The organism is Cellulosimicrobium sp. G4 BAM 1002, from assembly GCF_057126935.1.
On sequence record NZ_CP182109.1, the window covers coordinates 2736486 to 2849043 of the forward strand.

A 112558-nucleotide genomic window follows, 5' to 3' on the forward strand; every position below is an offset into this window, starting at 1 on the left:
CGGACGTCGTCGGGCTGACGTCGGGCGAGGAGGCCCGTGCCTGGCTCACCGACGAGGCGGCGGCATGGTTCGCCGCCCTGGTGCGCGCGAGCCGGAGCGGCGACCACCAGGTCGTGGTCGAGGTTGCCGAGGCCCTGCACTGGTTCTCGGACCTGTGGCCCTACTGGGGACACTGGCACGAGGTCTACGCGGCATCTGCCGAGGCCGCCGAGGCGCTCGGGGACGACGCGCTCCTCGCGACCCACCTCGGCTACGTCGCGTGGGCGCAGGTCCACTGCCGGGGCGACGACGCCGCAGGCACTGCGGCCGCTGAGCGTGCGCGCGAGGTGGCCGAGCGGGTCGGCGACCCGGACCTGCGCGCCTGGGCCGCCTACTACGTCGGCTGGTGCGCGAGCTCCGCGGGCGACCACGCGCGGAGCGTCGCCGCGTCGGAGGAGGCGATCGCGCTCTTCCGGCTCGCGGACGACCGCGAGGGCCTGCCGCAGGCGCTGTTCCAGCGGGCGCAGGGCCTCGCGGCGCTGGGGCGCGCGGACGAGGCGATCGCCCACCTGCGGGACGTCGTCGCGCTCGTGCGCGATCCTCGCACCGCGCCGCGCGGGCAGGTCGCCGAGTTCACCGCCCTGCACGCGCTGGGCACGATCGCGCGCATCAGCCTCGACCGGCAGGACTGGGCGACCACGCGCCGTGTCGCGGACGAGGCGATCACGGGCTTCCTGGCCCAGGGCGCCCGCCCGTCGGCCGCGCACATGCACGTCTTCCGCGCCCACGCCCGGCGCGCGCAGGACGACCACGCGGGCGCGCGGGCCGACCTGGCGCGGGCTGTCGAGCTCTTCGAGGGCTCGGGCGACGCCGAGGGCCTAGCCGCGGCGCGTGCCGCGGGCGCGCTGGTGCGCGGGGACGACGGCGGCCCCCGTCGCCGGGACGACGGGGGCCGCACGGGTCGGACCGTCCGGAGACGGCGGCGACGGCGTCGATGATCGACGCCGCGACCTCCGCGGGCGCGTGTACCGGCCGGGCCCGGCGCACAGCCGGTCAGAGGGTGCCGAGCGCGGTGCGCAGCACGTGGACGGCCTGCTCGACGGCGGCTGTGGTGGCCTGTGTCGGGCGCAGCGGGTTGAGCATCATGAAGTCGTGGATGGTGCCGTTGTAGCGCAGGCTCGTGGTGGGCACGCCGGCCTGGAGGAGGCGGCGCGCGTACGCCTCGCCCTCGTCGCGCAGCACGTCGTTCTCGTCGACGACGACGAACGCGGGCGGCAGCCCGGCCAGGTCGTCGAGCGAGGCGCGCAGGGGTGAGGCGGTGATCTCCTCGCGCTTGTCGACGTCGGGCAGGTAGCTGTCCCAGAACCAGGCCATCGCTGCCGCGGTGAGGTGCGGGCCGTCCTTGAACTCGCGGTAGCTCGCGGTGTCCTGCGCGGCGTCGGTGACCGGGTAGTACATCGACTGGTGCACGAACGTCACGTCGCCGCGCTGCTTGGCGAGCAGCGCGAGGGCGGCGGTGAGGTTGCCGCCCACGGAGTCGCCCGCGACGGCCATGCGGGACGCGTCGAGCCGGAGCGTGGCGCCCTCGGTCGTGACCCAGCGCGCCACGGCGTAGCCCTGCTCGAGCGCGACGGGGTAGCGGACCTCGGGCGAGCGGTCGTACTCGACGAACACGACCGCGGCGCGGGCGCCGACCGCGAGCTCGCGCACGAGCCGGTCGTGGGTGCCGGCGTCGCCGAGCACCCAGCCACCCCCGTGCATGTACAGGACGACGGGCAGCGTCCCCGTCGTCCCCCGCGGCGTGACCACGCGGGCGCGGACCGGTCCGTCGCCCGCGGGGACGGTGACCCAGGTCTCCTCCACCTGGGCCATCTCGATGAGCTGCGCCTGCAGGTCGTCGAGCACCTTGCGGGCGCGCGCCGCGCCGAGCTCGTCGACGAACGGCGGTGCCGCGACGGCGTCGGCGAACGCCTGCGCCTCCGGTTCCAGGACGGGTTCGCTCATGGTCTTCTCTCCTCGGTGCGATGGATCCCTGCGCCTCCAGCCTGCGAAACCGCGGCTCCGGGCACCACGAAGAACGGACGCAGGACTCGCCGTCGGCGCACGTCGTGTCACAGGCCGGGCGCGCGCCCGGTCGATCGGGTGCCGCAGGACGACAGCAACGACGACCGGTTCGGCCGGTCCGTGACGAAAGGGAGAACCACCATGGGAAAGCCTCGGTCGGAAGCGTGGAAGACCGCGCTGACGATGCTTCAGGACGCCGCTCCCCCGTTCGTCCCCGAGGGCGCGCACGCGATGACGCTGGTCGTCGAGTACCCGCCCGGGGACGGGGGCGCCCCACCGCACCGCCACCCCGGGCCGGCCTTCGGCGTCGTGCTCGAGGGCGAGATGCTGATGGAGCTGGAGGGCGAGCCCGAGCGGGTCGTCCGGGCGGGCGAGGCGTTCTGGGAGCCGGGCGGCGACCTGATCCACTACCAGGACGGCAACAACCGTGACGACGTCCCGCTGCGGTTCACGGTCACCTGCCTGTGTCCCCCGGGCGAGCCGATGTTCGCCCTGGTCGACGAGGCCGAGCTGGCCCGTCGCCAGGACCGCCGCGCAGCAAGGGAGGGACGATGAGCATCCTCGTCCGCGGCCTGTTGACCGCCGCCGTGGGCGAGCTGCGGCACGAGCCGACCGCCGTGCGGGTCCGCGCCGCGCTCGCCGGGGCGACCGTCGTCGACAGCGTGCAGGCCGTGCTGGTGTGGGAGCCCGGCCAGGTCGTCCCCGCCTACGCCGTGCCCGAAGCGGACATCCGCACCGCCCTCTCCCCCGCACCTGTCCGGGACGGCGACCGGCGGGCGGCCCACACCGCCGACGGCGAGCCGGTCCTCGTGATCGGCGAGGGCCGCAACGGGTCGGGGCTGCGGCTCGACGACCCGGACCTCGCCGGCTACGTCCTCCTCGACTTCACGTCGTTCGACGCCTGGTGGGAGGAGGACGAGCCGATCTCGGCCCACCCGCACGACCCCTTCCACCGGATCGACGTGCGCGCCAGCTCGCGCCACGTCCGAATCGAGCTGGACGGCCACGTCCTCGCGGAGTCGTCGCGGGTGATGATGCTCTTCGAGACGCTGCTGCCCACGCGCTTCTACGTGCCGCGTGAGGACGTCGTCGTCCGGCTCGAGCCGAGCGACACGCACACCGCCTGCGCCTACAAGGGCCGGGCGGCGTACTTCTCCGCCCGGGTCGGCGGGCGGCTCGTGCGCGACCTCGCCTGGACGCTCCCCGAACCTCTGCCGGAGGGAGAGCGCGTCGGCGGGCTCGTCGCGTTCTTCAACGAGCACGTCGACGTCGTGCTCGACGGGCGGCTGCTCGAAGCACCGGTCAGTCCGTGGCGCCCGGCGGGCAGGCGAAGCGCGGACCGTGAGGCGAAGCACTTCTCCGTGTGACCCGGGTGCGGCAGGGCGTGCGCCGTCGCCACGTCGCCGTGCCGGCCGGCCCGCCGGCGGTGTGCCTGCGGGCCGGCCGGAGGTGCTACCGCGTCACCGCGGCGTGGCCGCGACGGTGACCCCCACCGTCGTCCAGTCGCGGGTACCGCTGCTGTCGGTCGCGATCAGACGGGCGGTGTACCTGCCCGGCTGGGCGTAGACGTGGGTCGCCTCCGCGCCCTCCGCGGTCGTCCCGTCGCCGAAGTCCCAGACGTAGGACGCGATGGTGCGTCCCTCCGGTGCGACCGCGGACCCGGTGAGCGTGACCGCGACGCCGGCGGGCCCGCCTCCGCGGCTCGCCTGCGCCTCGACGACCGGGGCCGTCGCGTCGGCGACGCCCCGTCCGTGGAAGACCAGCCAGTCGAGCGCCACGACGCTCGCCCCGGTGTCGGCCTGACCCTTGCTGGAGGCGACCACGTAGAGGGTCGTCGTCCCCCCGCCGGCGTCGATCTCGAGGGTGGGCGACACCACCTGACCCGGAGCGGTCGCCGGGGCGACCTTGACCTGCCCGAGCTTGGGCCCGGTCGGGCTGCCCGTGCGCACCTCGAGGGTGGTCTCGGCGGCACCGCGCACCGCCCCGACCGTCAGGGCCGTGATGCCCGTCAGGTCCACCGGCTCGAAGGCGATCCAGTCGCCGTCGTGGATGTCACCGACCAGCCGCCCACCGCGGGCGGAGTCGCCGTCGACGATCTGCACCCCGGAGCTCTCGCTGTAGAACTCGGCCTCCTTGTCGCGCACCTGCAGGCGGATGATCTCCTGCGCAGCGAGCGCCGGGACACCAGGGGCACCGAGGTCCTGGTATCCCGCACCCAGCACCGCGTACACGTTCTGACCCACGCCATGGTCGGCCGGGTCGAGGAAGACGTCGCCGGAGCAACCCTCGTAGTTGTCGAGAGGATGGGCGTGGTCGTCGTGTCCCAGCTGGGTGGCGACCGTGACGAGGCTGCAGTCGATCGTCCCGTCGGCGGTCGAGCCGTCCTCGGCGTCCACGACGTCGACCGAGTACGGCACGGTGTCGCCGAGCTCCGCGAAACCACCGGTGAGCGGCTGGGCGAAGGACACCTCGGGACGGGTGTTGCCGACCGTGATCTTCTGCACGGAGACGCCGCTGAGCCCGTCGCTGTCGGTGACCGTCAGGCGCGCGGTGTGCTGCCCGTTCTCCGCGTAGGTGTGGACGGGGTCGCGGTCCGTCGAGTCGACGGTCCCGTCGTTCTCGAAGTCCCACTCGTACGTGATGTCGAGCCCGTCAGGGCTGTGGCTCGCACCGCCGTCGAACGCAACGGTCAGCGGCGCCGGGCCGGAGTCGACGTCGGGCGTGAACTGGGACACCGGGCGCCGGCCGTCGGCGGCGTAGTCGATGCGGTAGATGCCGGCGTCCGTGTTGGTGCTGCCACGCCCGGCTCCGCTGCCCCGCCCGAAGTCGATGACGTACAGCGAACCGTCGGGCCCGAACTCCGCCTCGAACGGCGCGACGAACGTCTCGTCGGGCAGGAACGGGTCGATCGAGAGCAGCCCACCGGTCGTCTCGTCCAGCGAGAGCACCTTGTAGAAGTGGCGCGCGTACTCCGAGACGAACCATCGGCCGTCGTACGACTCCGGGAACTTCGTCTTCACGTCGAGCTCGGCGTCATAGCGGTAGACCGGGCCGCCCATCGGCGCGGCGCCACCCGATCCGAGCTCGGGGAACTCCTGCGAGACCCCGTAGCCGTACCAGACCAGGGGCTCCTGGGTCGGCGGCAGCTCGCGGAGGCCGGTGTTGTTGGGTGAGTCGTTGACCGGGTTGGCGCAGTCGAACGGCTCGCCGGAGACCCCGGTCGCGTAGTCGTAGTCGACGTACGGCTGGCTGTTCCCGTGGCAGTACGGCCATCCGTGGTTCCCCGGTCCGGTCATCCGGACGAGCTCGACCAGCCCCTCCGGACCCCGCAGCGGGTTCGCCACCCGGGCGTCGGGCCCGTAGTCGCCCACCAGGACGGCATTGGTCGCAGGATCGACGGTGACGCGGAACGGGTTGCGGAAGCCCATGCCGTAGATCTCGGGCCTCGTGTTCTCCGTCCCGGGCGGGAAGAGGTTTCCCTCGGGGATGGTGTACGTGCCGTCGTCCTGCGGCGTGATCCGGAGGATCTTGCCGCGCAGGTCGTTGGTGTTCCCCGACGTCGCCTGGGCGTCGTACGCGCGGCGGCCCGGCCGTTCGTCGATCGGGGTGTAGCCCTGCTGGTTGAACGGGTCGGCGTTATCACCGGTGGCGACGTAGAGGTTCCCGTCGGGCCCCATGGCGAGCGACCCGGCCATGTGCGAGTTGGCGCGGCCCTCTCCGCGCCAGATCGTGAAGTCGAACAGGCGCTTCTCGGAGTTCCGGTCGATCGTGTTGTCGGGCCCCATGGTGAACCTCGACAGGTTCATCCTGGCCACGTCCGGGTCGCTCCAGAGGAGGTAGAGCCAGCCGTTCTCGGCGAAGTCGTTGTCGAGCGTCAGGCCGAGCAGGCCGTCGGACTGCGTGAGCAGGTCGAGGCTGTAGTCGAGGTCGAGCGCGGTGAACTGGCGGAGCGTGTCCTGCTCGAGCACCTTCACCTGTCCCGTCCGCTGGATGTAGATCACGCGGCCGTCCTCGGCGACGTCGAGCTCGAACGGGTCGGCGAGGCCCTCCGTGACCAGTGGCACCTTGTCGAAGACGTCCTCCGCGACCTCGGCAGAGGGGTGTCCGTCCTCGTGCTCGTGGGCGTGGGCGACCGGGACGGAAGCGACGGTGCCGATCGCGACGGCCATCCCGATCGTCGCCCTCAGCGCTCTGCTGTGTTTCGCAGACATCATCAAACACTCCCTTGTGTGGTCGAGTGCCTCGGCGCGACCGGCGGTGGCCGCGCACGGCACACGTTCGTCACAGGGGCGGTCCGGACGGGCCGCTCCTTCGTTCCCTCGTGGGGTCTGGTGGTGGTGGGGTGGAGACTCGGCGCAGCGTGGCGACCGTGGCCTGAGCTGCCGGCCCGGCGGAGCGGGCCGGCAGCCGTCGGTCAGTACTGCAGGTCCGTCAGGTAAGCAAGACTCGTGCACGCCGACGTCACGCCGTCGGGACGCGGCTGGTCGTTCTCGGTGAACGCGTACTCGACGCCCGCCAGGGAGGCGTTCGCGAAGATCTCGGCGAAGTCGATGGTGCCCGCGCCGACGTCGGCGAACGATCCGTCGGGAGCGATGTCCTTGAGGTGGAGCAGCTCGAACCGGCCGGGGTAGGTCTCGAAGAGGTCGACGGTGTCGACCCCGATGCTGGCGGCCCAGTACACGTCGAGCTCCATGGTGACGAGCTCGGGGTCGGTCTCGCGGACCAGGACGTCGTACCCGGTCACTCCGTTCTCCTGCGTCTCGAACTCGTAGCCATGGTTGTGGTAGGCGACCGTGATGCCGGCCTCCTTGAGCTTCGCGCCGACCTCGTTCAGCACGGCGGCGGTCCGGGAGTAGTCGGCAAGGGTCCACCGGCTGGATCCCGAGATGCGCACGTACTCGGCACCGATGGCCTGCGCCTCCGCGATCACGCCGTCGAGGTCGTTCTCGAGGTTCGACTGACTGACACCGAGCGACGGCACCGCGATGCCTGCGGACTCGGTGAGCGGCGCGAGCTCGGCGGCCGTGTAGCCGTAGAAGCTGCCGACGGCGCCGGACGGCTCCATGTTCTGGAAGCCGCACCCGGCCAGGGCAGCCAGGGTTCCCTCGGCGTCCGACGGCATCGTGGCACGGACGGTGTAGCCGACGAGGCCGACCCTGCTCAGGTCGACGGAGCGCGTCCCGGTCACGGGGTGCGGACTCCCTACCTCGGACGCGGCCGCTGCCGTGACGATCGCGGCGCGCTCTGCGTCGGTGATGACCCCGGTGCGTGCCTGGTCTGCGGTGACTCGCGCGACCTTGCCGACGAACTGGCCGTGGTTGGCGAACGGCGCGTCCGCCATGATGACGTCCATCAGGGTGCACCCGCTGCCGACGTCGTGGTTCGTGACCCCGGACGCCGCGGCGCCGGCCCCGAAGAACACGGACGACTCCGCGGAGTAGCCGTACGTGCAAGCGTCCGTCGCCGTCGCCGCGAGCGCGCCCGAGGGGATCAGCGGGAGCAGGAGCGCGCCGGTCGCGGCGGCGACGAGCCGCGCCTTCCTGCTCCAGCGGCCGTCGGTGCGTGACGGGGATGTTGCGAGTGCCATCAGTCTGCCTCTCCGTTGAGGAATGCCTGCTCAGGACGTGCGTCCCATGGCTGCGCAGTGCGCGTGGTCCCGACGCTAGGATCGCCCCCGCGACGGCAACAACGAGTTGCCACTTGTTGCACCTGACCCAGGGAACCGACCGTGGCCGCGACCCGCGCGGCAACTGACGGCAACTCGGCAAGTGACGGCAACTCCTTGTCCGCGGGCGGAGCGGCGGATCGAATGTCGAGGTGACCACCGATCCAGGCGTTCACCCCACACGGAGCGACGATGCGCAACAACGCTGCTGACGACCTCACACCGGCCCGCGACGTCCCGGAGCACGCCGCGCCGAAGGAGCGGACGGGCCTGTGGCTCGTGGGAGCGCGCGGTTCGGTGGCGACGACGGCGACGCTCGGGCTGGCCGTGTTGGCTCAGGGCCACGCCGCCCCGACCGGGTGCGTGACCGCGCGCCCGGAGTTCGACACCGTGCCGCTGCCCGGGTTCGGCGACCTCGTCGTGGGCGGGCACGACGTCGCTCCCTGCCCGATGGGCAAGCGGGCCGAAGCCTTGGTCGAGGCCGGGATGATCGCCCCGCGCCTGCTGTCCGCGGCGCTGAACGCCCTGGAGGCCGCCGACGCCGAGGTCCGGCCCGGCTACGACCCGCATGAGCACCGCGGCTCCCAGCTCGGGGCAGCCGAACGGCTCGCGGCGGACATCGTCGCGTTCCGCGACCGGCACGCCCTGGCCCGGGTCGTGGTCGTCGACCTGGCCTCGACGGAGCCGCCGATCGAGCCGCGGCCGGAGCACGACGACGCCGACGCGCTGCTCGCGGCGCTCGCCGACCTCGACCAGGCCGTACTGCCCCCGTCGTCCGTGACCGCATACGCCGCGGTGCTCGCGGGCGCGCCGTACGCCGCCTTCACGCCGTCGGCGGGCATGGCGGTTCCCGCGCTGACCCGGCTCGCTACGCAGGCCGGCCTGCCGGTCGCCGGGCAGGACGGCAAGACCGGCCAGACATGGCTGCGCACCGTCCTTGCGCCCGCGTTCGCCGCCCGCGGCCTGCGGGTGCTGTCGTGGGCGGGGACCAACCTCCTCGGCGGCGGCGACGGCGCCACTCTCGCCGACCCACAGAACGTGCGCAGCAAGCTCGCGACGAAGTCGCGCGGCCTCCGGGACCTCACCGGCTCCGACGTCACCCCGCTGCACATCGACAACGTCCCCGACCTCGGCGACGTCAAGGTCGCCTGGGACCACGTGCACGTCGAGGGCTTCCTCGGCTCCCGACTGACCCTGCAGACGACGTGGAGCGCCTACGACTCGATGCTCGCGGCGCCCTACGTGCTCGACCTCGCCCGCCTCCTCGCCCTCGCGCACGCCGCCGGGATCGCCGGGCCGGTGCCCGAGCTCGGCTTCTTCTTCAAGGAGCCGTGGGCGTCCGACACGCACGACGCTGCCGCACAGGCCCATGACCTGCACGCGTGGGCGGCCCGGGTCGGCGGCGCTCTGGCCGCGTCCCGGACCTGATCGATGAGCTCGTCGCCGTTGTCGTAAGGCGTGATGACTGCGATCACGAAGAACTGGACCGCATCCGCGCCAGTGTGTACGGGTCCGGCGCGAACGCAGTGGTGAACGCCTTCGTCTGTGACCGCGTCTGCGATGACTTCTTCCTGAGCGCGGCCTCGAGCGTCGTCGTGGGTACGGCTGGCACCACGGACCGTCGTCAGACGGCCGTGCCGCCGTAGTGCGCGGCCAGGAGCCGCAGCCCCTCGTCGACGCTCACGGCAGGGCGCCAGCCCAGGTCGCGACGCGTGGCCCGCTGGTCGAACCAGTGCGCGGTCGACAGCTGCTCGGCGAGGAAGCGCGTCATCGGCGGCTCGTCGGCGCCCGGGCGCACACGCCAGACGGCCTCGACCAGGCTGCCCGCGGCCCGGGCGACCCCGGCCGGCACGCGCCACCGCGGTGGCTCGACGCCGCCCGCCCGGGAGATGCCCGCGAGCAGGTCGGCGACGGTGCGCGGCTCGCCGTTGGTCAGCACGTACGCACGACCGTGCACGTCGTGGGCGCGGTCGAGCGCGGCGAGGATGCCGTCCGCGGCGTTGTCCACGTAGAGCGTGTCGATGAGTGCCGCGCCATGCCCCAGCAGGGGCAGGCGCCCGCCCGCCGCCCGCTCGAGCACCCGCTCGACGAGCTGCGTGTCGCCCGGCCCCCACACGACGTGCGGGCGCACGGCGACGACGCTCGGTCCGGTCTCCCCCGACCCCCGCCGACGGCGGTCGCGGCCGAGGGCGAGCAGCTCGCCCGCCGCCTTGGTGCGCGCGTACTGTCCGCGCGCGTGCCGGGGGTCGGCCGGCGTCGTGCCCGCCCCGACCAGGGACGAGCCCAGGTGTGCCACCGACGGCGAGGACACCTGGACGAACCGCTCGACCCCGGCGCGCTCGGCCGCGTCGAGGAGCGCACCGGTGCCCTCGACGTTCACGGCGCGGAACTCCGCGGGGTCGCCCGCGAGCGACACCTTGGCCGCGAGGTGCACGACCGCGTCGACGCCCTCGACGGCGCGCGCGACGGCCGCCGGGTCGGTCACGGACCCCTGGACGTCCTCCACGCCCGGCACGCCGGAGGAGCGGCGCTGCAGGGTGCGGACCTCGTCACCGCGTGCCACGAGCGCGCGGGCGACGGCGCCCCCGAGCAGCCCCGACGCCCCGGTCACGAGCACGGTCACGGCCGTCCCACCCGCCCGCCGGCGAGGACGCCGTCCGCCCAGGCGGCGAGGCGCGCCCGGTCGATCTTGGAGTTGTGCCGCACGTCGGTGGGCATGCGCGGCACCACGAGCACGGCCGCGAGCGCCACGGGCGACGCGGCGCGCACGGCGGCGGTCAGGGCCTCGGGCGCCAGCCCGGGGCGCCGGGCGCCGGGCACGGTCTCGACCACCGCGACCGCCTGCTGCAGGCCGGCGGGCCCGACGCCGACGAGGGCGGCCCGACGCACCTGCGCCACCCGCTCCACGTGCTGCTCCGGCCCCACGGGGGCCAGCGGGCCGTCGGCGGTGCGGAGCACGTGCCCGAGCCGCCCCTCGATCCACAGACGGCCCTGCGCGTCGAGGTGCCCGACGTCGCCGGTGCGGTGCCAGCGCCCTGGCGGGGTGCCGCGCTCGGAGGCCAGGTCGGTGAGCCACAGCCGGTCGTAGCGCTCCTTGAGGTGCCCGGCCCGCACGAGGACCTCGCCGAGCACGCCGGGCGCGGTCGACGGCGCGCCGGTCGCGGCGCCGTCGTCGTCGAGGGCGCTGACGAGCACCTCCGCCCCGGGCACGGGGCGGCCCACGCACACGCCGTCGTCGGGGGCCGCGGCGGCGTCGCGGATGCCGTCGAGCGTGACGTCCGTGACCAGCAGGCACTCCGTCATCCCGTACGGGGTGTGCGCCGTGGCCGCGGGCATGAGCTCGGCGGCCGAGCCCAGCAGCTCGGCAGAGATCGGCGCGCCCGTGGAGAGGAACGTGCGCACGCGCGCGAGTGCGGCGTGCTCGGCGGCGTCGAGCGCGTCGGCGGTCGCGACCACGTTGAGGATCGCGGCGGGCGAGAGGAACACGATGCGCGCGTCCGACGCACGAACGGCCTCGGCGACGGCTCGGGCGGTGAGCGTGCGCGGCGAGGAGACGTCCATGCGCGGGGTCACCGACCGGGTGCCGAGCGCGGGCCCGAGCAGCGCGAACGGGGCGAAGCCCGTGACGAGCCCGGTGTCGGGGCCGACGTCGAAGTGCTCGGCAAGCGTGTCCCGCAGCGCGGAGAGGCGGGCGTGCGAGTACACGACGCCCTTGGCCGGGCCCGTGGACCCGGACGTGAACAGCACGGCGGCCTCGTCGTCGGGGCCGGGCTCGGAGGGCAGCGCGGCGCCCTCCCCGGCGCGCGCGATGTCGACGAGCTCGTGCGCCACGCCCAGCGCCCGCCGGACCGCGGGCGCGAGCGGGTCGGCCGAGATCCGCACGCCGGGCCAGCCGAGCGCGCGCGCCGCGGCCAGGCCCTTGGTCTGCGCGACGACGAACCGCGGCCACGCCCCGCGCTGGGCGCGCGTGAGCCCGCGGACGCCCAGCCCGGCGTCGGCGACCACCACGACGGCCCCGATCCGCAGGCACGCGTACACCAGCGCGGTCAGCGTGGGCCCCGGCTCCACCAGCAGCGACACCCGGTCGCCCCGGCGCACGCCGATCGCGTGCAGCCCCGCGGCCACCCGATGCACCTGCCGGTGCAGCGCCCGCCAGCTCACGGCCCGGGCAGAACCGTCGGCGTCGGTCACCCCCATGTCGAGCACCGCAGGCGCGTCGTCCCCCGCCCGCGCGTCCAGCCCTGCCCACAGCGGCACGAACGACGGACGATCTACGTGCGAGGCGGAGGGGCCGGGGCGACCTGCAGCACCGACCCGGGACAGCACCTCGCCCCCGAGCCACCCGAGAACGGCGGGCGTCCACTCCGCATCCTCGGCGACGAGGTGGCCGGCGTCCGCGAACCGGTGCACGTGCGCGTGCGGCAGCCGGCGCACGAGGTCGTCGAGGTAGCGGTCGGAGAACACCGGGTCGTGCGGTCCCCACAGCAGCACGGCGGGCACGCGGAGCCGCGTGACGCCGGCGGCGATGCGGTCGAGCTCGGGCGCGCTGGGGTGCGCGGCGTCCACGGGGATGTCGGCCACGAAGCCCTCGATCCCGCGGCGGTCGTGCGCGGTGCGGTAGGGCAGCCGGTAGGCGTCCGCGACGTCGGCGGGCAGGCGCGGGCGCGCCAGGGCGAGCGTCGTGTCGAGGAAGGCGGGCGTCGTGCGGGTGCCGAGCCGGTGCACGGGCCCGGCGAGCGCCAGGCGCAGCGGCGCGGGCACCGGGGCGCCGTCGGGCTGGTGCACAGCCGTGTTGAGCAGCGCGACGCCGGCAAGGAGGTCGGGGTGGTCGACGGCCCAGCCGAGGGAGACGACGCCGCCCCAGTCGTGGCCGAGGGTGACGACGGGCCCCGCGAGGCCGAGGGCGTCGGTGAAGGCGCCCAGGTCGGCGACGCGGCGGGCGAGCGGGCGGTGCTCGCCGGTGCGGGCGGAGAACCCCATCTCGAGCTGGTCGACGGCGACGACGCGCCACGCTGCACCGCCACCCCGGACGGCGGCGCCGGAGTCGGTCACGAGCCGCCGCCACAGGTAGGACCACGTGGGGTTTCCGTGCACGGCGAGCACGGTGCCGACAGGCGCGACGCCTTGCCGCACGAGCTCGGGGCCCGTGTCCAGGTAGTGCCAGGTCGCGCCCCGGGCGTCGCGCAGCACGTGGCTGAACCGCAGGTCCAGACCGGGCAGCCCGTGCGGGACGGTGCCGGCGGGGCGCAGGAGGGAGTCGGTCGCTGGCGTGAGGGCGGGCCCGGTCACCAGGCCAGCTCCAGCATCGCCGTGTTGATGCCTGAGCCCACTCCCATGAGCAGCACGCGATCGCCCGCGCTGAGCGTGTCCTGCGCCTCGACGAGCGTGATCGGCACGGAGGCCGGCCCCACGTTGCCGAGCCGCTCGTAGGTGGTGGGCACGCGGGAGCGGTCCAGGCCCACCGCCTCGACGATCGCGTCGGTGTGCACGCGCGAGACCTGGTGCGTGATGTACCGGTCCATGGACGACCAGTCCCAGTCGGCGACGGCGTCCTTCCAGGCGTCCACGACGAGCTCGAGACCGCCCTCGAGCAGCGCCCTCGCATCGGTGAACATGCCCTCGGTGCTGCCCACGCAGAGGTCGTGGAACCGGGTGGCGGCGCGGGTGACGCCGCCCAGCACGCGGTGGGCGCTCGGGTGCTCGTCCGCGCGGCCCAGCACTGCGGCGGCCGAGCCGGAGCCGAGCGTGAGCGAGGCGAACTCCTGCATGAAGTCGTCGCGGTCGCGGTCCTCGCGCAGAAGCCGCTCGATCGTGCGGTCGTGGATGACGTCGGCGTCCTCGCCGTCCACGACGACCGCGTAGCGGATCTGGCCGGACTCGATCATGCCCGCGGCGAGGCTCATGCCGTTGATGAAGCCGAGGCATGCGTTGGCGATGTCGAAGTTGGTGGCGGACGACGGCAGATCGAGCCCGTGGTGCAGCCGCACCGCGACCGACGGCTCGAGGTGCCTACGCGTGACCGACGTGTTGATCAGGAGCCCGACGTCGCTCGGGTCCACCCCGGCGGCGTCCAGCGCCTCCTGCCCCGCGGCAACCGTCGCGGCGTCGACGTCCTCCTGGGCTGTCCAGGCGCGCCGCTCGCGCACGCCCGCCACACGTTGCAGCAGCGTGGACGGCAGGCGTAGGCGCCGCAGCGCGGGAGCGAGACGCTCCTGCACCTCGGCAGACGTCCGCACGCCGACGGGAAGCCGACTGGTGACGGACAGCAGCGCGACGTTGGTGAACCTGGCGGTGGCGTTTCCTGACACACGAGCTCCAGACGGCCGGACGCACGAGCGCCCGGCACAGCGACGAGAGGACCGGGGGCGCGTCACCGCCGGTGCGGCCGCGCGACCGCGCCGGGCAGGGGCGACGGCTGTTGCCGCCCACTCCCGCGTCCTCGAGCGTAGGACGCTCGGCGGATGCCCGCCGTTCCAACCGGGAGTTGTGGGGTGCGCCACGTCGCCACCGTCCGGCCGCGCGGTTGCTCGCTCCGCCCTGCTCGATGACTTCCGTGGCGCCCCGCGGTCTACCCCTGCACCGAGACGGCGAGCCGACCTGGAGACGACAATGGGACTCATCGAGATCGAGCTGTTCACGACCCTCGACCTCGTCGGGCAGGCGCCCGGCGGGCCGGAGGAGGACCCGGAGAACGGGTTCGCGTTCGGCGGCTGGCAGGCGCCGCTGATCGACGAGGTCGCCGGGCAACAGATCGGCGCGGCGTACGACGGCGCGGACGCGCTCCTGCTCGGGCGGCGCACGTACGACATCTTCGCGTCGTACTGGCCGTACCAGGAAGGCGGGCAGGACGACGACTTCGCCGCCCTGTTCAACCGCATCCCCAAGTACGTCGCGTCGCGCGGCACGCCCGACCTGCCGTGGGCCGGGTCGACGCTGCTCGGTCCCGACCTCCCGGCCGCGGTGCGCGAGATCCGCGACCGGCACGAGCACGTCAAGGTCGTCGGCAGCCTCGACCTGGTGCAGACGCTGCTGCACGAGAAGCTCTTCGACCGCCTCGACCTGTGGGTGCACCCCATCGTGCTCGGCACCGGCAAGACCGTGTTCGACGGCGGCGCGGTCCCCACGAACCTCACCCTCCTGGAGCCGCCCGCGACCAGCCCGGCGGGCACCGTGCTCCTGCGCTACGGCCTCGCCGACGGCACGCCCCGGACGGGCGACATGAGCGAGCCGGGGCGCGGCGTCGACCACGACGCGTGACCCTGGAACGACTCCGCACCGTGACGCCGAGGAGGCACCGCATGACCGTCCGACGGCTCGACAACGTCGCCGTCGTCGTCGACGACCTCGACGCGGCGATCGCGTTCTTCACCGAGCTCGGGATGGAGCTCGAGGGCCGGGCGACGATCGAGGGACGCTGGGCGGAACGCGTCGTCGGGCTCGACGGCCTGCGGTCGGAGATCGCGATGATGCGCGTGCCCGACGGCGCCGGCCGGCTCGAGCTCACCCGGTACGACGCGCCGACGCCGCTCGACCTCGGCCTGGGCACCGCACCGCCGAACGTGCTCGGCATGCACCGCGTCATGTTCGCGGTCGACGACGTCGACGACACGGTCGAGCGCCTGCGACCGCACGGCGGCGAGCTGCTCGGCGAGATCGTCCGGTACGAGGACGCCTACCGGCTCTGCTACCTGCGCGGTCCGAGCGGCGTCATCGTCGGGATCGCCCAGCAGCTCGGGTGACGGGCGATCGCCGCTACGACGCCGGGGCCGTCTCCCCGCGCAGGATCGACGTCAGCTTCTTGCCGCGCGCGAGCTCGTCGACGAGCTTGTCGAGGTAGCGGATCTTCTGCATGAGCGGGTCCTCGATGTCCTCGACCCGGTAGCCGCAGATCACGCCGGTGATGAGCGAGGCGTTCGGGTTCATCGCGGGAGCCTGCTCGAAGAACGTCTCGAGATCGATCCCGTCCGCGACGGCCTTCGCCAGACCGGCCTCGTCGTAGCCGGTGAGCCAGCCGATGACCTGGTCCAGCTCGTCCTTCGTGCGCTCCTTGCGCTCGACCTTGGTCACGTAGAGCGGGTAGATGCTCGCGAAGCTCGTCCCGAAGATCCGGTGTCGCGCCATGGGTGTGACTCCTCGTGCCTGTAGCTGGGCCCGCGACGGGGCCGACGTCGCACCACCCGCCTGGCGGCCCGGTGGCACCCCGCCACGCTACCGCGCGTCGCCTCGGGTCAGGAGCCCGCGCTCAAGAGCGCCGCCCGGAACTCCTCGGTGAGGGCCTCGCTGAACAGCACGAAACGCACCTCGTCCACGTCGCTCGGCGACGCCGGGCTCCATCCGTGGACGGCGTCGACGGCGACCCGCGCGACCGTGGCGGGCTCCCACCCGTAGACCCCGGCACTCACCGCGGGGAAGGCGACGGACCGCGCGCCCAGGCCCGCGGCGACGTCGAGCGAGCGCGTGAAGCACGACGCGAGCAGCGCCGGGTCCCGCTGCCCACGGTGCCAGTTCGGCCCTACCGTGTGGACGACCCACCGCGCCGGCAGGTCGAACGCGTCCGTGGCCACGGCGTCGCCGACGGCCAGACCGTCGGGGTGCGTGGTGCGCCGCAGCCGCCGGCACGCCTCGAGGAGACGCGGTCCGGCGGCCGCGTGGATCGCGCCGTCGACACCGCCGCCGCCGAGCAGCGTCGAGTTCGCCGCGTTGACGACGACGTCCGTCGCGACGCGCGTGATGTCGCCGCGCTCCGCGGTGATCTGGATGCCGGTCTGCACGCTCTCGACCCTACGCGGGCCCGTCGAGCAGCCGATCGCGGCCGGCCGGGTGTCGGCCGCGGAGACGGTCAGGCGGGACGGGCCGACACCGCGACCAGGCCGTGCGAGGCCTCGAGCCGGTCGACGAGCAGCGTGCCCGCGGCGACGAGCGGCACGAGGACGAGGTTGCCGAGCAGCATGGTGCGCAGGAAGGGCAGACCCGCGACATAGCTCGCGACGAGCCCGTCGACACCCGCCTGGTACCAGGTGCCGCGGCCCTGGAGCCAGACGCCGAAGTTCGTCCACGCGAAGAACCACAGCGACCCGGCCACGCCGAACACAGCGCCCGCACCGACGCGGCGCCAACCCGTCGTGTTCCTCGCGAGGAGTGAGCCGAGCCCGACCACGAGCCAGGCGCTCCAGGTGAACAGCGCGATCGCGGTGTTGCCCAGCACGACGTCGGACACGACCGTCACGGCGAGCGGCACGACGAAGGCCCACCGCGAGCGCAGCAGTATGGTCGCCGCGAACGTGGCCGCGGTGACGAGCTCGAGGTTCGCCGGTGCACCCAGGTCCTCCCGGACCAGGCGCCACACGACGGCGAACGCCGCGAGCGCCACGACGAGCGCCGGGCGCCACCAGCGGGTCAGTAGGTCTCGAGCTTCCACGTGATCTCGTCCCCGTTCTTCGTCTCGAGCGAACCTGCACCTACGCTAGCGGCCTCGCCGTTGACGTAGAGCGCCCAGAACTGGTTGTCCGGGTTGGCGGCGACGCCGTCGATGCTCGTGACGAACGCGTTCTCGCCCTCTCCGGTGACGGCGGCAGACGGGTCGGCCTCGAGCAGGAGGGCGAGCGCGGTGCTCCCGTCCTTCCCCTCGTAGGAGAGCTCGGGCGCCTCCTCGGCGTCGCCGGACTCGCCGTCCGAGGGCTCGTCGGTCGCGTCGTCGGCCGGAGCGCTCGTCTCCTCGCCGGCGCTCGACTCCGAGGTGGAGGGCGCCGCGTCGGCCGCAGGCTCGTCGGTGGACGAGCACCCGGCCAGGAGGCCTGCGGCGAGCAGGACGGCGGTCAGTGCGGTGAGCGGGCGCGCGGAGGTCCCGCGGAGCGTTCGGAGGGTCACGAGATCAGCCTACGGAACGCGCGGCCGGGCACGCCGGGCCGACCGCCAGTCGGACGACGCACAGTCAGCCGACCTTCTCCCCCGCGACGGCCTTGGCGGCCAGCCGCTCGTCCTCGCTGACCTCCCACACCTCGTAGGCGGAGTGGACGGCGAGCAGGATGATCCCGCAGCCGAGGACGAGGTCCGGCCAGCCCGACCCGGTCCAGGCGGTGAGCACCGCCATCGCGACGACCGCGACGTTCACGAGGACGTCGTTCCGGGCCGAGAGGAAGGCGGCGCTCCCGAGCGAGCCGCCGTGGTGCCGCACCCGCACGAGGAGCCATGCGCTGACGCCGTTCACGACGATCGCGCCGAGGGAGGCGAGGACGACGGGGACGACCTCGGGCGCCGTCGGATCGTCGAAGCGCTGCACGGCCTGCCCGGCGGCGAAGAGCGCGGGGACGAGGATCACCACGGCCATCGCCTTGCCCAGGAGGGCGCGGCGCGCAAGGGGGAAGCCCAGCGCGACGGCGACGAGCAGGTTGATCGCCGTGTCCTCGAGGAAGTCCACGCTGTCGGCGAGCAGGGACACCGAGCCCGCCGCGAGCGCGACGGAGACCTCGACGGCGAAGTACGCGAGGTTCAGCGCCGCGACGACCAGGACCGTCCGCCGGAGGCTGCGGGCGACGTCCGGGACGCGCGCCGCGGGCTCACCCTGCGCGGCAGGCACCGTCAGACGTCGATGCGGGCGTGGTCGAGCTCCGAGGCTCCGGCGACGATGAAGTCCTTGCGCGGTGCGACGTCGCTGCCCATGAGGAGCTCGAAGACACGCTCGGCGGCCTCGGCGTGCTCGGCGGTGACGCGGCGCAACGTCCGGTGGCGCGGGTCCATCGTCGTCTCGGCGAGCTGGTCGGCGTCCATCTCCCCGAGGCCCTTGTACCGCTGGATGTCGTCCTTGTAGCGGCGTCCGGCCTTGTCGAGCTTCTTGAGGGTCGCGGCGAGCTCGGCCTCGGAGTACGTGTAGATGTACTCGTTCTTGCGCCGGCCCGAGCCGATCACCTCGATGCGGTGCAGCGGCGGCACGGCGGCGAACACGCGACCCGCCTCGACGAGCGGCTTCATGTACCGGTAGAAGAGCGTGAGCAGCAGGGTGCGGATGTGGGCGCCGTCGACGTCGGCGTCCGTCATGAGCACGATCTTGCCGTAGCGCGCGGCCTCGAGGTCGAACGAGCGACCGGACCCCGCACCGAGCACCTGGATGATCGCCGTGCACTCCGCGTTGCGGAGCATGTCGCTCACGGACGCCTTCTGGACGTTGAGGATCTTGCCGCGGATCGGCAGGAGCGCCTGGAAGTCCGAGCTGCGCGCGAGGCGCGCGGTGCCGAGCGCGCTGTCGCCCTCGACGATGAACAGCTCGCTGCGCTCGACGTCGTCGCTGCGGCAGTCCACCAGCTTGGCGGGCAGGGACGACGTCTCGAGCGCGTTCTTGCGCCGCGAGATCTCCTTCTGCTTGCGTGCCGTGATGCGCGCGCGCATCTCGGCGACGACCTTGTCGAGCAGGATGGCGGCCTGCGTCTTCTCGTCGCGCTTGGTCGACGTGAGGATCGCGTTGAGCTCCTTCTCGACGACGCGCGAGACGATCGCGCGCACCGGCGCCGTCCCGAGGACCTCCTTGGTCTGGCCCTCGAACTGCGGCTCGGCGAGGCGGACGGTCACGACCGCGGTGAGGCCGGCCAGGACGTCGTCCTTCTCGATGCGCTCCGAGGCGTCCTTGGTCGAGACCTTGAGGCGGCGGGCGTTCGTCTCGACCGCCTTGCGCACGACCTTGAGCAGCCCCTGCTCGAACCCGCCGAGGTGGGAGCCGCCCTTGGGCGTCGCGATGATGTTGACGAAGCTGCGGACCTCGGTCTCGTAGCCGCCGCCCCAGCGCAGCGCGACGTCGACCTCGCAGTCGCGCTGGACCGCCTGCGGCGTCATGTGACCGCGGTCGTCGAGCACGGGGACGGTCTCGGTGAACGAGCCGGTCCCGGTGAGGTGCCACGTCGCGGTGACAGGTGCGTCGGGCGCGAGGAAGTCGACGAAGTCGACGGACCCGCCGGTGTGGACGAACGTCTCCTCGTGCGGGCCCTCCTCCCCCGGCGTGCCGGGCAGCCCGCGCTCGTCGCGCACGGTGATCTCGAGCCCGGGGACGAGGAACGTCGTCTGGCGCACGCGCGTGACGAGCTCGTCGTAGGAGAAGACGGCGTTCTTGGGGAAGATCTGGCGGTCCGCCCAGTACCGCACGCGCGTCCCGGTGACCCCGCGCTTCGCGCGGCCCACGATCGCGAGCTCCGACCCGGAGACGAACGGCTCGAAGGGGGCGTCGGGCGTCGGGCCGGTCCGCGGGTCGGAGAAGACGCCGGGCTCGCCGCGGTGGAAGGTCATGCGGTACGTCTTGCCGCCGCGGTCCACCTCGACGTCGAGGCGCGCGGAGAGGGCGTTGACCACGGACGCGCCGACGCCGTGCAGGCCGCCCGAGGCCGTGTACGAGCCGCCGCCGAACTTGCCGCCCGCGTGCAGCTTCGTGAAGACGACCTCGACGCCCGTCAGGCCCGTCTTCGGCTCGATGTCCACGGGGATCCCGCGGCCGTCGTCCTCGACCGTGACCGACGAGTCGGCGTGCAGCACGACCCGGATGTGCGTGCAGTTGCCCGCGAGCGCCTCGTCGACGGAGTTGTCGATGATCTCCCACATGCAGTGCATGAGTCCGCGCGAGTCGGTCGAGCCGATGTACATGCCCGGGCGCTTGCGCACGGCCTCGAGGCCCTCGAGCACCGAGAGGTGGCGAGCGGTGTAGCTGGAGCCGGCGGAGGTGGTCGTCACGGCGCACAGCCTAGACGAGCCCGCCCACACCTCCCGGCTCCCATGCCGCAGCAGCGGCGGACGGCGGCTCGCCGTGCGGGTGCGACCGCTACGCGGGTAGCGAACCGGGGCCCTCCGAGCACCCTGTACCGGCCCGGGGATGATTACATGGACGGGTGACAGCTACGACGACCACCACCCAACCGCTGACCGCGGCCGACCGCTGCGACCGCTGCGGGGCCCAGGCGTACGTCCGCGTGGTCCTGCCGAGCGGCGAGCTGCTGTTCTGCGGCCACCACGCCCGTGCGCACGCCGAGGCCTTCACCGGCGTCGCCACCTCCATCCAGGACGAGACGGACCGTCTGCTCGCCGAGCACGGTGCAGGATCCGCGGTGCGCTGACCTGCCGTCCCCGAACGCACGCGCACACGCACGAAGGCCCGGAGGAGATCCTCCGGGCCTTCGTCGTGCGTGGGCCGCGGGCCCGCGTCCTGTCAGTCCAGGTAGTCGCGCAGCACCTGGGAGCGCGACGGGTGGCGCAGCTTCGACATGGTCTTCGACTCGATCTGGCGGATGCGCTCGCGCGTCACGCCGTAGACCTTGCCGATCTCGTCGAGCGTCTTCGGCTGTCCGTCGGACAGGCCGAATCGCATGGACACGACGCCTGCCTCGCGCTCGCTGAGGGTGTCGAGCACCTGGTGGAGCTGCTCCTGCAGGAGCGTGAAGCTCACGGCGTCGGCCGGGACGATGGCCTCGGAGTCCTCGATGAGGTCACCGAACTCGGAGTCGCCGTCCTCGCCGAGAGGCGTGTGCAGGGAGATGGGCTCGCGGCCGTACTTCTGGACCTCGACGACCTTCTCGGGGGTCATGTCGAGCTCCTTGGCGAGCTCCTCCGGGGTGGGCTCGCGGCCCAGGTCCTGGAGCATCTGGCGCTGCACGCGGGCGAGCTTGTTGATGACCTCGACCATGTGCACCGGGATACGGATCGTGCGCGCCTGGTCCGCCATCGCACGGGTGATCGCCTGCCGGATCCACCACGTCGCGTACGTCGAGAACTTGTAGCCCTTGGTGTAGTCGAACTTCTCGACCGCACGGATCAGACCGAGGTTGCCCTCCTGGATGAGGTCCAGGAACAGCATGCCGCGGCCCGTGTACCGCTTGGCCAGCGACACCACCAGACGCAGGTTCGCCTCGAGCAGGTGGTTCTTCGCGCGCTTGCCGTCGTGCGCGATCCACTGCAGCTCACGCTTGAGCTTGCGGTCGATGTCCTCGCCCTCGGCCGCGAGCTTCTCCTCCGCGAACAGACCGGCCTCGATCCGCTTCGCGAGCTCGACCTCCTGCTCCGCGTTCAGCAGCGCGACCTTGCCGATCTGCTTGAGGTAGTCCTTCACCGGATCCGCGGTCGCGCCCGCGGTGACGACCTGCTGCACCGGGGCGTCGTCCTCGTCCGCGTCCGACACGACGAAGCCGGTCTCCTCGGCCTCCTCGGCCGCTGCGGCGGGGGCACCGCCCTTCGCGACGGCGACGGGTGCGGTCTCCTCGTCGTCGGTGATCTCGATCTCGAGGTCCTCGACGTCGACCTCGGCCTCGTCGTCATCCGCGGCCTTCTTCGCGCGGGCGGCGGTCGCCTTGCCCTTGGGCGCGGCCTTCGTGGTCGTCGTTGCGCGCTTCGCAGGGGTACGCGCCGGCGCGGCCGCCTCGGACGTCTCCGTGCTGTCGTCGGCAGCGGGCTTCGCCGCCGTGGTGCGCTTCACGGGAGCCTTCGTGGCGGGCTTCGGCTGGCTCGCGCGAGCGGTGGTCGTGCTGCGCCCGGAGGCCGCGGCCGCGACCGTCGTCGCGGTCGGGATGTCGACCTCGACGCCAGCCCCCGCGAGCGCGCGGAACACCGCCTTCAGCCGCTTGGCGTCGTTGACCGCCGCCTGCTCGCACGCGGTGCGGAAGCTCTCGGCGTCGACGCGACCGTTCGCGCTGCCACGCCGCAGGAGGTCCTGCAGAGCGGGGTGCTCGAACTCTCGCGGGAGTGCGGGAATCTGGGATGAGGGCGCCACAAACCGACCTTTCGGCAATCATGGGGGGCGGTAGGGCCGCCGGAGCGGGGACACGAACCGTGAAGTGCGGGCTTCTCGTGGACTCTCACGGCGAGTCGTGCGGCTCTGGCGGACACCTATATTGTACCGGCGATCCGTGCACCGGACGTCGCGACACCCGGTGATCCCCCGTCGTCCCACCGTGGGATGACGTCTCACCGCGTCTCTCGGCGCTCGGCACCGGGTCCTGCGTCGTACAACGGACGGCCGCCCAGGAAGATTCCCCCCGGACGGTCCGCCCCTCGTCCGGGCCGCGGTCGCGACGTCGCTCAGGTACCGGCCGGCCGCTCGGGCTTGACGGCGAGCACCGGGCACGGCGCGTCGAGCAGGATCCGCTGGGCGTTCGAACCGAGGATCAGCTTGCCGACCGGGCTGCGGCGTCGCAGACCGATGACGATGAGGTCGGCGGACGCGCGCTCGGCCGCGGTGACGAGGTCCTCGGCGAGGTCGGAGGTGCCGGTCTCGCGACGCAGCGTCGCACCGGTGCCCTCGAGCAGCGCCTCGACGCGGCGGAGGTCGTCCTCGCGGCTCGTGACGTGCTCCGGGGTCGCACCCGGGGTATCGCCCACGACGACCACGAGCTCGGTGCCACGCCGGGCCGCCACGGCAGCGGCGCTGTCCAGCGCCTCGCGGCCCTCGGGGGTGCTCAGGTGCGCGACGACGACGGTCATGTGTCCTCCGGGTACGGCTCGTAGGTGCGGTCGGCTGCAGCGGGCCACCGTGGCCGCACGTCGTGTTGCCGTCGAACCTACCCGAACCCCGGCCGCCCGGCTCACGCGTCCGCGCGGACCCAACCGGGTGGGACGCCAGCGTCGAGCGCGCTCGAGAGCAGCAGCGCGAGGCGGTAGCCGGGGTCCAGGGCGAGTGCGTCGGCGAGCCGCTCGCCGGCTCGTCCGCCGTCGCCCTGCCACCAGGCCAGGAGCGCCAGCAGGGTGAGCGCCGGCGCGGCCCGCCCCCGCGCGGCGTGGGCCACCACGGCCTCGAGGACCACGCGCGCCGGATCCGTCAGCCGCGGGTCGGGCACCACGCCCACGGCGGGGTCCACGATCGCCGCGATCGCGGCACCCGTCCCGGCGTCGACGTCTCCGCCCAGCACGGTCCGGTCGGCGAGGTCTGCGGTCCCGGGGACGAACGAGACGAGCACCGCGTCGCGCACCGGGATGCTGTCCAGGCCCGCCTCGATGCGCCCGATCGTGCTCGCGGGCAGCTCGGGGACGTGCGCGACCTGCCTCCCGGACTCTCGCCGGGCCACCAGGGTGACCGCCTCGCGCCAGGCGGCGAGGCTCTCCAGACGCCACGCGACGTCGTCGGGCTGCGTACCGCCGCGACCCGCGCCGGCCGCGCCCGCCCGCTCCCGCGCACGCCGCGCCGCGCGAGCCGCACGACGGCGCGCTTCGGGACTCGCGCGCGGGATCCTGAGCGCAGCCTCACGCGAGTCGGCGAGCGCGGTGCCCGCGAGAACCATGTGCGCGCCCACCTCGCTCGACTCGAGCTCGCTGAGAGGTCGCCCGTCGGACGGGCAGCAGTCCTCCTCGGCGCAGTCGAGCGCGCCCCAGCCCGACGACGACACGACCCACGTGTCGACGGGCCCGTGCACCGCCTCGACGGCCTCGCGGCAGTGCTCGACGGCGGCGCGCTCGCGAGCGGCGTCCGTACCGGCGGCCGCGGAGCGCAGCGGTGCGTCGGTGTACGCCACGAGGACGACGCGGCGCGCGCCGTCGGCGGCGAGGTGCCCGACGACGGACCGCGCGACCTGCGGCCCGTGCTCCAGGTCTGCCAGGTCGTCGACGTCGACGCGCACCACGAGCCCGATGCGACCGCGCGGGGGCCGGAGCCCGACGAGGACGATGCTGTCCTGCGGACGGTAGCCGAGTCGGTAGGGGACGTAGGCGAGAAGCTCGCGCGGGCCCTGGGCCCGGATCAGTGTCGTCATGCCCTCATCCCAGCCGGACTCGGGCCCGCGCGTGCGGTCGGGGGCGGGAGCCTGTGGACGAGCCAGGATCGCAGGGTCCGGCCGCCGCGGATGTGGTCGGCCGTGGAGCGTCGCGGCCACAGGGGTTCCCGTGGGCTGGTGGCCACGGCGCGCCGGGATGACTACCGTGTGCGCGTGCCCCCACGAACCCGTCGAGCACGCGCGTGCCGCGCGGGCGTCGCCCTCGCCGTCGTCGCGCTGCTGGTCGGGTCGTCGACGGCGTGCACCCCGGACGGGGTGCCTGTCACACCGGCGGCCGACGACGGCGCGACGCAGGACGCCTCGACCGGCCGTGACCGGCCCGCGCCCGGTACACCGCTGCCGGACTACGACGCGGCGTCCGCCGTCGGGGACCTCGCCGAGGGGTTCCCGTCCGGGCTCGTCACGGTTCCGCCCGGTGCGCAGGTCCTCGCGAGCTCGGCCCGCCCGTCGGAGGACGGCACCCTCGTCCTCCTCACGCTCAACCTGCGCTCGGACGAGCCGGTGGACGCCCTGACCGCCTACTACACGGAGTCGCTGGGGGCGGCGGGCTTCGGGGTCTCCCCGACGAGCGTCCCGAGCGCGCTCACGTCCCTCACCACGTTCGTCCGCACGACGGCGCCGGGTGCTCCGACCGAGTCCGTGGCCGTCGGCGTCTTCGACGACGAGACCGAGCGGCTCGTGACGATCAGCGGGCAGGTCGTCGGCGCCTGAGCGCATAGGCTGCCTCTGTGCCGACCCGGTCCCCGCTCTCGCCTCGCCAGTCCCACCCGACGACGGGTGCCGCCGACGGGCCGCGCGCGCTCGTCGACCGCGAGGACGTGCGCGCCGGTGTCGACGACGCGCTCGGCGCGGCGACGGACGCGCTGCGCGACGAGCTCGCCGCCATCCACCCCGACGGCGAACCCCTTGCCGTCGCCACGGAGCAGCTGCTCGCGGGCGGCAAGCGCCTGCGAGCGGCGTTCTGCTACTGGTCGTGGCGCGCGCACGGCGGCGACCCTGCGGGCCTGCACCGTGACGTCGTGCTGCGGGCGGGCGCGGCGCTCGAGCTGTTCCAGGCCGCCGCGCTCTTCCACGACGACGTCATGGACTCCTCGGACACGCGGCGCGGTCGGCCGACGGCGCACCGCGCGTTCGCCGGTCGGCATCGCGAGCTGGGCTGGTCCGGTGACGGCGACCGGTACGGCGAGAACGCGGCGATCCTGCTCGGCGACCTCACCCTCATCGGGAGCCACCGCGAGCTCGGCGAGGCGCTCGACGGCGTCCCCGCGGACGTGGCGACGCGAGCACGTCGCGTCTTCGGCCGCATGCAGACCGAGGTGACCGTCGGCCAGTACCTCGACGTGCACGCCCAGGTGCTTCCGTGGGGCACCGACCCCGTCGCGGACGAGGAGAGGGCCCGCGCCGTGATCCGGTCGAAGTCGGCGCGCTACAGCGTGGAGCACCCGATCGCGCTCGGCGCGGCCCTCGCCGGCGCCGACGACGCGGCGGTCGCGGCCACGAGCGCGTTCGGTCTTCCGGTCGGCGAGGCGTTCCAGCTGCGCGACGACGTGCTCGGCGTCTTCGGCGACACGTCGGTCACCGGAAAGCCCGCGGGCGACGACCTGCGCGAGGGCAAGCGCACGGTCCTCGTGGTCCGCGCCCTGGCCGCCGCCACACCCACGCAGCGCGAGCTGCTGCTCACGCACCTCGGCGACCCGCGCCTCGACGCGGCCACGGTCGAGGAGCTGCGCGAGGTGCTGGTGGCTACCGGGGCGCGCGATGCCGTGGAGGCACTCATCGACGAGCTCACCACGCGCGCGTCGGCGGCGCTCGACGCGGCCGGCCTCGTGGAGCCCGGGTCGTCGATGCTCGCCCTGCTCGCCCGGGCCGCTGTCGAGCGCACCGCCTGAGGGACTCTCAGAAGAGCGACTGGGCGACGCGCCGCACGCGCGCCTTGTGCCCCGCGAGGAGCGCGTCGATCGGTGCCTCGCCGAGCTCGTCCTCCGGACGGAAGAGCCACTCGATGATCTCCGCGTCGTCGAAGCCCGCGTCGGTGAGCACGACGATGGTGCCCTGCAGGCTCGCGAGCACCCCGAGGCGCCCGTTCGCGTCGGGCGTGCCCGCGTTGGCCGGCTCGATGAGGTGGAAGGGGACGAGGAAGCGGGCCGGCACCTGGAACGTCGTGCGCTCGCCGCGCTTCACGCCGACGAGGCGGCGCTCCTGGACGATCCGGCGTACCTTGCCGACGTCGGTGCCGAGCGCCTCCGCGACGTCCGGGAGGGTCAGCCACTCGCCCACGAGGGCGTCGAGCTCGGTGCGGACGGGGGCTGCCGGGGTCACGTCAGGGTCGGTCACCGGACAAGCCTACGGTGTGCCTGCACACGACACCCACGCCGTAGCCGCCGCGCTCACAGGTTCGCGACACGTCGCCGCCTAGACTTTCCCCGTGGCCACCGTGACGACCGATCCCCTCGTAGGCCGCCTGGTCGACGGGCGGTACGAGGTCGTGTCGCGCATCGCCCGGGGCGGCATGGCGACGGTGTACCTGGCCGTCGACCGTCGGCTCGAGCGCGACGTCGCGCTGAAGATCATGCACGCCCACCTCGCCGAGGGCGCGTCGGGCGCGGACTTCGTGTCGCGGTTCCGCCGTGAGGCCCGTGCGGCGGCCCGCCTCACCCACCCCGGGCTCGTCGCGGTGTACGACCAGGGTCTCGACGGCGACACGAGCTACCTGACGATGGAGTACGTCCCGGGGACGAACCTGCGCCGCACGCTGCTCGACGACGCCCCCCTGACGCTCGGCCGCACGCTCGACGTGCTCGCCGAGGTCCTCGACGCCCTCGCCGCCGCGCACCGTGCCGGGCTCGTCCACCGCGACATCAAGCCGGAGAACGTCCTGCTCGACACCGAGGGCAGGCTCAAGGTCACCGACTTCGGGCTCGCACGCGCCGTCAACGAGGTCACCGCGACGACGACCGGCACCATCCTCGGGACCGTCGCCTACCTGTCCCCCGAGCTCATCGCGACCGGCGCGTGCGACGCCCGCACGGACGTGTACGCCGTCGGGATCCTGGCGTACGAGATGCTGCTCGGCAGCGTTCCGCACACGGGCACGACGCCGATCCAGGTCGCGTTCCAGCACGTCAACACCGACGTCCCGCCGCCGTCCGACGTCGCACCGTGGATCCCGCCCGAGGTCGACGACCTGCTGTGCGCGCTCGCCGCGCGCGACCCCGCGGACCGACCGGCCGACGCCGGCGCCGCGCTCGCGCTCGTCCGGTCCGTGCGTGCGGCGCTCGACCCGGCGGACCTCGACCGCCGCGTCGACCGGCCGGTCACCGGCGCCGTCGCCGCAGCCGCGTCGGCCCGTGCCGAGGCCGTCGGCCCGACGTCCGACCCAGGGTCGGCGCCGACGGCCGCTCTCGCCGCACTGAGCCTGCAGGACCGCGAGGCGGCGGGCCTCACGGAACCGCTCGCCGTCGGCCACGTGGTCACCCCGACGACGCTGACCGGCCCCCCGCCGCCGCCCTCGGGGTCCGAGCGGGCGGGGCGTGGCCGCCGCGGCCGCGCCGTCGTGTGGACCCTCGTCGTGCTGCTGGTCCTCGGCGGCCTGGGCGCCGGTGCCGCGTGGTGGTTCTCCTCCGGACCGGGCGCCTACACGTCCGTCCCCGACGGTCTCGTCGGCGCGTCGAGCACCGAGGCCGTCTCGGTCCTCGACGGCGCCGAGCTCGGTCACACGATCGAGGAGCGCTACGACGACAGCGTGGAGGCGGGCGCCGTCGTGGAGACCGACCCGCCGTCGGGCGAACCGGTGCGCAAGGACGGGAGCGTACGGCTCGTCGTGTCGAAGGGCGTGCGGATGCTCACCGTGCCGACCGGCCTCGTCGGGGCGACGCAGGCGGACGCCAGCGCCGCGATCGAGGGCGCCGACCTCACGCTCGGCGAGCCGGTCACGCAGAACGACGACGAGGTGCCGACCGGTCAGGTCATGGCCGTCACCGACGCGGACGGCAACCCGGTCGAGGAGGGCGCGTCCGTCCGCCACGACGTCCCGCTGGTGCTCACCGTGTCCGCGGGACCGGCGCCCGTCGTCGTACCCCAGGTCACGGGCTCCGACAAGGACGCCGCCGTCGCGGCCCTCGAGGAGCAGGGCCTCGTCCCGGCCGTCACCGAGGAGTACTCCGAGACCGTCGCGGCGGGCGTCGTGATCCGCCAGGACCCGGAGCAGGGCACCGACGCGGTCCGCACCGACACGGTGAACGTCGTCGCCTCCCTCGGCCCGCCGCTCGTCGAGGTGCCGGACACCTACGGCACGAACGCCAAGGCGGCCGAGAAGGCCCTCACCGACGCGGGCTTCACGGTCGAGGTCCGGCACCCCCAGGGCATCAGCCCGCTCAACATCGTCTACGCCCAGGACCCCCCGGGTGGCGACGGCCGCACGGCCCCCAAGGGCTCGACGATCGTCATCAACGTCTTCTGACGTCGAAGCACCGCACGACCGGGGCTCTTCCTCGGCGGGGCCGGGATCAGCGGCGCAGCATCTCCGCGACCTGGAACGCCATCTCCAGCGACTGCTGGTGGTTGAGCCGCGGGTCGACGAGCGTCTCGTACCGCAGCGCGAGCCCCGCGTCGTCGATCTCCTCGCTGCCGCCGAGCACCTCGGTGACGTCGTCGCCGGTGAGCTCGACGTGCAGGCCGCCCGGGATGGTCCCCGCGGCGCGGTGCACCTCGAAGAACCCGCGCACCTCGTCGAGCACGTCGTCGAACCGACGCGTCTTGTAGCCGCTGTCCGACGTGATGGTGTTCCCGTGCATGGGGTCCGTGACCCACGTGACGGGCACGCCGGCGCGCGCGACGCCCTCGACGATCGGCGGCAGGGCCGCACGGACGTTCGCGGCGCCCATGCGCGTGATGAACGTCAGGCGCCCGGGGACGTCGTCGGGGTTGAGCCGGCGCGCGAGGGCGAGCGCGTCGTCGGGGGACGTCGTGGGGCCGAGCTTGACGCCGATGGGGTTGGCGACGCGCGACAGGTAGTCGACGTGGGCGCCGTCGAGCTGGCGCGTGCGCTCCCCGATCCACAGGAAGTGGGCCGAGGTGTCGTAGGCGTCGCCCGTGCGCGAGTCGAGACGGGTGAGCGCGCGCTCGTAGTCGAGCACGAGCGCCTCGTGGCTCACGAAGAACTCGACCGTGCGCAGGGCGTCGAAGTCGGCACCGCACGCGTCCATGAACCGGATCGACCGGTCGATCTCCGACGCGGTCTGCTCGTACCGCGCGTACGCGGGGTTGCGCATGAAGCCGCGGTTCCACTCGTGCACCTGGCGCAGGTCGGCGAACCCGCCCGTCGTGAAGGCCCGCACGACGTTCCACGTGGCCGACGAGATCTGGTACGCCTGGACGAGCCGCTCCGGGTCGGGGATGCGGGCCTCGGGCGTGAACGCGTGGCCGTTGATCATGTCGCCGCGGTAGGCGGGCAGCGTCACGCCGTCGCGGGTCTCGGCGTCGGAGCTGCGCGGCTTGGCGTACTGGCCGGCCATGCGGCCCATCTTCACGACGGGCATGCTCGCGCCGTGCGTGAGGATGACGGCCATCTGCAGGATGGTGCGGATCTTGTTGCGGATCCGGTCGGCGTTCGCCTCGGCGAACGTCTCGGCGCAGTCGCCGCCCTGCAGGAGGAACGCCTCGCCCCGCCCGGCCGCGGCCAGGCGGGAGCGCAGCGTGTCGGCCGCGGCGGGCACCACGAGCGGCGCGGAGGCCGCGAGCCGCTCCCGGACGTCGGCGAGCGCCGCGGCGTCCGGCCACGTCGGCTGCTGGAGCGCGACGAGGGAGCGGAAGTGGTCGAGCCCGGCGTCGGTCTCCGGCTCGCTCGTGGTGGTCATCCCGCGCTCCGGGTCAGTGCGCCGAGGGCGCGGCGGCGAGGAGCGGCTGGCCGATGCCCTCGAGGAGCTCGCCGAACCACTGCTGCGTCACGTCGAACGCCTTGCCTCCCGCGATGCGCGGGAACTCGATCGCGCGCAGGCGGTCGCCCTGCTCCTCGTCGTGGCCGATGACGCCGGACTCGCCCCGCAGCGCGCACTCGACCGCGAGGTCGGTCATGGACTTGATGAGGCGCAGGTCCTCGGCGTTCGCGGCAGCGGCGCGCGAGAAGTAGCCGGACTTCTGGACCATGACCTTCTCGGCGCCCAGCTTCTCGGCGAACTGCTTGGCGAACCACTGGCCCGGGTTGACCGTGTCGAGCTTGACGTGGCCGAACGGGTCGCGCTGGACGGTCTCGCCCGCGGCCTCGAGCTGCGCGACGATCTCGTGCATGCCCGCGCCCTCGGACAGGAAGATGTTGACGTTGCCCTGGGTGTCCATGATCGCCTTGAGACGCTCGGCCTCGGCGTCGATGTCGAGCGCGAGCTCGGGCAGGAACACCGCGTGCACGTCCCAGCGCTCGCGCGTCAGGCCGAGGGCCGGTGCCCACTCCTGCGCGTCGAGCCACTTGCGGTACTCGGCCGCCGACGCCGCCGTGAGCCAGCCGCAGTGCCGGCCCATGACCTCGTGCACGATGAGCATGCGCGGGCCGGAGCGGTGCTCGCCGATGACGTTGGCGGCGAAGCCGGCCGCCTCCTCGGCGGCGGTCCACGCGCCGAGCGACTGACGGATCGGGATCACGTCGTTGTCGATCGTCTTGGGCAGGCCCACGACGGTGAGCTCGTAGCCGTTCTCGTGCAGGTAGGCGGCGAGGTCGGCCGCCGTCGTGTTGGTGTCGTCCCCGCCGATGGTGTGCAGGACGTCGACGCCGTCGGTCTTGAGCTGCTCGGCCGCGACCTGCAGCGGGTCCTGGCCCTCCTGGACGAGGCCGCGCTTGACGCAGTCCGCCGCGTTGGTGAGCTTGACGCGCGAGTTGCCGATGGGCGAGCCGCCGAAGCGGTGCAGGATGCCGGCCTGCTTGCGGCCCTCCTCGTCCACGACGATCTTCGTGCCCGTCAGCAGGCCGTGGTAGCCGTACTGGTACGCGATGATCTCGATTTCGGGGTCGAGCTCCGTGTACCGCTCGATGAGGCCTCCGACGGCGGAGGACAGGCACGGGGCGAAGCCGCCCGCGGTGAGGAGGGCGACGCGACGAACCGACATGTGAACTCAGAACCTCTCGTAGGACGGATCCGTGGGCCGGACGGCCTGTGGTCCGGCGGGGTGTGGCGACGGGAACGGGCTCGGGCCCGCGAGGGGCGTCAGCGAGCCGTGCGACCGGCCGTCGCTCAGTCTACTGACGCGACGCCCGGCTCCGGAGGCGGTTCCGGCACCTGGACGTCGGGAGCGGGCCGCCCGCCGGGCGCGCCGCCGGCGGGCACGACGCCCTCGGTGTGCCCGGCGGCGAGGCGGGCCTTGGCCGTCGCGGCGTAGATGTCGACGTACTCCTGGCCCGACAGCCGCATGATCGCGTACATGATCTCGTCGGTGACGGCGCGCAGGATGAAGCGATCGTTCTCCATGCCGCGGTAGCGCGAGAAGTCGAGGGGCTCGCCGATGACGATCCCGATGCGCATGGGCGTCGGGATGACCTTGCCGATCGGCTGGGCGATGTTCGTCCCCACCATCGCCACGGGGACCACGGGCGCGCCGGACTCGAGCGCGAGCCGTGCGACGCCGGTCTTCCCCCGGTACAGGCGACCGTCGGGGCTGCGGGTCCCCTCCGGGTAGATCCCGAAGAGGTCGCCCTCGCGCAGCACGCGCAGCCCGGTGTCCAGCGCGGCCTCGCTCGCCTTCCCGCCCGTGCGGTCGACGGGGATCGTGCCGACGCCGCGCATGAAGCCCGCGGTGAGCCGCCCCTTGACGCCCGTGCCCGTGAAGTAGTCGGACTTGCCGAGGAACTGGACCTTGCGCCCGAGGACGAGAGGCAGGATGAACGAGTCGATCACGGCCAGGTGGTTCCCCGCGAGGATCGCGCCGCCGCTCTCCGGCACGTTCTCCACGCCCCGTGTCCAGGGACGGTAGAGCAGCCGCAGCAGCGGGCCGACCATCACCTGCTTCATGAACCAGTAGAACAACGTTCCTCCTCGCGGGGTCCCGGCGCGGGACGTGCAACCGACTCTAGAGTGAATGCCATGGCCGCACCGAATGCCCAGCCGGACTCTCCCCAGCCCGACGACGTCCCCGACCCCACGCCCGCAGAGGGCGCCGCAGGGCCGGAGCACCCCGCCGGGCCCGGCGAGCAGCCGGCCGACGAGCCTCGCGAGCCCGCGCTCGACGTCGACGCGCAGTGGGCGGGCATCGTGGCCGAGCTCGCCGACCTGACGGACCTCGACGACGAGGACGAGCTGCCGACGTCGGGCGCGGCCGGGGACGCACGGCGAGATCCGCGCGACGTGCTCGGCTCCGTGCCGGTCGCGCCGTGGGTGCGCGGCCCGGGACCGCGCGACTGGCCGACCACGCCCGAGGTCGAGGACCTCGAGGAGGCGGAGAGCCACTTCGTCCCGCCGGACCCGCCGCTCGTGCTCGGCCGAGACCCGCTGCTCACCATGGCGTGGGCGGTCGTCGTGGCCGTCCCCGTCCTGCTGCTGGTGGTGCTCGTCGTCGCGCGCCCGTACCCGGTGGTCGTCGCCCAGGTCGGTGCCGGGGCGTTCCTCGCGGGGCTCGCGGTCCTCCTGTGGCGCATGCCGCACCGCAGGGACGACGACGACTCGGGGCCGGGCGCCGTCGTCTGACAGCGCCCGGCGCACGTCGCGGGACGCGGTGGTGCGAGGCGGGCCGGCGTCAGCGGCGGGCGAGGTCCGCCGCGCCGACGATGCCCGCCTCGTTGCCGTGCTCGGCGAGCTCGATCTTCGCCTCAGGCCGGTGGCCGCGCGCCGAGAGCTGGTCGGCGAACGCACGGCGCACGGGCTGCAGCAGGAGGCCGCCGGCCGCGCCGACGCCGCCGCCGATGACGATGAGCTCGGGGTCGAGCAGCGCCGTCACGGACGCCGCGCCCTCGCCGATCCAGCGGCCGAGGTTCGCGAGGAGCTCGACCGCGAGGTCGTCGCCCTCCTGCGCCGCCTGGGTGATGTGGGGGCCGGTGAGCTTGTCGGCGTCGCCGCCGCAGATCTCCAGCAGGCGCGTCGCCCGGTCGGGCTGGGCGATGAGCGCGTTCTGACCGTCCCGCACGAGAGCCGTCCCCGAGGCGTACTGCTCCCAGCACCCCTCGTGGCCGCACCCGCAGTAGTGCCCGCCGGGCACGACCCGCATGTGGCCGACCTCCGCCGCGACGCCCCACTTGCCACGCACGAGGCCGCGGTCGACGACGATCGCCCCGCCGAGCCCCGTGCCCACCGTGAGCATGAGCATGTCCGTCGCGTCGCGGCCGACGCCGAACTGGAACTCCGCCCAGCCGGCCGCGTTCGCGTCGTTCTCGACGACGATGGGGACGTCCGCGTCGCCGATGAGCTCGCGCACGTTCCGCTCCAGCGGGTACTCGCGCCACGCGATGTTGGGTGCGAAGAGGACCGAGGTGCGGTCGGGGCTCACGAACCCGGCGGCGGCGAGGCCCATGGCACCCACCTGGTGCTGGGCGGTGAGCTCGGCGTACACGTCGGCGATGGCGCGGTCGATGCTCGCGACGTCGTCGGGCTCGGTGTCGCGGCGCGTCTGGGCGAGGATCTCGCCCTTCTCGTCGACGACCCCGGCCGCGATCTTCGTCCCGCCGATGTCCACACCGATGGCGTGCATGTCCCGTCCTCACTCGTTCGGTAGCGCTGGCTGAAGGTCGGCTGCGGGTGCTGCCGACCTCGCGGACGCCGCTCGACCACCGGAACTCCGCGCCCGCGCGAAACGTTGCGCAAGCAGCGCACAGCAGCTGAAGCCTACCGACTCCGGGACGTCCGCGGCACGCGCCGTCACTGGGTAGGGTTCTCCCACCGTCGACTACTGCCACTGGAGCCAGCATGGACGAGATCAGCGCCCCACGGATCGTCGAAGTCGATCCGTCGAAGAACCTCAACGACCTCCTCGCGAGCCGTGTCGCCGCCGACCCGTCGGCACCGATGGTCGAGCGCCGGACCGGGCCGGGAGGGGCATGGGAGGGGCTCAGCGCGCAGGCGTTCGAGGCCGAGGTGGTCGCGGTCGCGAAGGGTCTCGTCGCGCGCGGCGTCCAGCCCGGGGACCACGTGGGCATCATGTCGCGCACCCGCTACGAGTGGACGCTCCTCGACTGGGCCACGTGGGCCGCGGGGGCGGTGCCCGTCCCGCTCTACGAGACCTCGAGCGCCGAGCAGGTGCAGTGGATCCTCTCCGACTCCGACGTGCGGCTGCTCGTCGTCGAGGCCGAGTCCCACGCGGCGACCGTCGCCGAGGTGCGCGACCAGGCGCCCTCGCTCCGCGACGTGCTCGTGATCGACTCCGGTGCGATCGCGACGCTCACGGCCGACGGCGCGGACGTCGACGACGCGGAGATCGTGCGCCGTCGCGGGCTGGCGAACCTCGAGGACGTCGCGACGATCATCTACACGTCCGGCACGACGGGCCGCCCGAAGGGCGCCGAGCTGACGCACGAGAACTTCTACTCCCTCACGGTCAACGCCGTGAAGGCCGTGCCCGAGGTCTTCGGCGAGCCGGGCGGGCGAACGCTGCTCTTCATGCCGCTCGCGCACGTGTTCGCGCGCTTCATCGGCGTCCTCGTCGTCGCGGGCGGGACCGTCCTCGGCCACACGCCCGACACCAAGACGCTCCTCGAGGATCTGGGCACGTTCAAGCCCACCTACATCCTGTCCGTCCCGCGCGTGTTCGAGAAGGTCTACAACTCGTCCGAGCAGAAGGCGGCCGCGGGCGGCAAGCTGAAGATCTTCCACTGGGCGGCCGCCACGGCGATCGCCTACTCGCGAGCGCTCGACGACGCGTCCGGTCCCGGCATCGGGCTGCGCCTGCAGCACAAGGTCGCCGACGCGCTCGTCTTCAAGAAGCTGCGCCACGCGCTCGGTGGCCGCGCCAAGTACGCCGTGTCCGGGGGCGCCCCGCTGGGCGAGCGCCTGGGCCACTTCTACCGTGGCATCGGCGTCCGCATCCTCGAGGGCTACGGGCTCACGGAGACGACGGCGCCCACCTCGGTCAACCGACCGACGAACACCCGCATCGGCACGGTCGGCACGCAGCTGCCCGGCTGTGCGGCCCGCATCGCCGAGGACGGCGAGATCCTGCTCAAGGGTCACCACGTGTTCCGCGGCTACCACGGCAACGAGCAGGCGACGGCCGACGCGTTCGTCGACGGCTGGTTCCGCACGGGCGACCTCGGGTCGCTCGACGACGACGGCTTCCTGCGGATCACCGGCCGCAAGAAGGAGATCATCGTCACCGCGGGCGGCAAGAACGTCGCGCCCGCCGTGCTCGAGGACCGCATCCGCGCGCACGCGCTCGTGAGCCAGTGCGTCGTGGTCGGCGACCAGAAGCCGTTCATCGGCGCGCTCGTCACGCTCGACGCGGAGGGTCTGCCCGGCTGGGCGAGCATGCACGGCAAGGGCGAGCTGACGATCGAGGAGGCGGCGACGGACCCCGACGTCCTCGCGGCGCTAGACGCCGCGGTGACGCGCGCCAACCAGGCCGTCTCGCGCGCGGAGTCGATCCGCAAGTTCAGCGTGCTGACCACCGACTTCACCGTCGAGAACGGGTATCTCACCCCCTCGCTCAAGGTGAAGCGCTCTGAGGTGCTCAAGGACTTCGCCGGGGACGTCGACGCGCTCTACGCGGACGGCGCGGCCCCGGTGCGCTGACGCCCGCGCGGGGAGGTCTCGCCGACACCGGCGCATCCCCGTCACGACGGCCCGCCCGATGGACGACCACCGGGCGGGCCGTCGGGCGTCCCGGACCGGGCCGCTGCGTGTGGGTGGGCGCGGATAGCGTCCCCGCCATGCCGAACGGTCCCGTCCTCGCCCCGTATCCCTCGGGACGCGACGCGACGCCCGCGGGGACGCCGGTCCAGCCCACGCTCGACGACGTGGGCACGCCCCTGAGCGAGGTGACGTTCGTCGTCGTCGACCTCGAGACCACGGGCGGGTCGCCCGCCGGGGCCGGCATCACGGAGATCGGCGCGGTCAAGGTGCGTGGCGGCGAGGTCCTCGGCGAGCTCCAGACCCTCGTCGACCCGGGTGTCCCCGTCCCCGCCTTCGTCGCCCGCCTCACGGGCATCACGTCCGCGATGGTCGCGACGGCGCCGCCCATCGAGGCGGTCCTGCCCAGCTTCCTCGAGTTCGCGCGCGGCGCCGTGCTCGTCGCGCACAACGCGCCGTTCGACGTGTCGTTCCTCAAGGCGGCGTGCCGGGCGGCCGGGTACGAGTGGCCGGGCAACCAGGTGCTCGACACGGTGACGCTCGCGCGCCGCGTCGTCACGCGCGACGAGGCGCCGAACCACAAGCTTGCGACCCTCGCGGCGCTCTTCCGCGCGACGGTCACGCCCGAGCACCGCGCGCTCGCCGACGCACGCGCCACGGTGGACGTGCTCCACGCGTTGCTCGCCCGGCTCGGACCGCTCGGTGTGACGCACCTCGAGGACCTCGCCGGGGCGACCGACCCCGTGCCGCAGGACGTGCGGCGCAAGCGGCACCTCGCGGACGGCCTGCCGGACGCGCCGGGCGTCTACCTGTTCCGGGGGCCGGGCGACGAGGTCCTGTACGTCGGCACGTCGACCTCGATCCGCCGGCGGGTGAAGTCGTACTTCACCCGCTCGGAGAAGCGCGGGCGGATCACGGAGATGGTCCGCATCGCGCACGCGGTCACCCCCGTCGTGTGCGCGACGCCGCTCGAGGCGCAGGTGCGCGAGCTGCGGCTCATCGCCGAGCACTCCCCGCGGTACAACCGGCGCTCTCGCCACCCCGAGCGCATGACGTGGATCCGGCTCACGGACGAGGCGTACCCGCGGCTGTCCATCGTCCGGGACGTCCGGGAGCGGGCGGCGCACATCGGCCCGTTCTCGTCCAAGCAGCAGGCGCAGGCGGCCGTCGACGCGCTGCACGACGCGTTCCTGCTGCGGCAGTGCACGCGCAGGCTCCCCGTCGTGGCGTCACCGGGTTCGGTGGCCTGCGTCCTCGCGGAGATGGGCCGGTGCTCGGCGCCCTGCACGGCGCCTGCTCGCGACACCGGCTACGCCGCGGTCGCCGACGCGGTGCGCGGCGCGTTCGAGGGCGACCCGTCACCGGTCGTCGCCGAGCTCGGGCGGCGGATCGCCGCGCTCGCGCGCGAGGAGCGGTTCGAGCAGGCGGGCGAGCTCACGCACCGGCTGCGCGCGTTCCTCGCGGGCGCAGCGAGGGCCCAGCGTCTCGCACCCCTCACCGCGTGCCCCGAGCTCGTCGCTGCGCGGGCGACGGACGACGGAGGGTGGGAGGTCGTCGTCGTCCGCCACGCTCGTCTCGCGGCGACCGGGGTGAGCCCGGCCGGGGAGGACCCGTGGCCGCTCGTGCACGCGCTCGTCGCGACGGCGGAGACCGTCGCCGCTCCCGTCCCGCCCGCGCCCGCCTGTCACCCGCACGAGGCCGAGATCGTGCTCGCGTGGCTCGAGCAGCCGGGCGTGCGGATCGTCGACGTCACCGGCGCGTGGACGTGCCCGGTCCGCTCGGCGCGGTCGCACGTCGACCTCGCCGCTGCCGTGCGTAGAGTGGTCGCCTGACGACGACCCGTCCCGGAGGAACCATGCTCACCGCCATCGTCCTGATCGACACCGACCCCGCCCGCATCCCCGAGGTCGCGTCCGAGGTCGCGGACCTCAAGGGCGTCAGCGAGGTCTACTCGGTCACGGGCAAGGCGGACCTCGTCGCGATGGTCCGGGTGCAGGAGCACGACCAGCTCGCCGACGTCATCGCCGACCGCATCAGCAAGGTCGCCGGCGTGGTGCGCACCGAGACGTTCATCGCGTTCCGCGCCTACTCGAACGTCGACCTCGAGCAGGCGTTCGCGCTCGGTCTCGACGACTGAGGACCGGCGACCGGCCGTGACCCGGTCCGGTCCCCGCGTCAGTCGTCGGCAGCCGCCGACGCCCAGCGCGCGAGAGCGTCGCGCGCGGCACCGGAGTCGACGCTCTCCGCGGCCAGCGCGTAGCCCGCGCGCAGGCGCTCGACGAGGGTGCCCTCGCGGGTCCCCGCAAGGGTGCCGTCGGCGACGAGCCCCGCGGCGGCGTTGAGCAGGACCGTCTCGCGCACCGGGCCCGTCTCGCCGGCGAGGAACCTGCGGGCGACCTCCGCGTTGAACGCGGCGTCGCCACCGCGCAGTTCGGCGACCGTGACGGGCGAGAGCCCGAGGTCCGCGACCGGGTCGAGGCGGTGCTCGGTCACGGAGCCGTCGCGCACCTCCCAGACGGTCGCTCCCCCGGTCGCCGCGAGCTCGTCGAGCCCGTCGTCGCCGCGGAAGACGAGGGCCGACGTCCCGCGCCCCGCGAGCACGCCGGCGATGAGCGGCGCGATGCGGGCGTCCGCCACGCCGATCGCCGCGGCGCGCGGCTGCGCCGGGTTGGTCAACGGCCCGAGGACGTTGAACGCCGTCGGGATGCCGAGCTCCTTGCGTGCGACGCCGGCGTGCCGCATGGACGGGTGGAAGACCTGGGCGAAGCAGAAGGTGATCCCGGCCTCGAGCGCGATGCGGGCGACGCGCTGCGGCCCATGGTCGAGCCGGATGCCGAGCTCCTCGAGCACGTCGGCCGCGCCCGACGACGACGTCGCCGCCCGGTTCCCGTGCTTGACCACCCGGACGCCGGCGCCGGCGATGACGAGGGACGCCATGGTCGAGATGTTCACCGTGTGCGCGCGGTCGCCGCCCGTCCCGACGATGTCGACCGCGGGGCCGTCGACGGTGAACCGGCTCGCGTGCGCGAGCATCGCGTCGGCGAGCCCCGTGAGCTCGGCGACCGTCTCCCCCTTCGCCCGCAGAGCGACGAGGAAGCCCGCGAGCCGCACGGGCGAGACCTCGCCCGACATGACCTGGTCCATGGCCCAGGCGGTGCTCTCGGCGTCGAGGTCGTTGCCCGCGACCAGCTCGGTGAGCAGACCGGGCCACGAGAGTCCCGCACCCGTCGAGCCGACCGGGGTCGGCGTGCTGGGAGAGTCGGGATGGTGGGACGTCGTGGTCACGGAACGCTGCCCTTCGGCTGGTCTGGTCGTGCTCGGCTCACTGCGTGCCGGCGGCACCCAGCAGGTCGGCGACGGTGCGCTGGAGCACGACCGCGTCGAACGGTCGGGGCACCGCGTCGTCGGCGAGCGACCACGATGCTAGCCAACCGTCCTGCGGCCTGCCGGTGAGGACCAGGACCGGCGGGCAGCGGTAGATCTCGTTCTTCAGCTGACGGCACAGGCCCATCCCGCCGGCCTTGTCCGCCTCGCCGTCGAGCACGAGCAGGTCCCACGAGCCGGCGTCGGCCGCGGACACGACCGCGGCGGGGGTCGCGACCTCCAGCCACTCGATGTCCGGACGGCCCGCCCCCAGGCGACGCCCGACGGCGAGCCGCACCTGCTCGCGCACGGTCACGTCGTCGCTGTACAGCAGGATGCGCGGCGCGCGCCCGGTCGCCACGTCGTCGTGCTCGTGGCCCTCGTGCGTCGTCGTCACGGTCGTCGTCATCGTCGTCACCGTCGCCTTCGTCGTTCTGCCGGTCGGTGGAGCGCGCACGCGCGTCTCCCGCTGGCATCTTGGCACGTCCGCGCTCGTTCCATCACCCCTCGGGCGCCCGGGCGACCGATCGATGACGAAGGGCCCGGCAGGGGCCGATCCGAGCGCCGGTTTCATGGCACTTGACCGGCATCCGTCACCAAGTGCAGGTCTGCGTGGGAAGATCTGGAGACATTGTGAGATTCACCGCCCACGGCCGGCCGGTTGCGTGCCGCGGACGCGCCCGACGTCGGCCATAATGGCTGTTGTGTCGACCGCAACGGCTGCCCCCCACGCCCATCAGCACGTGAGCGTCAACCGACCGAACCCCGTCTCGGTCGGGACGATCGTGTGGCTGGCCAGCGAGCTCATGTTCTTCGCCGGCCTGTTCGCCATGTACTTCACGGTCCGCGCCGTGATGCCCGCCGACGAGTGGGCGTTGCAGGCGGACAAGCTCAACCTGACCTTCGCGGCGATCAACACGACCGTCCTGGTGCTGTCGTCGGTGACGTGCCAGATGGGCGTGTGGGCCGCCGAGCGCTTCCAGCCCGTGCGCACCGGCTCGATCTTCCAGGTGAACCGCTGGGGGATGAACGAGTGGATGACGCTGACGTTCCTCATGGGCGCCTTCTTCATCGGTGGACAGATCTTCGAGTACGCCGAGCTCGTCGAGCACGGCGTCTCGATCTCGTCGACGCCCTACGGCTCGGTCTTCTACATCACGACCGGCTTCCACGGCCTGCACGTGGTCGGCGGCCTGATCGCCTTCCTGTTCCTTCTCGGCCGCTCGTTCTCGGCCAAGAACTTCGGGCACCACGAGGCCACGACGGCCATCGTGACGTCCTACTACTGGCACTTCGTCGACGTCGTGTGGATCGCGCTGTTCTTCGTGATCTACATCTTGCGCTGACGTCCTCGACGGGGCCCGCCCCGTCCGCCCATCCCGCCCCCCTGCTCCCCCATCCGCGAGACGAGGATCATTTCGTGAAGGCACTCGCCGCCCGCAGACACCACCGCCTCGCGCCGGTCGTGCTGCTGCTGCTGGCGCTGCTGGTCACCGGTGGCGTCTACGCCGCCTTTGCACCGACTCCGGCCAACGCCGAGACCGCCAGCACCGAGGACATCGAGACCGGCCAGAAGCTGTTCCAGGCCAACTGCGCCACGTGCCACGGCCCCAACGCCGAGGGCACGGACTCCGCGCCGTCGCTCGTCGGCGTCGGCGCCGCGTCGGTCGACTTCCAGGTGTCCACCGGCCGCATGCCGATGCAGATGGACGGTCCGCAGGCCCTCCAGAAGCCGCGCCAGTTCGACGAGGAGCAGACGGCGCAGCTCGCCGCCTACGTGGCCTCGCTCGGCACCGGCCCCGCGATCCCGACCGACGAGCAGGTGGACGCGTCGCTCGGCGACATCGCCAACGGTGCCGCGATCTTCCGGACCAACTGCGCGATGTGCCACAACGCGGTCGGCGCCGGAGGCGCCCTCTCCGAGGGCAAGTTCGCCCCGCCGCTGTGGGACACCTCGGAGCGCAACATCTACCAGGCGATGCTCACCGGCCCGCAGTCGATGCCCGTCTTCAACGACGCGACCGTCACCCCCGAGGAGAAGCGGGACGTCATCGCGTTCCTCGTCGACCAGCGCGAGGGCTCGGCCGGTGGCCTGACGCTCGGCTCGCTGGGCCCGGTCAGCGAGGGCCTGTGGGCCTGGATCGTCGGTATGGGCCTCCTCGTCGGGGCCGCAGTGTGGATCGGAGCGAAGTCCTCGTGAGCGACTACCAGAACCCCCGTTCGCCCGAGTCCTCGCACCGCGAGGTCGGGCACCGCGAGGAGCACGGGACGCTCGACACGTTCCCGGACCCCGGCCTGCCGGAGCACAAGTCCCGCATGGCCGACCGCGACCCGAAGGCTGCGAAGCGCGCCGAGCGCCAGGTCGCGACGCTCTTCGGCATCTCGGTCATCGGCACCATCGCCGCGCTCGTCGTGTACTTCGTCATCCCGCCGGACGGGACGACCGCGGGAGTGCGCCTGTCGACGCTGTCGCTCGGCGTCGCCACAGCCTTCGCGCTCCTGGGCATCGGCCTCGGTGCCGTGCACTGGGCCAAGGTCCTCATGTCGGACCACGAGAAGGTCGACGAGCGCCACCCGATCGCGAGCGACGCCGAGACGCGCGCCGGTGCGGTCGCCGAGCTCGAGGCGGGCGTCAAGGATTCCGGCATCGCCCGCCGCGGCGTGCTCAAGGGCGCCGTCATCTCGGCGCTCGCGCTGTTCCCGCTCACCATCGCGGTCCCGCTCGTCTCGAGCGTCGGCGGCGACTGGAACGTCTCCAAGTTCAAGCACACGATGTGGAAGCCGGGTACGCGCCTGGCGATCGACCCGTCCGGGCGGCCCATCAAGGCGGCCGACGTGACCATCGGCTCCGTGGTGCACATCATCCCGGAGGCCTCTCAGGAGGAGATGCAGTCGCACGAGTGGATCACGGAGAAGGCCAAGGCGGTCGTCCTCCTGGTCCGGCTCGACCCGCGCGACATCAAGTCCGACCAGTCCCCCGAGGGCGAGACGTGGTCGTACGACGGGATCGTCGCGTTCTCCAAGATCTGCACGCACGTGGGCTGCCCGGTTGCACTGTACGAGCAGCAGACGCACCACCTGCTCTGCCCGTGCCACCAGTCGACGTTCGACGTGGCCGACAGCGCCAAGGTGGTCTTCGGCCCCGCGAAGCGGCCCCTGCCGCAGCTGCCGATCTCCGTTGATGACGAGGGCTACCTGGTCGCGCAGAGCGACTTCCACGAGCCCATCGGCCCGAGCTTCTGGGAGCGTCTGAAGTGACCACCAGCAGCGGCACCGCCGCACCGAAGTCAGCCGCACCGAAGGCTGCTGCGCCGACGACACCCGCCGGCAAGGCCGCCGACTACCTGGACCAGCGCACGAGCATCGGCTCCGCCGTCAAGGAGTTCGCGCGCAAGGTCTTCCCCGACCACTGGTCGTTCCTCCTGGGCGAGATCGCCCTCTACTCGTTCATCGTGCTCATCATCACGGGAATCTTCCTGACGATGTTCTTCGTGCCGAGCATGTCGCTCGTCACGTACCACGGTGAGCCGGCATCGATGGACGGCGTGCTCATGTCCGACGCCTTCGCGTCGACGCTGCACATGTCGTTCGAGGTGCGTGGCGGTCTGCTCATGCGGCAGATCCACCACTGGGCGGCGCTGATCTTCCTCGCCGCGATCGTCACGCACATGATGCGCGTGTTCTTCACCGGGGCGTTCCGCAAGCCGCGCGAGGTCAACTGGCTCGTCGGCATGCTGCTCATGATCATGGGCCTCGCGGCCGGGTTCTCGGGCTACTCCCTGCCCGACGACGTGCTGTCCGGCAACGGCCTGCGCATCACCGACGGCGTCGTGAAGTCGATCCCGCTCATCGGCTCCTACATGTCGTACTTCATCTTCGGTGGCGAGTTCCCGGGCGAGCACATCATCCCGAGGCTCTTCACGGTGCACATCCTCCTCGTGCCCGGGCTGATCCTCGCGCTCGTCGCCCTGCACCTCTTCTTCGTCGTGCTGCACAAGCACACCCAGTACCCGGGCGGCGGCCGCACCGACAAGAACGTCGTCGGGTTCCCGCTCTTCCCCGTGTACGTGGCCAAGGCCGGCGGCTTCTTCTTCGTCGTCTTCGGCATCCTCGCCCTCATGGGCGGCACGATGGCCATCAACAACGTCTGGAACTACGGGCCGTTCGACCCGTCGCCGGTCTCGGCAGGCGCCCAACCGGACTGGTACATGCTGTTCCTCGAGGGCTCGCTACGACTCATGCCCGGAGGGGCCGAGTTCGTCACCTGGGGCGACTTCACGGTGCCGCTCAACGTGCTCATCCCCGCCGTGGTGGTTCCGGGCCTGCTCTTCACGTTCCTGTTCGTCTACCCGTTCCTCGAGGCGGCCGTCACGAAGGACAAGCGCGAGCACCACGTGCTCGACCGTCCGCGCAACGTCCCGGTCCGCACCGGTCTGGGCGTCGCGTTCCTCACGGCGTTCATCATCCTCGCGCTGGCCGGGTCGAACGACCTCATCGCGACGCACTTCCACATGTCGATCAACACGATCACGTGGGTGTTCCGCGTGCTGTTCTTCGTCGGTCCGTGGTTCGCGTTCTGGATCACCAAGCGCATCTGCCTCGGGCTGCAGCGCAAGGACCGCGAGCTCGTGCTCCACGGGCACGAGACGGGACGCATCGTGCGCTTCGCGCACGGCGAGTACATCGAGGTCCACCGCCCGCTCGAAGAGCAGGAGCGCTGGCTGCGGGTCAACTACCAGGCCCACGCGCCGCTCGAGATCGAGCCCGCCACGGACTCGCGCGGCGTGCGCCGCAAGGGCTACAAGCAGGACAAGCGGTTGCAGCGTCTCTCCCGCTTCTTCTACGAGGACCGCGTCGAGCCCGTCTCGCCCGCCGAGCTCTCGGCCGCGCACTCGCACGGAGAGCACGACGCTCTCGAGAGCGAGAGCCACGCTCAGATCGAGGCCGGCGCAGCCGTCGGCGGTGGACGCGACCTCGTCGAGCCGGAGAAGGGCGCCGACGAGCGCCGACCCTGAGGTTCCTGCACAGTAGGACGATGACCCGCGACCAGTCCCCTCACCGAGGTGGACCGGCGCGGGTCATCGGCGTCTGAGCACGTTGTCGCGCGCGAACAGGCACGCCTGATCCTGTGCCGTGGGCTGTGACGTCCGACGCCGTCAGTCCACTGCCCGAGGGCCGTCGGGGATCTCCGCCGGCCCCGACCAGGAGGTACTCCGCATGCCCGTCTACACCCTGCCCGAGCTGTCGTACGACTACGGTGCGCTCGAGCCGCACATCTCCGGGCGGATCATGGAGCTGCACCACTCCAAGCACCACCAGGCCTACGTCACCGGCGCCAACACCGCCCTCGAGAAGCTCGCCGAGGCCCGCGAGACCGGCGACTTCGCCGCGATCAACCTCCACGAGAAGAACCTCGCGTTCAACCTCGGCGGCCACGTCAACCACTCCGCCTTCTGGACCAACCTCTCCCCCGAGGGCGGCGGCGAGCCCACCGGCGAGATCGGCGCCGCGATCGACGAGAACTTCGGCTCCTTCGACGCGTTCAAGAAGCAGTTCGCCGCCGTCGCCGCCGGCGTCCAGGGCTCCGGCTGGGCCATCCTCGCCTGGGACTCCATCGGGCAGAAGCTCATCACCGTCCAGCTCTACGACCAGCAGGGCAACATCGCCCTCGGCCTGACCCCCATCGTCCTGCTCGACGTCTGGGAGCACGCCTACTACCTCGACTACCAGAACGTGCGCGCCGACTACGTCACCGCCTGGTGGAACCTGGTCAACTGGTCCGACGCCGAGGCCCGCCTCCAGCGCGCCAAGACCCAGACCGCAGGCCTCATCGTCGCCTGACACCCCGCCTCCCGAGACACCGGCAGGTCGAGGGCAGCGTGGGGACGACAGAACGGCCCGCCCCTCGTGAGAGGGACGGGCCGTTCCGGCGCTTTCGAGGGCGTCAGGCCATCGGTGTCAGTGGGCGTGCTGCCCGCGGGAGAACTCGAAGACCCAGCCGACGAGCGCGACGGCACCGAGCGCGATGCCGACGTAGACGAGCCACCAGCCGACAGCCAGGCCGAGGAAGACGATCGCGGCCGAGCCGGCGATCGCGAGCGGCCACCAGCTCCAGGGCGCGTACACGCCCTGGTCGCCGGCGCCCTGCTCGATGAGACCGTCCGGGTCGTCCTCGGGACGCGCGTCGATCCGCTTGGCCGTGAGCATCAGGTAGGCGCCGATCATGCCCACGAGGCCCGCGGTCAGGAGGATCGCGACGGAGCCGACGGGCTCCCAGTGGCTCCAGAAACCGTAGACGAGCCCGGCAGCGATGAAGAACGGTGCTCCGAAGAGGAACAGCTTGTACTCGACCTTCACTTCCCGGCCTCCTCGTCCGTGGTGCCCGTGCGGGGTTCGTCGATGATGGTCGTCGTCGTGGAGTCGCTCCCGCTCTCCGCACCGCTCAGGCGGTCGAGCGCGACGCTCTTCTCACCGCGCCGGTCGGCCTCGCCGTACACCTGCTCGAGGACGTTGGGGTTCGGCTCGGCATGGTCCATGGCCGCGACCTCGGGGTGGTGCAGGTCGAACGCCGGCGACTCGGAGCGGATGCGGGGCAGCGAGGTGAAGTTGTGCCGCGGCGGCGGGCTGGACGTCGCCCACTCGAGCGAGCGCCCGTAGCCCCACGGGTCGTCGACCTCGACCTTGGGCGCGTTGCGCCACGTCGTGTAGACGTTCCAGAGGAACGGCAGGGTCGACGCGGCGAGGATGAACGCCCCGACCGTGGACACCTGGTTCTCCCACGTGAAGCCGTCCGACGGCGCGTAGTCGGCGTAGCGGCGCGGCATGCCCTCGACACCCAGCCAGTGCTGGATGAGGAACGTCGTGTGGAAGCCGATGAACAGCAGCCAGAAGTGGATCTTGCCGAGCCGCTCGTTGAGCATGCGACCCGTGAACTTGGGCCACCAGAAGTAGAAGCCCGCGAACATCGCGAACACCACCGTGCCGAACACGACGTAGTGGAAGTGCGCCACGACGAAGTACGAGTCCGAGAGATGGAAGTCGAGGGCCGGGCTCGACAGGATGATGCCCGTCAGTCCGCCGAAGAGGAACGTGACGAGGAACCCGATCGACCACAGCATCGGCGTCTCGAACGTGAGCTTGCCGCGCCACATCGTGCCGATCCAGTTGAAGAACTTCACACCGGTCGGGACGGCGATGAGCATCGTCATGAACGCGAAGAACGGCAGGAGCACCGCGCCGGTGACGTACATGTGGTGGGCCCACACCGTCACGGACAGCGCCGCGATGGCGATCGTCGCGTAGACGAGGCCCTTGTAGCCGAAGATCGGCTTGCGGCTGAACACCGGCAGGATCTCGGTCACGATGCCGAAGAACGGCAGCGCGATGATGTACACCTCGGGGTGCCCGAAGAACCAGAACAGGTGCTGCCAGAGGATCGCTCCCCCGTTCTCGGGGTTGAAGATCTGTGCGCCGAACCTGCGGTCGGCACCGAGCGCGAAGAGCGCGGCGGCCAGCGGCGGGAACGCCATGAGCACGAGCAGGCTCGTGACGAGCGTGTTCCACGTGAAGATCGGCATCCGGAACATGGTCATGCCCGGAGCGCGCATGGTGATGATCGTCGTGATGAAGTTGACCGCACCGAGGATGGTGCCGAAGCCGGCGAGCGCGAGCCCGAACACCCAGAGGTCTCCCCCGAGGCCTGGACTGAACGTCGTGTTCGACAACGGCGCGTACGCGAACCACCCGAACGACGCGGCGCCCTGCGGCGTGAAGAAGCCCGCCGACGCGATGAGCCCACCGAAGAGGTAGAGCCAGTACGCGAACATGTTCAACCGCGGGAACGCGACGTCGGGCGCGCCGATCTGCAGCGGCATCACGAAGTTGGCGAAGCCCGCGAACAGCGGGGTCGCGAACAGCAGCAGCATGATCGTGCCGTGCATCGTGAAGAGCTGGTTGTACTGCTCCTTGCTCTGCACGAGCTGGATCCCGGGCTCGAAGAGCTCCGCGCGGATCACGAGGGCCATGAGGCCGCCGATGCAGAAGAAGATGAAGGACGAGATCAGGTACAGGTACCCGATCGTCTTGTGGTCGGTGGACGTGACCCACTTGATCACTGTCCGCCCGAGGGTCTGACGCCGGGGGGCGAGACCGGGGATGACTTCGGCCTGCGCGACCATCAGTGCTCACCCTCCGTGGTAGCGGTGACGGGGTTGGGGTCCTGGAGGCGGCTGAAGCCCTCGACCGGGATCTGCCCCTCCTGGCCCTTCTCGCGGAGCTCTTCCATCTGCGCGTCGTACTCGGCGCGGTCGACGACCTCGACGTTGAAGAGCATGCCGGAGTGGTGCTCGCCGCAGAGCTCGGCGCACTTGCCGGCGTAGACGCCCTCGCGCTCCGGGGTCACGACGAACGTGTTCGTGCGGTGCGGGATCATGTCCTGCTTGTAGAGGAACGCCGGGATCCAGAAGGAGTGGATGACGTCGCGCGACTGAAGCTCGAACTTCACGGTCTCCCCGACGGGCAGGTAGAGCGTCGGCAGCTTCTCCGACGTACCGGGCGCCCCGTCGATGGCCGCGTCGTCCGTCATGGACGTGCCGACGTCGGCCATGTGCACGCCGCTCTCGTACACGTCCTCGTCGACGTAGTTGAAGTCCCAGCTCCACTGCTTGCCGATGACCTGGATCGTCACGTCGGGCTCGGCGCTCGTGTCCTGGATCGCCGACATGTCGCGGTCCGTGTAGTAGAAGAGCACGAGGACCATGAGGATCGGCACGGCCGTGTACATGATCTCGAGCGGCAGGTGGTACCGCGTCTGGACCGGGAGCCGGTGGTCGTCCTTGCGCTTGCGGTAGGCGGCGACGCACCACAGCATGAGGCCCCACGTGATGACGCCGACGATGAGTGCGGCGATCCACGAGCCGGTCCACAACGAGGTGATCCGGGCGGTCTGGTTGGTCACCTCCCCGTCCTCGTAACCGGGCAGGAACCCGCGCTGGACCGTGTCGGTGGCGCAGCCGGACGCCACCGCAGCGACGGCGACGGCGAGGGCCGTCGCCCGCAGGATGGTGCGCCTGGTGCGGCTGGGGGGTTGCGAGTGCAAGGGGGGCCTTTCACGTCACGTCCTGCACCGTCACCCGCCTTTACGAGCCCAGCACAAGACCTTCGTCCTCGACACACGAAGCCTAGCGCGGGATTCCGCGCTTCGTGGCCCGGGGCGCGCTGCGCGCGAGCGAGATGCGGCACACGTCACGGCCGGTCAGCGTAGGTTCGGCACACGCGCGCCGGGTCTGTCAGATCCCGGCCGCACGCCGTCGCCGACCACCGGGACGGTACCGTGCACGTGGAGGCTTCCGGGGCCGCCGACGCTCTCCGCGCTGCCCGCGCGAGCGCAACGTTCCGACACCCCCGCGGACGTACGCCACGACCCGGCGGCGCGGCGCTCGTCCGATCGTCCCCTCGCGGTCCGCGCCGCCCCACGATCTCGAGCACGACCAGGAGAGCATGTGACGCACACCACCCGGACGACCCGCGTCCGGCTCGACAACGGGGGCCGAGCTCCCTGGCACCCGCTCGCGCGCGAGGCGTTCGAGCGCGCGCTCGACGACGGGTGGGCCGACCCCCGGCGACTGCACGCGGAGGGCCGCCGCGCCGCCGCCCTGCTCGACGGCGCGCGCGAGGCCGTCGCGGCGGCGCTCGGTGCGCGCACGGAGGAGGTCCACTTCACGGCGAACCACACCTCGTCCCTGCACACGGCCGTGGCGGCCCTCGCGGGGGCGCGGGGGCGCGTCGGGCGGCGCGTCGTCGTGGGAGCCGTGGAGCGTGCCGCGGTCCTGCACGCCGCCGAGCACGGCGGGCTCGAGCGCGACGTCGTCGGCGTGAGCCGGACCGGTCGCGTGGACGCCGCGGAGATGTCCGACGCCGTCGCCCGCCCGGGCGTCGCGCTCGCCGCCCTGCAGCTCGCCAACGGCGAGGTCGGCACGCTCCAGCCGGTCGACGCCGTCCACGACGCGGCGCGCGCGGCCAGGGTGCCGCTGCTCGTCGACGCCGGGGCGGGCGTCGGGCACGTCGCCGTCCCGGACTCGTGGGACGCGCTCGCCGCCGACCCCGGCGACTGGGGCGCCGGCCCGGGTGCGGGCGTGCTCGCGATCCGGTCCCGGGTCCGGCGCCGCAGCCCGTTCCCCGAGGACCCCGACCCGCTCTCCCCCGGTGGCCCCTTCGTCCCCGCGGCGTTCGCGGCCGCCGTCGGGCTGCAGGCCGTGCTCGCGGACCGCGAGGCCCAGGACGTTCGTCGCCGTGCGCTCGTCGAGCGCGTCCGGGAGCGCGTGGCGACCATCCCCGACGTCGAGGTGGTCGGGGAGCCGGTCGACCGGCTCCCGCACGTCGCGACGTTCTCGTTCCTCTACGTCGACGGGGAGGCGCTGCTCACCGAGCTCGACCGCGAGGGGATCGCCGTCGGTTCGGGGTCCGCCTGCACGTCGAGCACGCTCGAGCCGTCGCACGTCCTGGCGGCGATGGGTGTGCTCACGCACGGCAACGTGCGGATCGCGCTGGACCGCTCGACGACCGAGCAGGACGTGGACCGGCTCCTCGACGTCCTGCCCGGAGCGGTCGCGCGCGTGCGTGCGACGCTCGGCGTGGAGGGGCTGTGACCGGCGAGCCGGGCGACGGTCGCGCGACCGCGCGAGAGAAGCCGGACGTCGTCGACGCGCGCGGGCTGCGCTGCCCGCTCCCGGTGATCCGGCTCGCTGCCGCGGCCCGGGACCTCCCGGCGGGCACCCGGCTGACCGTGTGGTCCACCGATCCGGCCGCCCGCCTCGACGTCCCGGCGTGGGCGCGCATGCGCGGGCACGCCGTCGTGGGCGAGGACCTTCTTCCCCCGACCGATGCCGACACGACGGCGTGGGCGATCACGGTCGAGCTCGGCTCCTGACGGCTCGTCCTCGAGGAGGCTCGGGCGCCGCGGCGTGCCCGGACGTGACAGAGCCCGGCCGCCCCTGAGGGCGACCGGGCTCGTCCGGAGAGCTCGACGGACGCGGTGGGCGTCCGCCGCGACGGCGCGGATCAGCTGAAGGAGCCGCCGCACGCGCAGGCGCTGCCCGCGTTGGGGTTGTCGATCGTGAAGCCCTGCTTCTCGATCGTGTCGGCGAAGTCGATCGTCGCGCCCTCGAGGTAGGGGACGCTCATCTTGTCGACGACGACCTCGACGCCGTCGTAGTCGCGCAGCGCGTCGCCCTCGAGCACGCGCTCGTCGAAGTAGAGCTGGTAGATCAGGCCGGAGCAGCCGCCAGGCTGCACCGCGACACGCAGGCGAAGGTCGTCGCGACCCTCCTGCTCGAGGAGGGTGCGGACCTTGTCCGCGGCCCCGTCGGTCAGGTTCACGCCGTGCGTGGCAATGTCGGTGGTCTCGCTCATCTCGTCTCCGCGCTGTCGGGGGCACGTGCTGCCCCGGTGGTGGCCGGCTTCTCCGGATCTCTCGAGAGATCTCGTCAGGTCCTCAACACCACACGTGCCGGTCGTGTTCCCGAGTCTACGACGCACGAGCGGGCTACGGTCGAACGATGGACCAGACACTGCACTTCATCACGGTCGCGGCGCGGGACCTCGATGCCGCGCGTCGCTTCTACGGCGCCCTCGGCTGGAGCGCCCAGCTCGACGTCCCCGGGGAGATCGTCTTCTACCGCTCGGCCGCGGGCCAGCTGCTCGGCTTCTTCGAGGAGTCCGCGTTCGTCCGGGACGCCGGTCTCACCGGCGCGGCCCCCGTCACGACGGGGTTGACGCTCTCGCACAACGTCGCCTCCCGCGACGAGGTGGTCGAGCTCGTCGCCGCGATGTCGGCCGCGGGCGGGACCGTCCGCAAGGCACCGCAGGAGGGCGAGTTCGGGGGCGTCTTCCACGCTCACGTCGCCGACCCGAACGGCCTCGTCTGGGAGATCGCCCACAACCCGGCGTGGTCGGTCCGTGCGGACGGGAGCGTCGACCTCGGCTGAGCCGTCGCGACCGCCGTCGGTCCCGCGCCGGGCCGGCGTCTGCACCTCGTCAGGCCCGGGACCAGGTGCGCGCCACGCGCTCGACGAGGTCGCGCGGCGACCCGGCGCCCCAGGCGTAGGCGCCGCTCAGCCCGGCGGCAGCCTGTTCGCGCCGACCGGCGACGACGGCCCGGGCGACGACGACCACGGGCAGCGCGTGCGCCGCGGCGCGACGAGCGACCTCCTGGACGACGCCCTCCCCCAGCTCGTGCGCGCCGAGCTCGTCCGCGACGACCACCACGAGGTCGGCGCCCGCGAGACGCTCGTCGAGACCGACGTCGTCCGCGACGACCTGCAGCGCGGGGACGAGCCGACCCCCGAGCGCTGCGACCGCGAAGGCCGTCCCGCCGCCGCTGCCCGCACCCGGCGCGCCGGCGATCCGGCGGGCTGACGACGCCTGGAGGAGGTCCCGACCCGCGACGGCCCTCCGACCGTCACGGTCGAGCATCTCGACGGCCGCGGCGACGTCGTGCGCCACCGCGCCGAGCTCTCGCTCGATCTCCTGCGCGACGGCGTCGTCGACCCCGCGTGCCGCGAGCGCCGCGCTCGCCCCGTGCAGCCCGAGCAGCGGGGCACCGCTGGCGACGGCGGCGACCAGGTGCACGCCTCCGAGCGCGGCCCGCGCCGCGCGCAGCACGTGGGCCAGGTCATCCCTGCCCCCGGCGAGGGCGCGGAGCAGCCCGGCGCCGGCGTCGTGGCTGCGCGCTCCCCCGGTCGCGAGCACCACCCGGCCGGGGTGACCCCCGGCGGTGCGAGCGGCGTCCGCGGACAGCGCGAGCAGGTGCCCGACGGCGTCGGACGCCCGGGGCGGCCAGGCGTCCGCACGGTGGGCCGCGCCGTCGCCCACCGCGCCGTCACCCACCGGGCCGTCGAGCGCCGGGACCTGGGACGCGTCCGCGTAGACCGTCCCGGTCCGCCGGTCGCGTCGCACCGCGACCGGCACGTCGCTGCCGCCGGGTCCGGGCACGACCGCTGCGAGCAGCTCCGGGGCGACCGGCGCGAGCGCGTCGAGGAACGCCGGGCCCGCGCTCGCGAGCTCGAGGACCGCGACCTCGGTACGGGCGCCGCCCGTCCCGGCCCACCACCGCGCGACGTCCCGCACGGCGGGTAGCGCGTCGTCGGCCGGTGCGTCGGCGCCTCCTCCCGGCCACGCGCCGTCGGGCACCGGGGGGCCGGCCGAGCCGGTGACGAGGACGCGCATGCGGGGATTGTGCCAGTCGTCGAGGCTCCGTCCGCCGTGCCGAGCGACCCGGCCGGGCCGGGACGCGCTGTGCGACGATGTTCTCGTGAGCACTGGAAGCACCCTGCTGGACTCCGGTCTGACCGGCCCCGACGCGTCGCGCCGCGCGAGCACCGGCTTCGCGGAACCGGCGCCGTCCGCCCTCCTGCTGCTCGGGCAGGGGCGCGACCTCGCGTCCGAGCGCGGTGTGGAGTGCGTGGGCGAGCTGCCCGCGCCGAGCGACCCCGACCTCGTGGAGCGCGCCCGCGCGGCGCGGGCCGCCCTCGGCGAGCGCGCGTTCGTCCTGGGCCACCACTACCAGCGCGACGAGGTCATCGACTTCGCCGACGTCACGGGCGACTCGTTCAAGCTCGCGCGCGAGGCGGCCGCGCGCCCGGAGGCGGAGTACATCCTCTTCTGCGGCGTGCACTTCATGGCCGAGAGCGCGGACATCCTCACGTCCGACGCCCAGCAGGTCGTGCTGCCTGACCTCGCCGCGGGCTGCTCGATGGCGGACATGGCGGCGATCGACCAGGTCGAGGACGCGTGGGACGTGCTCGAGGCGGTCGGCGTCGCCGACTCGACGATCCCCGTCACCTACATGAACTCGTCGGCGGCGATCAAGGCGTTCACGGGCCGCCACGGCGGCACGGTGTGCACGTCCTCGAACGCGGAGGTCGCGCTGCGCTGGGCGTTCGACCAGGTCGGCGGCGTGGACGGGACCGGCAAGGTCCTGTTCCTCCCGGACCAGCACCTGGGCCGCAACACCGCGGTGCTCAAGCTCGCGATGTCCCTCGACGACTGCGTCGTGTTCGACCCGCGCAAGCCGAACGGCGGCCTCACCGACGCCCAGCTGCGCGACGCGCGCATGATCCTGTGGCGCGGGCACTGCTCGGTGCACGGGCGGTTCTCCGCGAAGAACGTGAGCGACATCCGCACGGCGGTGCCCGACGTCAACGTACTCGTGCACCCCGAGTGCAAGAACGAGGTCGTCACCGCCGCCGACTTCGTGGGGTCGACGGAGTACATCATCAAGATGCTCGACGCCGCGGAGCCCGGGTCCTCGTGGGCCATCGGCACGGAGCTCAACCTCGTGCGCCGCGTCGCGCGCGCCCACCCGGACAAGCAGGTGCACTACCTCGACTCGACGGTGTGCTTCTGCTCGACGATGAACCGGATCGACCTGCCGCACCTCGTGTGGGCCATGGAGTCGCTCGCCGCCGGGCGCGTGGTCAACCGGATCGTCGTGGACGCCGACGACGCGCACTGGGCGCGCGTCGCGCTCGACCAGATGCTCGCCCTGCCGGGCATCTAGCCGCCACCTGGCGGCGCGACCGCCGGGAGCCAGGAACCCTCGAGGAGACGGGGGACGCGGAGGTAGGCATGACGACCGGGAACGGGATGAACGTCGGCATCTTCGTCTTCGACGAGGCGGAGGAGCTCGACGTCGCGGGGCCGTTCGAGGTGCTCACCGCGTGGGCCGAGCACTCCGCCCTCAAGCCGCACGTGTCGACCTTCTCGTGGGACGGCGGCGGCGTGCGGCTCGCGAAGGGTCTGCGCCTCCTCCCGGACCGCTCGGCCGACGACGTCGGGCCGCTGCACCTGCTGGTCTACCCCGGCGGCTGGGGCACAAGGTCCCTGCTCGCGGACCGCGTGCACCTCGAGTGGCTGCGCGCGATGCGCGCGCAGACGCCCATCATCGCGAGCGTGTGCACCGGCTCGCTCGTGCTCGCCGCGGCCGGCCTGCTCTCGGGCCGGCCCGCGACCACGCACTGGGCGCACTACGACGACCTCGCCGAGATCGACCCGACCGTCGTGCTCGACACCGAGGCGCGGTACGTCGACGACGGCGACGTCGTGACGTCCGCCGGCGTCTCCGCCGGGATCGACATGGCCCTGCACCTCGTCGCGCGGCTCGAGAGCGACGACGTCGCCCGTGCCGTGCGGCGGGGCATCCAGTACGACCCCGACCCCCCGGTCTGAGCCGAGAGGTGTCACGTCGTCCTCGCGCTTCTACGTCTCCGGCGTGACCCGTCGGACGTACGTGTCCCAGTCGATCCCTTCCCGTTGCTCGACGGCCAGAGGGTGGTCGGTCGGTTCGAGCTCGAGCCACGGCCGTTGTCCGACGGGCCGCGTGTGCACCATCGACTTGAGGTTCAGGGTCGACTCGTCGTAGTCCGGGAGCTCGACCGACAGCCATCCGAAGGCCGGCGAGGTGTTCTCGCGGCCGGGCCGCTCCCAGTCGTCCACCGTGCGGCGGAAGTTCTCACCGCTGAGCGACGCCCAGGCGCCCCACGCGAAGACCGTGTCGTGCCCGACGACCGGGATCTCGATGAGGGCGCGCACGAAAAAGTGCTCCCCATGGATCACGCAGAGGTCGGACGTGAGCGCGCTCGAGTCGTCGGTTGCCATCTCCGGCCTCCAGACCGCGGGCGCAGGGACGTGCATCGACGTCGGCAGCTCCGGGTGCGCCGAGCCGCAGCCGGCGCAGCGCGGGCTCTGCCCGTCGTCCGCGGCGAAGGTCATCGACCCGCGCCGGTCGGGCGCGCGTAGCGGCCGGACCGGTGGGCCCAGACGTCGAAGAGCACCGTGCAGAAGGGCGGGACGGTCGCGGCGAGCGCGAGGAACGTCGTCCAGAGCGACCAGCGCACGCGCACGGCGACGAGGACCGCGAGGGCGACGTAGACGAGCACGAGGCCACCGTGGACCGGGCCGAAGATCTCGACGCCGCGCTCCGTGGTGCCCGCGACCCACTTGAGGTACATCCCGACGAGCAGCCCTGCCCACGAGAAGGCCTCGGCGATCGCGACGGCGCGGAAGGCACGCACGACCCAGGGATGGCCCGGCTCGGTGGTGGCGGTGGGGCGAGGGGCGGAGCTCGTCGTCGTCACGGCGCGCATCCTCGCACACGTGCCTGGTGATCCGGTGGTCGCCGAATACCTGGTACCGCCCGTTCCGGGTAGTAGCCTGCGACGGTGACCCGCCAGATCCATCTCCTCGCCGCCAGCGTCATGCCGCGCAAGGTCGTGCCCGGCCGGGGCGTCCTCGAGCCGTCCACGACCCGGATGCGCGTGCACCCGGGCGACCTCGACTTCTACCTGCACGTGAACAACGGCGTGTACCTGCAGATGATGGACATCGCCCGCAGCAACTTCATCGCCGACCTCGGCGGCTTCGGGCTCCTGCGCGACAAGGGCTGGTACCCCGTCGTCGCGGCGTCGACCATGAAGTACCGCCGCTCCCTGCAGCTCTGGGACCGGTTCGAGATCACGACGCGCGTCGTGGGCTGGGACGAGCGCGTCATCTACCTCGAGCAGGTCTTCACGCGCGGCGGCGACCTGTGCGCCCGCGGCCTCGTCGCCGGCCGGTTCCTCGCCCGGGGCTCCGGCGACCGCGTGCCCGCGCCCGACGTCGTCGGCCTGCTGGGCGGCGAACTCGCCTCCCCGGAGCTTCCGGACGACGTCGCGCGCTGGGCCCGGGCGCTCGACGTCGCCCATCGCGCCTGACCGGTGGTTCGATGGTCGGATGCCGGAACCCACGCAGCCCGCACCCGACCCTTTCGACGCGACGATGGTCCCGGCGCTCCCCTGCCGGGACGTCGACGAGCTGCGCGACTTCTGGGTCGCGCTCGGCTTCAACGTGACCTACCGCCAGCTCCGGCCCAACCCCTACGTCGCCGTGCGTCGCGGCGGGGTCGACCTGCACTACTTCGGGCTCGACGGGCTCGAGCCGCAGGACAGCTACAGCACGTGCATCGCCGTCGTCGACGACACGGAACCGGTCTTCGAGGCTCTCGCGGCGGGCCTGCGTGCCCGCTACGGCAGGCTCCCCCTCACCGGGTTCCCCCGGATCACCCGCCCGCGGCGGCGGGCGAACGCGGGCGGCGCGACGGGGTTCAGCGTCGTCGACCCGGCGGGGAACTGGATCCGGTTCATGCGTCGCCCGGCAGCGCACGACACGTCCCCGGACACGGCACACCAGGTGGCACCGACCGACGTCGGGCGTGCCGAGGACGGCACGCCGAGCACGGGCGACTCCGGGCTCGCGGCCTACGCGCCCCGACCGGCGAGCCGGCTCGCACGCGCCCTCGACGACGCCGTCGTGCAGGCCGACTCGCACGGCGACGCCGTCCAGGGGCACAAGATCCTCGCCGGGGCGCTGCGCCGCGCGGGTGACGACGCCGACGTCGCGGACCGGGTGCGCGCGCTCGCCTACCTCGCCGAGCTCGCCGTCCGCACCGACGACCCGGCGGCGGCGCGCGAGCACCTCGACCGCCTCGCCGCGCTCGAGGCGACGCTCGACGCGCCCGCACGCGCTGCCCTCGGACCGGTCCTCGGCGAGGCCGCCGAGCTGCGGTCGACGCTCCCGGCCGGCTGACACCGACCGGGAGCGCCCGGCCGTGCGTCAGACGACGGCGCCGCCGAGGCGCGCGAGCAGGAGCGCCTCGGCGAGCACGACCTTCTCCAGCTCGCCGAGGTGCACCGACTCGTTCGCACCGTGCGCACGCGAGTCGGGGTCCTCGACGCCCGTGACGAGGATCGCGGCCTCGGGGAAGACCTCCAGCAGGTCGGCGATGAACGGGATCGACCCGCCGATGCCGATGTCGACGGGCTCGGTCCCCCACGACGTCGCGAACGCCCAGCGCGCGGCGCGCATCGCGTCGGAGTCCGCGGGCGCGAGGAACGGCTTGCCCTGCTCACCGTCGCGCACCGTGACGCGCGCACCGAACGGCGCGTTCGTCTCCAGGTGCGTGCGCAGCGCGGCCATGGCCGCGGCCGGGTCCTGACCCGGCGCAAGACGCACGGACAGCTTCGCGATGGCACGCGGCGTGAGCGTGTTGGACGCGTGCGCGACGCTCGGAGCGTCGAGGCCGATGACGGCGATCGCGGGCTTGGTCCACAACCGCCCCGCGATGCTGCCCTCGCCCGCGAGGACGGTCCCGTCGAGGAGCGAGGAGTCCGCGCGGAAGTCGGCCTCCGCGTAGTCGACCGTCGGCTCGGCGCCCGTGACCAGACCAGGCACGGCCACGTTGCCCGCGTCGTCGTGGAGCGTCGCGACCAGGCGCGCGAGCAGGGTGACGGCGTCGAGCACCGGCCCGCCGAACATGCCCGAGTGGACGGCGTGGTCGAGCACCGCGACCTCGACCTCGCAGTCCACGAGGCCGCGCAGCGACGTCGTGAGCGCCGGCACGCCGATCTTCCAGTTCGAGGAGTCCGCGACGACGATGACGTCGGCCGCGAGCAGGTCGCGGTACTGCGTGAGGAACGGCAGGAACGTCGGCGAGCCGATCTCCTCCTCGCCCTCGACGAACACCGTCACCCCGACCGGGAGGTCACCGAGCTCGGTGAGGGCGCGCAGCGCCCCCAGGTGCGCCACGACGCCCGCCTTGTCGTCGGCCGCGCCGCGGCCGTAGAGGCGGCCGTCGCGCTCGGTCGGCACGAACGGCTCCGTCTCCCACGTGGCCGCGTCGCCCGGGGGCTGGACGTCGTGGTGCGCGTACAGCAGGACCGTCGGGGCGCCGTCGGGCGCGGGGCGCCGCGCGACGACGGCCGGCGCGCCCTCGGAGCCGTCGTCGGCCCGGGCGCGCAGCACCTGCACCTCGGGCAGGCCGGCGTCGCGCAGGAGCGCGGCCACGGCGTCGGCGCTCGCGGCGACGTGGGCCTGGTCGAACGCGGCGTTCGAGACGCTCGGGACGCGCACGAGCGACTCGAGGTCCGCACGCAGCGCGGGGAACAGGCGGGCGACGCTCTCGCGCAGCGTGGTCGCGAGGGCGCTGTCGGGGGTTTCGGGTGAGTTCGTCACGACGAGCACCGTACGACACGGTGCCGGGGACGAGCACGGGAGGATTCCGCGGACCCGGCGCCCGGGCACTCCTCCGCCTCGACTACCCTGGAGGGGTGTTCTCCCGCAACAAGTCCGCAGCGACGCCCGCCGCCCCCGACCCCGTCGAGCAGGCGGCCGAGATCGAGCAGGCCGGCAAGGGCCGCCCGACACCGAAGCGCAAGGTCTCCGAGGCCGCGAACAAGCGACCCCTCGTGCCGAACGACCGCCGCGCCGCCGCGAAGACCGCGCGGGAGAAGCAGCGCGAGATGCGCGACCGCCAGTACCAGGCGATGCAGACCGGCGACGAGCGCTACATGCCCGTGCGCGACAAGGGCCCGGTCAAGCGCTACGTGCGCGACTACGTCGACGCGCGCTGGAACCTCGGCGAGTTCTTCCTCCCCGTCGCGCTCGTGTTCATCGTCTTCTCGTTCCTCACCGCGCAGAACCAGGAGCTCGCGTTCCTCACGGTCATGACCCTCTACGTCATCGTGCTGCTCACGGTGATCGACGGGTTCATCATGTGGCGGCGCCTGCGCAAGCGGATCATCGCGAAGTTCGGCGAGGTCCCCAAGGGGACCGTCATGTACGCCGTGATGCGCGCCTTCCAGCTGCGCCGCGCGCGCCTGCCCAAGCCGCTGCACAAGAAGCACGGCGTCTACCCGGACTGACCCTGTCTCCCGGGCGGGACCGGACCCCGTGCCGGGGCAACCGTCACGCCGGTAGGTTGAGCGCATGCCTCACTACCGCTACCTCGGCAACTCCGGTCTGAAGATCTCCGAGATCACCTACGGCAACTGGCTCACCCACGGCTCGCAGGTCGAGAACGACGTCGCGACCGCGTGCGTGCACGCCGCACTCGACGCGGGCATCTCGACGTTCGACACCGCCGACGTCTACGCGAACACGAAGGCCGAGCAGGTCCTCGGCGACGCGCTCAAGGGCCAGCGTCGCGAGTCGCTCGAGATCTTCACCAAGGTCTACTGGCCGACCGGACCGGGCGGCCCCAACGACACCGGCCTGTCGCGCAAGCACGTCATGGAGTCGATCAACGGCTCCCTGCAGCGTCTGGGCACCGACTACGTCGACCTCTACCAGGCGCACCGGTACGACACCGAGACGCCGCTCGAGGAGACGATGCAGGCGTTCGCCGACATCGTCCGCCAGGGCAAGGCCCTGTACATCGGCGTCTCGGAGTGGACCGCGGACCAGATCCGCGCGGGTCACGCGCTCGCGAAGGACCTCGGATTCCAGCTCATCTCGTCCCAGCCGCAGTACTCGATGCTGTGGCGGGTCATCGAGGACGAGGTCGTGCCGACGTCCCGCGAGCTCGGCGTCTCGCAGATCGTGTGGTCGCCGGTCGCGCAGGGCGTGCTCACCGGCAAGTACCGTCCCGGCCAGGCGGCTCCCGCCGGCTCGCGTGCGACGGACGAGAAGGGCGGGTCCCGCTTCATCCAGCGCTTCCTGTCCGACGACGTGCTCACCCGGGTGCAGAACCTCACGCCGGTCGCCGACGAGCTGGGGCTGAGCCTCGCGCAGCTCGCCGTCGCGTGGGTCCTGCAGAACGACAACGTGGCGGCGGCGCTCATCGGGGCGTCCCGGCCCGAGCAGGTCGCCGAGAACGTCAAGGCGTCGGGCGTCGTCATCCCGGCCGAGCTCATGACGCGGATCGACGACGTCCTGGGCGACGTCGTGGAGCGCGACCCGGGCAAGACGGCCGAGGGCGCGCCGAAGGCGCGGGTCGCCTGACCTCGCGGTCCTGCCCGACGCCGCGTGCGGCGCCGGGCAGGACCGGGTACCTCACCGACCGGGTTCCGGGCATGCCTCCCTCGCCCGGTCGGGAGCCCTACGGCGCCGGTGCAGGCGCCGGTGCGGGTGTCGCGCCTCGCGTCGGCGCCGACGACGCCGTCACGAGCCCGCGCGGCGCGAACCAGCGCGCGGTCAGCTGGACGATCGGGCCGACGCCGACGGCGTACGCGAGCGTCGCCCAGCCGAGCGTCCCCCCGAGGGTCCAGCCCAGGGCGACCAGGACCACCTCGATGAACGTCCGCACGACCCGCACGGACCGGCCAGTACGGGCGACGAGGCCCGTCATGAGCCCGTCCCGGGGACCCGGGCCGAGCCGCGTGCCGAGGTAGGCGGAGGTCGCGAGGCCGTTGAGCAGGATGCCGCCGACCGCGAGCGCCACGCTCGCCGCGGCACCGGGGTCGGGGACGAGCCGGGTGACGAGCGCGATCGCGGGGTCGATCGTCACCGTGATGACGACGACGTTCGCGACCGTCCCGATCCCGGGCCGCTGGCGCAGCGGGATCCACGCGAGCAGCGCGAGCACGCTGAGCGACCCGACGACCACGCCGAAGGGCAGGCCGGTGCGTCGCACGATGCCCTGGTGCAGGACGTCCCACGGCATGCCGCCCTGGCCCGCGTGCAGGAGCATCGCCATGGACAGCGAGTAGGCGAGCAGGCCGAGGAGGAGCTGGACGGCACGACGCGTGGGGCTCATGCGTGCCATCGTGCGCGAGGAATGGCATCGACATCCATAGCCAATTGCGAGAGAGTGGCCCCATGAGCTCGGCTCCCGCGGTCACGGTCGATGTGCACCGCCACCTCTCCCCCGGCGCCGCGGCGCGACTCCTCGGCCACTGGCACGCGGGCGGGCCGGCGTACACCGCGCTCGCCGACGCGCTACGTGCCGCGGTGCTCGCCGGGACTCTCGCCCCGCACACGCGCCTGCCCTCCGAACGCGATCTCGCGGCCGCGCTCGGCGTGTCCCGCACGACGACGGCCGCCGCCTACCGGCGGCTGCGCGAGCTCGGCTTCGCCCGGTCCCGCACGGGCTCGGGGACCGTCGTCGTGCTGCCGCGCGGGAGCACCCGCCGCTCGGCGCTCCGCGCGCCCCGGGCGCACGGCGGCGACGCCCCGCCGGCACCCTCCTCCGGGACGACCCCGGTCGACCTGGCCGACCTGTCGCAGGCCACGTCCGCGGCGCCGAGCGGGCTGCACGCCGCCTACTCCCGCGCGCTCGAGCGGCTGCCCGCGTACCTGGCCGAGGGTGGGTACGAGCCGTACGGCCTCGACGCCCTGCGCGAGGCGATCGCCGCACGGCACACGGCCCGCGGCACGCCGACGACCCCGGACGAGATCCTCGTGACGACCGGCGGGCAGCACGCGATCGCGACGCTCGCGGCGACCCTCCTCGGGCCGGGCGACCGTGCCGTCGTGCAGTCGCCCACGTACTACCACGCGATGGAGGCGATGCGCCGGGCGGGTGCCCGCCTGGTCCCGGTCCCGGTGGGCCGCGGAGGGCACGACGACGCGCCTGGGTTCGACGCCGAGCTGTTCGACTCGACGCTCCGTCAGGTCTCTCCGCGGCTCGTCTACCTCGTCCCCGACTTCCACAACCCCACGGCGTACACGCTCACACCGGCCGAACGTGCCCGCGTGCGCGACGCCGCCGCGCGCCACCGGGTGAGCGTCGTCGGGGACGAGACCCTCACCGACCTCGACCTCGACGGCGACCCGGACACCACCGGGCCGGTCGCGCCGCCGCTGGCCGGGGACGGGACGTCGCCGTACGTCGTCACCGTGGGGTCGGCGTCGAAGTCGTTCTGGGGCGGGCTGCGGGTCGGCTGGGTGCGCGCCCACCCGGACCTCGTCGCGCGCCTCATGCGGACGCGGCAGTCCGCGGACATCGCCACCGCGGTGCTCGAGCAGCTGACCGTGGTCGAGCTGCTCGGCGACAGCGCCGCCGTGCTCGCGGAGCGGCGCCGGATGCTGCGCGCGCAGCGCGACCTGCTGTGCGGGCTGCTCGCGGACGCTCTGCCCACGTGGCAGGTCCACGTGCCCGAGGGGGGACTCTCGCTCTGGGTCGACGTCGGCGCTCCGGTCGCGCACGCGTTCGCCGCGGCGGCCGCCGCAGAGGGCGTCCTCGTCAACGCCGGCCCGACGTTCACGCCGGACGGCAGCTCGACCGACAGGCTGCGCCTCACCTTCTCGCGCCCGCCCGAGGAGCTCGAGCGGGCCGTGGCCCGGCTGAGCGCGGCGTGGCGGCGGGTGACCGGCTGACGGCCCGGCGTCCGGACCGTCGTCGGCGCGCCGGTGGGCCCAGGTCGAGCGGCCGCGTGCTCACGTGCACCACGGCGCCCACCCCGAGCGCGTAGGCGAGCGTGGACCAGCCGAGCGTGCCGCCCAGCACCCAGCCCACCAGGACGACCCCGACCTCGAGGACGGTCTTGACGACGCCCACCGCGAGACCTGTGCGCCGCACGATGCCGGTCATGAGACCGTCGCGCGGACCGGCGCCGAGGCGGACCCCGAGGTAGGCCGCGGTCGTGACGCCGTTGAGGACGATCCCGCCCAGGGCGAGCGCGATCCGCTGGGCGGTGTCCGGTGCCGGGACGAGCGCCTCGAGCAGCGCGAGGCTCGGATCGACACTGACTCCCGTGACGACGACGTTGACCACCGTCCCCGACCCGGGCCGCTCCCGCAACGGCCACCACAGGACCATGACGAGCACGGACGTGGCGGCCGCGGACGTGCCGATGCTCACGCCCGCCGCGCGGGCGAGCCCTTCGTGGAGCACGTCCCACGGCCGCGAGCCCGTCCCGGCATGGACGAGCATCGCGGTCGAGAACGCGTAGACCAGCAGCCCCACGACGAGCTGGACGAGCCGCCTCGGTGCCCGCGCCGACCGGCGTGGGCCGTCGCCACTCCCCCGCGCGCACGCCGCGGACCGACCCCACTCCCGTGCGGGCCGTGGCCACCCGCCGCCCCCTGCGATCGTCCCCATCCACCCGACCCTGGGTGCCACGGCGTTGCGCCGACAGGGCCACTCGCCGCACAGTGGCCTGGTGGGGGCACTCGACAGCGGGGGTCCGGCCGTCGTCGGCCGGCTGTCGTCGCGCGCCGCGGTGCGCGCGCTGGGCACGTGGCGGACCGGCCTGCCGACGTACGTGGCGATCGCGGACGGCCTCGCGGCGGCCGTCGAGTCGGGCGTCCTGGCCCCCGGGACGCTCCTGCCCGGCGAGCGCGAGCTCGCGCGCGTCCTGCGCGTCTCGCGCTCGACGACGGCCGCGGCCTACCAGCGGCTGCGCGACGCAGGAGTCGTCTCGAGCCGTGTGGGCGCGGGGACGGTCACGCTCGCCTACCCGCACGCGCAGCAGGCGGTGGGCAGGGAGCCCGCCCGGGGCGCGACGCCGGGACGAGGACTTCTCGACCTGTCCGCGTCGGCGACGTGGGACCCGTCGCCGACGGACCTCGCCAGGCTCCCCGACGCCTTCCGGAGGGCGGTCGACCGCGCGGGCCCGCTCCTCCCGTCCGGGTCGCCACCGCGCGGGATCGACGAGCTGCGCGAGCTCGTCGCCGCCCGGTACTGCGCACGCGGGACCCCGACGCGCCCCGACGAGGTGCTCGTCACCGCGGGCGCGCAGCACGCGATCTCCCTCCTCGTCCGCGCGTTCGTGCGAGCGGGCGATCGCGTCGTGGTCCAGTCCCCCACGGAACCCGGCGCTCTCGCGGCGGCCCGCGCCGCCCGAGCACGGGTCGTCGGGGTGCCGACGGTCGCCGACGACGACGCCGTCCCGCGCCTGCCGCCGCGATACCTCGCGCGCTCCGGGTGCTTCCTCGCGAGCCGCCACCGTGACTCCGCGGACCCCGACGGCCACGGGATGGACCTGGGCGTCCTCGGTTCGGTCGTCGCGCGCGCGAACCCACGACTCGTCTACCTCGTGCCCGACTTCCACGCGCCGACGGGGTCGACGCTCTCGTCCGGGCAGCGCGGGGAGCTGCGCGAGCGCGCGCGGTCGTGGGACGTGCCCGTCGTCGTCGACGAGACGCTCTCGGCGGTCGTGCTCGACGGCGCGGCCCCGGATCCGGTGCTCGGGGACCGACCGGGGCCGCTCGTCGCGGTGGGATCGCTCGCGACGACCGCGTGCCCCGGGTTACGCGTGGGCTGGGTACGCGCACCGCGCCGCGTGCTCGACCGGCTGGCGGAGGTGCTGATGCTGGATGGCGTCGCCCCCTCGGTCCTCGACCAGCTCGTCGCGGTCGACCTCTGGGAGCGGCCCGGCGACGCCGTCGTGCGACGGCTCGCCGCGTTGCGGCACGGCCGCGACGTGCTGCGCGGGGCACTGCGCCGCGAGGTGCCCGCATGGCACGTCGCGCGCCCGCGCGGTGGCCTCTCCCTGTGGGCTGCGCTCGGCGCCCCGCGCGCGCACGCGCTCGTCGCGGCAGCGGCGCGGCGCGGCGTGCTCGTGACCCCGGGGACCGCGCTCACGCCCGACAGCACGGGCGCCGGACACGTCGGGCTCGCCTACACGGCGGACGAGTCGGCCCTGCGCGTCGCCGCGGCACGGCTCCGCGAGGCCTGGGCCGAGGTCGCGCCCCGGTGAGGGCCCGCGGTCGCGGCGTCGTCAGCCCGCGCGCAGCTCGACGGGCGCGGTGGCCTGCGCGCCGTCGTGCAGCAGACGGGCGACCACCGCGCCCTGTGCGGCGAGCGTGCGCCAGGTCTCGCCGAGCCACTGCTCGGCGTCGAACTGCGTCGTGAACACGGGGCTGACCGGCGCCGCGAGGGCACGGCCGTCGGCGTCGTCGAGCTCCCAGACCCACTGCGGACGGATCATCGTCCCTCCCTCGGCTCGCGGACGCCGCGCACGTGGTCGCCCGGCTCGGGGTGGCGCGCGAGCGAGCGGTTGATCCGCGCCGCCCAGAACGGCCCGTGGTACGCGAAGGCCGTGTAGCCCTGCACCAGGTCGGCGCCGGCGTGCAGGTAGTCGCGCGCGTCGTGCGCCGTCGTGATGCCACCGACCCCGATGATGGCGCGTCCGGCGCCGAGCCGCTCGCGCAGGCGCGCGACGACGGCGAGCCCGCGGGCACGCACGGGCGGCCCGGAGAGGCCGCCCGGGCCGCGGTCGTGGCCGATCGTCGTGTTGACGGCGACGACCCCGTCGAGGTCGAGCTCGTCGACCAGGTCCGCGACGGCGTCGACGTCCTCGTCCGCGAGGTCGGGCGCGATCTTCACGAGGAGCGGCACACGGCCGACGCCGGCGGACGCGGTCGAGGCGTCCGCGGCCTCGCGCACGGCGACGAGGATCGGGCGCAGGGACTCGACCTCCTGCAGGTCGCGCAGCCCCGGGGTGTTGGGCGACGAGACGTTGACGACGAGGTAGTCGGCGTACGGCGCGAGGAGGCTCGCGCTCGTCGCGTAGTCCCCCGCCGCCTCGGCCGCCGGCGTGACCTTCGTCTTGCCGATGTTGGCGCCGACGAGGACCGCGCGGCCCGCGGGCGTGGCGCGCAGCGCCTCGAGCCGGCGCGCGGCCGCGGCGGCGCCCTCGTTGTTGAAGCCCATGCGGTTGCGGATGCCCTGGACGTCGAGCTCGCGCCACATGCGCGGCTTCTCGTTGCCCGGCTGTGCGTGCGCGGTGACGGTGCCGATCTCGACGAACGCGAACCCGAGCATCGTCAGCCCGCGTACGGCCCGCGCGTTCTTGTCGAAACCACCCGCGAGGCCGAACGGCGCGGGGAAGACCTTGCCGAGGACCTCGACGCTGCCGCGCCCCCCGGCGCGACGGCCGAGGTACGGCGCGAGCGCGCCCTGCACGACGTCCCGCAGGACGGGCACCCGTCCGGCGGTCTCGATGAGACCGAACGCGACCTCGTGGGCCTTCTCGGGGTCCATGCGCCGGAAGACGGCGTCGAAGACGAGGCCGTAGAGGAACGGGCGACGGCTCATGCGGCGGCCTCCGGGGAGTCGGTCTGGGACGGGGTGCGGGACGGGTCGGTCGGCCGGGTACGCCACAACCACCACAGCCCGACGAACGGCAGGACGAGCGGCACGTACCCGTAGCCCTGGCCGAAGCCGGACCAGACGGTCGCGCGTGGGAAGGCCTCGGGGTCGGCGAGCGAGAAGGCCCCGACCGCGAGCACCCCGACGAGCTCGACGGTGACGGCGGCCCAGGCGACGCGCCGCGCGGTCCGACCGCCGCGCGCCAGGGCGACGGTCGCGACGACGTACACGGCCGCCGCGAGGCCGGAGAGGGCGTAGGCGAGAGGCGCCTCGTGCCAGTCGCGCAGGAGCTGGACGCCGGCGCGCGCGCTCGCCGCGATCGCGAAGATGCCGTACACGGCCACGAGCACGCGGCCGAACCCGGCGTTCGTCGTCGGACGGGTGCCCGACCCGGTCGCCGTGCGCGACGTCGTCGCCGGATCCTCGCCGCGCGGGGTGCCGGGTGCGCTCATCGGGTGGACCTCCAGGTCAGGCGTTCCAGATCTGCCACAGCCGCCACTCGAGGAACGCGACCGTCAGGGCCGCGACCGCGAGCACGACCGAGCTCCAGCGCGATCGCTCGGCGAACGCCCACAACGCGGCGACGGGCAGGATGAAGAGGGTGGTCACGAGGTAGCCCCACAGCAGCACGGGGTCGCTCGGCGCGGTCCCGGTCAGGCCGAGGACGGCCAGCACGACCGCCTGCACGAGGATCAGCCCCTCGATCAGCGCCGCCCCCCAGAGCTGGCGAAGGATCACCGCCCGGTCACGGACGACGAACGCCACCGCCCAGCCGGCGAGCGCGACGCACGCCGCGACGACGACGAGCAGGAGGGGAAGGACCACGCCGCCGAGCGTACCGGGGGCGGCGGGCCCGGGCGGAATCGGTACCGGGCCGACGTGGTTCGCTCGCGTCGCGTCGGAGATAGCATCGCGGGGTGGCTGAACTGACCGTCTCCAGCAAGAATCCCGCCGGTGCCAAGGTCGACGCGCTCGTCGTCGGCACCCACACCACGTCCGACGGCGTCGCGATCGTCGGGGGCGACCTGCCCCGCGCGGTCGTCGCGAGCCTCGAGGACCTCGCCCCCGCGCTCGGCATCACCGGCGCCGCCGACGAGGTGCGCAAGGTGCCCGCGGGCGCCGACCTCAAGGCCGACGTGCTCGTGCTCGTCGGCCTCGGCGCGCGCCGCCCCGACGGCACGTTCAGCGCCGAGACGCTGCGCCGCGCCGCCGGTGCCGCGCTGCGCGCGCTCGCGGGCACGTCCACCGTCGCCGTCGCGCTCCCCGTGGAGGACGACGCGGAGCTCGCCGCGGTCGCCGAGGGCGCGCTGCTCGGCACGTACGCGTTCGCGCGCTACCGCACGGGCGACGACGCGACGTCGGGGACGACCCGCGCTCCCGCGACCGTCGAGGTGCTCGCCGCGAGCGCCCGGAGCGCCTCTGCCAGGGCCGCCGTCGAGCGCGCGAAGGTCGTCGCCGCGGCCGTCAACTCCACACGCGACCTCGTCAACGCCGCGCCCAACGACCTGTACCCGGCCGCGTTCGCGGACCTGGCGAAGCAGGCCGTCAAGGACTCGGGGGCCAAGGGCCTCAAGGTCACGGTCCTCGACGACAAGGCGCTCGTCGCGGGCGGCTACGGCGGCCTGGTGGGCGTCGGCCAGGGCTCGGCACGCGGGCCGCGCCTCGTCAAGGTCGCCTACGCCCCGGCGCGCCCGACGGCGAAGGTCGCGCTCGTGGGCAAGGGCATCACGTTCGACTCGGGCGGCATCTCGATCAAGCCCGCCAAGGGCATGGAAGCCATGAAGTCCGACATGGCGGGCGCGGCCGCGGTGCTGCACGCGGTCGTCGCGGCGGCGCGACTGGGCCTGCCGGTCGCGGTCACCGGCTGGCTGTGCCTGGCCGAGAACATGCCGTCGGGCACGGCGCAGCGCCCGTCGGACGTCATCACGATCCGCGGCGGCAAGACCGTCGAGGTGCTCAACACCGACGCCGAGGGTCGCCTCGTCATGGCCGACGGCCTGGTGGCCGCGGTCGAGGAGAAGCCGGACGTCGTGCTCGACGTCGCGACGCTCACCGGCGCCCAGATGGTCGCGCTCGGCAACCGGGTCTCGGCCGTCATGGGCGCCGACGACGTCCGCGCCGAGGTCGTCGCGGCCGCCGCCGCGGCGGGCGAGCAGTTCTGGCCCATGCCGCTCCCCGAGGAGCTGGGCGCCTCGCTCAAGTCGAAGGTCGCGGACCTCGCGAACATCGGCGACCGGTTCGGCGGCATGCTCGTCGCGGGCCTGTTCCTCCAGGAGTTCGTCGGGTCGACGCCGTGGGCGCACCTCGACATCGCCGGCCCGGCGTTCAACGAGGGCTCGGCCCACGGGTACACGCCGGTGGGCGGGACGGGCGTCGCGGTGCGCACGCTGCTCGGTCTGATCGAGGGCCGCGCGACGCGCTGACGGGGTCGATCGGGGCTCGCGCCGGCGTCAGCGCCGACGCTGGCGCGAGTTCCAGTCCCGCATGCGCTGCGGGTAGCCGGTGAACCGCACGTTGTAGACGGGGACGCCGAGGGACCGGGCGACGTCGAACGCCGTCTTCTCGTCGGGGACGCGCCGCCGCGTCCACTCGCCCGTCGTCGCGATGAGCAGCAGCGTCGCGCCCGTGTCCGGGGTGGGCGGCTCGACGTACGCCTCGACGCCGACGCGCGTGCGCACGAACTCCTGCAGGTGCTCGAGCGTCGCCCGACGGGCGTCCGACGACGTGCCGACGGGACCCGACGCGGACGAGTCGGGTGCGGGTCGACGGGAGAACAGGCTGGAGAGCCGAGGCAGCCGAGGCACAGCGGCAGGGTACAGCGTGACCCTGGTCATACGGTGGGTGCGGCTGTCTCCAGCGTCACAGCCGCGAGGCGCGGGTTTCGATTGGGGAGCCCGTGCCCGAGGTGCCAAGATGGCACCCGGAGAACGTTCACGCATCGTGGGTCAGCGGTTCCCGTCCGGCCCGTCGACGTGCCGTGGACGTCCGACCTCGCTCTCCCCTCGCTGAAGGAGTCGCACGTGGCCGAACCCGGCACACCATTCGACGTCGTCGTCCTGGGCGGAGGCAGCGCCGGCTACGCCACGGCGCTGCGCGCCGCCCAGCTCGGTCTCGACGTCGCGCTCGTCGAGTCGGGCAAGCTCGGCGGGACCTGCCTGCACAACGGGTGCATCCCGACCAAGGCGCTGCTCCACGCGGCCGAGCTGGCCGACGGCGCCCGGGAAGGTGCCAGGTTCGGCGTGCGCAGCACGTTCGAGGGCGTCGACATGGACGGCGTCAACGCGTACAAGGACGGCGTCGTCGCCGGGCTGTACAAGGGCCTGCAGGGCCTCGTCTCCTCGCGCGGGATCACGTACGTCGAGGGACACGGCCGACTCGTCGCCCCGGACACCGTCGAGGTCGACGGCAGCCGGTACACCGGCCGCCACGTCGTGCTCGCCACCGGCTCGTACTCACGCTCCCTCCCTGGCCTCGAGATCGGCGGCCGGGTCATCACGTCCGACCAGGCGCTCGGGCTCGACCGCGTGCCGTCGTCGGTCGTCGTGCTCGGCGGCGGCGTGATCGGCGTCGAGTTCGCGAGCGTGTGGAAGTCGTTCGGCGCCGACGTGCAGATCGTCGAGGCGCTGCCCCACCTCGTCCCGAACGAGGACGAGGCGCTGTCGAAGTCGCTCGAGCGCGCGTTCCGCAAGCGGGGCATCAAGTTCTCGCTCGGGGACCGCTTCGCCGGCGTCAAGGAGACCGACTCCGGTGTCACCGTGACGCTCGAGTCCGGCAAGACGTTCGAGGCCGACCTGCTGCTCGTCGCGGTCGGACGCGGGCCGCGCACCGCCGACCTCGGCTACGAGGCCCAGGGCATCACGCTCGACCGCGGGTTCGTGACCGTCGACGAGCGCCTGCACACCGGCGTCGGGAACGTCTGGGCCGCGGGCGACATCGTCCCCGGCCTGCAGCTCGCGCACCGGGGCTTCGCGCAGGGCATCTTCCTCGCCGAGCAGATCGCGGGCCTCGAGCCGACGCCCATCGTCGAGTCCTCCATCCCGCGCGTCACGTACTGCGAGCCGGAGATCGCGTCGGTCGGTGTCACCGAGGCCGACGCGGTCGCCTCGTGGGGGGCCGACGCCGTCGAGTCCCTCGAGTACAACCTCGCCGGCAACGGCAAGAGCAAGATCCTCGGGACCAGCGGCTTCGTCAAGCTCGTGCGCCGCAAGGACGGTCCCGTCGTCGGCGTCCACATGATCGGGGCCCGCGTCGGCGAGCTCGTCGGCGAGGGCCAGCTCATCGTGGGCTGGGAGGCGTACCCCGAGGACGTCGCCGCCCTGGTCCATGCCCACCCCACCCAGAACGAGGCACTCGGAGAGGCGCACCTGGCACTCGCCGGCAAGCCTCTGCACGCCCACAACTGACCCCAACGATCGAAGGAGACCAGGCAGGTCATGTCTGAGAACGTGCAGATGCCGGCCCTCGGCGAGTCCGTCACCGAAGGCACTGTCACCCGTTGGCTCAAGGCGGTCGGCGACACCGTCGCCGTCGACGAGCCGTTGCTCGAGGTCTCGACCGACAAGGTCGACACCGAGATCCCCTCGCCCGTCGCGGGCACGCTCGAGCAGATCCTCGTCCAGGAGGACGAGACCGTCGAGGTCGGCGCGAACCTCGCCGTCATCGGCGACGGCTCCGGCGGCGGCGACGCCGCTCCGGCGCCCGCCGCCGAGGAGCCGGCCCAGGAGGCTGCCGCGCCTCAGCAGTCCGAGCCCGAGCCCGCCGCGCAGGAGGCTCCGGCCCAGCCCGCCGAGCAGGCGGCTCCGGCCGAGCAGGCTGCTCCGGCCGAGCAGGCGTCGGGCGGCGAGGAGATCAAGCTGCCCGCGCTCGGCGAGTCCGTGACCGAGGGCACCGTGACCCGCTGGCTCAAGGCCGTGGGCGACACGGTCGAGGTCGACGAGCCGCTCCTCGAGGTCTCCACCGACAAGGTCGACACCGAGGTCCCGTCCCCCGTGGCCGGCACCGTCCAGCAGATCCTGGTCCAGGAGGACGAGACGGTCGAGGTCGGTGCCGTGCTCGCGATCGTCGGTTCCGGCGCTGCCGCCCCGGCGGCTCCGGCCCCGGCTGCGGAGCCCGCCCCGGCGGCACCGCAGCAGGAGGCTCCCGCGCCCGCGGAGGCGCCGACCGAGGCTCGTACCCCGGCCAGCGAGGCGGACGTCCCGGCCCAGGCCGCGCAGGAGGAGACTCCCGCCGCGACCGAGCAGCCGGCACCGGCCCAGCCGGCACCGGCGAAGGCCGAGTCGGCACCGGGAGCGACCCCGGCGCCGGCTGCGAAGGCCGGCGGCACCTACCTGACGCCGCTCGTGCGCAAGCTCGCGGCGGACAAGGGTGTCGACCTGTCGACGCTCACGGGAACGGGCGTCGGCGGCCGCATCCGCAAGGAGGACGTCCTCGAGGCGGCGCGCAAGGCCGAGGAGGCGAAGGCCGCACCGGCCCCGGCTGCACCGGCCGCTGCCGCCGCGCCGAAGAAGCCGAGCGTCCCCGCGGTGTCGCCGCTGCGCGGCACCACGGAGAAGACGAGCCGCCTGCGCAAGCTCGTGGCGAGCCGCATGGTGGAGGCGCTGAGCACGCAGGCCCAGCTCACGACCGCGGTCGAGGTGGACGTCACGCGCGTCGCCGCGCTGCGCAACCGTGCCAAGGCCGACTTCAAGGCACGCGAGGGCGCGAACCTCACGTTCCTGCCGTTCTTCACGCTCGCCGCGGTCGAGGCGCTCAAGGCGTACCCGAAGATCAACGCGACCTTCGCCGAGGACGAGATCACGTACCACGGCCAGGAGAACGTCGGCATCGCGGTCGACACCGAGCGTGGCCTCGTCGTGCCGGTCATCAAGGACGCGGGCGACCTCAACCTCGCCGGCATCGCGCGCAAGATCGCCGACCTGGGTGCGCGCACGCGCGCCAACAAGGTCGGGCCGGACGAGCTCGCGGGCGGCACGTTCACCATCACAAACACGGGCTCGGGCGGCGCGGTCTTCGACACGCCGATCGTCCCCGTCGGCCAGGTCGCCATCCTCGGCACGGGCACGATCACCAAGCGCCCGGTCGTCGTGACGGACGCCGACGGGAACGACACGATCGGCATCCGCTCGACGTGCTTCATCTTCCTGTCGTACGACCACCGGCTCGTCGACGGGGCGGACGCCGCGCGCTTCCTCACGTCGATCAAGAACCGCATCGAGGAGGGCGCGTTCGAGTCCGAGGTCGGTCTCTGACGCTCTTCCGCTGACGGCCGAGGGCCCCGACCGCGATGGTCGGGGCCCTCGGCCGTCCGGGGCCGTACGGTTGCTCCATGGACATCGTCGTGGCGGGCTCTCACGGGCTCATCGGTTCGGAGTTCCTGGCGGTGCTGCGCGAGCAGGGCCATCACGTGCGCCGCCTCGTGCGACGCCCGCCGCAGACCGCCGACGAGCACGAGTGGGACCCGGACGCCGGCGTCCTCGACCCGGCCGTCCTCGACGGTGCGGACGCGGTGGTCAACCTTGCCGGGGCCGGCATCGGCGACCACCGGTGGACGACCGCCTACAAGCGCACGCTCGTGACCTCGCGCACGAGGACCACCGGGCTGATCGCACGCACGCTCGCCCAGCTCGGCGACCCGGCGCCCGTGTGGGTGCAGGGCTCGGCGATCGGCTACTACGGCGACCGCGGTGCGCAGGTGCTCACCGAGACGTCGACCTCGGGAGACGGCTTCCTGGCGCGCCTCGTGCGCGAGTGGGAGGCGGCGACATCGCCGGCGCAGGACGCGGGCGTGCGGGTCGTGCACGCTCGCAGCGGCATCGTCCTGTCGCCCGACGGCGGGGCCCTGGGCCGGCTCCTGCCCCTCCTGAGGCTCGGGGTCGGCGGCAGGCTCGGTCCCGGCACCCAGTACTGGAGCTGGATCACGCTGCGCGACGAGGTCGCCGCGCTGTGCCACCTGCTCACCGCGCCCGTGCACGGACCGGTCAACGTCTGCGCGCCGCAGCCGGCGACGAACGCCGAGATCACGCGTGCGCTCGCCGCCGCTCTCCACCGGCCGGCGGTGCTCGCCGTCCCGGCCTTCGCCCTGCGCATCGCGCTCGGCGAGCTGGCCTCCGACATCCTCGGCTCCCAGCGCGCGCTGCCCACCGTGCTCGAGACGAGCGGGTTCGACTTCGCCGACCCCGAGCTGACGGCCGCGGCCCGCTGGGTCGTCGGGAGCTGATCAGCGCACCTCGACAACGCGCCATCCCGCGTCGGTCCAGCGCAGCACGAGGAACACGGTGGTGCGCGGCGTCGCCCCGACCTGCAGCTCGCCGTCGGCGGTGCGCTGCCGGTGCGCGCCGACCGCGTAGTCGACCTCGACCGCCACGTCGGGGGGCGCGCCGCCATCCGGCGGCTCCTCCGCGTCGCCCGGGCCCGGTTCGACGAGACGCGCGTCGAAGACCTCGGCCCGCGCGTCGAGCACGTCCACCCCCTCGAGCTCCGCGAGGAGCGCGGCGTCGGTCGCCTCCGCCGGGGAGCCCGGGACGGCGATGCCCGACAGGTCGCCGGTGCCGTCGGTGACGAGCGCGAGCCGTCGTTCGGTGAGCGCGCGCGCCGCGGCCGTGGGGTCGTCCGGGTCCGTGGTCGCGTCCGGCGCGCTCGTGGCGCCGGTACCGTCAGCCCCGTCCGCCGCCGGCACGCCCGACCCGCCGCCGCCCGGTGAGGACGGCCCGTCGAGCGCGAGGAGCACCACGACGAGGACGGCGCACGCCGCCACGATGCCGAGGCTCGTGAGCACCGCGCGCAGCGGGGCTCGGCGCCGGGGCGTCCCTGAACCGTGGCGGCCGGCGCGTCCCGCCGCTGGGCGGGGACCGTGGGTGCGACCTGCCGTCGGCGCGACGGACGACGCCGCGGAGTCCGGTGCCGTGACCGACGGCACGGGCGTGACCCGCCGGCGTGCGCCGAGCGCCCCCGCGACGAGGCGGGCGGCGTCCGGCATCGCGACCGGCCGCGGCTCGACGGCGTCGTAGCAGCGCGCGGCGAACGTCCCCGCCGCGGGCCGGCCGCGCGGGTCGTCGCGCAGCGCGGCGACGAGCTCGGCGTGCAACGCCGCGAGGTCCTTCGCCTCCCCCGGGTCGGCCGGTGCGCTCTGGGCGGGGTGGCTCGACGCGGCCGGCGGGACGATCCCGAGCACGACGCGCGCGAGGTCCCGGACGTCGTCCGCGGGCGACCCCGCCGCAGGGACGAGCGGCGGCCGCACGACGGCGCGGCCGCCGGGCGAGACGACGACGGACCGTGCGTCGAGCCGGCCGTGGGAGCGGCCCGTCCGGTGCAGCGCCGCGAGCGCCTGCGCGACGGGGACGATGACCGTCACGGCCTCGGCCGCGGTGAACGGCTCGCGGGCCGCGGCGAGCTCGTCGAGCGGGAGGCCGTCGACGTGGTCCGTCAGGACGACGAGCGTGGCGTCTCCCGCCTCGACCACGCCCCGGACCGGGACGAGGTGCTCGTGCTCCTGGGCGAGGAGGCGCAGGTGCTCGGTGAGCGCGGCCCGCGCGTCGGGCGCCGCGGGGACACCGACCCGGTGGATCTCGCAAAACGTCCCGGCGTCGTCGCACGCCACCACGCCGTCAGGGGCGCCAGGGCGCTCCTGCAGGGTCCAGCCGGCGGCGGCGAGCGCTGCCACGAGGCCGGCGTCGGCGAGCGGGCGTGGGGCGAGCGGTCGCGGCATGCGCCCATCTCACCGTGCCGGGGCGCCCTCGACGCCGTTATCCACAGGGCGGACGGCGGCGGGTCGACTCAGACCGCGAGCAGACGACCCTCGCGCGCGCTGCGACGGGCGGCGTCGAGGACCTCGGCCGTGCGGACGGCGTCGCGCGGGTCCACCGGGACCGGGCCGCCCTCCAGGACCCACGCGGCGACGGCGCGGTAGAAGTCCGCGTGGCCTCCCGACGCCTGCGGCACGGGCTCGCGCTCGCGCCCCCGCGTGACCCAGCCCAGCGTCCCGGCCGGGGCGGCGTCGTCGAACACCTCGAAGGGCGACGCGTCGTTCTCGAACGTCGTCACGACGTACGCCCCGGCCGTCCCGAGCACGCGGGTGCGCGGGCCCGGCGCGCCGACGACCGACCCGGCCCACAGCCGGCTCACGACGACGTTCCCGCCGGAGTCCGGGGCGTGGTGGAGCACGAGGAACACGTCGTCCTCCGTGGGGGTGGTGTGGGACCGCAGCTCGGCCCAGACGCCCGTGACCGGACCGAAGAGCTGCGTCGCGGAGTCGACGAGGTGCGGGCCGAGGTCGAGGAGCAGACCGCCCCCGACCGGGTCGTTCTCCTTCCAGCGCTGCTGCGGGACGGGGCGCCAGCGCTCCCAGCGGCGCTCGAAGGTGTGCACGCGCCCGATCTCCCCCCGCGCGAGGACGTCGCGCAGCGTGAGCTGCTCCGGATCCCAGCGGCGGTTCTGGAACACGGTGAGCGGCGTGCCGGCCTCCTCCGCGGCAGTGACCACCGCGTCGGCGGCCGTCGCGCCGAGGGCCAGCGGCTTGTCGACCACGACCGGCACTCCTGCCCGAGCGAGAGCCGTCGCGTGGTCGGCGTGCAGGGCCGAGGGGCTCGCGACGACCACGACGTCGTACGCGTCCCGGTCGGCCAGGAGCGAGTCCAGGTCGTCGTGGAGGTGGACGCCCGGCCAGTCCTCCAGCGCGGACGCGCGACGCTCCGGGGACCGGACGACGACGGCCGTGACGGTGTGCCCCGCCTCGCGCACGAGCCGCGCGTGGATCCCGCGGCCCGCGCCCCCGTACCCGACGATCCCGACCCTGAGCGTGCGTGCGGCGCTGTCCATGGCGACCAATCTAGACGGCCGCCCTACCGGGGTCGTCCCGGGCTCGACCGGTGGTCCGAGCACGCCGGCGGAACTGGCAGAATGTGCGCGTTGGTCCGGTATGGAACGCTGCGTACCGCTCGCGCAGGACGGGCCGAGCACCGGTTTCGGGAAGGTCGTCCCTTGAGCACCACGAGCCGCCGGGCCCCTCGCCGCGCGATCCCTCGACGCAGCGTCCTGCGCTACGTCCTCATCGCGCTCGCGATCGTCATCGTCGTCGCGAACGTCGTCAGCCAGCAGTCGGTCGCGGCGGACGACGACGACCCCCCACCCGCGCCCGGCACGGCGCTCGCTGCGCTCGCGCGGCTCGAGGTGAAGGGGCCTGCCGCCGACACCGGGTACGAGCGCTCGCTCTTCGGCGCGGCGTGGGCGGACGTGGACGGCAACGGCTGCGACACGCGGAACGACATCCTCGCGCGCGACCTCACCGACCTGACCTACTCGACGCGCGGCGAGCCGTGCGAGATCCGCACCGGCACGTTCCAGGACCCCTACACCGGCGAGAGGATCGACTTCCGTCGCGGGAACGAGACGAGCATGGCCGTGCAGATCGACCATGTCGTCCCGCTCCTGGACGCCTGGCGCAAGGGCGCTCAGTCCTGGGACGACGAGACCCGCGAGCGCTTCGCGAACGACCCGCTCAACCTCCTCGCGTCCGACGGCCCGTCGAACCAGTCGAAGGGTGCACGCGACGCGTCGGCGTGGCTCCCCCCGAACCACGCCTTCCGCTGCCCGTACGTCGCGCGCCAGATCGCCGTGAAGTCCGCCTACGAGCTCGCGGTCACCCCGTCGGAGTCCGAGGCGATGGCCCGGGTGCTCGAGGACTGCCCGGCCGAGCCGCTCCCGGCGGGCTGACCCGGACCACCGGGCCCGTCCGGGCCCCGGTCCTCGCGGCCGAGGGCGCTCGGCCACCAGGCGCGGCGACCGACGTCGTGGACGAGCGCCGGCACGAGCAGGCTGCGGACGACGAGCGTGTCGACCAGCACCCCGAACGCGACGATGAACGCGAGCTGGGCCAGGAACAGCAGCGGGATGATGCCGAGCGCCGCGAAGGTCGCCGCGAGCACCACGCCCGCCGACGTGATGACCGAGCCCGTGACGGCGAGGCCCCGCAGCACGCCGCGGCGCGTCCCCACGCGCAGGCTCTCCTCGCGCACCCGCGTCATGAGGAAGATCGAGTAGTCGACCCCGAGCGCGACGAGGAAGCAGAACGCGTAGAGCGGCACGGCGGGGTCGGCGCCCGGGAAGTCGAGCACGTGGTCGAACACGAGCGCGGCCACGCCGAGCGCGGCGCCGAACGACAGGACGTTCGCGAGCATGAGCAGCACCGGCGCGACGACGGAGCGCAGCAGCGCGATCAGGATGAGCAGGATGACGACGAGCACCACGGGCACGATGACGCGCAGGTCGCGCTGTCCGGCGAGCTGCGTGTCGAGCCGCTCGGCGGCCGCTCCCCCGACGAGGGCGTCGGGCGAGACCTCGTGGACTGCGTCACGCAGCGCGGAGACCGTCTCCACGGCCTCCTGGCTGTCCGACGGCGCCTCCGTGGTGACATCGACGCGCACCTGACCGTCGACGACGAGCGGGTCGCCCTGCGCCGGCGCGCCGGGTGCGACGGCGGGCTGGTCGGTGACGGGCGTCGCCGCGGCGACGCCGTCGGTGCCCTCGGCCGCCTCGACGACGGCGTCGAGGTCGCCCTCGGGCGCGACGACGGTCGCCGGCTGGGCGGACACGCCCTCGAAGTGCTCGGTGAGCACCTGCTCGCCGTCGACCGAGTCGACCTGCGTGAGGAACACCTCGGAGTCCCCCGTCCCCTCGGCGTCGAGCGTCGGGACGAAGGCGGCGCACGCGGCGAGCACGAGCGCGGTGACGACCCACACCCGGCGGTCGTGCCGGCCGACGAAGCTCGCGACGCGCGACCAGACGCCGTGGCCCTCGATGCTCACGGCGTCGTCCCCGGCCGCGGCGTCGTCCGCCGCCGCCGCGGATGACGCGTGGTCGCCCGCGAAGCGCGGCATCCGCGGCCAGAAGAGCGCGCGCGAGCGCTGCCCCGCGACGAGCAGGAGCGCGGGCAGGAGGGTGAGCGCCGCGACGAACGCCGAGGCGATGCCGATCGCGGCGACGGGACCGAGGCTCCGGTTCGAGGAGAGGTCGGACAGCAGGAGGCACAGGAGCCCCGCGATCACGGTGCCGGCGCTCGCGGCGATCGGTTCCACCGAGGCGCGCACCGCGCGCCGCAGCGCGGTGACCGTCGAGCGGACCTGTCGCAGCTCCTCGCGGTAGCGCGCGACGACGAGCAACGAGTAGTCGACCGCGGCTCCGACGACGAGGATCGACAGGATCCCCTGCGACTGCCCGTTGAGCGTGAGCACGTCCGCCGCGGCGAGGTGGTAGACCACGAGCCCCGCGAGCGTCAGGGCGAGGACCGCGGTGAGGATGACGATGAAGGGCAGGATCGGCGAACGGTAGACCACGGCGAGGATGACGAGCACGGCACCGAGCGCGACGAGCAGCAGCACCGTGTCGATCCCGCCGAACGCGGTCACGAGGTCCGCGACGAACCCGGCAGGTCCGGTCACCCACGCCTCGAGCGAGGTGCCGGCGAGGCCGCCGTCTGCGGCGTCCGCGGCAGCCAGATCGCGCAGCGCCCCGACGGCGAGCTCGCTCACGCTGCTCTCCTCGGCGCCGACCCGGTCGGACGCCACCGAGGCGTCCAGGGAGACGACGACGAGCGCGGCCTCGCCGTCCTCGGACGGGACCACGACGGGGTCGGCGACGGAGACGTCCCCGACGGTGGCGGGCTCGTCGCCCGACGTGCCCTCGAGCGGGGCACCGGGAATCGCTGCGGCGTACGCGTCGAGCGCCGCGAGGTCGTCCGGCGTGAGCGCGCTGCCGTCGCCCGTGGTGGCCACGACCAGCGCGGGGAGCGTCTCGGAGTCGGTGAACTCGCGCGCGACCTCGGCGGCGCGCGTCGACTCGGCGCTCTCGGGCAGGAAGGCCGCGGCGTCGTTGGTCTGCACGCTGCTCAGGCGGCCCTGCGCCTGCCCGCCGAGCGCGCCGATCGCCATCCACAGACCGATGACTGCGACAATGATCAGCCCGCGGAGGAATCCGCTCTTCCTATTGCTCAGCATGCTGAGTAATGGTGCCATGGTTGAGGGAGGAATGCACGTGGCGCACGCGTCGAGGGAAGCTGCCACCGGGCCGTACGACGACCCGGAGGTCGGCGACCCTGCGCCCACCGACCCCGAGCAGTGGGCTACCGGACGCCTGCTGTTCGCCGTCGCCCGTCGGATCGAGCGCGAGTGGAACGCCCACCTCGGGCAGTGGGACCTCAACCACGCAGGCTTCCCCGTCCTCATGCACCTGCTCGGCGGGCCGCGCTCGCAGCGCGTGCTCGCGACCGAGTCCGGGGTCACGGAGCAGACCATGAGCCGGATCGTCGCGCGCCTGGAGCGCTCGGGCTACGTGACCCGCACGGACGACCCGGCCGACCGTCGTCGTCGCGCCGTGGCGATCACCGACGCCGGGCGTGCCGCCGGCCTCGCGGCCGCCCGCCGCCGCTCCGCCGAGGACCTCGCGACCCGGGGGCTCGACGACGCCCAGGTCGCCGCGCTGCGCGAGGTGCTGCTCACGATGCTCGAGACGTTGCCCACACGGAGCGGCATGCCCGGCGACGAGGGCTAACCTGGCCCGATGGACCTGCTTCCCCTGCCCGGTCTCACCGACTACCACGAGGCCTGGGACCTGCAGCGCGCTGTGCACGACGACGTCGTCGACCACGCCCGTCCCGACACCCTGATCCTCGTCGAGCATCCCGACGTGTACACGGCCGGGCGCCGCACGCACCGGGCGGAGCGGCCCGACGACGGCACCCCCGTCGTCGACGTCGACCGCGGCGGGAAGATCACGTGGCACGGCCCGGGCCAACAGGTCGTCTACCCGATCGTGCGGCTGGCCGAGCCTGTCGACGTCGTCGCGTACGTGCGCGCGCTCGAGGAGGCCGTCATGGTCGTGTGCGCGGGCCTCGGCCTGGCGACGATGCGCGTCGAGGGGCGCAGCGGGGTGTGGGTCGCGGCGGACGCCACGCGCCGCGAGCGCAAGGTGTGCGCGATCGGCGTGCGCGTCGCGAAGGGCGTGACGATGCACGGCCTCGCGCTGAACTGCGTCCCCGACCTCTCGCGGTTCGACCGGATCGTCCCGTGCGGCATCGAGGACGCCGACGTGACGTCCCTCACCGCCGAGCTCGGCCGCGACGTGACGCTCGCCGAGGTCGCACCGCTGCTCGTGGCCGCGCTGGAGGACGCGCTCGCGCCGCTGCGGGCAGCCGACGGGACGGCGACGGCACCTGTGCGCACGGCGGCGGAGGCGCTCGCGGGCTAGCAGCGGGTAATCTGGCGGTACCAGGGAAACCTCGCGCGCCGGAGTACGGGTGGGTCGGCGTGCGGCACGACGCACCCTCGAGGACCTGGACCGCATGACCACCACCTCCGCGCGCAGCACGCCGCGCCCGCACGACCCTCGTCCCGAACCCGAACCCGAACCGGGCGCCGCGACCGACGCACCCCGGCCCCTTCCGGTACGCGCCGGGTACGCACGGCTCCCCCAGCTCGCGGGGCGCACCTTCCTCCCCGTCGCGTTCCTCGCCCGGCTCCCGTTCTCGATGCTGACCATCGGGACCCTGCTGCTCGTGACCTCTGCGACGTCGTCCGTGGCGGTCGGCGGGCTCGCGTCGGCGGCGACCGCGCTCGGCACGGCGGTCGGCGGCCCCGCGCAGGGCGCCTTGGCCGACCGCGTCGGGCAACGCGTCGTCCTGCTCGTCGCCGTCCCCGTCGCGACCCTCGCGGTCCTCGCGCTCGTCCTGGTGACGACCGGCTCGGACGGTCCCGCCCCCACCGCACTTGTGCTCGCTGTCGCCGCGGCGACCGGCGCGAGCGTGCCGCAGGTCGGGCCGCTCGCCCGCGTGCGATGGCTCCGCCTGGCGGCGCGCGAGCCGCGCACGCTCGCGGCCGCGATGGGCTACGAGAGCACCGCCGACGAGGTGAGCTTCGTCCTCGGCCCCGCGCTCGTCGGGATCCTCGCGTCGGCCGGCTCCCCCCAGGTCGCGGTCCTCGTCGCGGCCGGCGGCATCGCCGTGTTCGGCACCGCGTTCGCGCTGCACCCGACGTCGCGCGCCGCCGTCGCGCACGCCGGCGCGGAGCGCGTCCACGACGGCGGCGACGAGCCCGAGGTCGCGCGCGGGATCCTGGCCCTCGCGCGCCGCGAGGGGGTCGTCCTGGTCGGCATGCTGTCGATGGGCCTGCTGTTCGGCGGGACCCAGGCGGCGCTCACCGCGCTCGCGCGCGACGCGGGCACCCCGGGCAGCGCCGGACTCGTCTACGCCGTCATGGGCGTCGGCTCGGCGGTGACCGCGCTCGCGGTCGTGGCGCTCCCCCGCCGCTGGGGCCAGCGCGGCCGCTGGGTCACGTTCGCGGGCGGGCTCCTCGGGGGCGCAGTCGCGCTCGTGCTGGCGGCGGCGGGCGGGTCGCTCCCGGCGGTCGTCGTCGCGGTCGCGGTGACCGGTCTGTTCGTCGGGCCGGTCATGGTCACCGTGTTCACGGTCGCGGGCGAGCGCGCGCCGGCCGGGCGGACGGCGTCGGCGATGACGCTCGTGGCGAGCGCCAACGTCGTGGGCGTCGCGCTCGGCGCGGCCGGCGCCGGTGCGGTCGCGGACGCGCTCTCCACGACGGCGGCCTTCGCCCTGCCCGTGGTCGCGGCGGCCTTGCTGGTCGTCACCGGGGTGTCGCTGACGTCACGTCCACAGAGTGGTCCCCACCAGGGAACGGGCTCGGGCGAGCGCGTAGTCTGACCGAAGTCCGGCGTCGTACTCCGGGCGACCGCACCCGAACGGTGCGCCGCCCACCCGCCTGCGCGGCGACGTCGGCTCTCACTCGCCACGACGACCGGGAGACACCCGTGACGATCGCACCTGAAGGACGGCGCATGCTGCGGGTCGAGGCCCGCAACGCCGCGACGCCGATCGAGAAGAAGCCCGAGTGGATCAAGACCCGCGCGACGATGGGCCCGGAGTACTCCGAGCTCAAGGGTCTGGTCAAGCGCGAGGGCCTGCACACGGTCTGCGAGGAGGCGGGCTGTCCCAACATCTTCGAGTGCTGGGAGGACCGCGAGGCGACGTTCCTCATCGGTGGCGACCAGTGCACGCGCCGGTGCGACTTCTGCCAGATCGACACGGGCAAGCCCGCGGACTTCGACGCCGACGAGCCGCGGCGCGTCGCCGAGTCCGTCCAGGCGATGGGCCTGCGTTACTCGACGATCACGGGCGTCGCGCGCGACGACCTGCCCGACGGCGGTGCGTGGCTCTACGCCGAGACCGTCCGTCAGATCCACGCCCTCAACCCGGGCACCGGCGTCGAGCTGCTCATCCCCGACTTCAACGCGATCCCCGAGCTGCTCGACGAGGTGAACGAGTCGCGCCCCGAGGTGCTCGCGCACAACCTCGAGACCGTGCCGCGCATCTTCAAGCAGATCCGCCCCGCGTTCCGGTACGAGCGCTCGCTGTCGGTGCTCACGCGGGCGCGCGAGGCCGGCCTGGTGACGAAGTCGAACATCATCCTCGGCATGGGCGAGACCATCGACGAGGCGAAGGAGGCGCTGCAGGACCTGCACGACGCCGGCTGCGACCTCGTGACGATCACCCAGTACCTGCGCCCGTCGCTGCGCCACCACCCCGTGGACCGCTGGGTCAGGCCGGAGGAGTTCGTCGAGCTGTCCGACGCCGCCGAGGCCATGGGGTTCCTCGGCGTCATGTCGGGGCCGCTCGTGCGGTCGTCGTACCGCGCCGGGCGCCTGTGGGGCCAGGCCATGACGCGCCGCGGCATGGAGATCCCCGCCGCGCTCGCACACCTCGCCGAGCCGACGACGTCGCGCCAGGAGGCGGCGAGCCTGCTGGCCCGCGCGCCCCACTAAAGCCTGTCGAACATCCCTGGCGGGGTAGTCGGCAGCGTCCTTCTCGGACGTCCCTACGCCGCTGTGACGGTGTGGGTTCCCACGTCACCCGGGCTGGTTTCGTCGACGCGTGAGCGCCGGCCAGAGCCTTCCCGTCGGTGGGCATTGGTGACCTGGCCTCGTGCTTCGGGGTCCAGGACCTGGGAAGAGTAGTGCTTCTCGCCCCAGGCGGCGAGGTTGACTGCAGCGTTCAAATCACGGTCGATCGTCAGCCCACACTGCCCGCAGACAAAGACACGGTCGGCGAGGGCGAGCATGGACTTCACCTCGCCGCAGGCGGAGCAGGTCTTCGACGACGCAAACCACCGGTCCGCGATCAGGACGGTCCCGCCACGCCAGGTCTGCTTGTAGGTGATCTGGCGGGCGAGCTCGCCCCAGGCCGCGTCGGAGATGGCGGCGGCGAGCCGGTGGTTGGCGAGCATGCCGGCGATGTTGAGGTTCTCGAGGACGAGCCGGTCGTGGGTCTTGACCAGCGCATTCGAGACCTGGTGCAAAAAGTGCTGGCGGCGGGCGCGGACCCGCTCATAGTGGCGCGACAACCGTTTGACGGCAGCGCGCCGGTTGGCGGAGCCCTTGACCTTGCGGGATACGGCTTTCTGCAACCGGCGGGTGACAGGTTGCGCCGCCCGGAGCGCCCTGGGGGAATCGGTGATGCGCAGCGTCTGTGTTCCGTCGGTGGTGGCGCCAACGACCGGTGCATGCAGGCCACGGTCCACACCGACCCAGCCAGTGTGGTCGGTGACGTCGCGAACCCGGTGCTGTGCGGCTGGGTGCAGGACAGCGGCCTCGACAGTCACCGAGATGCGCCAGCGACCGCCACGGCGGGTGACGGTCACGAACAAGATCCGTGCTCGGCCGCTGGCCAGCATGCGTCGCAGCCGCCGGGTGTCGTCGTGCACGCGGACGGCGCCGATACCGGGCAGGGTCACCGAGCGTTGGCCGTTCTCCCCGATGCGGATCATTGCGCGCTCACCAGCGCTGGTCTTGGAGACCTTGTTGCGCATGCGGAACGAGCCGCGCTCGTGGTTCCTCTTCTTGAACCTCGGGTGCCCCGCTGCCCGGCCCTTGCGCTTCCCGCGCCGGGAGTCCGTCCACGCCTTGAGGGCTTTGCCGAGGTCCACGACGGCCTCCTCGAACACCTGAGCGCTGACCTCCGAGCGCCAGGCCAACCCCGTGACCTCAACCTCAGTTTCCCCTGCGGCGTCGGCGACGAACCGGCGACCCGCCTCCTCGGACTTCTTCCACGCGTTGAAGGCGTTGATCAGGTCGAACCCGGTCCATGGCACCTTGACCTGGACGCCGGCCGCGTCATCGGCATCGACGGCGCCATCAGCGGCCGTCGCGGAGTTCTTGGCCGCGTTGCGGGCATCCAGGTGCAGCCGCAGGCCCTGGTTGAACGCAAACCGGGCAGCGCCCTCGTGCCGGGCCAGTGCACGTGCTTGTTCCACGGTGGGGTCCGCCACCAGTTGGAATGTCGTATGCCGGGACACGACGAGCACGCTATCGATTAGCACCGACACGAGCCGGAAATTGAGGCACGTCCGCCAGTACGGAGCCACCCATCGCCCACGAGCTTCGTCATCCTGCCCCGATCGAGTCGCCCTCCGCTGAGTCGACCGCAGGTAGTAGCTCGGCAGGGCTCTAGACTTACCGGCATGGCCCGCAAGAACTCGGACAGCACCGGCGCGCCCGCCGCCGGCGAGCAGGTCGCGAAGCAGAAGAAGCCCAAGAAGCAGCGCTGGTACCACCAGGTGTGGGCCGCGTACCAGATGACGCGCAAGCAGGACCCCGCGGTCACGTGGATCATGCTCGGCGTGTTCGTCGGCATCATCGCCGTCGCGCTGGGGATCGGCCTGTGGTGGGGCCAGTGGGTCTACACCCTCATCGTCGGCATCCCGTTCGCGGCGCTGGGCGCGATGTTCGTGCTCACGCGTCGCGCGGAGCGTGCGGCCTACCAGCAGATCGAGGGCCAGCCCGGTGCCGCGCGTGCCGCGCTCGGGACGATCCGGCGCGGCTGGACGTTCGACGAGGAGCCGGTCGCGATCGACCCGCGCACGCAGGACCTGGTGTTCCGCGGCGTCGGGCGGGCGGGCGTCGTGCTGGTCAGCGAGGGCCCGCCGCACCGCGCGAAGCGCCTCCTGGACTCCGAGCGCAAGCGCGTCGCGCGCGTCCTGCCCAACGTGCCTATCACGGCCATCCAGGTCGGCGACGACGAGGGCCAGGTCGCGCTGCCCAAGCTGCCGCGCGCGGTGCAGAAGCTCAAGCCGACGCTCACCAAGCCGGAGACGGCCGAGGTCTCCAAGCGTCTGCGCGCTCTCGGCGTCTCACGCCTGCCGATCCCCAAGGGCATCGACCCGACGCGCGCCCGCCCGGACCGCAAGGGCATGAAGGGCCGCTGACGCGGTCCACCCACGCTGAACGACGACGACGCCCGGTCGGGCGGGGAGGCCGCCTCGTCAGGCCGGGCGTCGTCGTGCCGGTGAGGGTGCGTCCGTCAGGTGCGGACGAGGACCGTGCCGGCCGCGCGGTCGTGGAGGCCGCGGCCGTCGGCGTCCCAGACGACCGCCGGGATGACGAGGCACAGCAGGACCGTGCGGAGCGCGCCGCGGGCGACGCCGACCATGCGCGCGGGCTCGGCGACCCGGCGCACGCGCATCCCCATGACCCGGTGGCCGACGGTGAAGCCGAGCGTGCTCACGAGCAGGACGTTCTCGATCGCGAAGACGAGCGGCTGGGACCAGACGGGCAGCGCGGAGATGCCCTCGAAGAAGCCGGGCACGTCGGGGCGGAAGAAGAGGAACGCGACGAGCGTCGCGAGCGTCCAGTCGATGATCAGCGCGACGACGCGGCGCCCGAGCGTCGCGAGGGAGCCAGGCCCGTCGGGCGGGAGCCCGAGCCGCGCGCCGCGTCCGTCCTGCTGACCGCCGGGCGTGCCCTCGAGCCACGACCCCATATCCTCGCGTGAAACCACGGCACCAGAGTACGTGCCGCGCCGTGGACGCCCTGGACGCCGGGCAGCCGTGCGGCGGTAGGGTGCCGAACGGCACACCGGCCCGCCGCCGGCTGCTGCGTGCCCCCGTGTAGCACCAACGTCACACGGGGAGGCGGGACGTAACACGACCGAAACAACGGGTACACGGCGAGGAAACGGCCTGCACCTAGGTTCGTGGGCGCCACGTCAGCGGCGTGTCCGCCGCGCAGCCCGACGGCACCACCCGATCAAGGAGCAACGGATGTTCAACAACGCGGAGGAGGCAATCGCCTTCACGCGGAACGAAGGCGTCGAGTTCGTCGACGTCCGGTTCTGCGACCTGCCCGGCATCATGCAGCACTTCAACATCCCCGTCTCGCAGTTCGACGAAGCTGCATTCGAGGACGGCCTGATGTTCGACGGTTCGTCGATCCGCGGCTTCCAGGCGATCCACGAGTCCGACATGAAGCTCGTGCCCGACGTCAAGACCGCCTTCGTGGACCCCTTCCGCAAGCGCAAGACGCTCGTCGTCAACTTCTCCATCGTGGACCCGTTCACGGGTGAGCCGTACTCGCGCGACCCCCGCAACATCGCGGCCAAGGCGGAGGCGTACCTGCGCTCCACCGGCATCGCGGACACCGCGTTCTTCGCGCCCGAGGCCGAGTTCTACCTGTTCGACGAGGCGCGCTTCGCGACGAACCAGCACTCGAGCTTCTACTACCTCGACTCGATCGAGGCGGCGTGGAACACGGGCCGCGAGGAGGAGGGTGGCAACCTCGCGTACAAGACGCGCTACAAGGGTGGCTACTTCCCCGTCTCGCCGTCCGACCGCTTCGCGGACCTGCGCGACGACATGTGCGCGACGCTGGAGGAGGTCGGCCTCGAGGTCGAGCGCGCACACCACGAGGTGGGCACCGCCGGTCAGCAGGAGATCAACTACCGCTTCAACACGCTGCTCCACGCGGCCGACGACCTGATGAAGTTCAAGTACGTCATCCGCAACCAGGCCTTCGAGGCCGGCAAGTCGGTCACGTTCATGCCGAAGCCGATCTTCGGCGACAACGGCTCGGGCATGCACTCGCACCAGTCCCTGTGGAAGGACGGCAAGCCGCTGTTCTTCGACGAGAAGGGCTACGGCGGTCTCTCCGACCTCGCGCGCTGGTACATCGGCGGCCTGCTCAAGCACGCGCCGTCGCTCCTCGCGTTCACGAACCCGTCGGTGAACTCCTACCACCGCCTGGTCCCGGGCTACGAGGCCCCGGTCAACCTGGTCTACTCGGCCCGCAACCGCTCCGCGTGCATCCGCATCCCGGTGACCGGCTCGTCCGCCGGCGCCAAGCGCGTCGAGTTCCGCGTGCCGGACCCGTCGGCCAACCCGTACCTCGCGTTCGCCGCCCAGTTGCTCGCCGGCATCGACGGCATCAAGAACCGCATCGAGCCGCCGGAGCCGATCGACAAGGACCTCTACGAGCTGCCGCCCGAGGAGCACGCGCAGATCCAGCAGGTCCCCGGCTCGCTCGCCGAGGCGCTGGACAACCTCGAGGCCGACCACGAGTTCCTCACGCAGGGCGACGTGTTCACGCCGGACCTCATCCAGACGTGGATCGACTACAAGCGCACCAACGAGATCGACCCGATCCGCCTGCGCCCGCACCCCCACGAGTTCGAGCTCTACTACGACATCTGATCGGCGGGCCTGCCGGCCCCACGTCAGATGACCGAGGACGGCGTCCGACCTGCGCGTTCACCGTGCGGGTCGGGCGCCGTTCTGTCGTTCCCGGCGACGAGCGAGACAGCTCGGGCGACGGCAGCGACGCTCAGAGCCCGTCCTCGCGGGGTGAGAGCCAAGCGGCGTACCGGACGCTCAAGGCGTCGCGCGCCTCGGCGGTCGACGCGATGACGTCCGCACCGCCGTCGTACGGCGCGTAGATCCAGTCGACGGCGTCGTCGGTCAGGACGATGCAGTCGACGTCGTTCGCGGCTCGCAAGAGCCACGGGTCGAGCGCGGCGCGAGTGGGCGGGAGTCGGCGCACGAACGCCGACGCCTCGATCGCCTCGTCCTCCACGTCGGCCGTCGTCTCGTCGACGAAGGTCCGCCAGAACGACCAGCTCCTCGAGATCTCGCGAAACTCCTGTGCCGCACGGAACCGGCCCTGCCCGTCCCACCTCATCAGGACGACGACGACCTCGTCGGCGCTCGATTTTCGGAGCGCCGCAAGCACCTGATGATGACGGTCGAGCAACGTCTCTTCCTCCTCCTCGGTGTCGGCATCACGCTTCGAGTCCGGAAGGCTGTGGAACCGCACCCAGCGATCGGCGAGGTGCTCCCGGACGGACCACGACGCCGGGATCGCCCTGACTGCTCGGCACTCCCAGGCTGTCCCGAGCCCGTCCCACGAGGGATCCGGTTCAGGCATCCGGAACCCGCGCACGCCGGCGAACATCTTCTCGCACCGCCCGAGCAGGTAGCGGAAGATCGCCAGGCAAGTGGGAGAGCCCGGAGATGCCGCGCCTCAAGTCCGTCCCCTCCACCGACCCGCACGCCGCTCCCGCGCTGCGTGCCTGACGTTCCGCGCGACCCCGTGCTCGGCGATGTCGTCAAGCACGACGTCGGCTGCGACCAGCTCGACCAGGAGACGCTGGCACCACGGGGTGAGGTCGGGTAGATCGTCGACGATCGACCTGGGCCGGTCCAGGAGGTCACGGATCAGTGCCCACTCACGAAGACGCCGTTCCGCGAACACCCGTCCGGGCGACGCCCCGAGGATGTCGACCCACGCGCGCCCGTCGGCGGTGGCGACGTGCTGGAGGACGTCCACGACGACGACCCGCGCCATCTCGTCGCCCTCGGCCACGGCCTCCTGGAGCAGCGGACGGAGGTCCTCGCGCGGGACGGCGTCTGCGTAGACCGCCCACCGGCTGTGCTCGACGTCGTGGTCGACCTCGGTCTCGCCCACCCGGTCGGCGAGCAGGCGGAGCACCTCTCGGCCCCGCGGCGTCAACCGCGTCACGCCTGGTTCTCCTGGCGCCCGAGGAGTCCGCAGGGGCCGTCGGCAGGGCTCAGGACCCGCCGGGCCGCCTCACGCACCGCAGCGTCCGGGCGAGCACGCTCCTCGGCGACCACCGAGCCGTCGTCGATCACCGTCGAACGCGTCCAGCGCGGAGTCGGCCGCGACGAGGAGCTCGTCGGCGGCCGCGCGGCAAGCGAACTGGGAGGACACGGCGCCCAACCTAGCCGTCGCCACGCACCTGATCGAGAACTTTGCGGGTGGCGGGCGGGCACCAGAGCACCGGACTGCGAGGGACCCGCACAGGACGGTCCCGAACACCGGCTCCGGCGGATCGGCCGTACAGGTACCGTGTGGCCGGCACCGTCCGAGGGGGCGGCCGAGCAGAAGGGTTGTGCACGTGCGAGTCAGGATGATCGTGGGGGCGGTCTTCGCCGTGGTGGGGCTCGTGCTCGCCGGTGTCGGCGGCGTGAACGGGTACTCGACGTACTCGTTCCAGCAGACGGCCGAGCGGACGACCGGAACGGTCGTGGACCTAGATGTTCGGTGGGGGTCGCACAAGAGTCGCTCGACGAGCCGCGCCGAGTACCCGGTCGTCGAGTTCGAGGCCGACGGAGAGCTGCACACCTTCCGGAGCACGGTGACCAGCACGTCGCACCCGGAGATCGGCGACGACGTCTCGGTCCTCTACAACCCTGCTGACCCCGCCGACGCACGCCTGGCCGGCGGACTGCTCAACCACGTGCTCGAGCTGATCCTCGGTGGGATCGGCGTGCTCTTCGCCGTGGTCGGGTCGTCGCTCCTGATCGGTGGCCTCCGCAGACGCGGACGCGCCGCTCCCCCTGCCGGCCCACCTGCGTGGCCCAGCGACGCGGTCGTGTAGGCAGGCACGACTCAGGCGACCTGCGGGGCCTCTCCTGCCCGGCGGTGGGCCGACGGCAGGTCGGAGCCCGGCCGGAGCCCGGCGTAGCCCTCGGCCTCGGCCTCCGCGCACAGGTCCTGGTAGACCTGCCCGCCGCCGAGGTACACCGCCATCTCCACGCGCTTGCCCGGGACGTTGCCACCGACGAACCACGCACCCGCCTTGCGCCCCTCCTCGTACATGACCGTCGCGTTCGCGGCCCGGTCGGTCTCCGCGCGCCACCAGTCCTCCGCCTCGCGCGTCGGCTCGAGCCTGTCGATCCCGTGGTCCCGTGCGAAGGTCAGCGCGCGCTGGAGCCACTGCGCACCGAGCTGGACCGGGACCGGCAGGTTGGACAGCGGCGTCTGCGGTCCGAGTGACATGAAGAAGTTCGGGAACCCGTGGACGGCGATCCCCAGGTAGGTCAGGAGCCCGTCGCGCTCCCACCGTTCGCGCAGCGTGATCCCCTCGCGACCGACGACGTCGAACGCCGTGAGCGCGCCCGTCATGGCGTCGAACCCGGTCGCGAGGACGAGCACGTCGAGCTCGTGCTCGACGTCCTCGACGACGACCCCGCGGCGCGTGACCCGGGTGATCGGTGACGCGAGCACGTCGACGAGCTCGACGTTCTCCCGGTTGAACGCCTCGTAGTAGCCGTGGCCCGTCGGAGGTCGCTTGCCCATGAAGGTGTACGTCGTCGGGCTCAGGGCGTCCGCGGTCCGGGGGTCGGCCACGGTCTCGCGGATCTTCGCCCGGATGAACTCGGACGCGTGCTCGCTGGCGCGCGGGCTCGTCAGGAGGTCCGTGAAGCACTCCATCGCGAAGTGGAAGCCTCCGGCCTCCCACTTCGACTCGAACACCCGCCGCCGCTCGTCGGCGTCGACCTCGAGCGCCGAGTGCGTGGGGAGCTCCATCGGCACCCCGAACGGGTGCCTGGCCGCGCGGTCGAAGACCCCGTCGTAGTTCGCGCGCAACCACGCGAGCTCTTCCGCTGTGACCGCCGGGTTCGTGGTCTCGACGACGTAGTTCGGGGTGCGCTGGAAGACCGTGACGTGCGCGGCCTCGATGGCCAGCTCGGGCAGCATCTGGATCCCCGACGCCCCCACGCCGATCATCCCCACGCGCTTGCCGCTCAGGTCGACACCCTCGTGGGGCCACCGCGCCGAGTGGTGCACCGGCCCGGCGAACGCGTCCAGGCCGGGGATCTCCGGGTACACAGGTCGCGAGAGGATCCCCGTTGCCGACACGAGATACGTCCCGCGCAGGCAGGAGCCGTCCGCGAGCGTGAGCGTCCAGGCGTTGGTGCTCTCGGAGTGCTCGGCACGCACGACCCGGGTGCTCAGCCGGATGTCCCGGCGCAGGTCGAGCCGGTCGGCGACGAACTCGAGGTAGGCGCGGATCTCCGCGCCCGACGGATACCGCTGCGTCCACTCCCACTCGTCGCGCACCTCGGTCGAGAACGAGAACGCGTAGGAGTCGTACTCCGAGTCGGTGCGCACGCCCGGGTACCGGTTGGCCCACCATGTGCCGCCGATCCCTCCCGCGGCGTCGACCACGAGGACCGAGAGCCCGATCTCGCGCAGGTGGTGGAGCATCGCCAGCCCCGAGTACCCCGCCCCGATGACGACCGCGTCGTAGGTCTCGCCGCCGCTCCCCGAATCCTCCATGTGCCGCTCCCCCGAGTTGGTCCGCCAGGACGTCACGGGCGACGAGCCCGTGCGACGCGGTACACCGTCCCATGCGCCGGGGCGTTGTGCCAGAGCCGGTCCGCCGCTTCCCCGCGGCCGCGGTCAGAACGGCCAGACGAGCGGGACGTACAGGACCGCGGCGGCGAGGAAGACCACGGCGAGCGGCAGGCCGAGTCGCCAGTAGTCGCCGAACCGGTAGCCGCCCGGCTGCAGGACCATGAGGTTGACCGGCGTGGCGATCGGGGTGAGGAAGGCCGCGGCTCCGGCGACCGTGAGCGCCATCATGAACGGCTGCACGCTCACGCCGAGCGTCTGGGCGAACGAGACGGCGACCGGAGCCATCACGAGCACGGTCGCGACGTTCGAGATGAACTGCCCGAGCACGATCGTGAGCACGCACACCACGAGGAGGGCGAGCTGCGGCGAGCCGCCGCCGATGAGCCCGAGCACGAGCTCGGCGATCGCGTCCGCCGCCCCTGAGGACACGAAGGCCCCCGACAGCGGGATGAGCGCGGCGATGAGGACGACGGTGTCCCACGAGATCGCACGGAACGACTGCGGCACGGTGACGACCCGCAGGAGCACGAGGGCTCCCGCCGCGAGCAGACCCGCGATGACCGGCGGCACGACCCCGGTCGCCAGCAGCACGATCGTCACGACCAGCACGGCCAGGCAGCGCCGCCAGCCGCGCCCCAGCGGGACGCCGCGCTGCAGGCTCTTCGAGGAGTCGACGGCGATGACGTCGGGCGACTGGGTGTACCGGTGGAGCGCGTCCCACGGCCCGCGCACGAGCACGGCGTCGCCGGGCTGGAGGATCATCGGGCCGGACGGCGCCTCGGTGTCCGGTCCGGTCGAGCTGCCGTCGCCGCGGCGGATGGCGAGCACGACGAGGCCCTCGTCCCGGGTCGTCATGCCGGGGCTCACCCGGCGCCCCACGAGCGTCGAGCGTGGCGCGATGAGCACCTCGACGACCCCCGTGCCGCCGGTGAAGAGACGGCCCGTGTCGAGCTCGGCGGGGTAGCTCTCGCGCCACGAGCGCACGCGCTCACGCGGGTCGGTGGCCGTGTCGGCGAGGTGCTCGGGGACTCGCTCCGGGAGCAGCCGGTCGCCGAGCGTCACGACGAGGACGGCCGTGGCGAGGACGAGCGGGATCCCCACCAACGCGAACTCGAAGTAGCCGAACTCCTGACCGCCCGCCTCAGCAGCCGCCTCGGAGACGATGATGTTCACGGGCGTGCCGGTCAGCGTGAGGAGCGAGCCGGCGCCCGCGGCGAACGCGAGCGGGATGAGCATGCGCGAGGGCACGATGCCGGCGCGCGCGGCAGCCACGACGGCGACCGGGAGGAGCGCCGCCACGGCGCCGTTGATGCTGATGACGGCCGCGAGCAGGGCGGCGACGCCGACCATCAGCGCGAGCAGCCCCGCACGGCCGAGCGACGCGCGCCGCTCGAGCCACTGCCCGATCCACGCGGTGATCCCCGTGGAGTCCAGCGCGTCGCTGAGCACGAAAAGGGTCGCGATGAACAGCACGATCGGGTCGCTGAACCCGCCCAGCGCCTCGTCGAGCGTGAGCACCCCGGTCGCCCACAGGGAGACGGGCACGAAGAGCGCGACGACCACGAGCGGCAGCCGGTTGGACATGAAACCCACGACCGCCAGCGCCAGGATGACGAAGGTCGCGACCAGCGGATCGATCATGGGCACCCCCTGGGACGTCAGGATGCCACAGGTCGCCCCGTCCGAGAGGTCACCTAGGTAGCGGGCGCGTCAGGCGCGCTCGCCCCGCGCGACGAGGCCCGCGCCCACGATCAGCAGCACGAGGAGGGCGACCACGAGGCCGAGGAGCGTGAACGCGCGGGCCGGTCCGAGCGGACCCTCCACGAGGCGCGCGGACCGTCGGCAGCCGACGCCGGCCAGGCCCCACAGGGCCGCGGCGGCGAAGGGCTCGGGGCGCTGCCACACGACGGTCAGCACGACCGCGAACGCCGCGAGCGCCCAGGTGATCCACCCCGCCCAGCGCAGGCGCGAGCCGTAGAACGACCCGGCCTCCCGACCGCCGCGCTCCGGCGCCGCGCGGCGGTCGCCCGCACCGCCCAGCACTCGGGGCTCACGTCGGTCGAGCAGTCCCGGGACGGGTGGCTCGTCGCGCCGGACCACGGTCAGTCCTCGCCGTAGAAGACGCGCTCCATGACAGTCCGGGCGCGACGCGCGGTGCGCAGGTAGTGCTCCTCGAGCTCGGCGCCGGTGTCGACGTCCGGGAGGTCGAGCACGCGCGCGAGGCCGTGGAGTGCCTGCCGGTCGTGCGGGAGCACGTCCGCGGTGGTCCCGCCGGTGCGCCCGGACCACAGCACGAGCGCGCTGCGGAGCCTCGACGCGAGGTGCCACGCCTCGCCCAGCACGGCCGCGTCGTCCGCCTCGACGAGACCGGCGACGACCGCGGCGTCGAGCGCGTCGACGGTCGACGTCGTCCGCAGCCCGGGGACCTGGTGCGCGTGCTGGAGCTGCAGGAGCTGGACGGTCCACTCGACGTCGGACACTCCACCGCGCCCGAGCTTGAGGTGCCTCGACGCCTCGACGCCGCGCGGCAGGCGCTCGGACTCGACGCGTGCCTTGATGCGCCGGACCTCCCGCACCTCCGCGGAGTCGAGGCCGCCGGCCGGGTACCGACGGCGGTCCGCGACGGCGCGGAAGGCCTCACCGAGGCCGGCGAGGTCGCCCGCGACGGGACGCGCGCGGAGCAGCGCCTGCGCCTCCCACACGCTCGACCAGCGCTCGTAGTACTCGGCGTACGAGGCGAGCGAGCGCACGAGGGGCCCGTTGCGGCCCTCGGGCCGCAGGTCGGCGTCGACCGGCAGCGCCGGCTCCGGCCCGACGGCGGACAGCAGCTGGCGCAGCCGCGTCGCCACGGCGAGCGCGTACGCCTGGGCGTCGCGCTCCTGCGCACCGGGCGCGGGGTCGTGCACGAACATGACGTCCGCGTCCGAGCCGTAGCCCATCTCGCGTCCGCCCAGACGCCCCATCGCGACGACGAGCACGCGTGCGGGCGCGGTCGCCGGCTCCTGGGCGTCGTACCCGAGCTCGTCGCGCGCGACGAACTCCGCGACCCGCAACGCGCCGACGAGCACGACGTCCGCCGCGTCGGAGATCGCGCGTGCGGCGTGCACGGGGTCGACGACGCCGAGCAGCTCGGCCGCGCCCGTGCGGGCGAGCTCGCGACGGCGCACGGCACGCAGGCTCACCGTCGCCGGCTCGACCTGGTCGGCGCGCGTGAGGATCGCGTCGGTCTCGGCCGCGAGGCGTGCGGCGCCACGCGGCGTGAGGTCGGCGTCGTCGGCGAGCCAGCGCACCGACTCGGGCGAGCGGGCGAGGGCGTCGGCCAGGTAGCGCGAGCTCGCGAGCAGGTGCGCGAGCCGCTGGGCGGCGGAGCCGGAGTCGCGCAGCAGCTTGAGGTACCAGTGCGTGGCGCCCAGCTGCTCGGAGAGCGTGCGGAACGCGAGGAGCCCGGCGTCGGGGTCGGCGCCCTCGGCGAACCAGCCGAGCATGACGGGCAGGAGCTGGCGCTGGATCGCGGCACGCCGGCTCACGCCCTCGGTCAGCGCGAGGACGTGACGCATCGCGCCCGCCGGGTCGCGGTAGCCGATCGCCGCGAACCGGGCCTTCGCCGCCTCCGGCGCGAGGCTCACCTCGTCGGGCGAGAGCTGCGCCGTCGCGGGCAGCAGCGGGCGGTAGAAGAGCTCCTCGTGCAGCGTCCGCACCTCGCGGCGCGTGGCGCGCCAGCGCTCGGTGAGGCCCTCGGCGCCCTCGGCGCGCAGACCGAGCGACCGCGCGAGGCGGCGCAGCTCGTCGTCGGACGTCGGGACGAGGTGCGTCCGCTTGAGCCGGAAGAGCTGGATGCGGTGCTCGAGCGAGCGCAGGAACCGGTAGCAGACGCCGAGCCGCGCCGCGTGGTCGCGACCGACGTACCCGGCGGCGGCGAGCTCGGTCAGCGCGGTGAGCGTCGACCGGCTGCGGATCGAGTCGTCGCCGCGCCCGTGGACGAGCTGCAGGAGCTGGACGGTGAACTCGACGTCGCGCAGGCCCCCCTTGCCGAGCTTGAGCTGGCGGTCGGCCTCGGCCGCGGGCACGTGGTCCTCCACGCGCCGCCGCATCGCCTGCGAGTCCTCGACGAAGTTCTCGCGCCCCGCTGCCGACCACACGAACGGGGAGATCGCCTCCTCGTACGCGCGGCCCAGGTCCCTGTCCCCCGCGACGGTGCGCGCCTTGAGCAGCGCCTGGAACTCCCACGTCTTGGCCCAGCGCTCGTAGTACGCGACGTGGCTCGCGAGCGTGCGCACGAGCGGTCCCTGCTTGCCCTCGGGACGCAGCGCGGCGTCGACCTGCCACAGGGGCGGCTCGCCCGACGTGCCCCAGCACACCCGGGCCAGGCCCGTCGCGAGCCGGGCGCCGACGGACGTGGCGTGGGCCTCGTCGTAGCCGTCGACCGGCTCGACGACGTAGACCACGTCGACGTCGGAGACGTAGTTGAGCTCGCGCGCGCCGCACTTGCCCATGCCGATCACGGCGAGCCGCACGCCGGCGCCGTGGTCGTCGAGCTCGGCGCGCGCGACCGCGAGCGCGCCCTCGAGCGCCGCCGCCGCGAGGTCCGCGAGCGCCGCGCCGACGGCGGGCATGCGCGTGAGGGGTTCGGTCGCTGTGAGGTCGGTGGCGGCGATGCGCAGGAGCCGCTCGCGGTACGCCCGGCGCAGCGCGTCGACGCGGGCGGGGCCCGGCTCGTCGGCGACGGGCACGGCGGCGTCCGGGTCCGCGCCGACGGCGCGCAGCAGCTCCGCGCGCACGTCGCGCGCGTCGACACCAGTGCCCGGTGTCGGGTCGGCGACGACCTCGAGCAGCGCGGGGCGGCGCACGACGTCGTCCCCGAGCGCGACCGACGCCCCGAGCACGGCGAGCAGCCGGTCCCGTGGCTCGCCCGCGGCGAGGCACCGGCGCGCGAGGCGGGCGAGCGGTCCGTCCTGCTCGACCTCCGGGCCCAGCGCGCCCGCGACGCGCACGACCTGCAGGAGCGCGAGGTCGGGGTCGGCCGCGGCGCCGAAGGCTGCCAGCAGGTCGTCGCTCAGGTGCTCCGGCCCGGCTGCGGCCGTGCCGGTCTCCTCGTCCGGGGCCGCGCCGCCGTCGAGCAGCCGCGCCAGGTCCGGGTCGGTCAGCAGGCTCGCCGAACGCGTGATGTCGGCGAAGCCGACGCGCGCGAGCCGACCGGTGAGCGTCGGCCGACGCGACCCGCCGGCCCGGCCGGACGCCGTCGTGGAGCTGCTCACAGGACCTGGAGGAACCGCTTCAGCTCGAACGGCGTGACCTGCGCGCGGTAGGCGTCCCACTCCTGGCGCTTGTTGCGCAGCACGAAGTCGAACACGTGCTCGCCCAGCGTCTCGGCCACGAGCTCCGAGCTCTCCATGATCTGGATCGCGGCGTCGAGCGACTGCGGCAGCGGCTTGATGCCGAGCGCGCGGCGCTCGGCGTCGGTGAGCTCCCACACGTCGTCCTCGGTGGCCTCGGGGAGCTCGTAGCCCTCCTCGATGCCCTTGAGCCCGGCGGCGAGCATGACGGCGAACGCGAGGTACGGGTTCGTCGCCGAGTCGAGCGCGCGGTACTCCACGCGGCTCGAGTTGCCCTTGCCCGGCTTGTACATCGGCACGCGCACGAGCGCGGAGCGGTTGTTGTGGCCCCAGCACACGTAGCTCGGCGCCTCGGCGCCGCCCCACAGGCGCTTGTACGAGTTCACGTACTGGTTGGTGATCGCAGTGATCTCGGCGGCGTGCACGAGCAGGCCGGCGATGAACTGGCGCGCCGTCTTGGACAGCTCGAACTGCGCGCCGGGCTCGTGGAACGCGTTGCGGTCGCCCTCGAAGAGCGAGAGGTGCGTGTGCATGCCCGACCCGGGGTGCTCGGCCATCGGCTTGGGCATGAACGACGCGAACACGCCCTGCTCGAGAGCGACCTCCTTGACGACCGTGCGGAACGTCATGAGGTTGTCCGCCGTCGTCAGGGCGTCGGCGTAGCGCAGGTCGATCTCGTTCTGGCCCGGCCCCGCCTCGTGGTGGGAGAACTCGACCGAGATGCCCATGGACTCGAGCATCGTGATCGCGGCGCGGCGGAAGTCGTGCGTCGACCCCCGCGCGAGGTGGTCGAAGTACCCGCCCTGGTCGACCGGCACGAGCGGCGACTCGGCGTCGGCGGGCTGGTTGAACAGGTAGAACTCGACCTCGGGGTGCGTGTAGAACGTGAAGCCCTTGTCGCTCGCCTTCGCCAGCGCGCGCTTGAGCACGTTGCGGCTGTCCGCGAGGGACGGCTCGCCGTCGGGCGTGAGGATGTCGCAGAACATGCGCGCGGTGCCGTGCCGCTCGCCGCGCCACGGGAGCACCTGGAACGTCGTCGGGTCCGGCTTGGCGATCATGTCGGCCTCGTACACGCGCGTGAGGCCCTCGATCGAGCTGCCGTCGAACCCGATGCCCTCCGCGAACGCCGACTCGAGCTCGGCCGGGGCGACCGCCACCGACTTGAGCATCCCGAGCACGTCGGTGAACCAGAGCCGGATGAAGCGGATGTCGCGCTCCTCGACCGTGCGGAGCACGAACTCCTGCTGCCTGTCCATGCGGTACATCCTGCCTGATCCGTGTGACGAACGGGTGACACGGTCGTGTGGCGGACGTCGCGCGCCCGCCGGGGCCGCGCACTCCGGGCCCGCCGGGCTCGTCTAGGCTGGCCGCATGGCTGATCTGCGCGTCGCGCTGGCACAGGTCGACACGTGCGTGGGGGACCTCGACGGCAACGCCGCGCTCGTCCTCGAGCGCACCCGCGAGGCGGCCGCCGCCGGCGCCGCGCTCGTCGCGTTCCCCGAGATGACCCTCACGGGCTACCCGATCGAGGACCTCGCGCTGCGCGCGTCGTTCCGCCGCGCGGCCTGGGAGGCCGCCGCGGACATCGCGGCCCGGCTCGCAGCCGAGGGCCTCAGCGACGTCACCGTCGTGCTCGGCACCGTCGGGACGGCCGGCGACCCGCAAGGTGCCGGCGCCGCCGAGCGGGAGGCGTCCGGCTCACCCGCCGACCTGCCGACGAACCGCGCCGTCGTCCTCCGCGACGGCGTCGTGCAGGCGGCGTACGACAAGCACCACCTGCCGAACTACGGCGTGTTCGACGAGTTCCGCATCTTCGCCCCGGGCACCACGACGACGGTCGTCGAGGTCGAGGGCCGCCGCGTCGGCATCGCGATCTGCGAGGACATCTGGCAGGACGGCGGCCCGGTCGCCGAGATGGCGACGCTCGACGAGGCGGGGAACGGGCTCGACCTGCTGCTCGTGCTCAACGGCTCGCCGTACGAGGAGGGCAAGGGCCACGTGCGCACCGACCTCGCCGCGCGCCGCGCGCGCGAGGTGACGGCGCCCGTCGCGTACGTCAACCTCGTCGGTGGTCAGGACGACCTCGTGTTCGACGGCGGCTCGTTCGTCACGGACTCGTCCGGTTCCGTCGTGGCGCGCTCGCCCCAGTTCGTCGAGGACCTGCTCGTGTGGGAGCTGCCCGACGACGGCAGCGCCCCGCGCGGGTCCCTCGCCCCCGAGCTGCACCCCGACGAGGAGGTGTACCGGGCGTGCGTCACGGGCCTCGCGGGGTACGTGCGCAAGAACGGCTTCCGGTCGGTGGTCCTCGGCGTCTCGGGCGGCATCGACTCGGCGCTCACCGCGACGATCGCGGCCGACGCGATCGGCGGGGCGAACGTCGTCGGGGTGTCCCTGCCGTCGCGCTACTCGTCCGAGCACAGCAAGGACGACGCCGCCGACCTCGCCAAGCGCCTCGGCGCGGACTACCGCGTCCAGCCCATCGCCCCCATGGTCGAGGCGTTCCAGGGCGAGCTCGAGCTCGAGGGCGTCGCCGAGGAGAACCTCCAGGCGCGCGTGCGCGGCGTCGTCCTCATGGCGATCTCCAACCGCGAGGGTCACCTCGTGATCGCGCCGGGAAACAAGTCCGAGCTCGCGACGGGGTACGCGACGATCTACGACGCGGGCAGCATCGGCGGGTTCGCTCCTCTCAAGGACGTCGACAAGTCCCGTGTGTGGCAGCTCGCGCGCTGGCGCAACAACCACGCCCTGGACCGCGGCGAGATCCCCCCGATCCCCGAGTCGTCGATCACGAAGCCACCGTCGGCCGAGCTGCGCCCCGGCCAGACCGACCAGGACTCCCTGCCCCCGTACGACCTGCTCGACGAGGTGCTCGACGCGTACATCGAGCACGCGGAGGGCCGGGCCGAGCTCCTCGCGCGAGGTTTCGACCCGGAGGTCGTCGACAAGGTCGTGACGCTCGTCGACAGGGCCGAGTGGAAGCGCCGTCAGTACCCGCCGGGCCCCAAGGTGACCGCTCTCGCGTTCGGCCGCGACCGTCGTCTGCCCATCACCAACCGCTGGCGCGAGCCGCTCGACTGACGGCCCGCGGCACCCCGCGGCCCGTCCGCCCGAAACCCGTACCCAGGAAGGTCGTCCATGTCCGCTCACACCGCCCCCGAGCCCGCCGCGACCGGCGGCACGGGACCGCGCCGCGTCCGCGTGCACCACCTCGCCGAGGCCAAGGCGCGCGGGGAGAAGATCACGATGCTCACCGCGTACGACGCCGTGACCGCGCGGATCTTCGACGAGGCCGGGATCGACGTGCTGCTCGTCGGCGACTCGATCGGCAACACGATGCACGGCCACACCTCGACGCTCCCCGTCACGGTCGACGACCTGATCCCGCCCGCGCGGGCCGTCGCGCGCGCCGCGCGCCGCGCGTTCACCGTCGTCGACCTGCCGTTCGGGTCGTACGAGGCGGGCGCCGAGCAGGCCCTCGCGACGGGCGTGCGGTTCCTCAAGGAGACCGGCGTCAGCGCCGTCAAGCTCGAGGGTGGGCGCCGCATCGCGGCGCAGATCCGGGCCCTGACCGACGCGGGGATCCCCGTCGTCGGGCACCTCGGCTTCACCCCGCAGTCCGAGAACCTGCTCGGTGGGCCCCGCGTCCAGGGCCGGGGCGACGACGCGGCCGAGCGCCTGAGCGAGGACGCGCTCGCCGTGGCCGAGGCCGGCGCGGTGGCGGTCGTGCTCGAGATGGTGCCGGTCGAGGTCGCGGAGCGCATCACCGAGATCCTGCGCATCCCGACGATCGGCATCGGCGCGGGTGCCGCGTGCGACGGCCAGGTGCTCGTGTGGACCGACATGGCGGGGATGACCGACTGGTCGCCGCGCTTCGCCAAGCGCTACGCCGAGATCGGCGCGGCGCTCGGGCAGGCGGCCGCCGACTACGCCGCCGACGTCCGCGGCGGCACGTTCCCGGACGACGCGCACAGCTTCGCGCGCTGACCCGCCGGTCCCGGCTCACCGGAGCGCGCCGACCACGACGAGCACACCGAGCACGGCCACGACGAGGTTCCCGGTCAGCGTGGTGAGTCTCTGGACGCCCGGCCCGACGCGCCCGTCGAGGACGCTCCCCGCCGCGACGAGCAGGGTCTGCCAGGCGAGGGACGCCAGCCCGACGCCGGCGACGAAGGCCGCGCCCGACGCGGGCGTCCTTGCGACCCCGTCGAGACTGGTCGTGACCGCCGCGAAGTACACGAGCGTCGCCGGGTTGACCATCGTCAGGGCGAAGAACGTCGCCGGTCGCCGCAGCCCGCCCGGTGAGCGCCCGTGCCCCGTGGAGGACGCCGTCGCGGCGGAGACGCCGGAGGCCGGCGTGCGAAGTCCTCGGACGAAGCCTCGCGCTGCGACAGCGAGGAGGACGAACCCGCCGGCGACGGCGGGCCACGGCGCAAGCCCCGTGAGCAGCGGCGCGGCCGCGGCGCCGAAGAGGACGGCGACGGCGGCGTAGCCGGCGTCCGCGGCGGCGACCCCGGTCGCGGCGCCCCAGGCCCGTCCGAAGCCGTGCCGCAGCCCCTCGGTGAGCAGCAGGACGCCGATCGCGCCGAGCGGGACGGCGACGGCGAGACCGGCGACGAGGCCGCCGACGAACGCCGCGGTGGTGGTCTCCATGTCGGGACGATCCACCCTCGCGGCGGGACCGACCGCGATCTGCGCGGCACCACGGGTAGATTCGCGGCATGGACGCGATCGACGAGCAGATCCTCGGTGTCCTGCGGGCCGACGGCCGCGCATCGTTCACCGCGATCGGCCGTGAGGTGGGGCTGAGCACGAACGCCGTCGCCGCGCGGGTGCGCAGGCTCCAGACCGTCGGGGTGATCACGGGATTCACGGTCCTGCTCGCCGACGAGGAGACCGGTCGCGCCTCGGGGATCGAGGCGTTCCTGGACGTCCGGCTGCAGCCGGACCGGGACTCGGAGGAGTTCCTGACGTGGGTGAAGGGGCTCTCCAGCGTGGCCGACGCCGTCCACGTGACCGGCCCGTACGACTACCTGCTGCGGGTCCGGGTGCCGGACATGCGCGCGCTGGACCGGCTGCTGCGCTCTCTCAAGCGGGACGGCGGAGCGATGCAGACCCAGACCAGGATGGCGCTGCGCTGACGCGTGCGCGCCGCTCAGCCCGTCGGGCCCGCAGCGCCGGTGCCCGCCCAGGCCGTGAGACCGGCGGCGATCGCGTCCGCGTAGCGCTGCCGGCCGTCCTCGGACTCGACGACCGCCGCCTCCTCGGGGTTGCGCATCTCGGCGAGCTCGAGCATGACGGCGGGACGCTCGGCGTGGTTGAGCGTCGCGAGGTCGTCGCGCCGCTGGATCGGGCCGTCGTCCTCCGCGACCGACGACGACGGCGCGAACCCGGCCGCGCCCAGCGCGGCGACGAGCTCGTGCGCGAGGGCGACGCTCGGGACCCCCTGCACGTCGTTCACCGGCGGGTCGGGCACGATCGCGAAGAACCCGTGCGCGCTGCGGTCCTCCGTGCCGTTGGCGTGGATCGAGACCAGTACGTCGGCGTCGTTCTCCTGCGGGGAGCGCCCGCGGACGTCGACGCACGGGCCCACGCCGTCGTCGTCGGGCCGGGTGAGCACCACGACCGCGCCGAGCTCGGTGAGCCGCGCCGCGAGACGTCCGCCCACGTCCCAGGTGAACGCGTGCTCGGGGTACCCGGCGTCGGTCGACGCGCCGACCGTGTTGCAAGCCTTGGATCCACCGCGGCCGTCGTCGACGGGGGCGTTGATCGTCAGCGGGTGCGCGCCGTTCGCGCCGTTGTGCCCGGGGTCGACGACGACGGTCAGCCCCGCGAGCGGGGGCGGCGGCCCGCTCTCGGTGACCGTCGGGTCCGGCGAGGCGGTCGTCGCCTCGGGGCTCGGGGACGAGGCGACGGCGTCGCCCGACGGCGCGACCGTCGTCGGACCTCCCCCGGACCCGGCCCGCACCTGCAGCGCGAGGAGGAGTGTCAGCGCGCCGACGGCGAGCCCCGCGAGCAGGATCCCCAGGCGTCCGGACCAGACGCGTCCGGGACCGGGCGCCGGGGCGTGGCTCACTCGCCGCGCTCGCGGCGGTCTTCCTCGTCCCAGGCGTCGGAGCGCCGGCGCGCCGTCTCGAGGGCCTTCTCGGCCGCCTCCCGCGTCGGGTATGGGCCCATGCGGTGCGTCCAGGAGCCGCTCGGCCCGCGGTGCACCTCTCCGGTGCGCGTGTCGTAGTAGTACTGGTCCTCGGTGGCCGGCTCGCCGTCGTCGGCGAAGCGTGATCCGGTGCTCATGACCCGATCCTCTCGCATCTCGTGACGCACGCCCGGTCACCTGTCCGCCGTCACGCAGAAGGGTTCGTAGACTGGCGGCCATGCCTCCCGTCTCGCGCCCGCTCGTGCCGGGCACCGTCGGCCCGCAGCGCCCCGTCCCCGCCGCGATCGAGCGGCCCGAGTACGTCGGGCGGCCCGGACCGCGGCCGTTCACCGGCAGCGAGGTCAACGACCCGGAGACGGTCGAGCGCATCCGCGTGGCATCGCGGGTCGCCGCGCAGGCGCTCGTCGAGGTGGGCCGGCACGTGGCGCCCGGCGTCACGACCGACGAGCTCGACCGCGTGGGGCACGAGTTCCTCCTCGACCACGGCGCGTACCCCTCCACGCTGGGCTACCGCGGCTTCCCGAAGTCGCTCTGCACGTCGGTGAACGAGGTCGTGTGCCACGGCATCCCCGACTCGACCGAGCTCGTCGACGGCGACATCGTCAACGTCGACATCACCGCGTACGTGGGCGGGGTGCACGGCGACACGAACGCGACCTTCCCGGTGGGCGCGGTCGACGAGGACTCCGCTCTCCTCCTCGAGCGCACGCGCGAGGCGCTCGCGCGCGGCATCAAGGCCGTCGCCCCCGGGCGCCAGGTCAACGTCGTCGGGCGCGTGATCGAGCGCTACGCCGCCCGCTTCGGGTACGGCGTGGTGCGCGAGTACACCGGGCACGGGGTGGGGCGCGCGTTCCACTCGGGGCTCGTCGTGCCGCACTACGACGCCGCACCCGACCACGCGACGACCATCGAGCCCGGCATGGTCTTCACCATCGAGCCGATGCTCACGCTCGGCACGTCCGAGTGGCGGATGTGGGACGACGGGTGGACCGTAGTCACCGCGGACGCCTCGCGGACCGCTCAGTTCGAGCACACGCTGCTGGTGACAGACGACGGAGCGGAGATCCTCACACTGCCATGAACGCCCACCACGAACACCACTCGTCACACCCGTCGTCGGCCACGACCCGCCTCGCGTTCGGCATCGACATCGGCGGCAGCGGCATCAAGGGCGCGCCGGTCGACCTCGCCACGGGCGAGTTCGCCCAGGACCGTCATCGCATCCCGACGCCGCAGCCCTCGACGCCGCAGGCCGTGGCCGAGGTCATCGCCGAGCTCGTGGGCCAGTACGACCTGCCGCAGGACGTGCCGATCGGCGTCGCCTTCCCGGCACCGCTGCAGCACGGGGTCGTGCGGTTCATCGCGAACCTCGACCAGTCCTGGACGGGGGTGGACCTGCCCGCGCTGGTCGCGCGCGAGACCGGGCGTCACGTCGTCGCCGTCAACGACGCCGACGCCGCCGGGGTCGGGGAGGTCCGTTACGGGGCCGCCCGCAACGCCGACGGGGTCGTGCTCGTCGCCACGCTCGGGACCGGGATCGGGAGCGCGATCGTCGTCGAGGGGCACCTGCTGCCGAACACGGAGCTCGGGCACCTCGAGATCGACGGGTACGACGCCGAGACGCGGGCGTCCGACGCGGCACGCGACCGCGAGGACCTGGACTGGAACCAGTGGGCTGAGCGGCTGCAGCGCTACTTCGGGGTGGTGGAGGACCTGCTCTCGCCGGACCTCATCGTCGTCGGCGGTGGGGTGAGCAAGAAGCACGAGCACTTCCTGCCGCTGCTGCACCTGCGCGCACCGATCGTCCCGGCGCAGCTGCGCAACGCAGCCGGCATCGTCGGGGCCGCGTCGCTCGCGGCGGACGCCGTCGGCTCGTCCGTGCCCGGGGACGTCAGCTCGTCGTGACCTCGGTGCGCTCGGTGCCGAAGATCTCGATGACGCCGAGCATCTCGAGCACGTCGGTCACGACGCTCGGCGGGTTGCGCAGCGTCACGGACAGGCCCTCCTCGGACCCGATCGTGTAGAACTGCACGAGGAACGCGATGCCCGTCGAGTCCATGAAGGTCACCTTGGACGTGTCGATCACGACCGGCACGTCACGTTCGAGGGCGTTCGCCAGGGCGGCGCTCGCCTCGCTGCGCAGGGCGACGTCGATCTCGCCCCACATGTCCACGACGCTCGCATCGCGCTCCTCGAGCAACCTGATGCCGCCCGTCCCGGGCTCCGCGCCACTGCGCTCCAGCTCCTGCACCAACACTGCCCCGCCCTTCGTCCTGCCTCGCCCACCCCGACGAGCACCGCGCCACCTGCCTGACGCCGCCGACCGGACGAGTCCGCTCCTGCACTGCACCGGGCACGAGCGTCGACCTCCGCACGGTCGGTCGTCGCCAGCGTACCTCATTGATGCCGCCCTCTGGTAGCACTCTGGCGAAGACTTTACCCAGGAGCCCCAGACGACGGCGTCTCGGGGAGATCGTTGAGGATTCATTCAACAGTTGGACGGGCGTCCAGACGGCGACGGCCGCCACGGGGAGCCGAGATCAGCTCCCCGTGGCGGCCGTGACGCTCCGGCGCGGTCCGGTCAGCCCGTGTTCTGCAGGCCGGCAGCCACGCCGTTGACGGTCAGCAGCAGGAGGTGCTGCAGCTCGTCCTTCACCGGCCCCTCGGCCCCGGAGCGCAGACCGCGCAGTGCCCGCACCTGCAGCAGGGACAGCGCGTCGACGTACGGGCTGCGCAGCTGGACCGCGCGCCCGAGCACGCGACGTCCGGCGAGCGGCCATGCGTGCTCCGTGACGGCGAGGACCTGCTCGCGCGTGAGCCGCAGCTCGTCGAGGATCGCCTGGGCGAGGTCGTCGCGGTCGCCCAGCGCGAGGTAGCGCTCCGCGATCCGCTCGTCCGTCTTCGCGAGCGACATCTCGACGTTGTCGAGGAGCGTCGCGAAGAGCGGCCACTCGCGGTGCGCCTCGCGCAGCAGCTCGAGGTCGCCGAACTCCTTCAGCGCCGTCCCGAGGCCGTACCAGCCCGCGAGGTTGATGCGCGCCTGGGACCACGAGAAGACCCACGGGATGGCGCGCAGGTCGTCGAGCGAGGAGACCGAGAGCCCGCGCCGCGCGGGACGGGAGCCGATCGGCAGCAGGCCGACCTCCTCGAGCGGCGTCACCTGGGCGAACCACTGCGGGAAGCCGTCGGCGCGCACGAGCTCGTGGAACCGGCGGCGCGACGACGCGTCGAGCGCGACGGCGAGATCGCGGTAGCGGTCGGTCGCCTCGGCGTTGCGCTGCTCGGTCGACGGCGCCGAGGCCAGCAGCGTGGCGGCCGCGACCTGCTCGATGTGCCGCGACGCGATGGTCGGGTCGCCGTAGCGCGCGAGGATGACCTCGCCCTGCTCGGTGAGCTTGAACCGGCCGTCCACCGAGCCCGGCGGCTGCGCGAGCACCGCGCGGTTCGCGGGGCCGCCGCCGCGGCCGAGCGCGCCGCCGCGGCCGTGGAAGAGCGTGAGCGTGATGTCGTGGCGCTCGGCCCACTCCGCGATCCGGCGCTGCGCGTCGTGCAGGGCGAGCGTCGCGGAGACCGGACCGACGTCCTTGGACGAGTCCGAGTAGCCGAGCATGACCTCGACCCGGCGACCGTTCTCCGCGAGGCGGCGCTGCACCTGCGGCAGGGTCAGCATCGACTCGAGGATGTCCACGCTCGCCTGGAGGTCGGCGAACGTCTCGAACAGCGGGATCGCGTCGACGACGGGAACCTCGTCGGCGCCCTCGAAGGCGAGCTCCGCGAGCTGGTACACCGCCGCGAGGTGCTCCGGCTTCTGCGTGAACGACACGATGTAGCGGCGGGCGGCCCGCAGGCCGTAGCGCTCCTGCACCGCACCGAGCGCGCGGTACGTGTCGAGCACCTCGCGCGTGCGGTCGGACAGGTCGCCCTGCAGGCCCTTCTCGGCGATCTCGGCGAGCGCCGCCTCATGGACCTGCGAGTGCTGGCGCACCTCGAGCTCGGCGAGGTGGAAGCCGAACGTCTCGACCTGCCACACGAGCTGCTGCAGGTCCCCGTACGCCGCGCGCGGTGCGCCCGCGGCGACCAGCGACTCCTGCACGACCCGCAGGTCGGACTCGAGCTGCTCCGCGGACGCGTACGCGAGGTCTGCGTTGCGCGCGCGCGTCGCCGCGATCCGCTCCGCCACGACGAGCAGCACCGCGCGGTGCGGCTCGCGCGGCGAAGCCTCGGACGCCGCGACGGTGACCTGCTCGGAGAGCCGGCGCTGGCGCTCCCAGAGCGCGCGCAGCCCGTCGGACGGCGGCGTGCCGTCCTGGTCGAGCGTGAGCTTGCGCCCCACGAGACGCGTGCGCTGCTCCAGCGCCGCGAGCGCGTGGTCGGCGGCGATGGCCGCAGCCTGGCGCGTCACGTCGGACGTGACGTTGGGGTTGCCGTCCCGGTCACCGCCGATCCAGGTGCCGAGGCTCACGAACGGGCGCACGAGCGGTTCCTCGCGGCCCGCCTCGTCGCCGAGCAGCCAGTCGTCGAGGCGGCGGTACACGGTCGGGAAGGTGTCGAACATCGTCGCGTCGAAGACACCGAGGGCCGTCTTGACCTCGTCCAGCACCGACGGCTTGTGCTCGCGGATGGGCGCGGTGCGCCACATCGTGTCGATCTCTGCGAGCAGGCGGCGTTCGTTCTCGGCGAGCGACGTGCCACCGAGGTGCTGCGCGTCGCGCTCGTCGAGGAGCGTCGCGATACGTCGCACGGCGCCCGAGACCGCACGACGGCGCGCCTCGGTCGGGTGCGCGGTGAGGACCGGACGGAACTCGAGACGACGCAGCCGGCGCAGGGCCTCCTCGCGACCGACCTCGCCGACGAGCTGCTCGAACGCCTCGGGGAGCGAGTCGTCGGGCGTCGTGGCGCGCGTCGCGAACTCGGCCTCGCGCTCGCGCAGCACGCGCACGCGGTGGTACTCCTCCGCGAGGTTCGCGAGGTGGAAGTAGCACGTGAAGGCTCGCGCGACCTGCTCCGCACGCTCCATCGTCAGGCTCTCGACGAGGCCCTCCGCCTCGGCGAGCACCGTGCCCGTCGGGTCGGAGTACGCGCGGATCGCGAGCTCGCGCAGGCGCTCGACGTCGTCGAGCAGCTCTTGGCCGCCCGTCTCGCGCAGCACGGTGCCGAGCAGCCCGCCGAGGAGGCGGACGTCGTCGCGCAGCGGTGCGGGGACGTCGTGACGCGCCAGACCGCGCCCGGCGCCGGGCTCAGGGCCGACGTCGGTCCCGCCGGGGGCCGCGGGGGCGCCCGGCGGTGAGGACAGTTCCGTGGTGGGGAGGTCGTTCACGGGCACGAGAGTATTCCTTGACCGTCGACGGACGAGAACGCGTCCGCAGGGTGATCGTCAGCGGCGGGCGCCGACGCGGACCGCGTCGAACGGCGCGTTGGACGCGACGCGGTCCTCGATCGAGCGCGTCACGACGTCCTTGGCGGCACGTGCGGCGTCGAGCACCGACGCGCCCTTCGCGAGCTCGGCCGTGATCGCGGCGGCGAACGTGCAGCCGGCGCCGCTCACGCGCTCCTCGCCGATCTTCGGGGCACGCAGCACGTGCACGTCCTCCCCGTCGACGAGCACGTCGACGGCGTCCGGGCCGGGCAGCTCGACGCCGCCCTTGGCGAGGACGGCGCGCGGGCCGAGCGCCTGGACCTTGCGCGCCGCCTCGATCAGCTCGTCGACGGACTCGATCGAGTCGACGCCCGCGAGGGTGCGCGTCTCGAAGAGGTTGGGCGTCACGACCGTCGCGAGCGGCAGCACCTGCGCGCGCAGCGCCGTGTCCGTGTCGAGTGCCGCGCCGGGCTCCTGGCCCTTGCAGATGAGGACCGGGTCGAGCACCACGTGCTCCCACGTCCGCGAGCGCAGCGAGTCCGCGACGACGTCGATCGTCGCGGGGGTCCCGAGCATGCCGATCTTCACGACCGACGGCTCGTGCGTGACCGTCGCCGCCTCGAACTGGTCGGCGATCACCTGCGGGTCGACGGGGACGAACCGGTGCCCCCAGTCGTTCTTGGGGTCGAACGAGACGATGCACGTGAGCGTGCCGACGCCGTACGCGCCGAGCTCCTGGAACGTCTTGAGGTCGGCCTGGATACCGGCACCGCCGGTCGCCTCGGACCCGGCGATGACATAGGCGACGGGGACGGTCTGCGACATGGGGTGCTCCTTCGGCACAGGCGTGACGTTCTGCTCGGACCCTCCCAGGGGAGGGTGTGCGGACGAGCCGATCTGTACGCCGGGTTCTGTCCCCGCGCGCGGTCGCCCCCGCGCGGGTGACGGTCATCCATCTACGACGTACGTTGCCGCACGCCTCCAGCGGTCTACCCGACTGTGCTTCTCACCAGAGAATCGGGCGGGCCGCCCTCGAACACAGTCTGTCTGACCTTGCTCCAGGTGGGGTTTACCGAGCCGGACCGGTCACCCGGCCCGCTGGTGGTCTCTTACACCACCGTTTCACCCTTACCGCACCAGGCGAGGCCGGAGCCTTCCTGGCACGGCGGTCTGTTCTCTGTGGCACTGTCCCGCGGGTCACCCCGGGTGGGCGTTACCCACCACCTTGCCCTTCGGAGCCCGGACGTTCCTCGGCGGGGAGGTCTTGCGACCTGCCCCGACGCGACCGTCCGACCGACTCGTCCGCACCGGCAAGAATACCTCCCGCGCGTCACACCTCGACGCGGTACGTCAGCGCGAGCTCGTCGCCGCTGACGCCGCGGATGCCCCAGTTCTCGCGCGGCGACTCGAGGATCACCAGCTCCACGTCGTCCGTGGTCAGGCCGAGGGCCGGGACGACGTCGTCGAACAGCGCCGCGACCAGCGCCCGCTTGGCCTCGCGCGTGCGGCCGGTGAAGCAGACGACCTCGACGACGAGGTAGGCGTCGGACCGCGGGGCGACGAGGTCGTCGTCGTCCAGGAGCAGGAACCGGTGGAACCGCTTGTCCTGCGGGAGCTGCCACGTGCGGACAAGCGCGTCGTGCAGCGCGTCGGACACCTCCGCCCGCCGCTCGCCCCACACGCTGCGCCGTCCGTAGATCTTCACCTGGGCCACCGCGCGAGCCTAGCCGTGACGCAGGCCACGCGGCAGGCCCCTCCGGTCCGCGTCGCCCGCGGCAGCCACGCTCGTAGAGTGACCGGGTGCTCGTGCTGCTCCCCCCGTCCGAGGGCAAGACCCCCGCGCCCGACGGCGCCGCACCGGTCGACCTCGACGCCCTCACCTCTCCCGTCCTCACCGCGCACCGTGCGCACGTCCTCGACGCGCTCGCCGCGGCGAGCGCCCGTCCGGACGCCCACGAGGTCCTCGGCACGACGCCGGGGCTCGCGGCGGAGGTCCGGCGCAACACGGCGCTCCGCACGTCCCCCGCGGGCGCGGCGGCCGTCGTCTACACCGGTGTGCTCTACGGCGCCGCCGACCTCGCCGGCGCGCTCGCGGCGGGTGGCGAGACCGCACGTCGCGCGCGCGACGACGTCCGCGTCGTGTCCGCGCTGTGGGGCGCGCTCTCCCCCGTCGACCGCGTCCCGGCGTACCGGCTCTCCATGGCCGTCGATCTGCCGGGCGTGGGGAAGCTCGCCACCGCGTGGCGCCCGCACCTCGCCGCCGTCCTCGACGAGCGCGCGGCGGGGGACGTCGTCGTCGACGGCCGGTCAGCGACGTACGTGAGCGCGTGGAAGCCGGCGACGACCGGCCCCCGCGCGGCCGACTGGGTGGCCGTGCGCGTGGTGCGCGAGCACGCCGGCAAGCGCGCCGTCGTCTCGCACAACGCCAAGCACACCCGTGGCGTGCTCGCCGGGCACCTGTTGCGCCGGCCCGGGACGCCGCCGTCGTCGGCCGCCGGGCTGCTCGACGCCGCCGGCGAGCTCGTCGGGACGGTGATCGGCACCGAGGTCGGGTCCGGCCTGAGCTACCGGCTCCTGGAGGCGACCCTGCACGACGCCACGACCCGGAGCGGCCCGCGCACGCTCGAGCTCGTCATCTCCTGAGCGTCCGGGGCGCATCCGCTGCGCCACGGAGGGGCACGGTCCACAGTGGACCCATGGTCTACAGCGAGGCTCTCGCCGACCGGGTCCGCACCTCCCTCCGGCCACGCGTCGCGTTCGACGAGCGGAAGATGTTCGGCGGGCTCGCGTTCCTGGTGGTCGGGCACATGGCCGTCGCCGTCGCCGGTGACGACCTCATGGTGCGGGTCGGCAAGGAGGGTCGTGCCGCAGCGCTCGAGCGCGGGGCCGGGCCGATGGAGATGGGCGGCCGCACGATGGGGGGCTGGGTCCTCGTCGAGGGAGACCGGGTCGCCGATCCCGACGGGCTCGACGCGTGGCTCACGACGGGCGTGGAACGTGCGCGCTCGGAGCCGCCGAAGGCGCCGAGGGTGCCGAGGCAGAAGGAGTGACCGGTCCTCAGGCGTCGCGAGCATGCGGTCCGCGCGGACGGGCCGGGGCACTGCGACAGGATTCCCGCGACCGGCGGGTTAGAGGTCGCTCGGGACGCCCTGGGCGGTGAGCTCGCTCGTGCCGTCGGCCCACAGGCGCAGGATGCTCACCGAGGCCGGGGGCACGCGGATGCGCGACCACTGCGACGGGGGCGCCCCAGTCGCCGTGCCGATCGCGGCGCGCACCTGCACCGCGTGGCCCACGACGACGACGGTCCTCCCCGCCGACCCCTCGGGCGCGGCGGACAGATGGCTCTCGACGAGGTCCTGCAACCCGTGCCAGACCCGCGCCCCGACGTCGGCGTAGGACTCGCCGCCGGGGGCCGCGGTGGTCCCGGTCGTGTGCCAGGCGTGCAGCCGGCCGGGCCAGGCGGCGTCGACCTCGGCCGCGGTGAGCCCCTCCCACTCGCCGAAGTGCACCTCGGCGAACCGGTCGTCGGTCGTGACCGGGAGCCCCAGCCGGCGACCGATCGCGCGCGCCGTCTCCTGCGCACGCACCATGGGCGACGCGAGGACCGCCGTCGGGCGCGGGAGGTCGGGCCACGCCCGGCGGCCGATGCGGAAGACCAGGTCGGCGGCGTGCGCCGCCTGCGTGCGGCCTCGCGCAGTGAGCGACGGCCCGGGGACGGACGACCCGCTGAACGCGCCCGCGACGGTGAGCGGCGTCTGGCCGTGGCGCACGAGCACGACCGTGAGCGCCGGGGCGTCGTCGAAGCGCACGGCAGCGCCGGACGGACGCGCGGGTGTG

At 73.4% G+C, this 112558-nt stretch carries 107 protein-coding genes and 1 other RNA gene (2 of these 108 only partly in view); 49 read left to right on the top strand and 59 right to left on the bottom strand.

Features of this window, described 5'->3' with window-relative positions; all coding sequences use genetic code 11:
• Positions 1 to 977: the end of an ATP-binding protein gene (locus ACMXGY_RS12385; RefSeq protein ID WP_483773295.1), read on the top strand. Its footprint begins 1336 nt before the window's first position; 977 of the gene's 2313 nt are visible here — the last part of the coding sequence; its start codon lies beyond the left edge, outside the window; it ends in the stop codon at positions 975 to 977.
• 55 nt (positions 978 to 1032) lie between these two features.
• Here the strand turns inward: ACMXGY_RS12385 and ACMXGY_RS12390 are convergent, their stop codons facing one another.
• Positions 1033 to 1983: an alpha/beta hydrolase gene (locus ACMXGY_RS12390; protein WP_483773296.1), complete on the bottom strand. Its 951-nt coding sequence runs from the start codon at positions 1981 to 1983 to the stop codon at positions 1033 to 1035.
• Positions 1984 to 2184: 201 nt separating this feature from the next.
• On the opposite strand from ACMXGY_RS12390, the gene ACMXGY_RS12395 reads away from it, so the two are divergent.
• Together ACMXGY_RS12395 and ACMXGY_RS12400 are read left to right on the top strand one after the other, a co-directional pair.
• Entirely contained in the window at positions 2185 to 2598 is a 414-nt protein-coding gene (locus ACMXGY_RS12395) for a cupin domain-containing protein (RefSeq protein WP_483773297.1), read from the top strand.
• The gene (locus ACMXGY_RS12400; RefSeq protein WP_483773298.1) at positions 2595 to 3410 is read left to right on the top strand and encodes a DUF427 domain-containing protein; all 816 of its coding nucleotides are present in this window, start codon (positions 2595 to 2597) and stop codon (positions 3408 to 3410) included. Before ACMXGY_RS12395 ends, ACMXGY_RS12400 begins: the two co-directional genes overlap by 4 nt.
• A 93-nt stretch (positions 3411 to 3503) precedes the next feature.
• Here ACMXGY_RS12400 and ACMXGY_RS12405 read toward each other — a convergent pair whose 3' ends face one another.
• A complete protein-coding gene (locus tag ACMXGY_RS12405; RefSeq protein ID WP_483773299.1) occupies positions 3504 to 6257 on the bottom strand; it encodes a PKD domain-containing protein in 2754 nt (917 codons plus the stop codon).
• 200 nt (positions 6258 to 6457) lie between these two features.
• A complete protein-coding gene (locus tag ACMXGY_RS12410; RefSeq protein ID WP_483773300.1) occupies positions 6458 to 7630 on the bottom strand; it encodes a sugar phosphate isomerase/epimerase family protein in 1173 nt (390 codons plus the stop codon).
• 270 nt (positions 7631 to 7900) lie between these two features.
• On the opposite strand from ACMXGY_RS12410, the gene ACMXGY_RS12415 reads away from it, so the two are divergent.
• Positions 7901 to 9136, top strand: a complete 1236-nt coding sequence (locus ACMXGY_RS12415) for an inositol-3-phosphate synthase (protein WP_483773301.1) — start codon at positions 7901 to 7903, stop codon at positions 9134 to 9136.
• Positions 9137 to 9332: 196 nt separating this feature from the next.
• Here ACMXGY_RS12415 and ACMXGY_RS12420 read toward each other — a convergent pair whose 3' ends face one another.
• Genes ACMXGY_RS12420 through ACMXGY_RS12430 form a run of 3 tightly spaced genes read right to left on the bottom strand, consistent with a single transcriptional unit; the run spans position 9333 to position 14016 of the window.
• Positions 9333 to 10331 carry an NAD-dependent epimerase/dehydratase family protein gene (locus ACMXGY_RS12420; protein WP_483773302.1) on the bottom strand — a complete coding sequence of 333 codons (999 nt, stop codon included), beginning with the start codon at positions 10329 to 10331 and terminating at the stop codon, positions 9333 to 9335.
• The gene (locus ACMXGY_RS12425) at positions 10328 to 12997 is read right to left on the bottom strand and encodes an alpha/beta fold hydrolase (RefSeq protein ID WP_483773303.1); all 2670 of its coding nucleotides are present in this window, start codon (positions 12995 to 12997) and stop codon (positions 10328 to 10330) included. Before ACMXGY_RS12425 ends, ACMXGY_RS12420 begins: the two co-directional genes overlap by 4 nt.
• Positions 12994 to 14016, bottom strand: coding sequence for a 3-oxoacyl-ACP synthase III (locus tag ACMXGY_RS12430; RefSeq protein ID WP_483773304.1), 1023 nt, complete (start codon positions 14014 to 14016; stop codon positions 12994 to 12996). The genes ACMXGY_RS12425 and ACMXGY_RS12430 overlap by 4 nt, the downstream gene beginning before the upstream one ends.
• A 301-nt stretch (positions 14017 to 14317) precedes the next feature.
• Here ACMXGY_RS12430 and ACMXGY_RS12435 point away from each other — a divergent pair, with 301 nt between their 5' ends.
• Together ACMXGY_RS12435 and ACMXGY_RS12440 are read left to right on the top strand one after the other, a co-directional pair.
• Entirely contained in the window at positions 14318 to 14965 is a 648-nt protein-coding gene (locus ACMXGY_RS12435) for a dihydrofolate reductase family protein (RefSeq protein WP_483773305.1), read from the top strand.
• Positions 14966 to 15006: 41 nt separating this feature from the next.
• Positions 15007 to 15447 (top strand): VOC family protein, encoded by a 441-nt coding sequence (locus tag ACMXGY_RS12440; RefSeq protein ID WP_483773306.1) that lies wholly within the window; start codon positions 15007 to 15009, stop codon positions 15445 to 15447.
• 13 nt (positions 15448 to 15460) lie between these two features.
• Here the strand turns inward: ACMXGY_RS12440 and ACMXGY_RS12445 are convergent, their stop codons facing one another.
• From ACMXGY_RS12445 to ACMXGY_RS12470, 6 genes are all read right to left on the bottom strand, one after another.
• Positions 15461 to 15829: a DUF2200 domain-containing protein gene (locus ACMXGY_RS12445; protein WP_483773307.1), complete on the bottom strand. Its 369-nt coding sequence runs from the start codon at positions 15827 to 15829 to the stop codon at positions 15461 to 15463.
• A gap of 107 nt (positions 15830 to 15936) precedes the next feature.
• The gene (locus ACMXGY_RS12450; RefSeq protein WP_483776860.1) at positions 15937 to 16467 is read right to left on the bottom strand and encodes an O-acetyl-ADP-ribose deacetylase; all 531 of its coding nucleotides are present in this window, start codon (positions 16465 to 16467) and stop codon (positions 15937 to 15939) included.
• A gap of 80 nt (positions 16468 to 16547) precedes the next feature.
• Positions 16548 to 17126: a DUF6580 family putative transport protein gene (locus ACMXGY_RS12455; RefSeq protein ID WP_483773308.1), complete on the bottom strand. Its 579-nt coding sequence runs from the start codon at positions 17124 to 17126 to the stop codon at positions 16548 to 16550.
• Positions 17105 to 17575: a DUF4430 domain-containing protein gene (locus ACMXGY_RS12460; RefSeq protein WP_483773309.1), complete on the bottom strand. Its 471-nt coding sequence runs from the start codon at positions 17573 to 17575 to the stop codon at positions 17105 to 17107. Before ACMXGY_RS12460 ends, ACMXGY_RS12455 begins: the two co-directional genes overlap by 22 nt.
• A gap of 64 nt (positions 17576 to 17639) precedes the next feature.
• Complete coding sequence (locus ACMXGY_RS12465) at positions 17640 to 18284, bottom strand: cation efflux transmembrane domain-containing protein (protein WP_483773310.1); 645 nt, start codon at positions 18282 to 18284, stop codon at positions 17640 to 17642.
• Positions 18285 to 18286: 2 nt separating this feature from the next.
• Entirely contained in the window at positions 18287 to 20416 is a 2130-nt protein-coding gene (locus ACMXGY_RS12470) for a DNA gyrase/topoisomerase IV subunit B (RefSeq protein ID WP_483773311.1), read from the bottom strand.
• 155 nt (positions 20417 to 20571) lie between these two features.
• On the opposite strand from ACMXGY_RS12470, the gene ACMXGY_RS12475 reads away from it, so the two are divergent.
• Positions 20572 to 20796 carry a DUF7455 domain-containing protein gene (locus ACMXGY_RS12475; RefSeq protein ID WP_483773312.1) on the top strand — a complete coding sequence of 75 codons (225 nt, stop codon included), beginning with the start codon at positions 20572 to 20574 and terminating at the stop codon, positions 20794 to 20796.
• Between the two features lie 92 nt (positions 20797 to 20888).
• On the opposite strand, the gene ACMXGY_RS12480 is transcribed toward ACMXGY_RS12475, so the two are convergent.
• From ACMXGY_RS12480 to ACMXGY_RS12490, 3 genes are all read right to left on the bottom strand, one after another.
• Entirely contained in the window at positions 20889 to 22442 is a 1554-nt protein-coding gene (locus tag ACMXGY_RS12480; protein ID WP_483773313.1) for an RNA polymerase sigma factor, read from the bottom strand.
• A gap of 308 nt (positions 22443 to 22750) precedes the next feature.
• Complete coding sequence (locus ACMXGY_RS12485; RefSeq protein ID WP_483773314.1) at positions 22751 to 23152, bottom strand: universal stress protein; 402 nt, start codon at positions 23150 to 23152, stop codon at positions 22751 to 22753.
• 101 nt (positions 23153 to 23253) lie between these two features.
• Positions 23254 to 24414: a DUF4192 domain-containing protein gene (locus ACMXGY_RS12490; protein WP_483773315.1), complete on the bottom strand. Its 1161-nt coding sequence runs from the start codon at positions 24412 to 24414 to the stop codon at positions 23254 to 23256.
• Between the two features lie 174 nt (positions 24415 to 24588).
• Between ACMXGY_RS12490 and ACMXGY_RS12495 the strand changes: the two genes are divergently transcribed.
• Both ACMXGY_RS12495 and ACMXGY_RS12500 read left to right on the top strand, forming a co-directional pair.
• Complete coding sequence (locus ACMXGY_RS12495) at positions 24589 to 25146, top strand: hypothetical protein (protein ID WP_483773316.1); 558 nt, start codon at positions 24589 to 24591, stop codon at positions 25144 to 25146.
• A 17-nt stretch (positions 25147 to 25163) separates the two neighbouring features.
• Positions 25164 to 26324, top strand: a complete 1161-nt coding sequence (locus ACMXGY_RS12500) for a polyprenyl synthetase family protein (protein WP_483773317.1) — start codon at positions 25164 to 25166, stop codon at positions 26322 to 26324.
• A gap of 7 nt (positions 26325 to 26331) precedes the next feature.
• Here the strand turns inward: ACMXGY_RS12500 and ACMXGY_RS12505 are convergent, their stop codons facing one another.
• Complete coding sequence (locus ACMXGY_RS12505) at positions 26332 to 26769, bottom strand: Rv2175c family DNA-binding protein (protein WP_483773318.1); 438 nt, start codon at positions 26767 to 26769, stop codon at positions 26332 to 26334.
• 91 nt (positions 26770 to 26860) lie between these two features.
• Here ACMXGY_RS12505 and pknB point away from each other — a divergent pair, with 91 nt between their 5' ends.
• On the top strand, positions 26861 to 28894 hold the full coding sequence (gene pknB / locus ACMXGY_RS12510; protein WP_483773319.1) for a Stk1 family PASTA domain-containing Ser/Thr kinase: 2034 nt from the start codon (positions 26861 to 26863) through the stop codon (positions 28892 to 28894).
• Positions 28895 to 28940: 46 nt separating this feature from the next.
• Here the strand turns inward: pknB and ACMXGY_RS12515 are convergent, their stop codons facing one another.
• The 3 genes from ACMXGY_RS12515 to ACMXGY_RS12525 form a co-directional block, all read right to left on the bottom strand.
• Positions 28941 to 30290, bottom strand: coding sequence for a class II 3-deoxy-7-phosphoheptulonate synthase (locus ACMXGY_RS12515; protein WP_483773320.1), 1350 nt, complete (start codon positions 30288 to 30290; stop codon positions 28941 to 28943).
• Between the two features lie 13 nt (positions 30291 to 30303).
• The gene (locus tag ACMXGY_RS12520) at positions 30304 to 31530 is read right to left on the bottom strand and encodes a pyrophosphate--fructose-6-phosphate 1-phosphotransferase (protein WP_483773321.1); all 1227 of its coding nucleotides are present in this window, start codon (positions 31528 to 31530) and stop codon (positions 30304 to 30306) included.
• Between the two features lie 125 nt (positions 31531 to 31655).
• Positions 31656 to 32444 carry a lysophospholipid acyltransferase family protein gene (locus tag ACMXGY_RS12525; protein ID WP_483773322.1) on the bottom strand — a complete coding sequence of 263 codons (789 nt, stop codon included), beginning with the start codon at positions 32442 to 32444 and terminating at the stop codon, positions 31656 to 31658.
• Between the two features lie 57 nt (positions 32445 to 32501).
• Between ACMXGY_RS12525 and ACMXGY_RS12530 the strand changes: the two genes are divergently transcribed.
• Positions 32502 to 33101, top strand: coding sequence for a hypothetical protein (locus tag ACMXGY_RS12530; RefSeq protein WP_483773323.1), 600 nt, complete (start codon positions 32502 to 32504; stop codon positions 33099 to 33101).
• Between the two features lie 49 nt (positions 33102 to 33150).
• Here the strand turns inward: ACMXGY_RS12530 and ACMXGY_RS12535 are convergent, their stop codons facing one another.
• Positions 33151 to 34098 (bottom strand): ROK family glucokinase, encoded by a 948-nt coding sequence (locus ACMXGY_RS12535; protein ID WP_483773324.1) that lies wholly within the window; start codon positions 34096 to 34098, stop codon positions 33151 to 33153.
• Between the two features lie 215 nt (positions 34099 to 34313).
• Here ACMXGY_RS12535 and ACMXGY_RS12540 point away from each other — a divergent pair, with 215 nt between their 5' ends.
• From ACMXGY_RS12540 to ACMXGY_RS12550, 3 genes are all read left to right on the top strand, one after another.
• Complete coding sequence (locus ACMXGY_RS12540) at positions 34314 to 36131, top strand: AMP-dependent synthetase/ligase (RefSeq protein ID WP_483773325.1); 1818 nt, start codon at positions 34314 to 34316, stop codon at positions 36129 to 36131.
• 137 nt (positions 36132 to 36268) lie between these two features.
• The gene (locus ACMXGY_RS12545; RefSeq protein ID WP_483773326.1) at positions 36269 to 38020 is read left to right on the top strand and encodes a DEDD exonuclease domain-containing protein; all 1752 of its coding nucleotides are present in this window, start codon (positions 36269 to 36271) and stop codon (positions 38018 to 38020) included.
• Between the two features lie 23 nt (positions 38021 to 38043).
• Positions 38044 to 38325, top strand: coding sequence for an Lrp/AsnC family transcriptional regulator (locus tag ACMXGY_RS12550; protein WP_251151469.1), 282 nt, complete (start codon positions 38044 to 38046; stop codon positions 38323 to 38325).
• Positions 38326 to 38363: 38 nt separating this feature from the next.
• Here the strand turns inward: ACMXGY_RS12550 and trpD are convergent, their stop codons facing one another.
• Both trpD and ACMXGY_RS12560 read right to left on the bottom strand, forming a co-directional pair.
• Positions 38364 to 39473 (bottom strand): anthranilate phosphoribosyltransferase, encoded by a 1110-nt coding sequence (gene trpD / locus ACMXGY_RS12555; RefSeq protein WP_483773327.1) that lies wholly within the window; start codon positions 39471 to 39473, stop codon positions 38364 to 38366.
• A gap of 37 nt (positions 39474 to 39510) precedes the next feature.
• On the bottom strand, positions 39511 to 39960 hold the full coding sequence (locus ACMXGY_RS12560) for a response regulator (RefSeq protein WP_483773328.1): 450 nt from the start codon (positions 39958 to 39960) through the stop codon (positions 39511 to 39513).
• A gap of 286 nt (positions 39961 to 40246) precedes the next feature.
• On the opposite strand from ACMXGY_RS12560, the gene ctaE reads away from it, so the two are divergent.
• The 5 genes from ctaE to ACMXGY_RS12585 all read left to right on the top strand — a co-directional run bounded on the left by ctaE (position 40247) and on the right by ACMXGY_RS12585 (position 45392).
• Positions 40247 to 40897, top strand: coding sequence for an aa3-type cytochrome oxidase subunit III (ctaE, locus tag ACMXGY_RS12565; protein ID WP_483773329.1), 651 nt, complete (start codon positions 40247 to 40249; stop codon positions 40895 to 40897).
• A 74-nt stretch (positions 40898 to 40971) separates the two neighbouring features.
• Positions 40972 to 41751 (top strand): cytochrome bc1 complex diheme cytochrome c subunit, encoded by a 780-nt coding sequence (qcrC, locus tag ACMXGY_RS12570; protein ID WP_483773330.1) that lies wholly within the window; start codon positions 40972 to 40974, stop codon positions 41749 to 41751.
• Complete coding sequence (gene qcrA / locus ACMXGY_RS12575; RefSeq protein WP_483773331.1) at positions 41748 to 42809, top strand: cytochrome bc1 complex Rieske iron-sulfur subunit; 1062 nt, start codon at positions 41748 to 41750, stop codon at positions 42807 to 42809. The genes qcrC and qcrA overlap by 4 nt, the downstream gene beginning before the upstream one ends.
• Positions 42806 to 44566, top strand: a complete 1761-nt coding sequence (qcrB, locus tag ACMXGY_RS12580; RefSeq protein WP_483773332.1) for a cytochrome bc1 complex cytochrome b subunit — start codon at positions 42806 to 42808, stop codon at positions 44564 to 44566. The genes qcrA and qcrB overlap by 4 nt, the downstream gene beginning before the upstream one ends.
• A gap of 202 nt (positions 44567 to 44768) precedes the next feature.
• Positions 44769 to 45392 carry a superoxide dismutase gene (locus ACMXGY_RS12585; protein WP_483773333.1) on the top strand — a complete coding sequence of 208 codons (624 nt, stop codon included), beginning with the start codon at positions 44769 to 44771 and terminating at the stop codon, positions 45390 to 45392.
• A 117-nt stretch (positions 45393 to 45509) separates the two neighbouring features.
• On the opposite strand, the gene ACMXGY_RS12590 is transcribed toward ACMXGY_RS12585, so the two are convergent.
• From ACMXGY_RS12590 to ctaC, 3 genes are read right to left on the bottom strand one after another with little or no spacing between them, the layout of a single operon-like run.
• Positions 45510 to 45908, bottom strand: a complete 399-nt coding sequence (locus tag ACMXGY_RS12590; RefSeq protein WP_483773334.1) for a cytochrome c oxidase subunit 4 — start codon at positions 45906 to 45908, stop codon at positions 45510 to 45512.
• The gene (gene ctaD / locus ACMXGY_RS12595; protein ID WP_483773335.1) at positions 45905 to 47728 is read right to left on the bottom strand and encodes an aa3-type cytochrome oxidase subunit I; all 1824 of its coding nucleotides are present in this window, start codon (positions 47726 to 47728) and stop codon (positions 45905 to 45907) included. The genes ACMXGY_RS12590 and ctaD overlap by 4 nt, the downstream gene beginning before the upstream one ends.
• Positions 47728 to 48648 (bottom strand): aa3-type cytochrome oxidase subunit II, encoded by a 921-nt coding sequence (gene ctaC, locus ACMXGY_RS12600; protein WP_483773336.1) that lies wholly within the window; start codon positions 48646 to 48648, stop codon positions 47728 to 47730. The genes ctaD and ctaC overlap by 1 nt, the downstream gene beginning before the upstream one ends.
• Before the next feature lie 403 nt (positions 48649 to 49051).
• Between ctaC and ACMXGY_RS12605 the strand changes: the two genes are divergently transcribed.
• The gene (locus ACMXGY_RS12605; RefSeq protein ID WP_483773337.1) at positions 49052 to 50197 is read left to right on the top strand and encodes a cysteine desulfurase family protein; all 1146 of its coding nucleotides are present in this window, start codon (positions 49052 to 49054) and stop codon (positions 50195 to 50197) included.
• Complete coding sequence (locus tag ACMXGY_RS12610; protein ID WP_483773338.1) at positions 50194 to 50478, top strand: sulfurtransferase TusA family protein; 285 nt, start codon at positions 50194 to 50196, stop codon at positions 50476 to 50478. The genes ACMXGY_RS12605 and ACMXGY_RS12610 overlap by 4 nt, the downstream gene beginning before the upstream one ends.
• A 131-nt stretch (positions 50479 to 50609) precedes the next feature.
• Here the strand turns inward: ACMXGY_RS12610 and erpA are convergent, their stop codons facing one another.
• Positions 50610 to 50960 carry an iron-sulfur cluster insertion protein ErpA gene (erpA, locus tag ACMXGY_RS12615; RefSeq protein WP_483773339.1) on the bottom strand — a complete coding sequence of 117 codons (351 nt, stop codon included), beginning with the start codon at positions 50958 to 50960 and terminating at the stop codon, positions 50610 to 50612.
• 146 nt (positions 50961 to 51106) lie between these two features.
• On the opposite strand from erpA, the gene ACMXGY_RS12620 reads away from it, so the two are divergent.
• A complete protein-coding gene (locus tag ACMXGY_RS12620; RefSeq protein WP_483773340.1) occupies positions 51107 to 51535 on the top strand; it encodes a VOC family protein in 429 nt (142 codons plus the stop codon).
• 49 nt (positions 51536 to 51584) lie between these two features.
• On the opposite strand, the gene ACMXGY_RS12625 is transcribed toward ACMXGY_RS12620, so the two are convergent.
• Positions 51585 to 52775, bottom strand: a complete 1191-nt coding sequence (locus ACMXGY_RS12625; RefSeq protein ID WP_483773341.1) for a glycerate kinase — start codon at positions 52773 to 52775, stop codon at positions 51585 to 51587.
• 85 nt (positions 52776 to 52860) lie between these two features.
• Between ACMXGY_RS12625 and nadA the strand changes: the two genes are divergently transcribed.
• Both nadA and ACMXGY_RS12635 read left to right on the top strand, forming a co-directional pair.
• On the top strand, positions 52861 to 54108 hold the full coding sequence (gene nadA / locus ACMXGY_RS12630) for a quinolinate synthase NadA (RefSeq protein WP_483773342.1): 1248 nt from the start codon (positions 52861 to 52863) through the stop codon (positions 54106 to 54108).
• 68 nt (positions 54109 to 54176) lie between these two features.
• Entirely contained in the window at positions 54177 to 54776 is a 600-nt protein-coding gene (locus ACMXGY_RS12635) for a DJ-1/PfpI family protein (protein WP_483773343.1), read from the top strand.
• Between the two features lie 30 nt (positions 54777 to 54806).
• Here ACMXGY_RS12635 and ACMXGY_RS12640 read toward each other — a convergent pair whose 3' ends face one another.
• Together ACMXGY_RS12640 and ACMXGY_RS12645 are read right to left on the bottom strand one after the other, a co-directional pair.
• Positions 54807 to 55319, bottom strand: a complete 513-nt coding sequence (locus ACMXGY_RS12640; RefSeq protein ID WP_483773344.1) for a DUF2199 domain-containing protein — start codon at positions 55317 to 55319, stop codon at positions 54807 to 54809.
• Positions 55316 to 55684, bottom strand: a complete 369-nt coding sequence (locus ACMXGY_RS12645) for a DUF3817 domain-containing protein (protein WP_483773345.1) — start codon at positions 55682 to 55684, stop codon at positions 55316 to 55318. Before ACMXGY_RS12645 ends, ACMXGY_RS12640 begins: the two co-directional genes overlap by 4 nt.
• A gap of 84 nt (positions 55685 to 55768) precedes the next feature.
• Here ACMXGY_RS12645 and ACMXGY_RS12650 point away from each other — a divergent pair, with 84 nt between their 5' ends.
• Both ACMXGY_RS12650 and ACMXGY_RS12655 read left to right on the top strand, forming a co-directional pair.
• Complete coding sequence (locus ACMXGY_RS12650) at positions 55769 to 56299, top strand: acyl-CoA thioesterase (protein WP_483773346.1); 531 nt, start codon at positions 55769 to 55771, stop codon at positions 56297 to 56299.
• 19 nt (positions 56300 to 56318) lie between these two features.
• Complete coding sequence (locus ACMXGY_RS12655) at positions 56319 to 57170, top strand: hypothetical protein (protein WP_483773347.1); 852 nt, start codon at positions 56319 to 56321, stop codon at positions 57168 to 57170.
• 27 nt (positions 57171 to 57197) lie between these two features.
• Here the strand turns inward: ACMXGY_RS12655 and ACMXGY_RS12660 are convergent, their stop codons facing one another.
• Complete coding sequence (locus ACMXGY_RS12660; protein ID WP_483773348.1) at positions 57198 to 58595, bottom strand: M20/M25/M40 family metallo-hydrolase; 1398 nt, start codon at positions 58593 to 58595, stop codon at positions 57198 to 57200.
• A gap of 95 nt (positions 58596 to 58690) precedes the next feature.
• Here ACMXGY_RS12660 and ACMXGY_RS12665 point away from each other — a divergent pair, with 95 nt between their 5' ends.
• Entirely contained in the window at positions 58691 to 59284 is a 594-nt protein-coding gene (locus tag ACMXGY_RS12665; protein WP_483773349.1) for a DUF3043 domain-containing protein, read from the top strand.
• Between the two features lie 64 nt (positions 59285 to 59348).
• Positions 59349 to 60362 (top strand): aldo/keto reductase family protein, encoded by a 1014-nt coding sequence (locus ACMXGY_RS12670; RefSeq protein WP_483773350.1) that lies wholly within the window; start codon positions 59349 to 59351, stop codon positions 60360 to 60362.
• Between the two features lie 97 nt (positions 60363 to 60459).
• Here the strand turns inward: ACMXGY_RS12670 and yczE (ACMXGY_RS12675) are convergent, their stop codons facing one another.
• Positions 60460 to 61116, bottom strand: coding sequence for a membrane protein YczE (yczE, locus tag ACMXGY_RS12675; protein WP_483773351.1), 657 nt, complete (start codon positions 61114 to 61116; stop codon positions 60460 to 60462).
• Positions 61117 to 61178: 62 nt separating this feature from the next.
• On the opposite strand from yczE (ACMXGY_RS12675), the gene yczR reads away from it, so the two are divergent.
• Entirely contained in the window at positions 61179 to 62678 is a 1500-nt protein-coding gene (gene yczR / locus ACMXGY_RS12680; RefSeq protein ID WP_483773352.1) for a MocR-like transcription factor YczR, read from the top strand.
• Here the strand turns inward: yczR and yczE (ACMXGY_RS12685) are convergent.
• Positions 62599 to 63402: a membrane protein YczE gene (yczE, locus tag ACMXGY_RS12685; protein ID WP_483773353.1), complete on the bottom strand. Its 804-nt coding sequence runs from the start codon at positions 63400 to 63402 to the stop codon at positions 62599 to 62601. The genes yczR and yczE (ACMXGY_RS12685) overlap by 80 nt on opposite strands.
• A 61-nt stretch (positions 63403 to 63463) precedes the next feature.
• Here yczE (ACMXGY_RS12685) and ACMXGY_RS12690 point away from each other — a divergent pair, with 61 nt between their 5' ends.
• Positions 63464 to 65002 carry an aminotransferase-like domain-containing protein gene (locus ACMXGY_RS12690; protein WP_483773354.1) on the top strand — a complete coding sequence of 513 codons (1539 nt, stop codon included), beginning with the start codon at positions 63464 to 63466 and terminating at the stop codon, positions 65000 to 65002.
• Between the two features lie 21 nt (positions 65003 to 65023).
• On the opposite strand, the gene ACMXGY_RS12695 is transcribed toward ACMXGY_RS12690, so the two are convergent.
• The 4 genes from ACMXGY_RS12695 to ACMXGY_RS12710 are packed head-to-tail and all read right to left on the bottom strand — an operon-like array spanning position 65024 to position 67221.
• Positions 65024 to 65233, bottom strand: a complete 210-nt coding sequence (locus tag ACMXGY_RS12695; RefSeq protein WP_483773355.1) for a hypothetical protein — start codon at positions 65231 to 65233, stop codon at positions 65024 to 65026.
• Positions 65230 to 66342 carry a quinone-dependent dihydroorotate dehydrogenase gene (locus ACMXGY_RS12700; RefSeq protein WP_483773356.1) on the bottom strand — a complete coding sequence of 371 codons (1113 nt, stop codon included), beginning with the start codon at positions 66340 to 66342 and terminating at the stop codon, positions 65230 to 65232. Before ACMXGY_RS12700 ends, ACMXGY_RS12695 begins: the two co-directional genes overlap by 4 nt.
• Positions 66339 to 66848, bottom strand: a complete 510-nt coding sequence (locus ACMXGY_RS12705) for a hypothetical protein (RefSeq protein WP_483773357.1) — start codon at positions 66846 to 66848, stop codon at positions 66339 to 66341. The genes ACMXGY_RS12700 and ACMXGY_RS12705 overlap by 4 nt, the downstream gene beginning before the upstream one ends.
• A gap of 16 nt (positions 66849 to 66864) precedes the next feature.
• Entirely contained in the window at positions 66865 to 67221 is a 357-nt protein-coding gene (locus ACMXGY_RS12710) for a hypothetical protein (protein WP_483773358.1), read from the bottom strand.
• Positions 67222 to 67313: 92 nt separating this feature from the next.
• Here ACMXGY_RS12710 and ACMXGY_RS12715 point away from each other — a divergent pair, with 92 nt between their 5' ends.
• Positions 67314 to 68819 carry a leucyl aminopeptidase gene (locus ACMXGY_RS12715; RefSeq protein ID WP_483773359.1) on the top strand — a complete coding sequence of 502 codons (1506 nt, stop codon included), beginning with the start codon at positions 67314 to 67316 and terminating at the stop codon, positions 68817 to 68819.
• Between the two features lie 27 nt (positions 68820 to 68846).
• On the opposite strand, the gene ACMXGY_RS12720 is transcribed toward ACMXGY_RS12715, so the two are convergent.
• Positions 68847 to 69200 carry an oxidoreductase gene (locus tag ACMXGY_RS12720; protein WP_483773360.1) on the bottom strand — a complete coding sequence of 118 codons (354 nt, stop codon included), beginning with the start codon at positions 69198 to 69200 and terminating at the stop codon, positions 68847 to 68849.
• A 216-nt stretch (positions 69201 to 69416) separates the two neighbouring features.
• Between ACMXGY_RS12720 and lpdA the strand changes: the two genes are divergently transcribed.
• The 3 genes from lpdA to ACMXGY_RS12735 all read left to right on the top strand — a co-directional run bounded on the left by lpdA (position 69417) and on the right by ACMXGY_RS12735 (position 73612).
• On the top strand, positions 69417 to 70799 hold the full coding sequence (gene lpdA, locus ACMXGY_RS12725; RefSeq protein ID WP_483773361.1) for a dihydrolipoyl dehydrogenase: 1383 nt from the start codon (positions 69417 to 69419) through the stop codon (positions 70797 to 70799).
• Between the two features lie 30 nt (positions 70800 to 70829).
• Positions 70830 to 72644 carry a 2-oxoglutarate dehydrogenase, E2 component, dihydrolipoamide succinyltransferase gene (gene sucB, locus ACMXGY_RS12730; RefSeq protein ID WP_483773362.1) on the top strand — a complete coding sequence of 605 codons (1815 nt, stop codon included), beginning with the start codon at positions 70830 to 70832 and terminating at the stop codon, positions 72642 to 72644.
• Positions 72645 to 72721: 77 nt separating this feature from the next.
• Complete coding sequence (locus tag ACMXGY_RS12735) at positions 72722 to 73612, top strand: TIGR01777 family oxidoreductase (protein WP_483773363.1); 891 nt, start codon at positions 72722 to 72724, stop codon at positions 73610 to 73612.
• On the opposite strand, the gene ACMXGY_RS12740 is transcribed toward ACMXGY_RS12735, so the two are convergent.
• Positions 73613 to 75100, bottom strand: a complete 1488-nt coding sequence (locus ACMXGY_RS12740) for a hypothetical protein (RefSeq protein ID WP_483773364.1) — start codon at positions 75098 to 75100, stop codon at positions 73613 to 73615.
• Between the two features lie 68 nt (positions 75101 to 75168).
• Complete coding sequence (locus ACMXGY_RS12745; protein ID WP_483773365.1) at positions 75169 to 76209, bottom strand: Gfo/Idh/MocA family protein; 1041 nt, start codon at positions 76207 to 76209, stop codon at positions 75169 to 75171.
• A 162-nt stretch (positions 76210 to 76371) separates the two neighbouring features.
• Here ACMXGY_RS12745 and ACMXGY_RS12750 point away from each other — a divergent pair, with 162 nt between their 5' ends.
• Positions 76372 to 77103, top strand: coding sequence for an HNH endonuclease family protein (locus tag ACMXGY_RS12750; RefSeq protein WP_483773366.1), 732 nt, complete (start codon positions 76372 to 76374; stop codon positions 77101 to 77103).
• On the opposite strand, the gene ACMXGY_RS12755 is transcribed toward ACMXGY_RS12750, so the two are convergent.
• Complete coding sequence (locus ACMXGY_RS12755) at positions 77016 to 79382, bottom strand: MMPL family transporter (protein ID WP_483773367.1); 2367 nt, start codon at positions 79380 to 79382, stop codon at positions 77016 to 77018. The genes ACMXGY_RS12750 and ACMXGY_RS12755 overlap by 88 nt on opposite strands.
• A gap of 16 nt (positions 79383 to 79398) precedes the next feature.
• Here ACMXGY_RS12755 and ACMXGY_RS12760 point away from each other — a divergent pair, with 16 nt between their 5' ends.
• The 4 genes from ACMXGY_RS12760 (at position 79399) to lipA (ending at position 83214) form a co-directional block, all read left to right on the top strand.
• The gene (locus tag ACMXGY_RS12760) at positions 79399 to 79935 is read left to right on the top strand and encodes a MarR family winged helix-turn-helix transcriptional regulator (RefSeq protein ID WP_483773368.1); all 537 of its coding nucleotides are present in this window, start codon (positions 79399 to 79401) and stop codon (positions 79933 to 79935) included.
• Between the two features lie 9 nt (positions 79936 to 79944).
• Entirely contained in the window at positions 79945 to 80631 is a 687-nt protein-coding gene (gene lipB, locus ACMXGY_RS12765; RefSeq protein ID WP_483773369.1) for a lipoyl(octanoyl) transferase LipB, read from the top strand.
• A gap of 94 nt (positions 80632 to 80725) precedes the next feature.
• On the top strand, positions 80726 to 82096 hold the full coding sequence (locus ACMXGY_RS12770; protein WP_483773370.1) for an MFS transporter: 1371 nt from the start codon (positions 80726 to 80728) through the stop codon (positions 82094 to 82096).
• A gap of 107 nt (positions 82097 to 82203) precedes the next feature.
• Positions 82204 to 83214: a lipoyl synthase gene (gene lipA, locus ACMXGY_RS12775; protein ID WP_483773371.1), complete on the top strand. Its 1011-nt coding sequence runs from the start codon at positions 82204 to 82206 to the stop codon at positions 83212 to 83214.
• A gap of 53 nt (positions 83215 to 83267) precedes the next feature.
• Here lipA and ACMXGY_RS12780 read toward each other — a convergent pair whose 3' ends face one another.
• Positions 83268 to 84716, bottom strand: a complete 1449-nt coding sequence (locus tag ACMXGY_RS12780; RefSeq protein WP_483773372.1) for an RNA-guided endonuclease InsQ/TnpB family protein — start codon at positions 84714 to 84716, stop codon at positions 83268 to 83270.
• Positions 84717 to 84908: 192 nt separating this feature from the next.
• On the opposite strand from ACMXGY_RS12780, the gene ACMXGY_RS12785 reads away from it, so the two are divergent.
• The gene (locus tag ACMXGY_RS12785) at positions 84909 to 85652 is read left to right on the top strand and encodes a DUF4191 domain-containing protein (protein WP_483773373.1); all 744 of its coding nucleotides are present in this window, start codon (positions 84909 to 84911) and stop codon (positions 85650 to 85652) included.
• A 95-nt stretch (positions 85653 to 85747) separates the two neighbouring features.
• Here the strand turns inward: ACMXGY_RS12785 and ACMXGY_RS12790 are convergent, their stop codons facing one another.
• Entirely contained in the window at positions 85748 to 86224 is a 477-nt protein-coding gene (locus ACMXGY_RS12790; RefSeq protein ID WP_483773374.1) for an RDD family protein, read from the bottom strand.
• A gap of 262 nt (positions 86225 to 86486) precedes the next feature.
• Here ACMXGY_RS12790 and glnA point away from each other — a divergent pair, with 262 nt between their 5' ends.
• A complete protein-coding gene (gene glnA, locus ACMXGY_RS12795) occupies positions 86487 to 87911 on the top strand; it encodes a type I glutamate--ammonia ligase (RefSeq protein ID WP_483773375.1) in 1425 nt (474 codons plus the stop codon).
• A 130-nt stretch (positions 87912 to 88041) separates the two neighbouring features.
• On the opposite strand, the gene ACMXGY_RS12800 is transcribed toward glnA, so the two are convergent.
• From ACMXGY_RS12800 to ACMXGY_RS12810, 3 genes are all read right to left on the bottom strand, one after another.
• Positions 88042 to 88641 carry a DUF3885 domain-containing protein gene (locus ACMXGY_RS12800; protein WP_483773376.1) on the bottom strand — a complete coding sequence of 200 codons (600 nt, stop codon included), beginning with the start codon at positions 88639 to 88641 and terminating at the stop codon, positions 88042 to 88044.
• A gap of 96 nt (positions 88642 to 88737) precedes the next feature.
• The gene (locus ACMXGY_RS12805; RefSeq protein ID WP_483773377.1) at positions 88738 to 89235 is read right to left on the bottom strand and encodes a hypothetical protein; all 498 of its coding nucleotides are present in this window, start codon (positions 89233 to 89235) and stop codon (positions 88738 to 88740) included.
• A 69-nt stretch (positions 89236 to 89304) separates the two neighbouring features.
• Positions 89305 to 89445 carry a hypothetical protein gene (locus ACMXGY_RS12810; protein WP_483773378.1) on the bottom strand — a complete coding sequence of 47 codons (141 nt, stop codon included), beginning with the start codon at positions 89443 to 89445 and terminating at the stop codon, positions 89305 to 89307.
• Positions 89446 to 89632: 187 nt separating this feature from the next.
• On the opposite strand from ACMXGY_RS12810, the gene ACMXGY_RS12815 reads away from it, so the two are divergent.
• The gene (locus ACMXGY_RS12815; RefSeq protein ID WP_483773379.1) at positions 89633 to 90115 is read left to right on the top strand and encodes a DUF3592 domain-containing protein; all 483 of its coding nucleotides are present in this window, start codon (positions 89633 to 89635) and stop codon (positions 90113 to 90115) included.
• 11 nt (positions 90116 to 90126) lie between these two features.
• Here ACMXGY_RS12815 and ACMXGY_RS12820 read toward each other — a convergent pair whose 3' ends face one another.
• From ACMXGY_RS12820 to ACMXGY_RS12840, 5 genes are all read right to left on the bottom strand, one after another.
• A complete protein-coding gene (locus tag ACMXGY_RS12820; RefSeq protein WP_483773380.1) occupies positions 90127 to 91800 on the bottom strand; it encodes a flavin-containing monooxygenase in 1674 nt (557 codons plus the stop codon).
• Positions 91801 to 91923: 123 nt separating this feature from the next.
• Positions 91924 to 93519, bottom strand: a complete 1596-nt coding sequence (locus tag ACMXGY_RS12825) for an SLC13 family permease (RefSeq protein WP_483773381.1) — start codon at positions 93517 to 93519, stop codon at positions 91924 to 91926.
• A gap of 69 nt (positions 93520 to 93588) precedes the next feature.
• Positions 93589 to 93978, bottom strand: a complete 390-nt coding sequence (locus ACMXGY_RS12830; RefSeq protein WP_483773382.1) for a hypothetical protein — start codon at positions 93976 to 93978, stop codon at positions 93589 to 93591.
• Between the two features lie 2 nt (positions 93979 to 93980).
• Positions 93981 to 97133 carry a bifunctional [glutamine synthetase] adenylyltransferase/[glutamine synthetase]-adenylyl-L-tyrosine phosphorylase gene (locus ACMXGY_RS12835; RefSeq protein ID WP_483773383.1) on the bottom strand — a complete coding sequence of 1051 codons (3153 nt, stop codon included), beginning with the start codon at positions 97131 to 97133 and terminating at the stop codon, positions 93981 to 93983.
• Entirely contained in the window at positions 97130 to 98467 is a 1338-nt protein-coding gene (locus tag ACMXGY_RS12840; protein WP_483773384.1) for a glutamine synthetase family protein, read from the bottom strand. Before ACMXGY_RS12840 ends, ACMXGY_RS12835 begins: the two co-directional genes overlap by 4 nt.
• Positions 98468 to 98582: 115 nt before the next feature.
• Here ACMXGY_RS12840 and ACMXGY_RS12845 point away from each other — a divergent pair, with 115 nt between their 5' ends.
• Positions 98583 to 100289 carry an NAD+ synthase gene (locus tag ACMXGY_RS12845; protein ID WP_483773385.1) on the top strand — a complete coding sequence of 569 codons (1707 nt, stop codon included), beginning with the start codon at positions 98583 to 98585 and terminating at the stop codon, positions 100287 to 100289.
• Positions 100290 to 100346: 57 nt separating this feature from the next.
• Positions 100347 to 101195, top strand: coding sequence for a 3-methyl-2-oxobutanoate hydroxymethyltransferase (panB, locus tag ACMXGY_RS12850; RefSeq protein WP_483773386.1), 849 nt, complete (start codon positions 100347 to 100349; stop codon positions 101193 to 101195).
• Between the two features lie 15 nt (positions 101196 to 101210).
• On the opposite strand, the gene ACMXGY_RS12855 is transcribed toward panB, so the two are convergent.
• On the bottom strand, positions 101211 to 101861 hold the full coding sequence (locus ACMXGY_RS12855; RefSeq protein WP_483773387.1) for a LysE family transporter: 651 nt from the start codon (positions 101859 to 101861) through the stop codon (positions 101211 to 101213).
• A 68-nt stretch (positions 101862 to 101929) separates the two neighbouring features.
• On the opposite strand from ACMXGY_RS12855, the gene ACMXGY_RS12860 reads away from it, so the two are divergent.
• On the top strand, positions 101930 to 102349 hold the full coding sequence (locus ACMXGY_RS12860; RefSeq protein WP_483773388.1) for an Lrp/AsnC family transcriptional regulator: 420 nt from the start codon (positions 101930 to 101932) through the stop codon (positions 102347 to 102349).
• Between the two features lie 14 nt (positions 102350 to 102363).
• On the opposite strand, the gene ACMXGY_RS12865 is transcribed toward ACMXGY_RS12860, so the two are convergent.
• Both ACMXGY_RS12865 and ACMXGY_RS12870 read right to left on the bottom strand, forming a co-directional pair.
• The gene (locus ACMXGY_RS12865) at positions 102364 to 103284 is read right to left on the bottom strand and encodes an N-acetylmuramoyl-L-alanine amidase (RefSeq protein WP_483773389.1); all 921 of its coding nucleotides are present in this window, start codon (positions 103282 to 103284) and stop codon (positions 102364 to 102366) included.
• Complete coding sequence (locus tag ACMXGY_RS12870) at positions 103281 to 103502, bottom strand: SPOR domain-containing protein (RefSeq protein ID WP_483773390.1); 222 nt, start codon at positions 103500 to 103502, stop codon at positions 103281 to 103283. Before ACMXGY_RS12870 ends, ACMXGY_RS12865 begins: the two co-directional genes overlap by 4 nt.
• An 80-nt stretch (positions 103503 to 103582) precedes the next feature.
• Here ACMXGY_RS12870 and map point away from each other — a divergent pair, with 80 nt between their 5' ends.
• Together map and ppgK are read left to right on the top strand one after the other, a co-directional pair.
• Positions 103583 to 104446: a type I methionyl aminopeptidase gene (map, locus tag ACMXGY_RS12875; protein ID WP_483773391.1), complete on the top strand. Its 864-nt coding sequence runs from the start codon at positions 103583 to 103585 to the stop codon at positions 104444 to 104446.
• Positions 104443 to 105270: a polyphosphate--glucose phosphotransferase gene (ppgK, locus tag ACMXGY_RS12880; RefSeq protein WP_483773392.1), complete on the top strand. Its 828-nt coding sequence runs from the start codon at positions 104443 to 104445 to the stop codon at positions 105268 to 105270. Before map ends, ppgK begins: the two co-directional genes overlap by 4 nt.
• On the opposite strand, the gene ACMXGY_RS12885 is transcribed toward ppgK, so the two are convergent.
• The 5 genes from ACMXGY_RS12885 to ACMXGY_RS12905 all read right to left on the bottom strand — a co-directional run bounded on the left by ACMXGY_RS12885 (position 105257) and on the right by ACMXGY_RS12905 (position 110435).
• Complete coding sequence (locus tag ACMXGY_RS12885) at positions 105257 to 105616, bottom strand: STAS domain-containing protein (protein ID WP_483773393.1); 360 nt, start codon at positions 105614 to 105616, stop codon at positions 105257 to 105259. The genes ppgK and ACMXGY_RS12885 overlap by 14 nt on opposite strands.
• A 330-nt stretch (positions 105617 to 105946) precedes the next feature.
• Positions 105947 to 108583 carry a phosphoenolpyruvate carboxylase gene (locus ACMXGY_RS12890; protein WP_483776861.1) on the bottom strand — a complete coding sequence of 879 codons (2637 nt, stop codon included), beginning with the start codon at positions 108581 to 108583 and terminating at the stop codon, positions 105947 to 105949.
• Positions 108584 to 108739: 156 nt separating this feature from the next.
• The gene (thiD, locus tag ACMXGY_RS12895) at positions 108740 to 109546 is read right to left on the bottom strand and encodes a bifunctional hydroxymethylpyrimidine kinase/phosphomethylpyrimidine kinase (protein WP_483773394.1); all 807 of its coding nucleotides are present in this window, start codon (positions 109544 to 109546) and stop codon (positions 108740 to 108742) included.
• Positions 109547 to 109605: 59 nt separating this feature from the next.
• Positions 109606 to 110022, bottom strand: an RNA gene (rnpB, locus tag ACMXGY_RS12900) — RNase P RNA component class A.
• 29 nt (positions 110023 to 110051) lie between these two features.
• Positions 110052 to 110435, bottom strand: a complete 384-nt coding sequence (locus ACMXGY_RS12905; RefSeq protein ID WP_483773395.1) for a tautomerase family protein — start codon at positions 110433 to 110435, stop codon at positions 110052 to 110054.
• Positions 110436 to 110521: 86 nt separating this feature from the next.
• Between ACMXGY_RS12905 and ACMXGY_RS12910 the strand changes: the two genes are divergently transcribed.
• On the top strand, positions 110522 to 111364 hold the full coding sequence (locus ACMXGY_RS12910) for a YaaA family protein (RefSeq protein ID WP_483773396.1): 843 nt from the start codon (positions 110522 to 110524) through the stop codon (positions 111362 to 111364).
• A 53-nt stretch (positions 111365 to 111417) separates the two neighbouring features.
• Positions 111418 to 111771 (top strand): TfoX/Sxy family protein, encoded by a 354-nt coding sequence (locus ACMXGY_RS12915; RefSeq protein WP_483773397.1) that lies wholly within the window; start codon positions 111418 to 111420, stop codon positions 111769 to 111771.
• 78 nt (positions 111772 to 111849) lie between these two features.
• On the opposite strand, the gene ACMXGY_RS12920 is transcribed toward ACMXGY_RS12915, so the two are convergent.
• Positions 111850 to 112558, bottom strand: the 3' portion of a protein-coding gene (locus ACMXGY_RS12920) for a bifunctional RNase H/acid phosphatase (RefSeq protein WP_483773398.1). Its footprint extends 545 nt past the window's final position; only the last 709 of its 1254 coding nucleotides appear in the window; its start codon lies beyond the right edge, outside the window — the gene reads right to left on this strand; its stop codon occupies positions 111850 to 111852.

Bases quoted from the DNA above. Each gene is read 5' to 3' on its own strand.
- ACMXGY_RS12390 (WP_483773296.1), bottom strand. From the start codon at position 1,983: ATGAGCGAACCCGTCCTGGAACCGGAGGCGCAGGCGTTCGCCGACGCC.
- ACMXGY_RS12395 (WP_483773297.1), top strand. From the start codon at position 2,185: ATGGGAAAGCCTCGGTCGGAAGCGTGGAAGACCGCGCTGACGATGCTT.
- ACMXGY_RS12400 (WP_483773298.1), top strand. From the start codon at position 2,595: ATGAGCATCCTCGTCCGCGGCCTGTTGACCGCCGCCGTGGGCGAGCTG.
- ACMXGY_RS12405 (WP_483773299.1), bottom strand. From the start codon at position 6,257: ATGATGTCTGCGAAACACAGCAGAGCGCTGAGGGCGACGATCGGGATG.
- ACMXGY_RS12410 (WP_483773300.1), bottom strand. From the start codon at position 7,630: ATGGCACTCGCAACATCCCCGTCACGCACCGACGGCCGCTGGAGCAGG.
- ACMXGY_RS12415 (WP_483773301.1), top strand. From the start codon at position 7,901: ATGCGCAACAACGCTGCTGACGACCTCACACCGGCCCGCGACGTCCCG.
- ACMXGY_RS12435 (WP_483773305.1), top strand. From the start codon at position 14,318: ATGGGACTCATCGAGATCGAGCTGTTCACGACCCTCGACCTCGTCGGG.
- ACMXGY_RS12440 (WP_483773306.1), top strand. From the start codon at position 15,007: ATGACCGTCCGACGGCTCGACAACGTCGCCGTCGTCGTCGACGACCTC.
- ACMXGY_RS12445 (WP_483773307.1), bottom strand. From the start codon at position 15,829: ATGGCGCGACACCGGATCTTCGGGACGAGCTTCGCGAGCATCTACCCG.
- ACMXGY_RS12485 (WP_483773314.1), bottom strand. From the start codon at position 23,152: ATGACCGTCGTCGTCGCGCACCTGAGCACCCCCGAGGGCCGCGAGGCG.
- ACMXGY_RS12490 (WP_483773315.1), bottom strand. From the start codon at position 24,414: ATGACGACACTGATCCGGGCCCAGGGCCCGCGCGAGCTTCTCGCCTAC.
- ACMXGY_RS12515 (WP_483773320.1), bottom strand. From the start codon at position 30,290: ATGACCACCACGAGCGAGCCGGAGACCGACGCCGGGCTCGACCACTTC.
- ACMXGY_RS12520 (WP_483773321.1), bottom strand. From the start codon at position 31,530: ATGTCGGTTCGTCGCGTCGCCCTCCTCACCGCGGGCGGCTTCGCCCCG.
- ACMXGY_RS12530 (WP_483773323.1), top strand. From the start codon at position 32,502: ATGGCCGCACCGAATGCCCAGCCGGACTCTCCCCAGCCCGACGACGTC.
- ACMXGY_RS12535 (WP_483773324.1), bottom strand. From the start codon at position 34,098: ATGCACGCCATCGGTGTGGACATCGGCGGGACGAAGATCGCGGCCGGG.
- ACMXGY_RS12540 (WP_483773325.1), top strand. From the start codon at position 34,314: ATGGACGAGATCAGCGCCCCACGGATCGTCGAAGTCGATCCGTCGAAG.
- ACMXGY_RS12545 (WP_483773326.1), top strand. From the start codon at position 36,269: ATGCCGAACGGTCCCGTCCTCGCCCCGTATCCCTCGGGACGCGACGCG.
- ACMXGY_RS12550 (WP_251151469.1), top strand. From the start codon at position 38,044: ATGCTCACCGCCATCGTCCTGATCGACACCGACCCCGCCCGCATCCCC.
- ACMXGY_RS12560 (WP_483773328.1), bottom strand. From the start codon at position 39,960: ATGACGACGACCGTGACGACGACGCACGAGGGCCACGAGCACGACGAC.
- ctaE (WP_483773329.1), top strand. From the start codon at position 40,247: ATGGCTGTTGTGTCGACCGCAACGGCTGCCCCCCACGCCCATCAGCAC.
- ACMXGY_RS12585 (WP_483773333.1), top strand. From the start codon at position 44,769: ATGCCCGTCTACACCCTGCCCGAGCTGTCGTACGACTACGGTGCGCTC.
- ctaD (WP_483773335.1), bottom strand. From the start codon at position 47,728: ATGGTCGCGCAGGCCGAAGTCATCCCCGGTCTCGCCCCCCGGCGTCAG.
- erpA (WP_483773339.1), bottom strand. From the start codon at position 50,960: ATGAGCGAGACCACCGACATTGCCACGCACGGCGTGAACCTGACCGAC.
- ACMXGY_RS12620 (WP_483773340.1), top strand. From the start codon at position 51,107: ATGGACCAGACACTGCACTTCATCACGGTCGCGGCGCGGGACCTCGAT.
- ACMXGY_RS12625 (WP_483773341.1), bottom strand. From the start codon at position 52,775: ATGCGCGTCCTCGTCACCGGCTCGGCCGGCCCCCCGGTGCCCGACGGC.
- ACMXGY_RS12635 (WP_483773343.1), top strand. From the start codon at position 54,177: ATGACGACCGGGAACGGGATGAACGTCGGCATCTTCGTCTTCGACGAG.
- ACMXGY_RS12640 (WP_483773344.1), bottom strand. From the start codon at position 55,319: ATGACCTTCGCCGCGGACGACGGGCAGAGCCCGCGCTGCGCCGGCTGC.
- ACMXGY_RS12655 (WP_483773347.1), top strand. From the start codon at position 56,319: ATGCCGGAACCCACGCAGCCCGCACCCGACCCTTTCGACGCGACGATG.
- ACMXGY_RS12670 (WP_483773350.1), top strand. From the start codon at position 59,349: ATGCCTCACTACCGCTACCTCGGCAACTCCGGTCTGAAGATCTCCGAG.
- yczE (WP_483773351.1), bottom strand. From the start codon at position 61,116: ATGAGCCCCACGCGTCGTGCCGTCCAGCTCCTCCTCGGCCTGCTCGCC.
- yczR (WP_483773352.1), top strand. From the start codon at position 61,179: ATGAGCTCGGCTCCCGCGGTCACGGTCGATGTGCACCGCCACCTCTCC.
- yczE (WP_483773353.1), bottom strand. From the start codon at position 63,402: ATGGGGACGATCGCAGGGGGCGGCGGGTGGCCACGGCCCGCACGGGAG.
- ACMXGY_RS12695 (WP_483773355.1), bottom strand. From the start codon at position 65,233: ATGATCCGTCCGCAGTGGGTCTGGGAGCTCGACGACGCCGACGGCCGT.
- ACMXGY_RS12700 (WP_483773356.1), bottom strand. From the start codon at position 66,342: ATGAGCCGTCGCCCGTTCCTCTACGGCCTCGTCTTCGACGCCGTCTTC.
- ACMXGY_RS12705 (WP_483773357.1), bottom strand. From the start codon at position 66,848: ATGAGCGCACCCGGCACCCCGCGCGGCGAGGATCCGGCGACGACGTCG.
- sucB (WP_483773362.1), top strand. From the start codon at position 70,830: ATGTCTGAGAACGTGCAGATGCCGGCCCTCGGCGAGTCCGTCACCGAA.
- ACMXGY_RS12735 (WP_483773363.1), top strand. From the start codon at position 72,722: ATGGACATCGTCGTGGCGGGCTCTCACGGGCTCATCGGTTCGGAGTTC.
- ACMXGY_RS12740 (WP_483773364.1), bottom strand. From the start codon at position 75,100: ATGCCGCGACCGCTCGCCCCACGCCCGCTCGCCGACGCCGGCCTCGTG.
- ACMXGY_RS12745 (WP_483773365.1), bottom strand. From the start codon at position 76,209: ATGGACAGCGCCGCACGCACGCTCAGGGTCGGGATCGTCGGGTACGGG.
- ACMXGY_RS12755 (WP_483773367.1), bottom strand. From the start codon at position 79,382: ATGCTGAGCAATAGGAAGAGCGGATTCCTCCGCGGGCTGATCATTGTC.
- ACMXGY_RS12760 (WP_483773368.1), top strand. From the start codon at position 79,399: ATGGTTGAGGGAGGAATGCACGTGGCGCACGCGTCGAGGGAAGCTGCC.
- lipB (WP_483773369.1), top strand. From the start codon at position 79,945: ATGGACCTGCTTCCCCTGCCCGGTCTCACCGACTACCACGAGGCCTGG.
- ACMXGY_RS12770 (WP_483773370.1), top strand. From the start codon at position 80,726: ATGACCACCACCTCCGCGCGCAGCACGCCGCGCCCGCACGACCCTCGT.
- ACMXGY_RS12785 (WP_483773373.1), top strand. From the start codon at position 84,909: ATGGCCCGCAAGAACTCGGACAGCACCGGCGCGCCCGCCGCCGGCGAG.
- glnA (WP_483773375.1), top strand. From the start codon at position 86,487: ATGTTCAACAACGCGGAGGAGGCAATCGCCTTCACGCGGAACGAAGGC.
- ACMXGY_RS12800 (WP_483773376.1), bottom strand. From the start codon at position 88,641: ATGCCTGAACCGGATCCCTCGTGGGACGGGCTCGGGACAGCCTGGGAG.
- ACMXGY_RS12820 (WP_483773380.1), bottom strand. From the start codon at position 91,800: ATGGAGGATTCGGGGAGCGGCGGCGAGACCTACGACGCGGTCGTCATC.
- ACMXGY_RS12825 (WP_483773381.1), bottom strand. From the start codon at position 93,519: ATGATCGATCCGCTGGTCGCGACCTTCGTCATCCTGGCGCTGGCGGTC.
- ACMXGY_RS12840 (WP_483773384.1), bottom strand. From the start codon at position 98,467: ATGGACAGGCAGCAGGAGTTCGTGCTCCGCACGGTCGAGGAGCGCGAC.
- ACMXGY_RS12845 (WP_483773385.1), top strand. From the start codon at position 98,583: ATGGCTGATCTGCGCGTCGCGCTGGCACAGGTCGACACGTGCGTGGGG.
- panB (WP_483773386.1), top strand. From the start codon at position 100,347: ATGTCCGCTCACACCGCCCCCGAGCCCGCCGCGACCGGCGGCACGGGA.
- ACMXGY_RS12855 (WP_483773387.1), bottom strand. From the start codon at position 101,861: ATGGAGACCACCACCGCGGCGTTCGTCGGCGGCCTCGTCGCCGGTCTC.
- ACMXGY_RS12860 (WP_483773388.1), top strand. From the start codon at position 101,930: ATGGACGCGATCGACGAGCAGATCCTCGGTGTCCTGCGGGCCGACGGC.
- ACMXGY_RS12870 (WP_483773390.1), bottom strand. From the start codon at position 103,502: ATGAGCACCGGATCACGCTTCGCCGACGACGGCGAGCCGGCCACCGAG.
- map (WP_483773391.1), top strand. From the start codon at position 103,583: ATGCCTCCCGTCTCGCGCCCGCTCGTGCCGGGCACCGTCGGCCCGCAG.
- ppgK (WP_483773392.1), top strand. From the start codon at position 104,443: ATGAACGCCCACCACGAACACCACTCGTCACACCCGTCGTCGGCCACG.
- thiD (WP_483773394.1), bottom strand. From the start codon at position 109,546: ATGTCGCAGACCGTCCCCGTCGCCTATGTCATCGCCGGGTCCGAGGCG.
- ACMXGY_RS12915 (WP_483773397.1), top strand. From the start codon at position 111,418: ATGGTCTACAGCGAGGCTCTCGCCGACCGGGTCCGCACCTCCCTCCGG.